Origin of the sequence: Halomonas sp. 11-S5, assembly GCF_029889825.1 — a bacterium.
GTDB lineage: Bacteria > Pseudomonadota > Gammaproteobacteria > Pseudomonadales > Halomonadaceae > Halomonas.
This window is the reverse complement of the sequence record NZ_JARANW010000001.1, coordinates 225,989-320,470: the sequence shown is the minus strand read 5'-3', so window position 1 is coordinate 320,470 and position 94,482 is coordinate 225,989. Positions and strand designations below refer to the sequence as shown.

The 94,482-nt window shown below is 65.4% G+C and carries 88 protein-coding genes and 1 tRNA gene (1 of these 89 running past the window's edge); 52 read left to right on the top strand and 37 right to left on the bottom strand.

Annotation, left to right across the window (positions count from 1 at the left end):
• The first annotated feature begins 118 nt into the window (after positions 1-118).
• The gene (locus tag OP497_RS01500; protein WP_280546020.1) at positions 119-415 is read left to right on the top strand and encodes a type II toxin-antitoxin system VapC family toxin; all 297 of its coding nucleotides are present in this window, start codon (positions 119-121) and stop codon (positions 413-415) included.
• On the opposite strand, the gene guaD is transcribed toward OP497_RS01500, so the two are convergent.
• From guaD to xdhA, 4 genes are all read right to left on the bottom strand, one after another.
• Complete coding sequence (gene guaD, locus OP497_RS01495; protein WP_280546019.1) at positions 416-1,735, bottom strand: guanine deaminase; 1,320 nt, start codon at positions 1,733-1,735, stop codon at positions 416-418. It lies immediately after the preceding gene.
• 152 nt (positions 1,736-1,887) lie between these two features.
• Positions 1,888-2,778, bottom strand: coding sequence for a xanthine dehydrogenase accessory protein XdhC (gene xdhC / locus OP497_RS01490; RefSeq protein ID WP_280546018.1), 891 nt, complete (start codon positions 2,776-2,778; stop codon positions 1,888-1,890).
• Positions 2,775-5,258: a xanthine dehydrogenase molybdopterin binding subunit gene (gene xdhB / locus OP497_RS01485; RefSeq protein ID WP_280546016.1), complete on the bottom strand. Its 2,484-nt coding sequence runs from the start codon at positions 5,256-5,258 to the stop codon at positions 2,775-2,777. Before xdhB ends, xdhC begins: the two co-directional genes overlap by 4 nt.
• A complete protein-coding gene (gene xdhA / locus OP497_RS01480; RefSeq protein ID WP_280546015.1) occupies positions 5,242-6,723 on the bottom strand; it encodes a xanthine dehydrogenase small subunit in 1,482 nt (493 codons plus the stop codon). Before xdhA ends, xdhB begins: the two co-directional genes overlap by 17 nt.
• 194 nt (positions 6,724-6,917) lie before the next feature.
• On the opposite strand from xdhA, the gene OP497_RS01475 reads away from it, so the two are divergent.
• Complete coding sequence (locus tag OP497_RS01475; RefSeq protein ID WP_280546014.1) at positions 6,918-7,601, top strand: TetR/AcrR family transcriptional regulator; 684 nt, start codon at positions 6,918-6,920, stop codon at positions 7,599-7,601.
• A gap of 7 nt (positions 7,602-7,608) precedes the next feature.
• Positions 7,609-10,041 (top strand): ATP-dependent helicase HrpB, encoded by a 2,433-nt coding sequence (hrpB, locus tag OP497_RS01470; protein ID WP_280546013.1) that lies wholly within the window; start codon positions 7,609-7,611, stop codon positions 10,039-10,041.
• An 18-nt stretch (positions 10,042-10,059) separates the two neighbouring features.
• On the opposite strand, the gene OP497_RS01465 is transcribed toward hrpB, so the two are convergent.
• Positions 10,060-12,831 (bottom strand): HAD-IC family P-type ATPase, encoded by a 2,772-nt coding sequence (locus OP497_RS01465; RefSeq protein ID WP_280546011.1) that lies wholly within the window; start codon positions 12,829-12,831, stop codon positions 10,060-10,062.
• Between the two features lie 225 nt (positions 12,832-13,056).
• On the opposite strand from OP497_RS01465, the gene rluF reads away from it, so the two are divergent.
• Both rluF and OP497_RS01455 read left to right on the top strand, forming a co-directional pair.
• Positions 13,057-14,088, top strand: a complete 1,032-nt coding sequence (rluF, locus tag OP497_RS01460) for a 23S rRNA pseudouridine(2604) synthase RluF (protein WP_280546010.1) — start codon at positions 13,057-13,059, stop codon at positions 14,086-14,088.
• A gap of 23 nt (positions 14,089-14,111) precedes the next feature.
• Positions 14,112-14,711, top strand: a complete 600-nt coding sequence (locus OP497_RS01455; protein ID WP_280546009.1) for a DUF938 domain-containing protein — start codon at positions 14,112-14,114, stop codon at positions 14,709-14,711.
• Positions 14,712-14,732: 21 nt separating this feature from the next.
• Here OP497_RS01455 and OP497_RS01450 read toward each other — a convergent pair whose 3' ends face one another.
• The 6 genes from OP497_RS01450 to OP497_RS01425 form a co-directional block, all read right to left on the bottom strand.
• Positions 14,733-14,924 carry a hypothetical protein gene (locus OP497_RS01450; protein WP_280546008.1) on the bottom strand — a complete coding sequence of 64 codons (192 nt, stop codon included), beginning with the start codon at positions 14,922-14,924 and terminating at the stop codon, positions 14,733-14,735.
• Between the two features lie 57 nt (positions 14,925-14,981).
• Positions 14,982-16,241: a TRAP transporter large permease gene (locus OP497_RS01445; protein WP_280546007.1), complete on the bottom strand. Its 1,260-nt coding sequence runs from the start codon at positions 16,239-16,241 to the stop codon at positions 14,982-14,984.
• Positions 16,238-16,774 carry a TRAP transporter small permease gene (locus tag OP497_RS01440; RefSeq protein ID WP_280546006.1) on the bottom strand — a complete coding sequence of 179 codons (537 nt, stop codon included), beginning with the start codon at positions 16,772-16,774 and terminating at the stop codon, positions 16,238-16,240. The genes OP497_RS01445 and OP497_RS01440 overlap by 4 nt, the downstream gene beginning before the upstream one ends.
• The gene (locus tag OP497_RS01435; protein ID WP_280546005.1) at positions 16,775-17,770 is read right to left on the bottom strand and encodes a TRAP transporter substrate-binding protein; all 996 of its coding nucleotides are present in this window, start codon (positions 17,768-17,770) and stop codon (positions 16,775-16,777) included. It abuts the gene before it with no gap.
• 83 nt (positions 17,771-17,853) lie between these two features.
• Positions 17,854-18,342, bottom strand: coding sequence for a GNAT family protein (locus OP497_RS01430; protein ID WP_280546004.1), 489 nt, complete (start codon positions 18,340-18,342; stop codon positions 17,854-17,856).
• A 35-nt stretch (positions 18,343-18,377) separates the two neighbouring features.
• The gene (locus tag OP497_RS01425; RefSeq protein WP_280546003.1) at positions 18,378-18,626 is read right to left on the bottom strand and encodes a hypothetical protein; all 249 of its coding nucleotides are present in this window, start codon (positions 18,624-18,626) and stop codon (positions 18,378-18,380) included.
• A 75-nt stretch (positions 18,627-18,701) separates the two neighbouring features.
• Between OP497_RS01425 and OP497_RS01420 the strand changes: the two genes are divergently transcribed.
• Complete coding sequence (locus OP497_RS01420; RefSeq protein ID WP_280546002.1) at positions 18,702-19,664, top strand: GlxA family transcriptional regulator; 963 nt, start codon at positions 18,702-18,704, stop codon at positions 19,662-19,664.
• 9 nt (positions 19,665-19,673) lie between these two features.
• On the opposite strand, the gene OP497_RS01415 is transcribed toward OP497_RS01420, so the two are convergent.
• Positions 19,674-20,348, bottom strand: coding sequence for a Fe2+-dependent dioxygenase (locus OP497_RS01415; RefSeq protein WP_280546001.1), 675 nt, complete (start codon positions 20,346-20,348; stop codon positions 19,674-19,676).
• 76 nt (positions 20,349-20,424) lie between these two features.
• The gene (locus OP497_RS01410) at positions 20,425-20,901 is read right to left on the bottom strand and encodes a hypothetical protein (RefSeq protein ID WP_280546000.1); all 477 of its coding nucleotides are present in this window, start codon (positions 20,899-20,901) and stop codon (positions 20,425-20,427) included.
• Between the two features lie 45 nt (positions 20,902-20,946).
• Between OP497_RS01410 and OP497_RS01405 the strand changes: the two genes are divergently transcribed.
• From OP497_RS01405 to OP497_RS01355, 11 genes are all read left to right on the top strand, one after another.
• Complete coding sequence (locus OP497_RS01405; RefSeq protein WP_280545999.1) at positions 20,947-21,549, top strand: hypothetical protein; 603 nt, start codon at positions 20,947-20,949, stop codon at positions 21,547-21,549.
• A 218-nt stretch (positions 21,550-21,767) separates the two neighbouring features.
• Positions 21,768-22,382: a DUF1819 family protein gene (locus OP497_RS01400; RefSeq protein ID WP_280545998.1), complete on the top strand. Its 615-nt coding sequence runs from the start codon at positions 21,768-21,770 to the stop codon at positions 22,380-22,382.
• 120 nt (positions 22,383-22,502) lie between these two features.
• Entirely contained in the window at positions 22,503-23,111 is a 609-nt protein-coding gene (locus OP497_RS01395; protein ID WP_280545997.1) for a DUF1788 domain-containing protein, read from the top strand.
• A gap of 97 nt (positions 23,112-23,208) precedes the next feature.
• The gene (gene brxC, locus OP497_RS01390) at positions 23,209-26,922 is read left to right on the top strand and encodes a BREX system P-loop protein BrxC (RefSeq protein ID WP_280545996.1); all 3,714 of its coding nucleotides are present in this window, start codon (positions 23,209-23,211) and stop codon (positions 26,920-26,922) included.
• Positions 26,923-26,949: 27 nt separating this feature from the next.
• On the top strand, positions 26,950-29,067 hold the full coding sequence (locus tag OP497_RS01385; protein WP_280545994.1) for a RecQ family ATP-dependent DNA helicase: 2,118 nt from the start codon (positions 26,950-26,952) through the stop codon (positions 29,065-29,067).
• The gene (locus OP497_RS01380) at positions 29,067-30,584 is read left to right on the top strand and encodes a DNA-processing protein DprA (RefSeq protein WP_280545993.1); all 1,518 of its coding nucleotides are present in this window, start codon (positions 29,067-29,069) and stop codon (positions 30,582-30,584) included. Before OP497_RS01385 ends, OP497_RS01380 begins: the two co-directional genes overlap by 1 nt.
• 231 nt (positions 30,585-30,815) lie before the next feature.
• Positions 30,816-34,475 carry a BREX-1 system adenine-specific DNA-methyltransferase PglX gene (gene pglX, locus OP497_RS01375; RefSeq protein WP_348533104.1) on the top strand — a complete coding sequence of 1,220 codons (3,660 nt, stop codon included), beginning with the start codon at positions 30,816-30,818 and terminating at the stop codon, positions 34,473-34,475.
• The gene (locus OP497_RS01370; protein WP_280545992.1) at positions 34,472-35,665 is read left to right on the top strand and encodes an ATP-binding protein; all 1,194 of its coding nucleotides are present in this window, start codon (positions 34,472-34,474) and stop codon (positions 35,663-35,665) included. The genes pglX and OP497_RS01370 overlap by 4 nt, the downstream gene beginning before the upstream one ends.
• A complete protein-coding gene (locus OP497_RS01365; protein ID WP_280545991.1) occupies positions 35,643-36,389 on the top strand; it encodes a hypothetical protein in 747 nt (248 codons plus the stop codon). Before OP497_RS01370 ends, OP497_RS01365 begins: the two co-directional genes overlap by 23 nt.
• Before the next feature lie 388 nt (positions 36,390-36,777).
• Positions 36,778-37,380 carry a super-infection exclusion protein B gene (locus OP497_RS01360; RefSeq protein ID WP_280545990.1) on the top strand — a complete coding sequence of 201 codons (603 nt, stop codon included), beginning with the start codon at positions 36,778-36,780 and terminating at the stop codon, positions 37,378-37,380.
• A 695-nt stretch (positions 37,381-38,075) separates the two neighbouring features.
• Positions 38,076-38,399, top strand: a complete 324-nt coding sequence (locus OP497_RS01355) for a hypothetical protein (protein ID WP_280545989.1) — start codon at positions 38,076-38,078, stop codon at positions 38,397-38,399.
• 9 nt (positions 38,400-38,408) lie between these two features.
• On the opposite strand, the gene OP497_RS01350 is transcribed toward OP497_RS01355, so the two are convergent.
• Together OP497_RS01350 and OP497_RS01345 are read right to left on the bottom strand one after the other, a co-directional pair.
• On the bottom strand, positions 38,409-38,717 hold the full coding sequence (locus OP497_RS01350; protein WP_280545987.1) for a HigA family addiction module antitoxin: 309 nt from the start codon (positions 38,715-38,717) through the stop codon (positions 38,409-38,411).
• Positions 38,718-38,731: 14 nt separating this feature from the next.
• Complete coding sequence (locus OP497_RS01345) at positions 38,732-39,007, bottom strand: type II toxin-antitoxin system RelE/ParE family toxin (RefSeq protein ID WP_280545986.1); 276 nt, start codon at positions 39,005-39,007, stop codon at positions 38,732-38,734.
• 124 nt (positions 39,008-39,131) lie between these two features.
• On the opposite strand from OP497_RS01345, the gene pglZ reads away from it, so the two are divergent.
• The 5 genes from pglZ to OP497_RS01320 are packed head-to-tail and all read left to right on the top strand — an operon-like array spanning position 39,132 to position 44,980.
• The gene (gene pglZ, locus OP497_RS01340) at positions 39,132-41,762 is read left to right on the top strand and encodes a BREX-1 system phosphatase PglZ type A (RefSeq protein WP_280545985.1); all 2,631 of its coding nucleotides are present in this window, start codon (positions 39,132-39,134) and stop codon (positions 41,760-41,762) included.
• 56 nt (positions 41,763-41,818) lie between these two features.
• Complete coding sequence (locus OP497_RS01335) at positions 41,819-42,082, top strand: hypothetical protein (RefSeq protein WP_280545984.1); 264 nt, start codon at positions 41,819-41,821, stop codon at positions 42,080-42,082.
• A 2-nt stretch (positions 42,083-42,084) separates the two neighbouring features.
• Positions 42,085-42,609, top strand: coding sequence for a DNA-binding protein (locus OP497_RS01330; protein WP_280545983.1), 525 nt, complete (start codon positions 42,085-42,087; stop codon positions 42,607-42,609).
• A gap of 27 nt (positions 42,610-42,636) precedes the next feature.
• The gene (gene brxL / locus OP497_RS01325) at positions 42,637-44,706 is read left to right on the top strand and encodes a protease Lon-related BREX system protein BrxL (RefSeq protein ID WP_280545982.1); all 2,070 of its coding nucleotides are present in this window, start codon (positions 42,637-42,639) and stop codon (positions 44,704-44,706) included.
• Between the two features lie 37 nt (positions 44,707-44,743).
• Positions 44,744-44,980 carry a hypothetical protein gene (locus OP497_RS01320; RefSeq protein WP_280545981.1) on the top strand — a complete coding sequence of 79 codons (237 nt, stop codon included), beginning with the start codon at positions 44,744-44,746 and terminating at the stop codon, positions 44,978-44,980.
• A 151-nt stretch (positions 44,981-45,131) separates the two neighbouring features.
• Here the strand turns inward: OP497_RS01320 and OP497_RS01315 are convergent.
• Positions 45,132-45,208, bottom strand: a tRNA-Pro gene (locus OP497_RS01315).
• Positions 45,209-45,419: 211 nt separating this feature from the next.
• Between OP497_RS01315 and OP497_RS01310 the strand changes: the two genes are divergently transcribed.
• Both OP497_RS01310 and OP497_RS01305 read left to right on the top strand, forming a co-directional pair.
• On the top strand, positions 45,420-45,797 hold the full coding sequence (locus OP497_RS01310; RefSeq protein ID WP_280545980.1) for a CidA/LrgA family protein: 378 nt from the start codon (positions 45,420-45,422) through the stop codon (positions 45,795-45,797).
• Positions 45,794-46,525 carry an LrgB family protein gene (locus tag OP497_RS01305; RefSeq protein ID WP_280545979.1) on the top strand — a complete coding sequence of 244 codons (732 nt, stop codon included), beginning with the start codon at positions 45,794-45,796 and terminating at the stop codon, positions 46,523-46,525. Before OP497_RS01310 ends, OP497_RS01305 begins: the two co-directional genes overlap by 4 nt.
• A gap of 133 nt (positions 46,526-46,658) precedes the next feature.
• On the opposite strand, the gene OP497_RS01300 is transcribed toward OP497_RS01305, so the two are convergent.
• On the bottom strand, positions 46,659-47,015 hold the full coding sequence (locus tag OP497_RS01300; protein WP_280545978.1) for a hypothetical protein: 357 nt from the start codon (positions 47,013-47,015) through the stop codon (positions 46,659-46,661).
• Between the two features lie 205 nt (positions 47,016-47,220).
• On the opposite strand from OP497_RS01300, the gene OP497_RS01295 reads away from it, so the two are divergent.
• The 4 genes from OP497_RS01295 (at position 47,221) to OP497_RS01280 (ending at position 51,250) form a co-directional block, all read left to right on the top strand.
• Positions 47,221-47,394 carry a DUF2970 domain-containing protein gene (locus tag OP497_RS01295; RefSeq protein ID WP_280545977.1) on the top strand — a complete coding sequence of 58 codons (174 nt, stop codon included), beginning with the start codon at positions 47,221-47,223 and terminating at the stop codon, positions 47,392-47,394.
• A gap of 120 nt (positions 47,395-47,514) precedes the next feature.
• Entirely contained in the window at positions 47,515-48,642 is a 1,128-nt protein-coding gene (gene coxB, locus OP497_RS01290; RefSeq protein WP_280545976.1) for a cytochrome c oxidase subunit II, read from the top strand.
• Between the two features lie 47 nt (positions 48,643-48,689).
• On the top strand, positions 48,690-50,321 hold the full coding sequence (gene ctaD, locus OP497_RS01285; RefSeq protein ID WP_280545975.1) for a cytochrome c oxidase subunit I: 1,632 nt from the start codon (positions 48,690-48,692) through the stop codon (positions 50,319-50,321).
• A 65-nt stretch (positions 50,322-50,386) separates the two neighbouring features.
• Positions 50,387-51,250: a cytochrome c oxidase subunit 3 gene (locus OP497_RS01280; RefSeq protein ID WP_280545974.1), complete on the top strand. Its 864-nt coding sequence runs from the start codon at positions 50,387-50,389 to the stop codon at positions 51,248-51,250.
• 26 nt (positions 51,251-51,276) lie between these two features.
• On the opposite strand, the gene OP497_RS01275 is transcribed toward OP497_RS01280, so the two are convergent.
• Positions 51,277-51,471: a DUF2909 family protein gene (locus OP497_RS01275; RefSeq protein ID WP_280545973.1), complete on the bottom strand. Its 195-nt coding sequence runs from the start codon at positions 51,469-51,471 to the stop codon at positions 51,277-51,279.
• A 61-nt stretch (positions 51,472-51,532) separates the two neighbouring features.
• On the opposite strand from OP497_RS01275, the gene OP497_RS01270 reads away from it, so the two are divergent.
• Genes OP497_RS01270 through OP497_RS01255 form a run of 4 tightly spaced genes read left to right on the top strand, consistent with a single transcriptional unit; the run spans position 51,533 to position 54,758 of the window.
• The gene (locus OP497_RS01270; RefSeq protein WP_280545969.1) at positions 51,533-52,216 is read left to right on the top strand and encodes an SURF1 family protein; all 684 of its coding nucleotides are present in this window, start codon (positions 51,533-51,535) and stop codon (positions 52,214-52,216) included.
• Entirely contained in the window at positions 52,213-52,773 is a 561-nt protein-coding gene (locus OP497_RS01265; RefSeq protein WP_280545968.1) for a hypothetical protein, read from the top strand. Before OP497_RS01270 ends, OP497_RS01265 begins: the two co-directional genes overlap by 4 nt.
• Entirely contained in the window at positions 52,763-53,845 is a 1,083-nt protein-coding gene (locus OP497_RS01260; protein WP_280545967.1) for a COX15/CtaA family protein, read from the top strand. The genes OP497_RS01265 and OP497_RS01260 overlap by 11 nt, the downstream gene beginning before the upstream one ends.
• Positions 53,838-54,758: a heme o synthase gene (locus tag OP497_RS01255; protein WP_280545965.1), complete on the top strand. Its 921-nt coding sequence runs from the start codon at positions 53,838-53,840 to the stop codon at positions 54,756-54,758. Before OP497_RS01260 ends, OP497_RS01255 begins: the two co-directional genes overlap by 8 nt.
• A 68-nt stretch (positions 54,759-54,826) precedes the next feature.
• Here OP497_RS01255 and OP497_RS01250 read toward each other — a convergent pair whose 3' ends face one another.
• Positions 54,827-56,284 (bottom strand): SLC13 family permease, encoded by a 1,458-nt coding sequence (locus OP497_RS01250; RefSeq protein WP_280545964.1) that lies wholly within the window; start codon positions 56,282-56,284, stop codon positions 54,827-54,829.
• 153 nt (positions 56,285-56,437) lie between these two features.
• Between OP497_RS01250 and OP497_RS01245 the strand changes: the two genes are divergently transcribed.
• From OP497_RS01245 to ihfA, 9 genes are all read left to right on the top strand, one after another.
• Complete coding sequence (locus tag OP497_RS01245) at positions 56,438-56,905, top strand: DUF2489 domain-containing protein (protein WP_280545963.1); 468 nt, start codon at positions 56,438-56,440, stop codon at positions 56,903-56,905.
• 301 nt (positions 56,906-57,206) lie between these two features.
• Positions 57,207-58,022, top strand: a complete 816-nt coding sequence (locus OP497_RS01240) for an OmpA family protein (protein ID WP_280545962.1) — start codon at positions 57,207-57,209, stop codon at positions 58,020-58,022.
• 219 nt (positions 58,023-58,241) lie between these two features.
• Positions 58,242-60,140 carry a threonine--tRNA ligase gene (thrS, locus tag OP497_RS01235; RefSeq protein ID WP_280545961.1) on the top strand — a complete coding sequence of 633 codons (1,899 nt, stop codon included), beginning with the start codon at positions 58,242-58,244 and terminating at the stop codon, positions 60,138-60,140.
• 34 nt (positions 60,141-60,174) lie between these two features.
• Positions 60,175-60,717, top strand: a complete 543-nt coding sequence (infC, locus tag OP497_RS01230) for a translation initiation factor IF-3 (protein WP_280546026.1) — start codon at positions 60,175-60,177, stop codon at positions 60,715-60,717.
• Between the two features lie 99 nt (positions 60,718-60,816).
• Positions 60,817-61,011, top strand: a complete 195-nt coding sequence (rpmI, locus tag OP497_RS01225; RefSeq protein WP_280545960.1) for a 50S ribosomal protein L35 — start codon at positions 60,817-60,819, stop codon at positions 61,009-61,011.
• 37 nt (positions 61,012-61,048) lie between these two features.
• Entirely contained in the window at positions 61,049-61,402 is a 354-nt protein-coding gene (gene rplT, locus OP497_RS01220) for a 50S ribosomal protein L20 (protein ID WP_021817421.1), read from the top strand.
• A gap of 128 nt (positions 61,403-61,530) precedes the next feature.
• On the top strand, positions 61,531-62,550 hold the full coding sequence (pheS, locus tag OP497_RS01215) for a phenylalanine--tRNA ligase subunit alpha (RefSeq protein WP_280545957.1): 1,020 nt from the start codon (positions 61,531-61,533) through the stop codon (positions 62,548-62,550).
• Positions 62,551-62,584: 34 nt separating this feature from the next.
• Positions 62,585-64,963: a phenylalanine--tRNA ligase subunit beta gene (pheT, locus tag OP497_RS01210; protein ID WP_280545956.1), complete on the top strand. Its 2,379-nt coding sequence runs from the start codon at positions 62,585-62,587 to the stop codon at positions 64,961-64,963.
• A 78-nt stretch (positions 64,964-65,041) separates the two neighbouring features.
• Positions 65,042-65,344: an integration host factor subunit alpha gene (gene ihfA, locus OP497_RS01205; RefSeq protein ID WP_280545955.1), complete on the top strand. Its 303-nt coding sequence runs from the start codon at positions 65,042-65,044 to the stop codon at positions 65,342-65,344.
• A 71-nt stretch (positions 65,345-65,415) separates the two neighbouring features.
• On the opposite strand, the gene OP497_RS01200 is transcribed toward ihfA, so the two are convergent.
• The gene (locus tag OP497_RS01200) at positions 65,416-65,625 is read right to left on the bottom strand and encodes a DUF2788 domain-containing protein (RefSeq protein WP_280545953.1); all 210 of its coding nucleotides are present in this window, start codon (positions 65,623-65,625) and stop codon (positions 65,416-65,418) included.
• 136 nt (positions 65,626-65,761) lie between these two features.
• Between OP497_RS01200 and OP497_RS01195 the strand changes: the two genes are divergently transcribed.
• Together OP497_RS01195 and OP497_RS01190 are read left to right on the top strand one after the other, a co-directional pair.
• On the top strand, positions 65,762-66,226 hold the full coding sequence (locus OP497_RS01195; protein WP_280545952.1) for a flavodoxin: 465 nt from the start codon (positions 65,762-65,764) through the stop codon (positions 66,224-66,226).
• Between the two features lies 1 nt (position 66,227).
• A complete protein-coding gene (locus tag OP497_RS01190) occupies positions 66,228-66,593 on the top strand; it encodes a hypothetical protein (RefSeq protein ID WP_280545950.1) in 366 nt (121 codons plus the stop codon).
• Between the two features lie 30 nt (positions 66,594-66,623).
• Here OP497_RS01190 and ppnN read toward each other — a convergent pair whose 3' ends face one another.
• The gene (gene ppnN / locus OP497_RS01185; protein ID WP_280545949.1) at positions 66,624-67,985 is read right to left on the bottom strand and encodes a nucleotide 5'-monophosphate nucleosidase PpnN; all 1,362 of its coding nucleotides are present in this window, start codon (positions 67,983-67,985) and stop codon (positions 66,624-66,626) included.
• A 140-nt stretch (positions 67,986-68,125) separates the two neighbouring features.
• Between ppnN and OP497_RS01180 the strand changes: the two genes are divergently transcribed.
• Entirely contained in the window at positions 68,126-69,043 is a 918-nt protein-coding gene (locus tag OP497_RS01180) for a LysR family transcriptional regulator (protein WP_280545947.1), read from the top strand.
• A 26-nt stretch (positions 69,044-69,069) separates the two neighbouring features.
• On the opposite strand, the gene gcvP is transcribed toward OP497_RS01180, so the two are convergent.
• Entirely contained in the window at positions 69,070-71,964 is a 2,895-nt protein-coding gene (gene gcvP / locus OP497_RS01175; protein WP_280545946.1) for an aminomethyl-transferring glycine dehydrogenase, read from the bottom strand.
• A 147-nt stretch (positions 71,965-72,111) separates the two neighbouring features.
• Positions 72,112-72,504 carry a glycine cleavage system protein GcvH gene (gcvH, locus tag OP497_RS01170; protein ID WP_280545944.1) on the bottom strand — a complete coding sequence of 131 codons (393 nt, stop codon included), beginning with the start codon at positions 72,502-72,504 and terminating at the stop codon, positions 72,112-72,114.
• A 532-nt stretch (positions 72,505-73,036) separates the two neighbouring features.
• On the opposite strand from gcvH, the gene OP497_RS01165 reads away from it, so the two are divergent.
• Complete coding sequence (locus OP497_RS01165) at positions 73,037-74,443, top strand: sodium:alanine symporter family protein (protein ID WP_280545943.1); 1,407 nt, start codon at positions 73,037-73,039, stop codon at positions 74,441-74,443.
• A gap of 75 nt (positions 74,444-74,518) precedes the next feature.
• On the top strand, positions 74,519-75,628 hold the full coding sequence (gcvT, locus tag OP497_RS01160; RefSeq protein ID WP_280545942.1) for a glycine cleavage system aminomethyltransferase GcvT: 1,110 nt from the start codon (positions 74,519-74,521) through the stop codon (positions 75,626-75,628).
• Between the two features lie 123 nt (positions 75,629-75,751).
• Here gcvT and OP497_RS01155 read toward each other — a convergent pair whose 3' ends face one another.
• The 6 genes from OP497_RS01155 to OP497_RS01130 all read right to left on the bottom strand — a co-directional run bounded on the left by OP497_RS01155 (position 75,752) and on the right by OP497_RS01130 (position 81,033).
• Complete coding sequence (locus OP497_RS01155; RefSeq protein WP_280545941.1) at positions 75,752-76,384, bottom strand: alpha-ketoglutarate-dependent dioxygenase AlkB; 633 nt, start codon at positions 76,382-76,384, stop codon at positions 75,752-75,754.
• An 86-nt stretch (positions 76,385-76,470) separates the two neighbouring features.
• Positions 76,471-77,013 carry a phosphatase PAP2 family protein gene (locus tag OP497_RS01150; protein WP_280545939.1) on the bottom strand — a complete coding sequence of 181 codons (543 nt, stop codon included), beginning with the start codon at positions 77,011-77,013 and terminating at the stop codon, positions 76,471-76,473.
• Positions 76,985-78,145, bottom strand: coding sequence for a glycosyltransferase family 1 protein (locus tag OP497_RS01145; protein WP_280545937.1), 1,161 nt, complete (start codon positions 78,143-78,145; stop codon positions 76,985-76,987). Before OP497_RS01145 ends, OP497_RS01150 begins: the two co-directional genes overlap by 29 nt.
• 139 nt (positions 78,146-78,284) lie before the next feature.
• Positions 78,285-79,238 carry a LysM peptidoglycan-binding domain-containing protein gene (locus OP497_RS01140; RefSeq protein WP_280545936.1) on the bottom strand — a complete coding sequence of 318 codons (954 nt, stop codon included), beginning with the start codon at positions 79,236-79,238 and terminating at the stop codon, positions 78,285-78,287.
• Positions 79,184-80,056 carry an acyltransferase gene (locus OP497_RS01135; protein ID WP_280545935.1) on the bottom strand — a complete coding sequence of 291 codons (873 nt, stop codon included), beginning with the start codon at positions 80,054-80,056 and terminating at the stop codon, positions 79,184-79,186. The genes OP497_RS01140 and OP497_RS01135 overlap by 55 nt, the downstream gene beginning before the upstream one ends.
• A gap of 71 nt (positions 80,057-80,127) precedes the next feature.
• Positions 80,128-81,033 (bottom strand): LysR family transcriptional regulator, encoded by a 906-nt coding sequence (locus OP497_RS01130; protein WP_280545933.1) that lies wholly within the window; start codon positions 81,031-81,033, stop codon positions 80,128-80,130.
• A gap of 150 nt (positions 81,034-81,183) precedes the next feature.
• Here OP497_RS01130 and OP497_RS01125 point away from each other — a divergent pair, with 150 nt between their 5' ends.
• Both OP497_RS01125 and OP497_RS01120 read left to right on the top strand, forming a co-directional pair.
• Positions 81,184-81,885 carry a CoA transferase subunit A gene (locus tag OP497_RS01125; RefSeq protein ID WP_280545932.1) on the top strand — a complete coding sequence of 234 codons (702 nt, stop codon included), beginning with the start codon at positions 81,184-81,186 and terminating at the stop codon, positions 81,883-81,885.
• A gap of 55 nt (positions 81,886-81,940) precedes the next feature.
• Positions 81,941-82,603, top strand: a complete 663-nt coding sequence (locus tag OP497_RS01120; protein WP_280545931.1) for a CoA transferase subunit B — start codon at positions 81,941-81,943, stop codon at positions 82,601-82,603.
• 182 nt (positions 82,604-82,785) lie between these two features.
• Here OP497_RS01120 and OP497_RS01115 read toward each other — a convergent pair whose 3' ends face one another.
• From OP497_RS01115 to OP497_RS01105, 3 genes are all read right to left on the bottom strand, one after another.
• On the bottom strand, positions 82,786-83,553 hold the full coding sequence (locus tag OP497_RS01115; protein WP_280545930.1) for a DUF1338 domain-containing protein: 768 nt from the start codon (positions 83,551-83,553) through the stop codon (positions 82,786-82,788).
• A gap of 246 nt (positions 83,554-83,799) precedes the next feature.
• Positions 83,800-84,069 carry a GrxA family glutaredoxin gene (locus OP497_RS01110; RefSeq protein ID WP_280545929.1) on the bottom strand — a complete coding sequence of 90 codons (270 nt, stop codon included), beginning with the start codon at positions 84,067-84,069 and terminating at the stop codon, positions 83,800-83,802.
• 163 nt (positions 84,070-84,232) lie between these two features.
• Entirely contained in the window at positions 84,233-85,051 is an 819-nt protein-coding gene (locus tag OP497_RS01105; RefSeq protein ID WP_280545927.1) for an inositol monophosphatase family protein, read from the bottom strand.
• A 125-nt stretch (positions 85,052-85,176) separates the two neighbouring features.
• On the opposite strand from OP497_RS01105, the gene hybE reads away from it, so the two are divergent.
• Both hybE and OP497_RS01095 read left to right on the top strand, forming a co-directional pair.
• The gene (gene hybE / locus OP497_RS01100) at positions 85,177-85,608 is read left to right on the top strand and encodes a [NiFe]-hydrogenase assembly chaperone HybE (protein ID WP_280545926.1); all 432 of its coding nucleotides are present in this window, start codon (positions 85,177-85,179) and stop codon (positions 85,606-85,608) included.
• Between the two features lie 119 nt (positions 85,609-85,727).
• The gene (locus tag OP497_RS01095; protein WP_280545925.1) at positions 85,728-86,498 is read left to right on the top strand and encodes a 3-hydroxybutyrate dehydrogenase; all 771 of its coding nucleotides are present in this window, start codon (positions 85,728-85,730) and stop codon (positions 86,496-86,498) included.
• Positions 86,499-86,653: 155 nt separating this feature from the next.
• Here OP497_RS01095 and OP497_RS01090 read toward each other — a convergent pair whose 3' ends face one another.
• The 5 genes from OP497_RS01090 to ftsH form a co-directional block, all read right to left on the bottom strand.
• Positions 86,654-87,193, bottom strand: coding sequence for a response regulator transcription factor (locus tag OP497_RS01090; RefSeq protein ID WP_280545924.1), 540 nt, complete (start codon positions 87,191-87,193; stop codon positions 86,654-86,656).
• A gap of 43 nt (positions 87,194-87,236) precedes the next feature.
• The gene (locus tag OP497_RS01085; RefSeq protein ID WP_280545923.1) at positions 87,237-88,508 is read right to left on the bottom strand and encodes an ATP-binding protein; all 1,272 of its coding nucleotides are present in this window, start codon (positions 88,506-88,508) and stop codon (positions 87,237-87,239) included.
• A 93-nt stretch (positions 88,509-88,601) separates the two neighbouring features.
• Positions 88,602-89,201: a CBS domain-containing protein gene (locus OP497_RS01080; RefSeq protein ID WP_280545922.1), complete on the bottom strand. Its 600-nt coding sequence runs from the start codon at positions 89,199-89,201 to the stop codon at positions 88,602-88,604.
• A 186-nt stretch (positions 89,202-89,387) separates the two neighbouring features.
• Positions 89,388-90,824, bottom strand: coding sequence for a sodium:proton antiporter NhaD (nhaD, locus tag OP497_RS01075; RefSeq protein WP_280545921.1), 1,437 nt, complete (start codon positions 90,822-90,824; stop codon positions 89,388-89,390).
• 322 nt (positions 90,825-91,146) lie between these two features.
• Entirely contained in the window at positions 91,147-92,985 is a 1,839-nt protein-coding gene (gene ftsH, locus OP497_RS01070) for an ATP-dependent zinc metalloprotease FtsH (RefSeq protein WP_280545920.1), read from the bottom strand.
• 179 nt (positions 92,986-93,164) lie between these two features.
• Between ftsH and dkgB the strand changes: the two genes are divergently transcribed.
• Entirely contained in the window at positions 93,165-93,974 is an 810-nt protein-coding gene (gene dkgB, locus OP497_RS01065; protein ID WP_280545918.1) for a 2,5-didehydrogluconate reductase DkgB, read from the top strand.
• 121 nt (positions 93,975-94,095) lie between these two features.
• Positions 94,096-94,482, top strand: the 5' portion of a protein-coding gene (locus tag OP497_RS01060; protein ID WP_280545916.1) for a peptide chain release factor 3. 1,203 nt of this gene lie beyond the right edge of the window; 387 of the gene's 1,590 nt are visible here — the first part of the coding sequence; its start codon is at positions 94,096-94,098; its stop codon lies off the right edge, out of view.

Sequence of the window (94,482 nt, the reverse complement as noted above, 5' to 3'; positions counted from 1 at the left end):
TTTATCGATCTGATGAGGCGAATAGCCCGCTATTTAACGAATCAGATCGAATGAAGTTGGCCGAAAGACCGGTTCTCGCAGTAGATCAGCGTTAAGTCCGACAGGCTCCTAAGCACTGGTGGTACCAACTGCCGTGCAGTTCGAGCTTTACAAGTGGGTCAAGCGGGAGGTGGGCGAGCCACGGGCACTTGAGGTCATCGCCGCCACGGAGAGTGCCAGGGTAGTAACATTCGATGGCGCCATCGCCCTGCTCGCCGCCGACCTGGCTCTAGAGCATCGACTCTCCTTCGCCGACGCGATCATCTATGCCACGGCGAGTTTTTCCGAATCAGTACTGGTGACGTCGGATGATCACTTCGAAGGGCTCCCGGACGTCATTTTCCTTGATAAGCGCGGCGGCCATGGGGATCGCTGATCAGCGGTCCCGCTGATGTTGGAGGTGTCCGCCGGCCCAGGTCTCGGCCACGCAGCGATCGTCGCCCAGCATCATCAGCGCGAAGAGCGTCTCGGCAAGCGAGTGGCTGCGGGCCGTGCGCCGTGACAGCAGCGGGGTGGCGGCCGGGTCGAGCACCACCAGGTCGGCCTCCATGCCCGGGGCGAGGCGGCCGATGTGGCCGTCCAGCGACAGCGCCCGGGCGTTGCCCAACGTCAGCCCGTAGAAGCCCTGCCAGGCGGTGAGCGGCTGGCCGCGCAGCTGGCCCACCTGGTAGGCGGCCTTCAGCGTGGCCAGGCCGGAGAGGTCGGTGCCGCCGCCCACGTCGCTGGCGTAGGTGATGTTGAGGCCCATCTCGCGGGCCGCCAGGCGGTCGAAGAGGCCGCTGCCGAGGAAGAGGTTGGAGCTCGGGCAGAAGGCGAGGTTCGCCCCCCGGTCGGCGAGCCGGCCGCGCATCGCCTGGTCCAGGTGGATGCCGTGGGCGAAGGTGCTGCGTGGGCCCACCAGGCCCGACTCCTCGTAGACCGACAGGTAGTCGCGGCTGTCGGGGAAGAGCTGTGCGACCCAGTCGAGCTCGCCGGTGTTCTCGGCCAGGTGGGTCTGCAGCCACAGGCTCGGGTCGTTGCGCATCAGGCCCCCGGTGGCGTCCAGCTGGGCCCGGCTGGAGGTGGGGGCGAAGCGCGGGGTCAGGCTGTAGCCCAACCGCCCCTTGCCGTGCCAGTCGCCGATCAGCCGCTCGGTGTCGCGGATGCCGCCGAGGGTGTCGTCGCAGAGCGCGTCGGGGGCATGGCGGTCCATCAGCACCTTGCCGGCCAGCATGCGCAGCCCGCGTCGGCGGCTGGCCGAGAAGAAGGCATCGACGGAGACCGGGTGGCTCGAGCAGAACACCTGGGCGGTGGTGGTGCCGACCCTCAGCATCTCGTCGAGGAAGGCCTCCGACAGCGCCTCCGCATGCTCCCGCGCCGCGAAGCGACACTCCTCGGGGAAGGTGTAGTCGCCCAGCCAGTCGAGCAGCTGTCGGCCGTACGAGGCCATGATCTCCAGCTGCACGTAGTGCACGTGGCTGTCGATAAAGCCAGGCATGATCAGCTTGCCGCGATGGTCGATCACCTCGATCCCGTCGGGGAGCTCGGGGGCCAGGCGCGCATGGTCGCCCACCGCGCGGATGTGGCCGTCCTCGATCCACAGGGCGCCATCCGGGTGGTGGCGCACGCTGCCCTCGGCGGGGGTATCGGCCTCGCCGGGGTCGGCATCGAAGCTCAGCAGTTCGGCGCGCAGCACGCGCGAATCGTTATGGGTCATCTCGTCAGGGCTCATCGTTATTCGTCACACCGGGGCTGACACGGGGGCAGGCCTGCGAGGAAGCGCTGTGAATACCTCCCTGTACGCTACCGACGCCATCCATGGCGTAGGACCTCCTCTTCGGCCTCCCCCCGGCGCCCCTGGTTCCTTCCCTATTTGTGGGGCTCATCGGTGAGCATGCTGCGCAACTCGGCCGGGTCTAGGCCGCGCTGATCGCCTCGCTCGGGCGACTCGATCAGCGGCAGCAGCTCGGCGATGGCGGCGATGGCGATGGCGTAGGGCGTCTTGTCGCCGCCCCGCTTTTCACCCTGATTCCGGCCCGCCGCGGTGCCGATGGGGCAGCGCACGCCGGCGAGCGCCTCCTCGCCATGTCCGGCCTCGCGCAACCGGGCGCGGAAACTGGCCCACTTGCTCCTCGAGCCGATCAGGCCCAGCGAGGCCGTGTCGCCGCGGGCGAGCAGGGCATCCACCAGGGCGCGGTCCTCGGCGTGGTCATGGGTCAGCACCAGGGCGTGGACGCCGGGCGGCAGGGCGGCCACGGCCTCGGCCGGGTCGGGGGCAGGGTGACAGGCGAGGCGCGGCTGGTCCGACGCCCAGGCGGGGAAGGCGTCCGCCCGGCTGTCGTGCCACCGCACTCGCCAGGGCAGCGGGGCGGCCAGACGCACCAGTTCCCGGCCCACATGACCGGCGCCGAAGACCGCCAGCGTGGTGGTGCTGCCGGGAAAGACCTCGAGCAGCACGTTGACGAAGCCGCCGCAGCACTGGCCGCTGCGCCCGCCCAGGCTGAAGGCCTCCAGGCTCATGCCGGCCTCGCACTCGCCATCGGGGCCTGCCAGGCGTCGGCGGGCCGCCGCGATGGTCTGCCACTCGAAGGTGCCGCCGCCCAGGGTGTCGTAGACCGCATCGGCGGTGATCACCATGCGCGCCCCGGGCTCCCGGGGCGTGGAACCGGCGCTGGTCACCTGGGTGGCCAGGACATGGGGCAGGCCTTCGCGCTGCAGCCGGTGCAGCGCAGCATGCCAGCTCTCCGCCTGCATGCTCATGGCGTCGACTCCCCGCGGTGGCGCAGCGCTTCGGCGGCCAGCAGTACCCGCTCCGGCGTGGCCGGGGTGTCGAGCTGTGGCGCCTCGCGGTAGTCGGCCAGGCTCGCGAGGGCATCGCGCAGCGCCGCCCACACCGAGATGCCGAGCATGAAGGGCGGCTCGCCCACCGCCTTGGAGCGATAGATGCTGGCCATGGAGTTGGGGTGCCCCTCGAGCAGCTCGACGTTAAAGATCTCTGGCAGGTCGCCGAAGGTGGGAATCTTGTAGGTGGCCGGCCCGTCGGAGATCAGTTGGCCGGCGTCGTTCCACCTGAGCTCCTCGCTGGTCAGCCAGCCCATGCCCTGGATGAAGCCACCCTCCACCTGGCCGATGTCGATGGCCGGATTCAGGGAGTCGCCCACGTCATGCAGGATGTCGACTCGGTCCACCTGATACTCGCCGGTCAGGGTGTCGACGCTGACCTCGCTGACCGCCGCACCATAAGCGAAGTAGTAGAAGGGGCGCCCCTGGCCGGTGGTGCGGTCGTAGTGGATCAGCGGCGTGGCGTAGAAACCCTTCTCGGAGAGCGACACCCGCCCGAGATAGGCGGCCTGGACCAGCTCGCCCCAGGGGATGCGCCGCTCGCTCTCGCCGGTGCCGGCCACCAGATGACCGGCCTCCAGGCGCATGCCCTCGCGTTCCAGGTCCTGATCTGGATAAAGGTGCTCGCTGGCGAAGTCGAACAGCCGCGCCTTGAGGCTCAGGCAGGCATCGCGAGCCGCCATGCCGTTGAGGTCGGCGCCGCTGGAAGCGGCGGTGGGCGAGGTGTTGGGCACCTTGTCGGTGCGGGTGGCGGTGATGCGTACCGTGTCGAGGTCCAGCGCCAGTTCGCGGGCCACCACCTGGCAGATCTTGGTGTGCAGGCCCTGGCCCATCTCGGTGCCGCCGTGATTGATCATCACGCTGCCGTCGGTATAGACGTGCAGCAGGGCACCGGCCTGGTTGAGGTGCTTGGCGGTGAAGGAGATGCCGAACTTCACCGGCGTCAGCGCCAGGCCACGGCGGATCACCGGGCTCTGTGCGTTGAAGTCGGTGATGTCCCGGCGGCGTGCCCAGTAGTCGCTGCTCGCCTCGAGCCGTTCGACGACATGGTGCAGCAGGGCGACCTGCTCGACGGTCTGGCCGTAGTGGGTGGTCTCGCGCCCGGGGCGATAGAGGTTGCGCTTGCGGATCGTCAGCGGGTCCTCGCCGAGGCGTCTGGCGATGTCATCCATCGCCGCCTCGATCACCATCATGCCCTGGGGGCCGCCGAAGCCGCGGAAGGCGGTGTTGGAGGCGGTGTGGGTGCGGGCCCGGTGGCCGGCGACACGCGCCTCGCCCAGGGAGTAGGCGTTGTCGGCGTGGAACATGGCCCGGTCGACGATGGCGTCCGAGAGATCCGGGGAATAGCCGCAGTCGCCGATCAGGGTGAACTCGCCGCCCTGGATCACGCCCGCCGCGTCCACGCCCAGCCGGTAGCGGTTGTGAAAGGGATGGCGCTTGCCGGTGACGCGCATGTCCTCGGCGCGGGGCAGGCGCAGGCGGGTGGTGCGCCCGGTGCGCCGGGCCACCAGCGCGGCGATGCAGGCCCAGGGCGAGGCCTGGGTCTCCTTGCCGCCGAAGCCGCCGCCCATCCGACGTACCTCCACGGTCACCGCGTGGAAGGGGATGCCCAGCACCTCGGCGACCAGCTTCTGGGTCTCGCTGGGGTGCTGGTTGGAGGTATGGACGATCACCCCCTCGTCCTCGGTGGGCTGGACCAGGCAGGCCTGGCCCTCCAGGTAGAAGTGCTCCTGGCTGCCGACGAACTGCTCGCCCTCGATGACATGGGCCGCGTCCGCCAGCGAGCGCTGCCAGTCGCCGCTCTGCTGGACATGGGTGGGGCGCACGGCCTCGCCGCGCTCGGCGGCGGCCACCGGGTCGAGGCTCGCCGGTTGCTCGTCGATCTCCACGAGCGCCGCCATGCCCGCTTCCCGGGCGGCGCGATGGGTCTCGGCCGCCACCGCGAAGAGCACCTGGCCGGCGTAGCTGATCTCGTACTCGACGAAGATCGGGTCGCCGGGGAAGACCGGGCCGATATCGGTGTGCCCCGGCACATCGGCAAAGGCGACCACGTCCACCACGCCGGGCATCGCACGCACCGCCGCCAGGTCAAGGCGAGTCAGGCGACCATGGGCCACCGGCGAGAGCCCCAGGGCCAGGTGGAGGGCATCGGCGGGGGCGGCGATATCGTCGATATAGGCGGCGCGACCGGTGACGTGCTTGACCGCGCTCTCGTGGGCGCGGGCGCTGCCGGCAACGCCGCTGGCCGCGGGGGCCTGGGTCTTGAGGGGTTCCGTGTCCCGTGCCATGGGTCCGTCGCCCTTGATGCGACCCTGCTGCTCCTCGCGCACTCGTGTCGTGGTGTCATCGAGGTCGTTCGTCGCCCTGGACGGAGCATCCAGCTTAGTGAGCGTACGCATGGAGCATCACCTCCCGGGGAGCGTCGGTCGACTCCTGTGCCATGACCAGGCGCAGGCGTTCGAGTAGATTGGCGGCACAGAGCCGGCGATAGTGGGCGCTGCCGCGCACGTCGCTCATCGGCTGGAAGTCCTCCGCGAGAGCGAGCCTGGCGGCCTGGAAGGCGGCGGGGGACGGCGGCTGGCCCTCGAGGGCGGCCTCGGCCGCGGCGGCCCGTTTCGGCGTCGCCGCCATGCCCCCGAACGCCAGGCGGACGTCGCACAGCAGGCCATCCTCCAGGCGCCAGCCGAAGGCGCCGAGTACCGCCGAAATGTCATCCTCACGACGCTTGGACAGCTTCCAGACCCTGAGGTGTCGGCTCGGCTCGGGACGGGGCAGGAAGATCGCCCGGATCACCTCGCCCTCGCGCAGCTCGGTTTTCTTGTAGCCGAGGAAGACGTCGTCGAGCGGCAGCTCACGCTCGGCCATTCCCGCACCTTCACCGGGGCCCGCCAGCCACAGCCGGGCGCCCAGGGCCAGCAGCACCGGCGGGGTGTCGCCGATCGGCGAGGCGTTGGCGATGTTGCCGCCCAGGGTGCCGCGGTTGCGCACCTGGGCGGAGCCCAGGCGATGCAGCAGGTGGGCAAAGGCCGGGTAGTGTTCGGCCAGCAGCGGCTCCAGGCGCGAGTAGGTCACGGCACCGCCGATCCACCACCCCTCGCGGCCATCCGCCAGGGTCGTCTCCTCGATAGCCTTGAGCTCGGCGACCCGGGTGACGTCCACTACCCGCACGAAGCGTGCAAGGCGCTGGGTCACCTCGAGCCAGAGGTCGGTACCGCCGGCGACGATGGGCGCCTCGGGGTGTGCCTCGCGTTCGGCGATCAGCTCGGCCAGGGTGGCGGGCTGGACGAAAGCAACGTCGCGGTCGCCGGCCGCCTCGGGGACGGCGTCGACCGCCAGATCCAGCCATTCGGGGCGCTGATGGGGGTAGTCGCCCATGGAGAGCGCCGCGTCGCGGATCGGCCGGTAGCCGGTGCAGCGGCAGAGGTTGCCGCCCAGCGCGGCCTCCAGGCGCTGCGAGGTCAGCGGCGCCGGGGGCGTGGTACCGTCCGCGTGCTGGTCTTCATAGAGCGTGAACAGCGACATCACGATGCCCGGGGTGCAGAAGCCGCACTGGCTGCCGTGGCACTCGACCATGGCCGCCTGGGCGGGGTGGAGGGTGTTACCCCGGGCCAGGCCCTCCACGGTGGCCAGCGCGCGTCCCTGGAGCTGATGGGCCGGAGTGATGCAGGCATTGGCGCTGTGGTAGTGAAGGCGGCCGTCGGGGCCGGCCTCGCCGATGGCCACCGTGCAGGCGCCGCAGTCGCCGGAGGCGCAGCCCTCCTTGGTGCCGGTCTGGCCGAGCGAGTCGCGCAGCAGCTCGAGCACGCTGGTATCGGGCGAGGCCATGCAGTGGCGGGGCTGCCCATTGAGCAGGAAGTCGATCATCGCCTTGTCTCTATTGTTGGCGTGGATGCGTAGACGCGTGAGCGCCTTGGGCCGGGAGACTTATTTTCTGACCATTCGGTCAGAATGTTTCCAGCTTGGTCCAGGTTCTTGTGCTTTTCAAGCCCGTTTGCACCTCGCACGGGGGTGGGGCACTATCCTTGGCTTTGATCCGCCATGGGGCAGTGAGGTGGCCGATGACAGAGGGGAGCGCGCCCGCCGAGCGGGGGGCGAGAGAACCGGGCGAGGCTAACGGGGTGACCCGCCGGCGCAACGAGCGCGAGATCCTGGCCGCGGCCGAGCGGGTCTTCGCCCGTCACGGCTACCGGGGGGCGAGTCTCCAGGCGATTGCCGAGCAGGCCGGCCTGCCCAAGTCCAACGTGCTCTACTACATGGGCAGCAAGCGCGGCCTCTATGTGCGGCTGCTGGAGCGGATGATGGAGCGTTGGAATGCCCTGCTCGACGACATCTCGGTGGAGGATGACCCCGCCGAGGTGCTGGAGGCCTTCATCCGCAGCAAGATGCAGCTGTCACGGCGTCATCCGGAGGGCTCGCGCCTGTTCGCCGCCGAGATCCTCGGCGGTGCGCCCTTTCTCCAGGAGTACCTGCGCGGCGAGCTGCGCGACTGGGTCCAGGCCCGGGCGCGGATATTCGAGCAGTGGGCCGAGCGCGGTCTGATGGATCCCGTCGACCCGGTGTGGCTGATCTTCCTGATCTGGTCGGCCACCCAGCACTACGCCGACTTCGAGGCCCAGGTGCTGGGCATCACGGGCCGTGATGCCCTCAGCGATGCCGACGTCGAGGAGATCACCACCTTCCTCACTCGGGTGATCCTCAAGGGATGTGGCATACGCTCCCGGGATGCCGAGCCTGCCGCCTGAGCCCGCCATGACGCTGCCCATCGATTCCCGCCTCGACGCCATCCTCGATGCCCTCGAGAGGCACCCGCGCGCCCTGCTGGTGGCAGAACCCGGGGCGGGCAAGACCACCCGGGTGCCGCTGGCGCTGCTCGAGGCCTCCTGGTGCCAGGGCGGCAGGCTGCTGTTGCTGGAGCCGCGGCGGGTGGCGGCGCGCCTGGCCGCCGGTTTCATGGCCGAACAGCTCGGTGAGCGGGCGGGGGAGACCGTCGGCTACCGGATGCGCGGGGAGAGTCGCGTCGGGCCCTCGACCCGCCTGGAGGTGGTGACCCAGGGGGTGCTGACCCGCATGCTCCAGGAGGATCCGATGCTCGAGGGCGTGGCCGGGGTGATCTTCGACGAGTTCCACGAGCGCAGCCTGGAGGCAGACCTGGGCCTGGCACTGACCCTCGATGCCCAGCAGGGGCTGCGCGAGGAGCTGCGCCTGCTGGTGATGTCCGCGACCCTCGACGTCGAGGCCCTGCTGGGCGTGCTGGGCGAGGCCACGCCGGTGGTCGACTGCCCGGGGCGGAGCTTTCCCGTCGAGACCCGCTACCGGTCGCTGAGCGGTCGCCAAGACGCGGCGGCCCAGCAGGCCCGGGCGCTGCTCGAGGCCCTTGAACAGCAGGCCGGCGATGCCTTGGTGATCCTGCCCGGGGTGGCGGAGATCCGTCGGCTGGCGCGGGCGCTTGGCGACCGCGCGCCACAGCTTGCCGTCATGGAACTGCACGGCCGCCTGCCCCTCGAGGCCCAGCGGCGCGCCCTGCGTCCCGATCCCGAGGGGCGACGGCGGGTGGTACTGGCCACGGCGATCGCCGAGTCGAGCGTCACGGTGGACGGCGTACGCCTGGTGGTGGATGCCGGCCTGGAGCGGGTGCCGGTGTTCCAGCCGCGCAGCGGACTCACCCGGCTGGAGACGCGCCGCGTCAACCGGGCCAGCGCCGACCAGCGTCGCGGCCGTGCCGGTCGCCAGGGGCCTGGCCTCTGTGTGCGGTTATGGGCCGAGGAGCAGCCGCTCATTCCCCACGGCGAGCCCGAGATTCGTCAGGCGGACCTGGCGCCGCTGGCCTTCGAGCTGGCGCGCTGGGGCCTCAGTGATCCGAATCGACTGGCCTGGGTGACGCCACCGCCTGCCGCGGCGCTGGCCGCCGGTCGTGACCTGCTGTGTCGGCTGGGCGTGCTGGAGGAAACGTTCCTCCTCACCGCGTTGGGGCGTGCCTGCGTGCGCTGGCCGACCCACCCGCGCCTGGCGGTGATGCTGGAGCGCTCCGTCGCGCTGGCGGCCCGTCCCCTGGCCTGTGCCCTGGTGGCACTGCTCGAGGGACGCGGCCTGGATGGGGAGCGCGACCTCGAGCGGGCGCTGCAGGCCAGGCTGCGCGAACCCCGGGCGCATCACCAGTGGCTGCGCGACGCCGAGCGCCTGGCACGCATCGCCGGCGTGGCACTCCGGGTGACCCGCCTAGCCCCGCTGGGCGAGCTGCTGGCGCTGGCCTATCCGGAACGGGTGGCGCAACGGCTCGAACCGGGGCGCTTCCGTCTGGCCGGCGGAGGGCTGGCGACCCTTCCCGAGCGCCACCCCCTGGCCCATGCCGACCTGCTGGTGGCCGCCGAGCTGGACGGCCAGGCCAGCGGGGCGCGCATCTTCCGCGCCGTGGCGCTTTCTCGAGCGCGGCTCGAAGCGCTCTATCCACAGACCCGCGAGTGGCGGGCACGCCTCGAGTGGTCCGACGATCAGGGGCGCCTGGTGGGCGAGCAGGTGCGTGGCCTGGGGGCGGTGGTGCTGGAGAGGAAGCCGCTGGGCAGGCTGCCGCCGGAGGCGGTGCGCCGCGCGCTGCTCGAGGCACTGCGTCGCCGAGGGTTGCCGCAGGACGACGAACTGAGACAGCTGCAGGGCAGGGTGGCGCTGCTGCGCCGCGTCCTGGGCGAGGCGTGGCCCGACTGGTCGGAAGCGGCCCTGCTGGAAACGCTCGAGGCGTGGCTGGGCCCGCATCTCGACGGTATCACCCGGCTGGAGGCCGTCGAGCGCCTGCCGCTGGCGCGCCTCCTGCTCGACGGCCTCGACTGGACGCTGCGCTCGCGGCTCGATGCGCTGGCACCGCTGCACCTGGCGGTGCCCAGTGGCGCCAGCCATCGGGTCGACTACACGCCGTGCCTGACGGACAAGCCGCCGGTGCTGGCGGTGAAGCTTCAGGAGTGCTTCGGCTGGCAGGCCTCTCCGCGGGTGGCCGACGGCCGCGAGGCGGTGCTACTGCACCTGCTCTCGCCGGCGCGTCGCCCGCTGCAGGTCACCGCCGACCTGGCCAGCTTCTGGGTCAATGGCTATGCGGACGTGCGTCGCGAGATGCGCGGTCGCTATCCGAAACATCCCTGGCCCGAAGACCCCACGACCGCCGAGGCCACCGCGCGGACCAAGCGACGCAGGTGAGCCCGGCCGCGCCACCGCTCAGCGCACCTCGGCGTGCTCTTGACGCGCTTCGCTGGCGCCTTCGCTCCCGCCATGCCCGCCATGGAGACGGCGCAGCACCCACTTCTCCAGCTCCACCACCAGGAAGATCGCCACGCTGACGGCCAGGATCGCCAGCCAGTGGCCGAGCCCCAGGGCGGCGCTGCCGAACACCAGCTGCATGAAGGGCAGGTAGGTCCAGGCGAACTGCAGCGCCATCGCCAAGGCGATGGCGATCCACACTGGCCGGCTGCCGAACAGCCCCTCGAAGGAGAGCGAGTGGCGGGTCAGGTAGCGGCTGTTGATCAGGTAGGCCGCGCAGCCGGTGACCAGCATGTTGACGGCACCGGAGCGGGCCAGCTCGATACTGGCGTTCTGACCATTGAAGATCCACGAGAAGACCCCGAACACCCCGAGCAGCAGCAGCACCGAGACGAACACCACCCGCCACAGCAGGAAGAGGTCGAGCAGCGGGGCGGCGGGGTCCCGGGGGGCGCGGTGCATCAGGTCCCGCTCACCGGCCTCGAACGCCAGCGCCAGGCCCAGGGTCACCGCCACCACCATATTGACCCACAGCGCCTGCAGCGGGGTGACCGGCAGCAGGCTGCCGGCCAGCACGGCGAGCATGATGGCCAGCCCCTGGGCGCCATTGGTGGGCAACAGGAAGGTGATGGTCTTGCGGATGTTGTCATAGACCTTGCGCCCCTCGCGGATGGCACGAACGATGGTGGCGAAGTTGTCGTCGGCGAGCACCATCTCGGCGGCCTCCTTGGCGGCCTCGGTGCCCTGGATGCCCATGGCCACGCCGACGTCGGCGCGCTTCAGCGCCGGGCCGTCGTTGACCCCGTCACCGGTCATGGCACAGACGCCGCCCTTCGCCTGCATGGCGGTGACCAGGCGCAGCTTGTGCTCCGGTGAGGCGCGGGCATAGACGTCCACGTCGAGGATGATGTCCTCGAGCTCGGCGTCGGACATGGCCTCGATCTCGTGCCCGCTCAGGGCGCGGTCGGTGTGGGCGAAGCCCAGCTGCTCGGCGATGGCACGGGCGGTGACGGCATGGTCGCCGGTGACCATCACCGGACGGATGCCCGCCGCGAGGCAGTCCTTCACCGCTTCGATGGCCTCGTCCCGGGGCGGGTCTTGCAGGCCCACCAGGCCCAGCAGCACCAGGCCATCCTCGGCATGGGCGTCGGTCAGGTCGGTGATGCCGTCGGCGCGCTTCTCGGCCAGGGCGAGCACCCGCAGGCCGCGTTCGGAAAGGGCCTGGATACGCGCCTCCCAGTCGCTACGATCGAGGTCGGCCTCGCCCGACTCGGTGCGTACCCGGTGGCACATCTGCAGCAGCCGGTCCGGTGCGCCCTTGACCAGCAGGTAGGGCTCGCCGTCCATCCTATGGAGGGTGGCCATGTACTTGCGTTCGGACTCGAAGGGAATGGCATCATGGCGGTCGTGGTCACCGCGCAGCTCGCCCGCCTTCAGGCCGGCCTTGGCGGCCGCCACCACCAGGGCGCCCTCGGTGGGATCGCCGTGGATCCGCCAGCGTCCCTCGTCCCGGGCGAGCTCGGCGTTGTTGCACAGCACGCCGACCTTCAGGAAGTGGCGAAGGGCATGATGGTCGTCGAGGTCCAGGGGCGCATCGAGCGGCTCGCCATCGCGAACCCGGTGGAAGGCGCCTTCGGGCTCGAAGCCCGTGCCATCGATACGCACTTCGCCCTCGGGCAGGCAGATCGCACGGGCGGTCATCTCGTTACGCGTCAGGGTGCCGGTCTTGTCGGAGAAGATGGTGGAGATCGAGCCCAGGGTCTCCACCGCGGGCAGCCGGCGGATGATGGCGTGCTGGCGGGCCATGGCCTGCACCCCCAGGGCGAGGCCGATGGTGACGATGGCCGGCATGCCCTCGGGGATGGCGGCCACGGCCAGGCCCACGGCGGCCATGAACATGTTGCTGGCGGACTCGCCATGGACCAGCACGCCGAAGGCCGCGGTGAGCACCGCCGCCCCCATGATGAACAGCGCCAGGACCCGACCGGCGCGGTCGAGCTGGCGCAGCAGGGGCGTCCTGAGCGTCTCGACACCGCGCAACATCTCGGAGATGCGGCCGATCTCGGTGTGATCGCCGGTTTCGACCACCAGCCCTCGGGCATTGCCCTGGACCACGAGGGTGCCGGCATAGGCCATGCAGACCCGCTCGGCCAGGTCGGTCGCCTCGTCCACGGCGGCGACCGCCTTGTCCACCGGGGTGGACTCCCCGGTCAGCGCCGCCTCCTCGTCGCGCAGCCGTCTGGCCTCGAGCAGGCGCAGGTCGGCGGGTACCCGATCGCCGCTCTCCACCAGCACGATGTCGCCCGGCACCAGCTCCTCGGCCGGGATCTCCCGTCGCTTGCCGCCGCGCACCACCTGGGCCCGCGGGGAAAGCATGTCGCGGATGCTGTCCAGGGCCTGCTCGGCCTTGCCCTCCTGGATGAAGCCGATCAGCGCGATGATCAGTACCACGCCGAGGATGGCGATGGCGTCCAGCGTATGGCCGAGACCGAGGCTCGCCGCGGCCGCGACCAGCAGGATCAGCATCAGGATGTTGTTGAACTGATCGAGCAGGCGCCTCCAGGCCGGCCGGCCCTTGGCCTGCTGGAGCCGGTTCGGTCCATGACGCTCCAGGCGGACCCTGGCTTCCTCTTCGCCTAGTCCCTCGCGGGTCGTGTCGAGTTGCCCGAGGGCCTCCTCGGGGGTCATGGCATGCCAGTGACGGCGAGCCTCGGGGGCATGCTTGGGCATCTCTTACCTCCGTGCCGGGAGAGTAGACCCGTACAGATGTAGCACACTGTATGCTGCAGTGCAGTGATCCCGGGCAAGATCCTCCCGACACGTCCCTGTCGCCCGGGACAAGAAGGCCGGGGGAGCGGGGGCCGGCTCACTGGTCGTGAGGCGGTACACACCTTACACTGCCCGGCTACGTGCCGTGCCACCTCGGCCCCTTCCTCCCCGTCCCGGACGCGTCCCATGGCCCAGACCCTCTCGAAACGGATCAACAAGTACATCAGCGAGAGCGGGCTGTGCTCGAGGCGAGAAGCCGACCGCTACATCGAGCAGGGCAACGTGCGGATCGACGGCCGGCGCGCCACCCCCGGTGACCAGGTGTTCCCGAGCAGCGTGGTCAAGGTCAACGGCCGGGTCGTCGAGCCCCTGGCGCTTGAGGAAGAGGATCTGGTGTTCATCGCCCTCAACAAGCCGGTGGGCATCGTCAGCACCACGGATCCCGTCGAGAAGGCCAATATCGTCGACTTCGTCAAGCACGGCGCGCGGATCTTTCCCATCGGCCGGCTGGACAAGGATTCCCAGGGGCTGATCTTCCTGACCAACAACGGTGACCTGGTCAACCGCATCCTGAGGGCGAGCAACCAGCACGAGAAGGAGTACCGGGTCACCGTCAACAAGCCGATCACCGATGACTTCATTGTCGGCATGGGCGCGGGCGTACCGATCCTCGGCGAGGTCACCAAAAAGTGCCGGGTGGTCAAGGAGTCCCGCTTCGTCTTCAATATTACCCTGGTACAGGGGCTCAACCGCCAGATCCGCCGCATGTGCGAGGTGTTCGGCTACGAGGTCGTGAAGCTCGAGCGGATCCGCATCATGAACGTGTCCCTCGACGGGCTGGCGACGGGGGACTGGCGGGACCTGACGGCAAAAGAGGTGGCGACGATCCTCGCCATGACCGAACACTCCTCCTCGGAAGCCCAGGCGCCCGGCCGCCGGTCGGCCCGACGCCAGGCGGGCAAGGGCGCCAGGGCCGGCGCCGGCAAGTCGGGTGCCGGAAAGCCTGGCAGGAGCCGTCGCGGCGAGGGCGGGAAGGCCACAGCGGGCAAGGTCGCCAAGCGCAAGGCAGGCGGCAAGGAGGCACATGGCAAGTCCCACGGTGCCAAGCCGGCGTCGGCCGGCAAGACGCCCAGGTATCAGAAACCGGGGGCCAAGCCGTCGAAGGGGGGCCGCCCGAAGGCCGCCGGCCCCTCCCGCAAGCCCCGGGGCAGGAAGTAGCCGCGGCCGCCATGAGGAGAGCCATGAACGACCCACGCCTGCAGAGCCCCGCCGCGGCTCGCAATCGACAGCCGATCCTCGAGGTCCTCCGGCAGGTACTGCCCGAACGTGCCCGGGTGCTGGAACTGGCCAGCGGCAGTGGCGAGCACGCCATGCACCTTGCCGGCGCCGTCCCCGGCTGGACCTGGCAGCCCAGCGACCCCAATCCTCGCGCACTGGCCTCCATCGCCGCCTGGCGGGAGGCCGCGGGGCTGGCGAACCTGCGTGAGCCCCGGCAGTTGGACGTGACCGACGACTGGCCGGCGGAGCGCTTCGAGGCCGTGGTGGCCATCAACCTGCTGCATATCTCGCCCTGGGCGGTCACCGAGGCGCTGATGGCAGGGGCCGGTGGCTCTCTGGTGCCCGGCGGCGTGCTCTACCTCTACGGGCCGTTCAGACGAGAGGGGCGCCCTACGGCGCCCAGCAATGCCGCTTTCGATGCAGACCTCCGGGCCCGCGACCCGCGCTGGGGCATCCGTGACCTTGACGACGTCACGGTCGAAGCCGAGCGCCATGGACTGATGCTCGACAAGGTGGTGGAGATGCCGGCCAACAATCTCAGCCTGGTATTTCGCCGCTCATAGCACCGGCACCTGGCAGAGGCGTCATTCGAGAATCTCGCCGGGCTCGCGGTACTCGACGCCCTCGGCCTGGCGCTCCTCGCGGGTCTTGGTCTCGTCCTCGGCGGGTACGCCCCACACGGTTTCCCGGCGGCCGTCTTCCCAGGTGTAGGTGGTGCAGCCGGCCAGCAGGGCCATGGCGAGCAGGCCGGCGACAGGCGCTATCCATCGATGCATCGGGAACTCCCTGTAGTGGTGATCTAGCGGTTGGGTGATCTCGCTGCCTGGGTGACCCTAGCCGGAGAGGCCCAGCAGGATCGGCACATAGACCACCAGCAGCAGTACGGCGACCAGTCCCAGCAGGTAAGGAATGATGGCGTGGGTGATGCGCTCCAGTGGCAGTCGGGTGACCGAGGAGGCCACATAGAGGTTGATCGCCACCGGCGGGGTGATCATGCCGATGGCCAGCCCCACCACGATGATCAGGCCGAAGTGGATGGGATCGATGCCCAGCCGGGTGACCAGCGGCAGCAACACCGGGGTGAGGATGATCAGCGCACTGGCCGTCTCGATGAACACCCCGGTGAGCAGGATCACCGCCACCACCAGCAGCATGATCACATAGGGGTCGGTGGACAGCGACAGCACCGCCTGGGCGATGGCGCCGGGGACCTGCCAGCTGGAGAGCGTCCAGCTGAGTACTGCCGAGGTGGCGATCACCAGCATGATCACCGAGGTGGTGATCGCCGAGCGGATCAGGATGCGGTAGACCTCGGCGAGGCTCAGGTCGCGGTAGACGAAAAGCGACACCAGCAGGGCGTAGTTGACCGCCACCACGGCCGCCTCGCTGGGCGTGAACACGCCGGAAAAGATGCCGCCGAGGATGATCACCGGGGTCGCGAGGCCCCAGCTCGCGCTCCTGAAGGTGCGCCAGATGGTGGCCGGCGAGAAGGCCGTGCCGCGCGGGTAGTTGCGCCGGTAGGCCTGGACGATGGCGATGGTGGCAAGCCCCAGGCCCATGGCGATACCCGGCAGGATGCCGCTGAGGAACAGCTTGGACACCGACTGCTGGGCGATCACCGCATAGATGATCATCGGCACCGAGGGCGGAATCACCACCCCGATGGTGCCGCTGGCGGCGATCAGGCTGGCCGCCGAGGCGGGCTCGTAGCCCTTCTTGCGCAGTTCGGGCACCAGGCTCGCGCCCACCGCGGCGGTGGTGGCGGCTCCGGAGCCGGAGATGGCGGCGAAGAACATGCCGGCGCCCACCGAGACGATGGAGAGGCCGCCCTTGAGGAAGCCGAACAGCGAATCGGCGAAGGCCACCAGTTTCTCGCTCACCTTGCCCTGGGCCATCAGGTCGCCGGCGAGGATGAACATCGGCACCGCCACCAGGGCGAAGGAGTTGATGCCCTGGAACATCTGCTGGGGCACCACCATCAGTGGTACGTCCTGGGCATGGAGCGCCACCAGGGCGCTGGCGCCGATGGCTAGGGCGATGGGCACGCCGAGCAGCATGAAGACCAGGAACAGCACGAAGAGCAGGGCGGTCATGCGGCGGGTTCCTCGGCGTCCGGTGGGGTGTCAGGAGATGACTCGCCCAGCGCCAGGGCGACGATATCCACCAGCGCAAACCAGGCCATGATCGCCGATGCCAGCGGCATGACCGCATAGACCCAGGTCATGGAGAGGCGCAGCGAGGCGGACTTCTGGAAGCTCTGCACCTGCATGTACTCAACCCCGATGATCACCAGCGCCGCCAGGAAGCCCAGCGCCACCAGCAGGGCGGCGATGCGCGCGAGGCGCCGGGGGAGGCCGGGGAGCGCGTCCACCACGAAGGTCACGGCGATATGCCGGCCGCGCCGAAAGGCCAGGGTGGCGGCGAGGAAGGTGATCCACACCAGCAGGAAGCGGGCCACTTCCTCGGTCCAGCCCACCGCGGTGAAGAAGACCCGCGAGACGATCTGCAGGGTGATCACACCGATCAACGCCGCCATCGCCGTGAAGACCACGGGAGCGATGACGGCGTCGAGGGCGCGCTCACTCCACCGCAGCGGTCGCAGCAGGGAATGGGCGAGGGGAGGCACTTACTTCAGCGCCTCCTGGATGCGCGGCAGGGTATCGCCGAACTGCTCGCCGTACTTCTCGTAGACGGGGGCCACGGCCTCCTGGAAGGCGGCGATATCGGGCTCCTCGACGATCTGCATGCCCGCCTCGCGCAGCTCGGCCAGCTGTTCGGACTGCATCTCGGCGTTCATCCGGCGCTCGTGCTCGGCGGCTTCCTGGGCGGCCTGCTTCAGCACCGTCTGCGCGGCCTCCGGCAGCGTGTTCCAGGCGGGCATGCCCATCACGAAGATCGCCGGAGCATAGGTATGGCGCGACAGCGTCATGTGGTCCTGGGTCTCGTAGAGCTTGAAGGAGTGGATGACGTTGACCGGGTTCTCCTGGCCATCGATGGTGCCCTGCTGCATGGCGGTCAGCGCTTCGGTCCAGGCCATCGGCACCGCGTTGGCGCCCAGCTCGCGGAAGGTGTCCACGTAGACCGGGTTCTCCATCACGCGGATGCGCAGGCCGTCGATGTCCTCGGGCGAGGTCACGGCACGCTCGCTGTTGGTCAGGTTGCGGAAACCGCGTTCGGCGTAGGCCAGGCCCTTGAGGTTGACCTCCGCCAGCCTGTCGAGCAGCTCCTGGCCGATCGGGCCATCGAGCACCGCGTAGGCGGCCTCCGGGGAGGGGAAGAGGAAAGGCAGCTCGAAAACCGCCATCTCCTCGACGAAGTTGGCCACCGGCCCGTTGGTGATCACGCCCATGTCGACGGTGCCGATCTGCATGCCCTCGAGCAGGGTGCGCTCGTCACCGAGGCTGGCGTTGGGGTAGAGCTCGATGTCCACCTTGCCCTCGGTGCGCTCTTCCACCAGTTCCTCGAACTTCATGGCGGCGATATGGAAACCGTCCTGCTCGTTGACCACGTGGGCCAGGCGCAGGGTGACAGGATCCATGTCGGCGAACTCGGAGGCGTTGGCGCCGGCGGTCATGGCCAGCGAGACGGCGAGTGCCAGCGTGTGGCGTGCGAAACCTTTCATTGTCATTTTTCCTTCGGTGAGTCAGTCACTTGGTGAGCATGCCCGAGGCTAGTGCCGGCGGTCAAACGGGGCGCCGGCGCGCCTCACAGCAGACGGTACATCACATGGGCGTCCGTCAGGCCCCGCGCGGGGTGACGGAAGGCCCGGGGGAGGGTGCCGATGATCGTGAAGCCATGCTTCTGCCATAGCCGGATGGCCACCGCGTTGCTGGCGACCACCAGGTTGTACTGCATGGCGAGAAAGCCCATTTCCCGTGCCAGGGCCAGGGAGTGCGTGCACATCTCGCCGGCGATACCCTGGCCGCGGGCGTGGTCGGCGACCAGGTAGCCGCAGTTGCAGACATGGTCCCCGGGCCCGGGCTGGTTGGCCTTGAGGGTGTAGGTGCCGGTGATCCGTCCCGCGTCATCGACGGCCACGCGCACGGCCCGGGGCAGTTCGATCCAGGTGCGATGGGCATCCTGCTCGCTGATGTCGCGGGGCACCGCATAGGTCTCACCGGCCCGGAAGACCGGTTCGAGAATGGCCCACAGGGCCGGCCAGTCCTCGGGCTGGTAGGGTCGGAGGCGGATCATTCGGTGGCTCCTTGCGCCGATCTCCACGGGCGTCCTTATACGAACTCGGGATCCTGCGTCCTGACGGTGATCGCTTCTTCCTCGCCGGGCACCATCACGGCGAACTCGCCCCCGCCGAGGTGAGTGACCGAGTGGCCCTCGCGGGTTCGGAAGGCGGGGAGGCCGCTGCGGGTCGCCCCGGCGTGCTGCAGGTCAGTGAGATCCCGGACGCTGACAAATATGTCGATGAAATACTCGTTGCCGGCCTGGTCGAAGGCCAGGATGGTTCTCTCGTTGCGGGACACGGGGGATACCTCGTGTGGGGAAGCCTGAGGATCATTCTAGCCTGTCTGACTTGACGCTGAAGGAGGAGACACACCTTGCGCCTGGACTATCAGGGGCTGTTGCCCGAAGCCATAGGATTTTTGCTGCTGCCGCGCTTCTCGATGATGGCGTTTTTCTCGGCGGTGGAGCCGCTGAGGATCGCCAACCGGATCACCGGGCGCCCACTATTCGACTGGACGCTGATCAGTGAGGACGGCGAGCCGGTCACGGCCTCCAACGGCATGACGCTGTTGGTCGACCGCGCCATCGGTGAGGTGCATCAGCTGCCCTCCCTGGCGGTATGCAGCGGTTTCGGTCCCGAGGACAGCCTGAGCCGGCCCCTGATGGCCTGGTTGCATCGCCTGGATCAGGCTGGCTGCGTGCTGGGTGGCCTCGATACCGGCGGTTTCCTGTTGGCGGAGGCGGGCCTGCTGGAGGGCGAGCGCGTCACCCTGCATTGGGAAAGTCTGCCGGCCTTCCAGGAGCGCTTCCCGGGCATCGAGACTTCCGACGAGCTTTACGAGCTGGGGCGGCGGCGCTTCTCCTGTGCCGGCGGCACGGCGGCCATGGACATGGCTCTGGAGGTGATCGCCCGTCGCCACGGCTCGCGACTGGCGGTCGATGTCTCGGAGCAGCTGATCCACGAGCGGATCCGCACCCGCAGCGACCAGCAGCGCATGTCGCTGGCCAGGCGCCTGGGGATCCATCACCGCCGCCTGGTGGAGGCGGTTTCCCTGATGGAGCGGCATCAGCAGCTGCCACTGTCGCTGGCCGAGGTGGCCAGCCGCAGCGGTGTCTCCCTGCGCCAGCTACAGCGCCTCTTCGAGCAGCATCTCGGCACTTCCCCCCGTGCGTGGTACCTGAAGCTGCGGCTGGAGCGCGCCCGGCACCTGCTCGCCGAGACGGACAGGGATGTCCTCGCGGTGGGGCTGGCCTGCGGCTTCAGCTCCGGCTCCACCTTCTCCCGGGCCTTCAAGGCCCGCTATGGCCTGTCGCCGCGGGAAGCGCGGCGGAATTGAGCACGCCTGTCAGACCTCCGCCCACATGCGCAGCAGGTTAGCCAGGCTCTTCGACAGCATGTCAAAGGTGCGGGTCTTGCCGTTGGCCTCGAATTCCTGGCGGCGAGTGGTATCCAGGTCGAAGAGGATCTCCCGCTGCTGTGGTTCGCGCACCTGGCTCTGGGCCCAGCCCACCGCGGCCAGCCGTTCGCCTTGGGTGACGGGCTCGACTCGGTGCAGGGTCGAGGAGGGGTAGAGGATCAAGGCACCGGCGGGCAGCTTGTAGGTCTGCTCCCCGGCGGTCGAGTCGATCAGCAGCTCACCGCCCTCGTAGCTGTCCGGGTCGTTGAGGAAGAGGGTGAAGGACAGGTCGGTGCGCATCGCCCCCTCGGGGGTGGCCATGACCGCATCATCAACATGGTTACCGTAGCTCATGCCCTCCTGGTAGCGGCTGAACATCAGCGGTTTCATGCGTCGGGGGCGAGCGGCCATCTGGAACAGCGGGTGGCGCTGCAGCGCCGATGTCAGCTCCTCACGCAGGGCGATCACCTCGGGTTGGCGGCCATCGGCCTGCTCGTTCTGCTTGACGGTGCGGGCATGCCAGCCGGCGGTTTCCCGCCCATCCCGGTAGGCGGTGTCGGCCAGGGTGGCCTGAACTCGCGACAGCAGCTCCGTGGGGATGACCTGATCGATGCAAAGAATCACAGTGGGCGCTCCAGTTGGGAAGGAGATTGCCAATTATAAACATTTGCGAACTATTTGCATTAGTCTCGTGCGCCCGTCAATAATAGGGCGTGACCCTCCGGCCTGCACGGTCGAGAGTTCTCGCAATCCCTATATTAAGGAAGTCTGCATGTCTAACAGCACTCGCACCAAGCTTTGGGTTGGCGTCGGCGCCTCCGTTCTGCTGGGCTCCGGCGCGGCCAGCTGGGCCGATACCCAGGTTCCGGACGACTCCACCCAGGAGCCTGACAGCCTGATACTCGCCCACGCCGACCATTCCGAAAGCGGTGATGGTGGTGAAGGTGGCGAGGGCGGCGAAGCCGGCCATCATTCCGAAGGCGGCGAAGGCGGCCATCATTCCGAAGGCGGCGAAGGCGGCCATCATTCCGAAGGCGGTGAAGGCGGTGAAGGCGGTGAAGGCAGCACCGCGGCGGATCCCTTCGCGTTGTTTGCCTACCTGAATGCTTCCGCTGGCGGTGAAGGTGGCGAAGGTGGCGAAGGAGGTGAAGGTGGCGAAGGAGGTGAAGCGGGCCATGGCATCGACGCCAGCAACCCCGGTGTCTACTACACCAACCTGGCCATGATGAAGGGCCATCTGGCCGTCGCTCGCGAGCTCTACCAGGAAGGTGCACAGACCGCCTCCCAGCCGCACTTCGGCCATCCCCTCCAGGAGCACTACGAGCCCCTGGAGCCGGCCTTCGAGACCCGTGGCGTTGCGTCGTTCGAGGATACGCTTCAGGCCCTGGTCGACCAGGCCCGCGAGGGCGGCGAATGGGGGGCGCAAGCCGATGCCTTCATGGCCGCCATCGAGGCTATCGATGCCGCCATGCAGGATGTCGATGGTGAACTGCGGGAAGATGTGGCCTTCCAGAGCCGTGTCCAGCTGACCCTGTTGCGCCAGGCCATGCACGAATACGAGGAAGCCGTGGACGAAGGCCAGTTCGTCAATGTGCTGGAGTATCAGGACGGGCGTGGCTTCATGCTGACCGCCAAGGCGCTGCTCGAACAACAGGCTGAACTCTTCAAGGCCAGCGACGAAGCGACCTACGAGGAGCTGATGGCGGCCTATGACGAGGCGATGCAGGCCTGGCCGTCCGCCTTGGCACCGGAGACACCGGTGATGAGCTACGGCGAGCTCTCCTCCAGCACCTTCAAGCTGGAATCGCTGCTCGGCCGCTACTGAGCCCTCCACGCAGGCCGGCCCGTCCATCCACTGGCGCGCCGGCCTTGAGTCCCGTGACCCGACTGTCCGCTCCAATTGGACCACTTCACTTCGAGGCGGTGTGTTTCTGAGCGCTTCGCTCATTATCGTATATATACCAACGGCAAAGTCGTTGCGCTTGTGCAGGCATGCCGCCACCATGTGGCTCCGCCTCCAGCTGCTGCAAGTGTCTTGGCCCAATGCCATATTCCACGACCTTCCACTACGACTCAGACCTCATCGGCGGCTCGTTGATGGTTCGCGAAAGCCGCATAGTGGCGGAGCTGCTGCTGGCCGGCGCCGATAACGCTACCTGGCAGGTGGCTATCTACGACGAGAACCGCCTACAGAAGGCGCGGCCCGCATCGGCCAAGCGTATGGCCCAAGCGATCCGCAAGCGCCTTGAGAAGCTCCCGCTTCCGTTCTGGCAGACGCTGCATGACGGCGACGACCAACTGGCCACCCAGGTGGCGTTCTGTGCGGCCCTGGCGCGCAACCTGCTGCTGGTGGAGTTCCTGGAGACGGTGGTGGCCGATGCCTTCGTGACGCAGGCCGAGCGGCTTGAGCTCTACCAGTGGGACGACTTCCTCGCCGACCGTGCCTTCCGCGATCCGGCCATCATCGGCTGGACCGCTTCCTCTAGACGAAAGATGGGCCAGGTGGCCTTTCGCATGCTATGCGAAGTAGGCTTAATGACTGACAGTCGTAACCGAACGTTACGGCCGCTTATGCTTCGGCCGGAGGTGGATGATCTGCTGGAACGCCACCACCTGATCCGGCTGCTGGACTGCCTGAGTGCCCTGGGGCCGCGTTGAACGCCATGGACCCGGGTTGGGCGGTAGCGTGCCTGAACGCTCGACGACGCACCCACAGGCCGCGGCACGTAGTATGGTCATAACGAGAAGAACGACACCGGACGCAAGGATGAGAGCCGTATGTCACCGCTCACGCAGGGGCCGTCCCACCACGAAGATCCTCACCTGAAGGATCGCCTCAACCAGGTCGCCGAGAAGATCACCAGCCCGGCCTTTCTCTCCGGCCAGGGCCTGGGCAACGAGATCGGTTTCTGGGTTTTCGACTATCCCCCCGAGCACGAACTACAGGTTCGCGAGTACCTCACCTTCCTGGAGGGGGTGCTGTCGCGTCAGCACAGCGAGCTGACGGTCGACCACGTCAACCTGTTGCGCGTGATGCGCGACTATCTCCAGGCGCGTGGCTTTCTCGACAAGGCCATCGCCATGCAGCAGACCAAGGGCGATGCGGCGCTGCTCAAGGCGCTGCGTGGCCCGCTGCACATGGACAAGTTCGCTCCTTTCCTGATCCGACACGCCCTGTCGGAAGACCCCGATATCATTCTGCTGTCAGGCGTGGGTAGCGTCTGGCCGGTGATGCGTGCCCACAGTTTGCTCAATGCGCTGCACGGTCGCCTCGGCCACAAGCCCTTGGTGCTCTTCTATCCCGGCAGCTACGACGGCCAGAGCCTGACCCTGTTCAACCAGATCGCCAGCAATCACTACTACCGCGCCTTTTCGCTGGTGCCCTGATGGCCAGCCGGCAGCCTTGCTGCCCTGGCAGCCGCTTTGTTGATCGCCTTGCCCCGCCACGGGAGCGAGGCGTTGCCCGTTAAGGAATCGATCGGACATGCGTATCCAGGAACTCTTCCAGAAACCCCTGAACCGCCCCATCAACGGGGTGGTGAAGGCCGACCAGAAGGACCGCGAGACGGTCTACCAGGAGCTCGACGAGTACGTGGTGACCAACGAGCTGGAGAAGCACTTCCGTGCCTTCTTCGACTCCTATATCACCGATCTCAGCGACCCCTCTATCGCCAACCGGGTCGGGGTCTGGGTCTCGGGCTTCTTCGGCTCGGGTAAGTCGCACTTCCTCAAGGCGCTATCGTACCTGCTGGCCAACATCGAGGCCGAGGACGAGGCCGGCAACCACCGCCGCGCCGCCGAGTTCTTCGACGAGCACAAGCTCCACGACCCGATGATCCGCGCCGACGTCACCAAAGCGGTACAGCAGCCGGCGGACGTCATCCTGTTCAACATCGACAGCAAGGCGAGCTCCAACCACGGCGGCAACCCGATCCTCAACGTCTTCCTGCGGGTGTTCAATGAGTACCAGGGCTTCAGCGGCGACCACCCGCATATCGCTCACATGGAGCGCCACCTGGCCCAGCGCGGCGTGCTGGAGCGCTTCAAGGCGGCCTTCCATGAGGCCAGTGGCATGGTCTGGGATGAGGAGCGCGACGGCTTCCAGTTCTACCAGGACGACATCGAGCAGGCGATCAGCCAGGCGCTGGACCTCTCCCCGGAGGCGGCCCACAAGTGGTTCGAGGATTCCGAGGAGACGTTCAGCGTCTCGGTGGAGAACTTCTGCCGCTGGGTAAAGGAGTACCTGGACGCGAAATCCCCCAGCCAGCGCATCGTCTTCATGGTCGACGAGGTCGGCCAGTTCATCGGCAGCAATACCCGGCTGATGCTCACCCTGCAGACCCTCACCGAGAACCTCGGCACCATCTGCGGCGGCCGTGCCTGGATCGTGGTTACCTCCCAGGCCGATATGGACGCGGTGCTCGGCGAGATGACCGCCGCCAAGGCCAACGACTTCTCCAAGATCGCCGGGCGCTTCAAGACCCGCCTGTCGCTCTCCAGCTCCAACTCCGACGAGGTGATCCGCAAGCGCCTGCTGGCCAAGACCCCGGAGGCCAGCGGCGAGTTGGCCCAGGTGTTCGAGGCCAAGGGCGCGGTGCTGCGCAACCAGCTCACCTTCGACCGCTCCGGCCCCACGCTCCGGAACGTCGACGGTGTGGAGAGCTTCGTCGCCAACTACCCCTTCGTGCCGTACCACTTCCAGCTGGTCCAGAAGGTCTTCGAGGAGATCCGCAAGGTCGGCGCCACCGGGGCGCACCTGGCCTACGGCGAGCGCTCCATGCTCGATGCCTTCCAGATGGCCGCCAAGGCGGTGGGGGATCAGGAGATCGGCGCCCTGGTGCCGATGCACAGCTTCTACCGCGCCGTGGAGGGCTTCCTCGACACCGCGGTCAAGCGCACCATCGACCAGGCCAGCGAGAACGCCGCGCTGGATGACTTCGACGTCGAGATTCTGCGTACCCTGTTCATGATCCGCTACGTGGACCTGGTCAAGGGCACCCTCGACAACCTGGTGACGCTCTCCATCACCCGCATCGACGACGACCGCCTGGCGATCCGCGAGCGCCTGGAGGGCACCGTGGCGCGACTGGAGAAGGAGAGCCTGGTCACCCGCAACGGCGAGGAGTACCTCTTCCTCACCAACGAGGAGCGCGACATCACGCGCAAGATCAAGGCCACCGAGATCACCAGCAGCGACGAGAACAAGCTGCTGGCCGAGATGATCTACAAGGACCGCCTGCGCGACCGCAACAAGTACCGCTACCCGCTCAACAAGACCGACTACACCATCGGCCGCTACCTGGACGGCCACACCATCGACGGCCGCTTCCAGAGCCAGCTGCGCGTCGAGGTGGTCTCGCCGCTGGATATCGATTACACCCAGAGCTACTCGGTCCAGAACGGCGAGGCGGGCTGCATTCACCGCAGCAACGAGAACCAGGGCCAGGTGCTGATTCGCCTCGGCGACAACAAGGCCTTCTTCGACGACCTGCGCACCTTCCTCAAGACCGAGAAGTTCATCCGCATGAACGCTGCCTCCGGCGACAACAGCGTGGAGCGCATCCTCGCCGACCGTGGTCGCGAGAACCAGGAGCGCCGCAAGCACCTGCTGGTGCGCCTGGAAGACATGCTGCTGGATGCCGACGTTTACGCCTTGGGCCAGAAACTCGACATCAACCGCAGCAACCTCAACACCCGCCTCGACGACGCCTGCCAGTACCTGCTGGAGAACACCTACAGCAAGCTCGGCTACCTGCAGGTGCTCACCCCCGACCCCATGCGCGAGCTGCTCGCCGTGATGACCGCCGACGACATCGGTCAGCAGGCCATCGAGCTCGACGGCGAGGAAGGCAACCCCCAGGCGGTGCGCGAGGTGGAAACGTATATCGGCCTTCACGGCGGCGAGCCTGTACCCCTCAACCCGCTGCTGGAGCGCTTCAACAACCGGCCCTTCGGCTGGCCGGTGGAGGAGACCCTGCTGATTCTTGGGCGGCTGTATGCCGCGGGGCGGCTCACCTTCCACACAGCCGGCCCGGCATTGCCCGGCAAGGAAGCCTTCGATCTGCTCAACAACAGCCGTCGGCGTGGCGAGGTGTGGATCCAGAAGAAGCGCCAGACCGACGATGCCGTGCTGTGCCAGGTGCGCAACCTCACCAAGGACCTGTTCACCAAGCTCGGGCCCTCCAGCGAGACCGAGCTCTACGCCTTCTACGTCGAGCAGTTCAGCACTTGGAAGAAGGACCTGGAGGCCTACCGCAGCAAGACCGAGGTGGGCCGCTTCCCTGGGCGTGCCACCATCGACAGCACCCTCAAGGAGGTCGAGCGCCTCCTGCGCATCGACGACAGCTTCGACTTCTTCAAGGCGGTGGCCGACCAGCAGGAGGCTCTGCTTGATCTCGAAGAGGAGTACCGTGACCTCCACGAGTTCTTCACCAAGCAGCTCACCACCTGGAAGCAGCTGGACCAGTCGCTGACCCGCTTCGCCCCCAACCGCCCGGCGCTGGAAAAGGAACCCGAGGCGAAGGCGGCGCTAAGCGAGCTGGACCGCATCTACGCCTCCGAGGCGCCCTACGCCATGCTGCAGAAGGTCGCCGGGCTGATCCACACCGTCGATGAGATCAACACCCAGCTGCTGGAGCAGAAGCGCGAGCACGCCATCGGTCTGATCGACAAACGCATCGCCCGAGTCAGCGCCGAGATCGTCAAGAGCGGCATCGGCACGTCGGAGCTCAGCAACCGCCTGCTGCGCCCGCTGCAGCTGCTCAAGCAGGATATCGAAGCCGCACCCAGCATCGCCCAGATCTACCTGCTGCAGGGTGATACCGCCAACGACCGCGAGCAGGAGAGCCTCGACCAGCTCCACCGCGAGCAGGAAGCCGAAGCCGAACGCCAGCGCGTTGCACGCCAGAAAGCGGATAACGGCGGCAAGCCGGACCGGGATGCCAAGCCTGCCGGCGAGGGCGGCTCACCCCAGGGAGGCGGCAACGGCGATACCAGCACACCGCCCGGTGAAGTCCGCGAGCCCGCCCCGGTCGCCGCGCCCAAGCCGGTGGCCAACGTCAGCGTCAGCCAGGTGCTCAGCCGCACCCATGAAGGGGTCTACCTGGAGAGCCAGCAGGAGGTCGATGCCTTCCTCGATGTGCTCAAGAGCGAGCTGGAAGGGGCGATCAAGGCGAACAAGCGGATTCGTCTGCGATGAGACATATGATCTCTAGGAGCAAATGTTATGGATAGGCAACACGCCGAACAGCTTCTCAAGACCGCGCTGGACGATAATTCCGCCTCTTTTCGCCCGGGGCAGTGGGAAGCGATTGATGCACTGGTGAATCAAGGGCGAAAGCTGCTGGTGGTTCAGCGCACCGGCTGGGGCAAGAGCTCGGTCTATTTCATCAGCACACGGATCCTGCGTGACCGCGGCTTTGGCGTCACCATCATCATCTCGCCGCTGCTGGCCCTGATGCGCAACCAGATCGAGTCGGCTAAACGCTTGGGCATACGGGCAGAGACGATGAACTCTACCAATAGCCGTGAAGAAGTTGAGGTCGTCAAGAAGGCTTTGATTTCCGGCCAGGTTGACTGCCTGCTGATATCTCCTGAGCGGTTGGCCAGCGATGAATTCGTGCGAACCGTGCTGATGCCAATCGCCGATCATATCGGGCTGCTAGTGGTCGATGAGGCGCACTGCATCTCCGACTGGGGCCATGACTTCCGTCCCGACTATCGGCGTATCGTCGGCATCCTACGGCAGCTCCCACCTGGGGTGCCGGTGCTGGGCACCACAGCGACCGCCAACGACAGGGTCATCGACGACATTCGCACCCAGATGGGAGATATTCTGATCCAGCGTGGCCCGCTGGGGCGTGAGAGCCTGGCACTGCAGGCGATGATATTACCGGATCAGGCCTCTCGCCTCGCCTGGCTGGCTCAGGTGGTCCCGACGCTCCCGGGCACCGGCATCATCTATACCCTCACCACCCGAGACGCCGAGCAGGTAGCCGACTGGCTTCAGCGTGGTGGCATCGAGGCTAGCGCCTACTACGGCGATGTCAGCCCGCCCGAATGGCTGCGGGCGCAAGGGTTGACCGACAACAACCGCTATCGCGAGTACCTGGAAGATCGACTGCTCCGCAATGAGCTCAAGGTGCTGGTGGCCACCGGAGCACTGGGCATGGGCTACGACAAGCCGGATCTCGGTTTTGTTATCCACTACCAGGCACCTGGCTCCATCGTTGCCTACTACCAGCAGGTAGGGCGCGCCGGGCGGGCCATCGACTCTGCACTTGGCGTGCTGATTGCCGGTCACGAAGACGACGATATTCATGAGTATTTTCGGCGCTCGGCGTTTCCGTCGGATCATGAGATCAATACGGTTCTCGACACCCTGGCGCGTTTTGATGGATTGCCGGTTACTCGGATTGAACAGCATGCCAACCTGCGACGCAGCCAGATCGACAAGACCTTGAAAATCCTCAGTGTGGAGTCGCCCGCTCCGGTGGTGAAAGATGGCAGTATGTGGCGACGGACGCCGGTAGCTTATCAGCCAGACTATCAACGTATTCAGCATCTAACTGAAATCCGGCAGCGGGAGTGGCAGCAGGTCAACGACTACATCAACACCACGGGCTGCCTGATGAACTTTCTGCGCCTAGCCCTGGACGATCCGCAGAGCGCGCCCTGTGGCCGATGTACCAATTGTCTGGGCCAGTCGCTGGTGCCAACTCAGGTCGATCCGCAGCTGATTCATCAGGCAGCGACCTACCAGCGCCATGCCGAGATGGCCATCAAGCCACGAAAGCAGGTTGCCGCCAATGCCTTCCAGCAGTATGGCTTTCGAGGCAACCTTCCCTCTGGCCTGCAGGCACAAGAAGGTCGCGTTCTGTCCCGATGGAATGACGGCGGCTGGGGGCGGCTGGTCAAACAGGGTAAACATCAGGGCCGGTTCGGCGACGACTTGGTCGAAGCCATGGCCGAGATGATCGAACAGCGCTGGCAGCCGCAATCCCGCCCCGGCTGGGTATGTGCCGTGCCATCTCTCAATCATCCGCACCTGGTGCCGGATTTCGCCCAGCGGCTGGCCAACCGGCTGGGGCTGCCTTACGTCGATGCTGTACGCAAGATCAGGCACAATGAGCCCCAGAAAGGCCAGCAGAACCGCTTCCACCAGTGCCGTAACCTTGACGGTGTCTTCGAAGTCGCCAACGGGTTACCGCGAGAACCCGTGCTGCTGGTCGATGATATCGTCGACTCAGGCTGGACATTGACCGTGATCGCCGCTCTGCTGCAACGTGCTGGCACGGGGCCTGTCTACCCTACAGCCCTGGCATCCAGTTCGGTGAATGATTGATGACCCTATCGACAGCCGCACAGGCAACTCTCCTGCTTACCAGCTACTTCAGCAAGCCTGCCAAGGGGGCGGCCAAACCATTGACGCCCACCGAGTGGGGACGCTTTGCCCAATGGCTGCATGAAACAAATCACACACCAGGGGACTTGCTGAGCCATGCCGCGCCTTGGGTGCTGGGCAAGTGGAGTGATGAGAAGATTCCTCGTGACCGGCTTGAGGCCCTGCTGCAGCGTGGTAGCAGCATGGCGCTGGCCATGGAGAAGTGGCAGCGCTCGGGCCTGTGGGTCATCACTCGATCCGATCCGGAATACCCAAGGCGACTAAAAAAACGACTGAAGCATGCTGCTCCCCCCGTACTCTACGGCTGTGGCGATGCTGAGCTTCTCAACGCCGGTGGTCTTGCCGTAGTGGGTTCGCGCAAGGCAGGTAATGATGACCTGACCTATGCGCGCAAGCTGGGAGCGAAAGCCGCTCAAGCCGCTACAGGGATCGTATCCGGTGGGGCGCGCGGAATAGACGAAGCCGCCATGCAAGGGGCGGTTCAGGAGGGCGGCCCCGTCATTGGAATCCTCAGTGAAGGCCTCCTCAAGGCGGCGACCTCCAGCCAGTGGCGCCAAGGGCTGATGAATGGCGGCCTTGTGCTGGTCTCGCCCTACTATCCGGAAGCCGGGTTCAATGCCGGCAACGCCATGGGTCGCAACAAGTATATCTACTGCCTTGCAGATGCCGCCGTCGTGGTGCACTCCGGCAGTAGTGGCGGCACCAAGGCAGGCGCGGAAGAGAACCTCAAGAAGGGCTGGGTGACGCTCTGGGTGAAGCCCTCACAGGACCCGGAAGCCGGCAACCAGCAGCTTGTCAGTGCTGGTGGCGATTGGTGCGCGCAGGAGGTAGACCAGTTAGAGATACAAGCACTGTTCACTCTGCCTCAACCATCGTCGGTGACAGAATCGTCTGCCGATGACCAAACGATCAGCGCTGCAGAATCTCCCGCTGATAATGGCGATTCCGAAAGCACCGCGGAGCTACCCCAGGCTGACCTTTTTGGTGCCGTGAACGCACCCTTGGAAAACCTGCAGCAGCCCAAACCGGAATCCGCCTTCGAGCCGACCCCGGAGGGACAGACAGAAGAGGAGGCGGGGCAGACTGCGGCCCCCGAAGCAACGGCGACCGGCAGCATGGATGCAGCCGCGGATCCTGCCGAGCAAGAACCCGATGCACGCTCAAGTCAGGCACCCTGGCAAGTAGGCGGCATCGATTTTTATCAGCTGTTCCTGCGCGAGCTGCAACGGTTTGCCCAGTCCCCAAGAACGGTAGATGAGATCGTTGCCGATACGGGACTGCAGAAATCTCAGGTGAATACCTGGCTCAAGCAGGCCGTGGAAGAGCAGAGAGCGGAAAAGCTCACCCGGCCTGTCCGGTACCTAGCAATTCCAGAGACAGCCGATCCCACCGAGAACGATGTGGAGGGCCATGTGCGCCGCTTACGCGCACCGCGTACCTTCGAGACATCATCGTAAATGCCGCACAGCGAAAGGCCTCGATGATCTCACCGAGGCCCTGACGCCGACCGGGCACTCCCAGTCCATACGCGAAGAGCATAGCTGCCGTGGGCTTTGCCAAACAAGCGCGGATGTGGCGGCGCCCGTTGCTGTACATGGCACCGTCAGCGACCGAAAGCTCTTGACGCGCCTGCCCATGCATCAAGTGGCCTGTCCCGTGTCCTGGGACACGGGACAGGCGAGAACACCTTGCCCGCCAAGGGCAACCCGCAAGATCAGGAATCCAGCATGAACACAGGGAACATCAAGAAGTACGCCCCCAAGGCGCGTACCCGCTTCATCGAGACCATGACCCGCCAGGCCGCCCGCTACGGCATCACCAAGGGCCACGTGGCGCCCGCCGAGGTGCGTGGCGACGTGATGCTGATCAGCGCCCTGGATGGCCAGACCCACAGTTTTCCCAAGGCGCTGCGCGGTCCCCGCGAGGCGCTGGCCAGGTGGGTGACCCAGCTGGGCTTCGAGCAGGCCATGGAGCAGGCCGCCTATAGCTGGTTCAACCGCCTGTGTGCGATCCGCTTCATGGAGCTCAAGGGGTATCTGGATCATGGCCGGCGGGTGCTCTCCCATCCGGCCCACGAGGGCGGCTTCCAGATCCTCGATGACTGCCTGGAGATCGACCTGCCCGGGCTGGATAACGCCCGGGTGCGCGAGCTCAAGCTCGACGGCACCCAGGACGAGGCGCTCTACCGCGAGCTGCTGCTGGCCCAGTGTCACGCCCTGCATGAGGCCATGCCGTTCCTGTTCGAGCCGCTGGACGATGCCAGCGAGCTGCTGCTGCCGGACAACCTGACCAAGACGGACTCGCTGATCCGCGAGCTGGTCGGGGCGATTCCCGAAGAGGACTGGCAGGACGTTGAGGTGATCGGCTGGCTCTACCAGTTCTACATCGCCGAGAAGAAGGACGAGGTGATCGGCAAGGTGGTGAAGAGCGAGGACATCCCCGCCGCCACCCAGCTGTTCACCCCCAACTGGATCGTCCAGTATCTGGTACAGAACTCCGTCGGCCGTCAATGGCTGCAGACCTATCCGGACTCCCCCCTCAAGGGCGAGATGCCGTACTACATTGAGCCTGCCGAACAGGACCCCGAGGTACAGGCCCAGCTTGACGCCATCACTCCGGCCAGCATCGACCCCGAGACCATCAAGGTGCTCGACCCCGCCTGTGGCTCCGGCCATATCCTGGTCGAGGCTTATAACGTGCTGAAGGCCATCTACGAGGAGCGCGGCTACCGCTCCCGGGATATCCCCAAGCTGATCCTGGAGAACAACCTGTTCGGGCTGGATATCGACGACCGTGCCGCCCAGCTCGCCGGCTTCTCCCTGCTGATGAAGGCCCGTGAAGACGACCGCCGGATCTTCAGCAGGGGCGTTCGACTGAACGTGATGGCCCTGCAGAGCACACAGCACCTGGATGCCAGCACCCTGTGGCGCAACCTCAATCTCACCGGCGACTGGCACCAGGGCCAGTCCCAGAGCCTGTTCGAGGGCGAGCAGAAAGAGCTCTCCAGCAACGACAACACCTACAAGGCCATCGTCGACCTGATCGAGCGCTTCCAGGACGCCAAGACCTTCGGCTCGCTGATCGAAGTGCCGAATAGCTTTGAGGCGCCGCTCAAATCCTTGCTGGAGGTGCTCACTGAGCTTGCTGATAGTGGCGACACCATGCAGAAGACCGCTGCCCAGCAGCTAAAGCCGATAGTGCAGCAGGCGCGTATGTTAGCGCAGCGGTATGATGCCGTGGTAGCAAACCCTCCGTATATTGGTAGTAATAACATGCCAAAGGAGCTGAAAATATTTGCAGTCAGCGATTATAAATTCGCCAGTTCTGATCTTTACGCCATAATGTGCGCTCGCTCGATAAGCCTTACTAAAGACTCTGGATTTATGGCTTTCATGACACCCTTCACCTGGATGTTCTTAAGTTCATTTAAAAAACTCAGAGAGCTAATGATTGGAGAAAACACTCTTCTAGGGTTAGTTCAACCTCAATATCACGCCTTTTTCGAGTCTGCTTTTGTTCCTATCTGTGCGTACTTCATGCAGAAATCATCAATATATGATTATCTGTCATCGTTTATTAAGTTAACCAGCTTTAGAGGCGCAGGTATACAGGCTGAAAAGGCGCGAGAAGCTATTAAAAACAAAGAATGTGGTTGGTTTTTTGAATCCAAGCCTTCTGATTTCAAAAAAATTCCTAATAGCCCTGTTACTTATTGGATTTCAAAGGACTTGTTGGAGGTTTTTGACGACGAAAAGCTCAAGGAAAAATACGAGTCTGGCGGGCGTTTAAAAACACACAATGACGAAAGATTTGTCCGGTTTTTTTGGGAAGTTTCAAAAAAATCCAGGGGCAACGTGTGGCGAGAACTTTCCCATGGTGGTGACTATCGTCGTTGGTACGGAAATAAGTTAAGAGTTGTAGAATGGACTGACTCTGCAAAATCAGAGTACGCATCCCATGGCGGTCTTCATAATGAAAGGTATTGGGGGCGTACGGGCATAACCTGCTCAAAAATCACTTCCAGCACAAACGCCTTTCGAATTAAAGATCTAGACCAAGAATACAGCTCACTTGCGCCTACTGTTTTTGCAAAAGACGATAGCACAAATCTGGTCTTAAGGGGCTTGGCTGTATTGAATTCAAAGGTCGTGCAGGAACTTTTATGGATCATCAACCCATCAATGACGGTAAACGTTGGGGATTTGTTGTCGATACCTGCCCTTTCCTCCTCTAGTATTCCTGTAGGTGAGGTAGAGAAACTCGTGGAGCATAGCAAGGTCGATTGGGATTCATTCGAAACCTCATGGGATTTTTTCGCGTCGCCACTGGTATCGGAAGTGTTAGAGTCGACTTCCATTGCGAGCGTCTATTATATAACTAGGTGTTCATGGTCAGATGTTGTATCGGAGGTTGTCAGTGCAGAGGAAACCCTAAATCGACACATCATTAACTCGAATCACTTGGGAAATGAGTTGACTCCAGAAATTTCACTTCATGAAGTTACTCTCACCTGTAACCCTCATTACCGCTATGGCCGCAACCGCTCCGAAGAAGAGTTGGAAACTCTACTCCAATGCGACACCCTCAAGGAACTTATAAGCTACTCCATCGGCTGCATGATGGGCCGCTACTCGCTGGACAAGCCCGGCCTGATTCTCGCCAATCAGGGTGAAACCGTCCGCGATTACCTGGCCCAAATCCCCGAGCCAAGCTTCGCGCCGGATAAAAACGCCATCATCCCGCTCACTGACCAAGAATGGTTCCCCGACGATGCCACCAACCGCTTCCGCGATTTTGTTCGCACAGTCTGGGGTGAAGAGCACCTGCAGGAAAACCTCGACTTCGTTGCCGAGAGTCTCTGCCTGCACGCCATCAACCCCAAGAAGGGTGAAGCCGCGCTGGACACCATCCGCCGCTATCTTAGCACCCAGTTCTTCAAGGACCACCTGCGTACCTACAAGAAACGCCCCATCTACTGGCTTTACAGCTCCGGCAAGCAGAAAGCTTTCGAGTGTCTGGTCTACCTGCACCGCTACAACGAAAGCACCCTCGCCGAGATGCGTACCGACTACGTGATCCCGGTCACCGAGAAGCTCGCTGGCTATGTCGAGAAGCTAGAACAGGACAAGGAAGCCAGCGCCTCCGCTGCCGAAGCCAAGCGCATTGAGAAGGAGCTTGGCAAGCTATATAAGCAGCAAGCCGAGCTCAATGCCTTCGATGAGAAGCTTCGCCACTATGCCGACCAGCGGATCTCACTGGATCTGGATGATGGGGTGAAGGTGAACTATGGGAAGTTTGGGGATCTGCTATCAGAGGTGAAGGCAGTCACCGGGGAGAAATCAGTATGATCCAACAGATCCGCATCGACAATTTTAAATCACTGGTTGATTTTGAAATTCGGTTAGCGCCTTTTACCTGCTTGGTGGGACTTAACGGCTCAGGAAAGTCAACCGTACTTCAAGCGCTTGATTTTATCTCCCAACAGATGCGGGGTGAGCTTGGGGAGTGGCTCGTACTGCGGCAATGGGACAAAAGAGATATCGGTTCCCGGCTAACCGCAAAAAAGAATATTGATTTGTTTGTTCAAGTTGAACTCCCAGGCTGCGACTTGATTGAATGGTCGGCCAGTTTTAATAGACAGTCTCTCCGTTGTACATCAGAAGAAGTGTTTCATGATGGCATTCGGCTCTTGAAAGTGGAAGATGCCGAATGCTGGTTGACCTATGGAGGCGATGCTGGCTTACGTACCAGAAAAATTGACGTCATTTTTGAATATCAAGGATCAATACTCTCTCAGCTCAAGTCAAACCAGATCTGTGAAATTCTTCAGGTACTGAAGGAAGAAATTGCAAGTATTCGGTCATTGGATTTGCTTTCCCCGGAGTATTTGCGGCAACGAACACGAGAATCGGCAGGGTATCTGGGCCTTGGTGGGCAGAAGCTCTCCGCTTATTTACATGAGCTTGGCAGTGAAGAGCGTGAGCGGCTATTAGACCAACTTCAAAAAGTATATCCACGCTTGACTGACATTGATACCCGCTCCTTGCGCTCCGGCTGGAAACAGCTTGATATTGCTGAGCGCTTTGCCGGAAAAATCCTGAAGACACCGGCGCGTCATGTCAACGACGGTATGCTACGTTTACTGGCGGTGTTGTCTCAGCTGTCATCTGATGAGCACTTTCTACTATTTGATGAAATAGAAAACGGCATTAACCCCGAGCTGGTTGAATTCCTCGTCGATGCGCTGGTCGCCAGCGATCATCAGGTTCTGGTAACCACCCATAGCCCGGTAATCCTTAATTACCTAGAAGATGATATAGCAAAAAAAGGCGTGATTTATCTCTACAAAAAATCTGACGGAGCCACACAAGCTATTCGCCTGTTTGAGATCCCCTCGCTGGCGGAGAAACTGCGCTTCATGGGGCCGGGTGAAGCCTTTATTGATACGCAGCTGACCGAGCTGGACAAGGAAATCCAAACGCTACAGTTGTTATGGGTTAGTCAGGAGGGCAAGGATGCATCTGTTGCTGAGCGGTGAAGGGCCCGGTGATATTGGTGTGTGCTACCCAGCGGCAGAGCAATGCCAAGCGGAGACCTTCCAGCCCGGGCCGATGGCATGGATGGTGGACCAGTGGGTGGAACACTGCCAAGGTTATGAGTTCTCGCATCTGGAAAACGGACTGGTTAATTATGTCAGTGAATCGTATCTGGTTGAGAACAAGCCCAAAGCAGGAAAGAAACCAAAGCGCCTGCCTGGCAAAAAAACACCAAAAGAAACAGCGTATTACTATGATAATGCTAGGTCGCTTGCCACAAAGGCGTTGGCGTTGGCGGCCGAGTTGGACGACCACATCATTGCCGTATTGTTTCGCGATGGGGATGGTACTGCTTCGGCCGGACGCGGCAAGTGGCAGGATAAATATAATTCCATGCTGAAAGGCTTTGATGTTGGGGGATTCAAGCATGGTGTAGCGATGCTGCCCAAACCTAAATCTGAAGCATGGCTGATGTGCGCTTTAAAACCGGAATCGCCCTATCAGCACTGCGCTGCGCTTGAGCAGGAATCTGGTAATGATCGCGGAAAAAATCCGCTGAAGGAACAGTTGCATGCCGTACTGGATGGCAACTCGGCAGCCCAGGCGTTGGCGGAGCTGGTGCAGAATCGCACTATCCGTATGGAAGACATCGAAATGCCCTCACTTCAGGCCTTCAAGGCGCGGTTGATGGATGTTGTGAGCTTGATCAATAAGCAAGCAGGATAATGCAAAGTATCAAGCGACAGGTGCTGCAGCAGGTCGAGCTCAATGCCTTCGACGAGAAGCTTCGCCACTATGCCGACTAGCTTATACCACTGGATCTGAATGATGGCGTGAAGGTGAACTACGGGAAGTTTGGGGATTTGTTGGGGGGAGTAAAGGCGGTGACGGGGGAGAAGGCGGAATGAAACCACAATGCCAGTCCGTAGTGGCTGAAAGGAAAATTTCTTGGAAGGTGAATTCTGTATACCTAGCCTAACAAAGATTGATATATTAGCGGAATCAATTAGTAGTGCAATAAAAACGAAGCTGCATTTTCTTGATGGTTTTGCCGCTACGTTCATCCAATCATAGGATCGGTAGAATAATATCTATTAAATTCACAAGGATGCATATGGAGTTTATCGCGAAATTCTTGGATGCTGCAAAGCTTCCAACGAAGTTCATCGTTGCAATATTTTTTGCATCAACAATTCCTTTGCTACTGCCCTCCGAATTAGTAGCCGCTCTGCGCTTGAGTGGAATTTTAGACTCCTACGGCAGCTATATGGGTGTTACCTCAGTGCTTTCTGGCTCAGTCATGGTCATTGAATTCACGATATGGGTCAGCAAAAAAATTAAAAAGGCCCATCTACGTCGAAGACTCTCAAGGCTTTCCAAAAGTCGCTTGAGGAGTCTAGATCATGCTGAAAAGGCAGTTCTACGAGAGTTCTATATTCAGGGACAGAACACTATCAAATTACCTATGGATCAACCTGTGGTTGCCGGACTACTTTCTTCCGGTATTTTGAGTATTGTTAGTCAACACGGAAAATGCTCATTAGCAGGGATGCTCGTCAGCATGAAGATTCCGGACCGCTTAAGTGAAGAAATTACACTCGAAATGCTGGATCTCCCAACTGGGGAGCCCTCAGAGGAAGATATCGAATTTCTCAAAGAGAATCGACCTCCCTTCACGCGCTCCATCCAGCGAGAAGAGGCTCATTTGCAATGGTAAATTTAAAAAACCCATGCACGGCGACGCCTACTGCATTGCGGCTGCTCCTCCATTACGTAGCCGCACATGCTGGCTAGCAATATGCGACTTAAATAAGGGGCTGAAAATTCAGCCCTAAAATTTTTCTAGTTAGTTTTTGCAGCCTTTTTTGTCACATGTAATTTTGCTATTCGTATTAGTCCAGTGAGATGGATTCTCATTGGTATTAAATCCGCACCCGGTAACTCCACCTTTTTGCCCTTTATGTACGATGCTCGGGCCGTTCGGTGGGGAGTGTTTAACTGCCATAAGCCATTGCTCCATGTTGAGTTATCTTATATTTTAGTCACAAAGTGACTGATTAAACTATTAGCAAGAGATGCTATATTTGTCAATATGCATTTCTTTGGTAAGGGTATGAATTTCTTCTTGTGGCCCTGGATTTAAAAAAAGCGGTGAAAGTATTGATGAAGCTAAAAAATATCGAAGAACTTATTGATAACAATGGCGAAATAACCATTGGCAAAGTGGGTCCTGTTCGCTGTGGTGCCACTGACCTGTGATGAGGCAGAGTGTCTTGCGATGTTGGTCAGACGGCCTAACGAGTCCTTCGAGGAATTGCTGGTGCGACTTGATTCTGCGATTGAGGATGCCATCGAACACGATATATTCGTCGATGAAATAAATCAATAACATGCAACGTAAAAGGAGCCGCTATGACCAACCCAATCGGCCGTTGGCGCATCACCTGGATGGAAATGTGGGGCCAGGACTTCGTCGATATGATTGAGCCTGGCCACTTCCGGTTCGATGAGAATGGCCTTGGCTACTTTATCTTTGGCGCTGTTGAAGGCCAGATCGACTACCGTGTTTCAGATGATGGCCGGCGCATCGAATTTTCCTGGTCGGGAAATGATGATGGTAGCATTAAATTAGGGCGAGGCTGGTTTGAGCTTACATCCTCGGGTACCGCCAAAGGGTGCTTCTTCATTCATTGCGGGGATGAATCGGCGGTGGAAATCAGTCAACATTCATCTTGAAACCTGGATTCATCCCGCAATTTTCAGCGAGGGAACCGCGCTGACGTCGACTTCGCGCTCGGCATGCCAGGCGTCGTGGGCGGCCTGGAGGCGTAGCCATAGCCCGGGGCCGTTACCGAACAGCTTGCCGAGGCGTGCCGCCACTTCCGGTGATACCGGCTTGCGCGCGGCCAGGATGGCGTGCAGCTGCTGACGTGAGATGCCCAACATTTTCGCGATGGCGCTCTTGCTGTAGTCCAGATCCTGCAGCATGTCATCGATCACCTCGCCGGGGTGCGGCGGGCAGTGGTTGGGATTTTGCTTTGCGGTAATCGCCATAGTAATTCCATATCTCAGTGGTATTGCTCTAAATCAACTTGGTAGGCGTTGCCGCCCTCGAATGCAAAGGTGAGGCACCAAGGGCCGTTCACATGTACGGTGTAGCGCTTGGGGTTGAAGCCCTGCAAGCCATGGAAGTTATAGCCTGGCAAGTTGATGTCTTCGACGCTGGTGGCTTCGTTGATCACGGCCAGGCGGATCAAGAGACGCCTGTGCATGCGCTTGTCGATCCTGGATTTGCCGGTTTCCCAGAGCATCGCCAGGCCCTTGTTCTTGAAGGTCTTGATCATAGGAGCAGTGTAGCCTGATGGATTACTTCTGTAAACAGAAAGACTACACTGCTGCCGTGTCTTTTCCTGTTTGCGATACTGCGGTCGATATCCGCTCACGGTGTTCAATCGGCAAGGAGGCTAGATGCAGCTCGACCAACTCCAGCAGGGGCTCCAGAGCGCCTTCTTCACTGATGGCCACCGCCTGGTCTTCTGGTACGACGCCCCCGGCCACTTCGCCGAAGCGCTGGATGAGCTATCGCTGGAGGGCGTCCAGATCCTCAACATGGCTGGGCAGTCCACCTTCGGCGTGAAGCTGCGCCTTGAGCTGGATGAGCCGGAGACGCCGACGCTGCTCTATTTCCCTTACGCCGAGCCGGCGCCGGAAGATGACTGGCTGCTGGATATCAAGCTCTACTCCGGGCGCTTCTACGCCGATCAGCTGTCGATGATCTTCAATGAACTGGGTCTCACGCGGCATGCGCTACGTGAGCATCTGGCGAAGCGCCAGGTATTTCTGGGCAGCCGCAAGCGCATTGAGGCGCTCAAACGCCTGGTCACGCCGGAGATGGACGAGGATGGTCTGGACCTGGCCATGTGCGCCGCCGTCGTGGGCGCGCCGGCATCGGATATTGCCACATTGCTGTTCCATCTGGCCGATGAAGCGGTGGCCGAGGAGACGGGGCTGGAAGGCAATCCCTCCTCGCTTGAGGAGATGGCCAAGTACGCCCTGGTGCCGAGCCTGGTGAGAGCGCTGCAGCTGGAGGTAGGGTATCCCGCTACTCAGGCAGAGTTGAGTGGGGAGGCACCGCTGCCGCTCGGCCAGCTGATGCTGCGTCTTCTCACCACCGGCTACTGCGAGAGCATCTCCGAGATCCCCGACTGGGCGCAGGGCCATGCTATTGCTTCGGTGAATGCCCGGGCCACCTCGCGAGCGTTGCTCTCCCGCTGGCGGGACAGCTCGCGCTTCTACCCAGCTTTCGATGTGATCTCCGGCTGGGTGGCCGAGGCGCTGCGCATCGAGGACAAGATCCGCGACGTGCCGCTGGAGCGGCTGGCCAAGGTGGCGACCTTCGAGGTGGTCGAGAAGCAGATCATCGTCGACCTGTGCCTGGCCATCCCCCAGGCCGACGTGCGCGACCTGGAGATGTTTCGCGGCATCATCGCCGAGCGCCTGGACGGCTACTGGGCCTCGCGCCACAAGAACGACGAGCGCCGGGCCCGCTATCGCCAGCTCTACGCCGCCCTTAGCGCCGCCATCGACCTCTTTGCCCTGCGGCAGCAACATCTCAACGGCTTCCACTACGCGAGCGTCGAGGCGCTTTACCACGCCTACAGCACCGAGCTCTACCGCTTCGATACCGCCTATCGCCACTATGCGGTGGCCTCCGACAGCACCGGCGTGGAGCTGCTCAAGAAGCTCGATGAGGCAGTGGAGCACTGCTACGACGAGTGGTTCCTGGGCCAGCTCACCCGCAACTGGAGCGAGCGCATCGACGTCGAGGGGCGCCTGCACGACTGGAAGCTGCCGCGCCTCCCCAACCAGCAGCACTTCTTCCGCGACGTGGTACGCCCGCACCTGGACGCCCACCGCAACAAGCGCCTGGTGGTGATCATCAGCGACGCCTTCCGCTATGAGGCGGCCGAGGAGCTGCGAGAGCGTATCAACGCCAAGCGCTACAGCGAGGCTACCCTGGGCAGTCAGCTCGGTGTGGTGCCCAGTTACACCACCCTCGGCATGGCCTCGCTGCTGCCTCACCGGGAACTGAGCTACCAGCCCGGCAGCGACAGCGTGCTGGTGGATGGCAAGTCCAGCCAGGGCACCGAGAACCGCAGCCAGCGCCTCAGCGCCGCCGTGAGTGGCCAGGCCATGGCCGTGACCGCCGAGGAGGTGAGGGGCTGGTCCCGCGAGCAGGGGCGCGAGGCGATCAAGGGCATGCAACTGGTCTACGTCTATCACAACGTGGTGGATGCCCGGGGCGATACCGCCAGCACCGAGAGCGAGACCTTCGCCGCGGTGGAGGATGCCATCGAGGAGCTCGACACGCTGACCCGCAAGATCCTGATGCACCTCAACACCAGCACCGTACTGGTCACCGCCGATCACGGCTTCCTGTTCCAGCGCAGCAAGCTGGACGCCACCGACCGCACCAGCCTGACCGAGAAGCCGGCCGGCGCCTTCAAGAGCAAGAAGCGTTACGTGCTGGGGACCAATCTGCCCGACAACTCAAGCGTCTGGCACGGCCACACCCGAGAGACCGCCGGCACCACCTGCGAGACCGAGTTCTGGATCCCCAAGGGCGCGCACCGCTTCCACTTCGTTGGCGGGGCCCGCTTCGTGCATGGCGGCATCATGCCCCAGGAGATCGTCGTGCCGGTGCTCACCGTCAAGCAGCTGCGCGGCGAGAAGGTCGAGAAGCGCACCCGCCGCAAGGTCGACGTGATCTCGCCCAAGGCCTCGCTGAAGATGGTCAACAACATCCAGCGCTTCGAGCTGCTGCAGACCGAGGCGGTCAGCGAACAGCTCAAGCCCATCACCCTGGCCGTGGCCATCTTCGAAGGCGGCGAGGCGGTCTCCAGCGAAGAGACGGTGACCTTCGACAGTACCAGCGACAACATGAACGAGCGCATGAAGTCGGTGCGCCTCTCGCTTTCCGGCACCGACTTCGACCGCAAGCGCGACTACTTCCTGGTGCTGCGCGACAAGGACCTTGGCACCGAGCTGGAGCGCTACCGGATGGTCATCGACCTGGCTTTCACCGATGATTTCTTTTGATGGTTGTCAGTTGACAACCTGGGCGACTGGTGCCTAAGCTACTGGCAGGAGAAAAGATGACCCGCCGACGACACAGCAAGAAGGAAATCGAGGCGGCGCTGGTCTATGCCGAGGCCCAGGGCTGGCGGATTGAGCCCGCTTCGGGGCATGCCTGGGGCAGGTTGTATTGCCCACACAACGATAACGAGTGCCGTTGCGGCGAGTTCTGCATCGTCAGCGTGTGGAGCACACCGAAGAACCCGGCCAACCATGCCAGGCAACTGCGTCGCGTGGTGGACAACTGTATGGGTGGCACATCCTCCGAGGAGGACGAGACGTGACGATGACCTATGAATTTATCCTGAAGTTTGCCGTTCCCGGTGACCTCGACATGGAGACGCTGGAAACCCGTCTCTTCGAGGCCGGCTGTGACGATGCCTTGATAGGCGTTGGGCTGAAGGGGCGCCTGGCGCTTGAGTTTTCCCGTGAGGCAGTGTCGGCCCAAGAGGCGATTACCAGCGCCATGGCGGATGTGAAACGTGCCATTCCCGAGGCGCGTTTGATCGAGGTGGGGCCCGACCTGGTCGGAGTGACGGACATCGCCGAGTTGTTCGATTTCAGCCGCCAGAACATGCGCAAGCTGCTGCAGTCGCACCTGGCCACCTTTCCACTGCCGCTGCATGAAGGTCGTGCTTCCTTGTGGCACCTGACCGAAGTGCTGGACTGGTTCCAGACGCATCAGCGCAGGACCATCGACGAGGCGTTACGCGAGGTGGCACAGGCCGGCATGCAGGCCAATGTGGCCCGCGAGAGCCGCCGGGTGTCGCCGGAGCACATCCGCCACTTCGATGATGCCCTGGTGTCATAAATGACCAATCCGATGGAACCCGCTCGAATGGAAGCGCTCCCCAACGTCAGCACAGACGAGTCTGCCGACCTCGACACCCTGCTCAACACCCACTTTGCCGGCCGGGTGGTGCGCAAGGACCTGACCCAGCGGGTCAAGGAAGGCGCCAACGTGCCGGTGTACGTGCTGGAGTATCTGCTTGGCATGTACTGCGCCACCGACGATCCGGAGGTGATCGATGAGGGCCTGAAGAACGTCAAGACGATCCTCACCGACAACTACGTGCGCCCCGACGAGGCCGAGAAGGTGAAGTCGCTGGTCCGCGAGCGCGGCAGCTTCAAGGTGATCGACCGGGTGATGGTGCGCCTCAACGAGAAGCAGGACTGCTACGAGGCGGCGTTCAGCAACTTGGGCATCAAGGATGCCGAGATCTCCGCGGGCATCGTCAAGGAGCACGAGAAGCTGCTGGTGGGCGGCATCTGGGTGATCGCCACCCTGAGCTACTACCACGAGGAGGGCCAGCGCGGCTCGCCATTCGGGGTCAGCCAGCTCAAGCCGATCCAGATGCCGCACATGGACATGGAGGCGCTGTTCGAGGGACGCTGCGGCTTCACCACAGATCAGTGGCGCGAGGTGCTGATACGCTCCATCGGCATGGAGCCTGCCGAGCTCGATGAAACCGTGCAGTGGCACCTGCTAGCCCGAATGATTCCCTTCGTCGAGAACAACTACAACGTCTGCGAGCTGGGCCCCCGCGGCACGGGCAAGAGCCATATCTACAAGGAGTGTTCCCCCAACAGCATCCTGGTCTCGGGCGGCCAGACCACCGTGGCCAATCTGTTCTACAACATGAGCTCGCGGCGCATCGGCCTGGTGGGCATGTGGGACCTGGTGGCCTTCGACGAGGTGGCCGGCATCTCGTTCAAGGACAAGGATGGCGTCCAGATCATGAAGGACTACATGGCTTCCGGTTCCTTCGCCCGCGGGCGCGAGCAGATGGAAGCCTCCGCCTCCATGGTGTTCATCGGCAACATCAACCAGAGCGTCGAGTCGCTGGTGAAGACCAGCCACCTGCTGACCCCGTTCCCCGACGCCATGATCGACGCCGCCTTCTTCGACCGCTTCCACGCCTACATCCCGGGCTGGGAGATCCCCAAGATGCGGCCGTCGTTCTTTACCCAGCGCTACGGCTTCATCGTCGACTACCTGGCGGAGTTCTTCCGCGAGATGCGCAAGCGCAGCTTCGCCGACGCCATCGACCAGCACTTCCGCCTGGGTGATAACCTCAACCAGCGTGACGTCATCGCCGTGCGCAAGACCGTCTCCGGCCTGCTCAAGCTGCTCTACCCGCATGGCGGCTCTTCACAAGGGCTGGAGAAGGAAGACGTGCGTCAGTGCCTGGTGTATGCGCTGGAGGTGCGCCGCCGGGTCAAGGAACAGCTCAAGAAGATCGGTGGCATGGAGTTCTACGACGTCCACTTCAGTTACATCGACAAGGAGACCCTGGAGGAGCACTTCGTCTCGGTGAAGGAGCAGGGTGGCGGGGGGCTGATTCCCGAGGGCCTCGGCAAGCCTGGCGTGGTGCACACCATCGGACTCAGCGACAAGGGCATGCCCGGGGTCTACCGCATCGAGCTCCAGGTCACTGCCGGTAGCGGCAAGCTCGCCATGTCGGGGCTGTGGAACTCTACCTCGGCCAAGGAGCAGGTCAAGATGGCCTTCGACTACTTCAAGGCCAATGCCAGCCGCGTCAGCGGCTCCAGCAAGGTGCTGGAGCACGACTTCCACCTGCACGTGGTCGACCTGCAGAATACCGGCGTACTGCGCGACCTCGCCCTGGCCAGCCTGGTGGCCTTCGCATCAGGGTTGCTGGGCAGGCCCACCCAGGGCCAGATGGTGGTGCTGGGCGACATGAGCCTGGGCGGGAGCCTGAAGCCCGTGGAGAGCCTGGCCGAGTGCCTGCAGGTGTCCTTCGACGCCGGCGGCAAGCGCGTCACCCTGCCCATGGCCAGTGCCGCGGATATCGCCACCATTCCCGCCGAGCTGTTCACCAAGTTCCAGACCAGCTTCTATGCCGAGCCGGTGGATGCCGTGGTGAAGGCGCTGGGGGTGGAGTAATCCCCCTTACCCCGACAACGATTCTGGAGAGAATCTAGTGAGCACCGAACCCGAACTTATTCAGAGCCCACTCAGCCAGTCCATCACCCGCGATGGCCACACCCTGCAAGTCGATATCTACCGCCTGGAGGAGGAGGTCGACTGGCTGCTGGAGGTCGTTAACGCGGACGGCACCTCCCACGTCTGGGACGACCGCTTCACCACCGACCAGGCTGCCTTGGGTGCGCTGCATGCAGCCATCGATGAGGAGGGCATCGGTGTCTTTCTGGACTGACGCCTTGGCATAGAGGAAGCAATAGGAGGGTAGGGCGCGGGACGTCGCTGGTTGTTGCTCTCGCATGGAACCCATATGGAATCCACGGGAGCGACAACGAAAAACGGCCACTTGCTGCAAAGAGCTAAGTGGCCGTTTTTTCTGATATTTCTGGTCGGAGCGACAGGATTCGAACCTGCGACCTTTGCAACCCCATTGCAACGCGCTACCAAGCTGCGCCACGCTCCGATGCGGTTTTCGGGCTACCTGGCCTGTGGATCCTGGCCCCCGAGAACGAGGCGTATACTAGCGCGTCGCGGGGCAAATGAAAAGTCCCTTTTGCGCTTCCGTTTCAATTGCTTGGCGGGTCGTTTCGGCGAGGCCCCGGATCCCGGTGCTTCTGTCACACTGTCTGCAATGAGAACCTGCTCCGCGGGGAGCTGCCGAGAGGAGGGCGGATATGCCGTTGATCATGGGGATGAGCATGCTGCTGGCCTGCCAGTTTGCCGGCGAGCTGGTGGCGAGGGGACTCACGCTGTCGATACCGGGGCCGGTGATCGGCATGGTGATCCTGCTGGTGGCCTTGATGATCCGCGGCAAGGTGCCGTCGAGCCTGCGCCTGACGGGGGAGGGGCTGCTGCGCTACCTGACGCTGCTGTTCGTGCCCGCCGGGGTGGGGTTGATGGTGCACTTCGAGTTGATCGGGGCCGACCTCTGGCCGATCGTGGTGACCCTGGTGGTATCCACGGCGGTGACCCTGGGCGTGACGGCCTGGGTGCTGGAACGCCTGCAACATGGCCATTCCCGGCGCAACGGCGGGCCGGGAGGCAAGGCATGAATGTCGCCATCCTCGACCAGCTGTGGGTCTATCTCTCGGGCAATCCGCTGCTCTCGCTGCTGACGACCCTGCTGGTCTTTGTCCTGGCGGTGCGAATCAACCGCGCCGTGGGCGGTACCCCGCTGCTGCACCCGGTTACGCTCGCCATCGCCATGCTGATCGCCCTGCTGCTGCTGGTGGACATGGATTACCGTACCTACTTCGAGGGGGCCCAGTTCATCCACTTCCTGCTGGGGCCGGCCACGGTGGCCCTGGCGATTCCCTTGTATGACCATCGCGAGCGGGTGCGTCGCCTGCTGTGGCCGCTGTTGCTGGCCTGCGGGGCGGGGATCGTCACGGCGGTGGCGTCCACCCTGGGGTTGGCCATGCTGCTCGGCGCGCGCACCGAGACGCTGCTGTCGTTGGCGCCGCGCTCGGTTACCTCGCCGATCGCCATGGGCATCGCCGAGCAGATCGGCGGGATTCCCTCGCTGGCCGCCGGCCTGGTGTTGTTGACCGGTTCGATCGGCTGCGCCCTGGGGCCCTGGATCTTCCGCCTGCTGCGGATCAAGGATCCGGTGGTGCAGGGCTTCACGCTGGGGCTGGCGGCGCATGGCTTCGGCACCGCCCACGCCTTCGCCCGCCTGGGGGCCGTGGCCGGTGCCTTTTCCGGCCTGGCAATGGGGCTGACGGGCCTGCTGACCGCCTTCCTGTTGCCCCTGATCATCCGGCTGTTCGGCTTCGGCTGAGCTCACGTTCACGGGGGCGGGTACAACGCGACAGGATCACCTCGGTCCGGCACGGCAGGGGGTCCCTGCCTTGCCGTTCGCATCCTTCCCTGTGTGCCGCGCGCGCATCGCCCCCGGTATGTTCGAGGAGCGCTCAGATCTCTTCCCAGAGACGCTTGCGGAAGTCATGGGAGAGCTCTGCGGCCTTCTGCATCCGCTCCATCTGGGCGTCGGTCACCTCCTTGATGAGCTGCTGATAGCGCTCCTGCATCTCGGCCGGGGTCTGAGGGGTCTCCCCCTCGAAGGATTGGGCGATCTTCTGGCCGCTCTCGGCGAGTGCCTGGAGGAACTGCGACTCGAACTGCATGGCGTCGGCCATGCTCTCCATCCAGGCCAGCTGCATGCGAGCCATGGGCGTGGCCCCCTGCGTGAACTGTTTTTGCCACCACTCCATCATCGGCTCTGTCGCGGCCAGGGCAGGGTTGGCCGTGGTGTCTTTGTGCTTGGTCATGGTCGGTCTCCTTGGGGATCCCTGGCGGGATGAGGTATCACGTTCGGCTCTCCTCTGCAGTGTAGAAGATGAATGCGGTTTTGTGCGTTGCAGCGAAAGGGGCGTCGCCTGCGGCGCTTGGCGTGGAAGGCGTCCACGGGTCGGTCCTGGCGGCATGGTCTAGGGTGGTTGGGAGTCCGTCGGCGGTAGATTGAGGAGAAACGGGATGTGGCAAGCGATCAAATCGGTACTGGCGGCCTTCCTGGGGGTGCAGAAGGATGAGCGGCGGCGTGAGGACTTCGCGTCTAACCGTCCCGGCACCTTCATCGCGGCGGGGCTGCTCTTGGGGTTGGTGTTCGTGGTGCTGGTGGCGCTCGTGGCCATGCTGGCAGCGCGCTGAACGGCCCAGCGTTGACGATGCCGTTTACCTGCCTCGTGGCGACAGGGGTGACGAACTGTCGCACTCTTCTATACTGCCTCAAGCGCTCGCTAATACAACAATGACCCTGAGGAGGCGCCGATGCGCACGTTGCTCGTGTGGATGGCGGGGGGGCTGGCCTCCGCAGCCCTGACCCCGATTGCGCTGGCCAATGGCTGGAACATGCCGGTCGGTGTCACGGCGCTCAGCCGTGACATCTATTCCCTGCACATGATCATCTTCTGGATCTGCGTGATCATCGGGGTCATCGTCTTCGGGGCGATGTTCTACTCGCTGTTTCGCTATCGCCATTCGCGTGGCGCCAAGGCGGCCACCTTCCACGAGCACACCAGCGTGGAGGTGATCTGGACGGCGATCCCGCTGCTGATTCTGGTGGCCATGGCAGTGCCCGCCACCGCCACCCTCAAGAACATGTATGACACCTCCGAGGCCGACCTCGACATCATGGTCACCGGCCAGCAGTGGCGCTGGCGCTACGAGTATCTGGGAGAAGAGGTCGCCTTCACCTCCAATCTGAGCACCCCCCGCGAGCAGATCAGCGGCGCCGACGAGAAGGGCGAGAACTACCTGCTCGAGGTAGACGAGCCGCTGGTGCTGCCGGTGGGACAGAAGGTGCGCCTGCTGCTGACGTCGGACGACGTCATCCACTCCTGGTGGGTGCCGGATCTCGCGGTCAAGCAGGACGCCATCCCCGGATTCGTCAACGAGAACTGGGTGCGCATCGAAGAGCCCGGCATCTATCGCGGCCAGTGCACCGAACTGTGCGGCAAGGACCATGCCTTCATGCCGGTGGTGGTCGAGGCCGTCGAGCAGGAGCGCTTCGACGAGTGGCTGGCCGAGCGCAAGGTGGCCGCCGCGCAGGAGGCCGCTGGCGTCGATCGCGAGTGGGGCATGGATGAGCTGATGGCGCGTGGCGAGCAGGTCTACGGCTCGGTGTGTGCCACCTGCCACCAGCCCGACGGCAGCGGCAATCCGCCTGCCTTCCCCGCGCTGGCCGGCAACCAGGCATTGATGAATGAACGCGATCGTCATATCAACACGGTGATCAATGGCGTCTCGGGGGCCGCGATGCCGGCGTTCCGCAATACGCTCAATGCGGTGGAAATTGCCGCGGTGATCACCTACGAACGCAATGCCTGGGGCAACGAGACTGGCGACAGCGTGCAACCGTCGGAAATCGCCGAACGTATCGCCGACCAGGGCGAGTGACCGGCCTTTCCGTTTCTCTTTCGTGATTGCCAACAGGGAGATTTCCGATGGCGTCCCACCTGCCTCCCAAGCCCACCCCGCAGCACAGCACGGCCACTGCCGGTGGCATGGCCGAGACCGGTCATGCCCGGCCCCGTGGGCTGCTGCGCTGGCTACTGACCACCAACCACAAGGAGATCGGTACTCTCTACCTGCTCTTCTCGCTGACCATGTTCTTCATCGGGGGGATCTTCGCCTTGGTGGTGCGTGCCGAGCTGTTCCAGCCCGGCCTGCAGTTGGTGCTGCCCGAGTTCTTCAACCAGATGACCACCATGCACGGCTTGATCATGGTGTTCGGGGCGATCATGCCCGCCTTTGTGGGACTGGCGAACTGGATGGTGCCACTGCAGATCGGCGCCCCGGACATGGCCCTGCCGCGCTTGAACAACCTCAGCTTCTGGCTGCTGCCGGTGGCCTTCACGCTGCTGCTCAGCACCCTGCTGATGCCGGGCGGCGGGCCCAATTTCGGCTGGACCTTCTACGCGCCGCTTTCCACCACCTACGCGCCGCCTTCCACCACCTTCTTCATCCTCTCGCTGCATATTGCCGGCATCAGCTCGATCCTCGGTGCCATCAATATCATCGCCACCATCCTCAACCTGCGCGCCCCGGGGATGCGAATGATGGACATGCCGCTGTTCGTCTGGACCTGGCTGATCACCGCCTTCCTGCTGATCGCGGTGATGCCGGTGCTGGCCGGGGTGGTCACCATGATGCTGATGGACATCAACTTCGGCACCAGCTTCTTCAACGCCGCCGGCGGCGGTGACCCGGTGCTATTCCAGCACCTGTTCTGGTTCTTCGGGCATCCCGAGGTCTACATCATGATCCTGCCGGCCTTCGGCATCGTTTCGGCGATCATCCCGACCTTCTCCCGCAAGCGGCTGTTCGGTTACGCCTCCATGGTTTACGCCACTTCGGCGATTGCCATCCTCTCCTTCCTGGTCTGGGCTCATCACATGTTCGTGGTGGGGCTGCCGCTGGTGGCGGAGCTGTTCTTCATGTACACCACCATGCTGATCGCGGTGCCCACCGGGGTGAAGGTCTTCAACTGGGTGGCGACGATGTTCCGCGGCTCGATCAGCTTCGAGCCGCCGATGCTGTTCGCGCTGGCCTTCGTGGTGCAGTTCACGGTCGGTGGCTTCTCGGGACTGATGCTGGCCATCTCGCCGGCCGACTTCCAATATCACGACACCTACTTCGTGGTGGCCCACTTCCATTATGTGCTGGTGCCCGGCGCGCTCTTCGCGATCCTGGCCGGCGCCTACTACTGGCTGCCCAAGTGGACCGGCCACTACCCGCACCTGCGGCTGTCCCAGTGGCACTTCTGGTTGTCGGTGATCGGCGTCAACCTGACCTTCTTCCCGATGCACTTCTCGGGGCTCGCCGGCATGCCGCGTCGTATTCCCGACTACGCGCTGCAGTTCGCCGATTTCAACCTGGCCTCGAGCCTGGGGGCCTTCCTCTTCGGTACCTCTCAGTTGCTCTTCGTGCTGGTGATCATCAAGTGCGTGCGTGGTGGCGAGAAGGCCCCGGCCAAGGCCTGGGAGGGCGCCGAGGACTTGGAGTGGAGCGTACCCAGTCCGGCCCCGTTGCACACCTTCGAGACGCCCCCGGACTTTCATCCCCATCGGCACTGAGTGGCGTCGGCAGCGATGCAGGCAGCGGTGTCGCACCGCGGGCCGATCAAAGAAGGAGACAGCGCATGAGTGGTGGCAGCTACTATGTTCCGGAGTCCAGCAAGTGGCCCATCCTGGCGTCGCTGGCGCTGGGGGCGATGATGATCGGCATCGGCACGCTGCTGGTGCATGGCATGGCCGGCATGCCGGTCATGGCGCTCGGCCTGGTCGGCGTGCTGGCGGTGATGGCGTTGTGGTTCCGCGATGTCATCCTCGAATCGCGGGGCGGGCTCTACGATCACCAGATGGATCGCTCCTTCCGCTGGGGGATGGGCTGGTTCATCTTCTCGGAGGTGATGTTCTTCGCCGCCTTCTTCGGCGCGCTCTTCTACGTGCGGACCTTTGCGCTGCCCTGGCTCGATGGCGAGGGCGCCAAGGGGGTGGCGGCCTTGCTGTGGCCGGACTTCACCGCCAGCTGGCCTCTGCTCAACCCGCCTGACGTCTCCATCGAGGGGCCGCAGGAGACCTTCAGCCCCTGGCACCTGCCGCTGGTCAATACCCTGATCCTGGTCTCCTCCAGCATCACCCTGACCATCGCCCACGAGGGCCTCAAGGAAGGCCTCCGTGACAGTGCCCGCTTCTGGCTCACGGTGACCGTGCTGCTGGGGCTCTGCTTCATCTCCATCCAGGGAGTCGAGTACTACGAGGCCTATGCCCATTACGGCATCACCCTGCAGGCGGGCATCTATGGCGCCACCTTCTTCCTGCTCACCGGCTTCCACGGGCTTCATGTGATCATCGGTACCATCATCCTGTCGGTGATGCTGATACGGGTGTTCCGCGGGCACTTCACAACTGACGATCACTTCGGCTTCGAGGCGGCGGCCTGGTACTGGCACTTCGTCGACGTGGTATGGATCGGTCTGTTCATCTTCGTCTATGTGTTCTGATCCCGGGAGCAGAGCTACCCTCCTGGTCAGCCGCCGAGGCTGCCCTGGGTGAAGCCGTAGCCAAGCAGGACGAGCAGCAGGACGGCCAGGGCCACACGGATCTTGAGGGAGATCAGCACGCGCCGTGAGCGGCTGCCGTCGCGGACCAGGAAACCGGCACCCACGGCCAGGCTCATGACCATCGCCAGAAAGACAAGGGCTATCAATATCTTGAGAAACATTCACGGCTCCAAGAAAGGGTCGGTATCCGGCGCGCATCGCGGCCCTTCAGCGGCCCGTCGGATGGGCTGGTGGGGGTTCTGGACCTGCCTGGTGGTGCTGGGCCTCGCACTCGGACTATGGCAGTGGGAGCGTGCCGCCGACAAGCGCGACTATCTGGCTCGCCTGGCGGCCGCACCGCGGATCGAGGCCCCGTCGGCGGCTCCGCCAACCGGTGCGCAGCTGGTCCTGCAGGGCGAATACCTTGCCGAGCAGACCCTGTTCCTCGACAACCGCATCCATGGGGGGCGCCTCGGGGTGGCGCCCCTGACGCCGTTTCGCGACGTCAATGGGCGCATCTGGCTGGTCCAGCGGGGTTTCCTGGCGACCGGCCCGACCCGAAACGACCCGAGGGTCGAGACGCCCGGTGGCGTGGTCACCCTGGAGGGCCGTTGGCAGACGGCCGGCGAGGCGGCACCACTGTTCGGCCCCAATCGGGAGGGCAGCCGCCTGCAACGCATCGACCTCGCGGCCTGGGAGCTGGAGTCGGCCTTCGCGCATCCAGGCTGGCTGCACCTCGAGCAGGGGCCGGGCCATCTCGAGTCCTGGTGGCAGCCAAGCGTAGTGCCGCCGGAGCGCCACCTGGGCTATGCCTTTCAATGGTGGGGGCTGGCCCTGGCCGCCCTGGTGATCATGCTGGTGGGGGCGAGGCGCCAGGCACGCCGCCCCGACACGGTGTCCATCCCGCGCAAGGAGATTCCCCGATGACTCATGCCGGACGTCAGCGCCTCAAGCTGTTGGCTTTCTTCGCAATCTTCGCCCTGCCGGTGGCCGTCGCCTGGGGCATGGTGGAGTGGCGCATCGGGATTCCCGAAGGACGCACCGCCCATGGCGAGTTGCAACCCTCGCTGCCCCTCCTGTCGCAGTGGCCGCTGACGCCCGTGGAGAAGCAAGGAGAGAGCGACTGGTGGCTGGTCTTCGACTGCCCCCAGGCGTGTGACGCCAATGCCGATCGCTGGTGGCGCCTGCATCGCGCCCTGGGTCGCGAGGCCGACCGGGTCAGCCGCCTGCGCATCGGCGGAGGCGGCGAGCCGCTTCCCGGCGCGGCCCTGGCGCAGTGGACGGGCGAGACCGACTGGCGCTCCCCCCATCGCCTCTGGATCCTCGACCCCGAGGGTCGACCCGTGCTCGGTTATGCCCCGGAGGTCGCGACCGCTGACGTGCTCGATGACCTGCGACGCCTGCTGCGCATGAACCCCGAGCCCCCCATGGCGCGGTTCGACCACGCCTCGAGCGTGGTGGGGGGCGGCGCCGATGGCGAGTAGCGCGTGGGCAGCAGGCGATGACAGCCGCCGTCGATGGCTGGTGGGGCTGAGCCTGGCAGGCGGGGTCTTCACCGCCGTGGTGGTACTGGTGGGGGCCTGGACGCGGCTGGTGGATGCCGGCCTCGGGTGTCCCGACTGGCCGGGGTGCTACGGGGCCCTGGTGGTACCGGATGCCGAACGCGCCCTGGCGCATTCCCCCGAGGTGCCGCTGGAGTCCGCCAAGGCCTGGGTGGAGATGGTGCACCGCTATCTGGCCTCGACCCTGGGGCTGCTGGTCATCGCCCTGGTGGTGCTGGGCGCGCGGTGGCGCCGGGAAGCGGGCTATCCCTGGTCCATCAGCCTGGCGCTGCTGGCGGTGATCCTGCTGCAGGGCGCGTTCGGGGCCTTCACGGTGACCCTCAAGCTATGGCCGCAGGTGGTGACCCTGCACCTGCTGGGGGGCCTGACGGTGATGCTGCTGTTCCTGTGGCTGCATCTGCGGCTGCGCCGGTTCTCGTCCGGCGTGGGCAGGGGGGCACCACGCCGGCGCCTGACGCCGCTGTGGGGGCTGGCCGTGCTATTGCTGGTGGGGCAGCTGGCGCTGGGCGGCTGGACCTCGAGCAACTATGCCGGGATCGCCTGCCAGGGCTTTCCCACCTGCAACGGCCAGTGGTGGCCGGCGATGGACTGGAGCGAGGGCTTCCACCTGACCCAGACGGTGGGCCCCAACTACCTGCATGGCCAGTTGCATGCCGAGGCGCGCAGTGCCATCCAGGTCGGGCACCGGCTTGGCGCGCTGGCCCTCGGCCTGAGCCTGCTGCTGCTCGCCTGGCGCCATCGGCGAGCGGCGGAGATGCGTCCCTGGCTGGCATTGCTGGGCGGGGCCTATGGCATTCAGGTGGCGATCGGCATCGCCAACGTGCTGGCCTGGCTGCCCTTGTGGCTGGCCCTGCTGCACACCGCCGGTGCAGTGCTGCTGGTGGTGGCCATGGCCCTGGCCCTGTGGCACTGGCGTTGGTCGACGGTCCCGACGGCGGTCGAGCCGGCGGGCGCCCGGAAAACTGCAACGAAAGAGGAGTTGGCTCATGTCTGACGTCATGATGGAGCGTGCGCCGGTCGGCCATCTCGCCGGCTGGGGTTGGCGAGACCTCTATACGCTGTGCAAGCCCCGGGTGGTGGCGGTGATGCTGGTCTGTACCCTGGTCGGCATGCTACTGGCCGCACCGCTGCCAGATCCCGGGGCCGTGGTCTTTGGCCTGATCGGTATCGGGCTGGCCGCCGGTGGGGCCGCGGCCTTCAACCATGTGGTCGACCGCCGCCTGGATGCGCTGATGCTGCGCACCGCCCGACGACCGCTGGCGACCCAGCGCATGCCCACGTCGCTGGCCCTGGTCTGGGCGACGCTGCTCTCGGCCTGCGGCATCGGGTTGCTGGCCTGGCAGGTCAACCTGTTGACGGCCTGGCTGACCCTGGGCTCGCTGATCGGCTATGCGCTCATCTATACCGCCTTCCTCAAGCATGCCACGCCGCAGAATATCGTCATCGGCGGGGTGGCCGGGGCCGCGCCGCCGCTGCTGGGTTGGACGGCGGTCACCGGCCAGCTGGGCCCCGAGCCGCTGCTGCTGATGTTGATCATCTTCGCCTGGACGCCGCCGCACTTCTGGGCGCTGGCCATCCACAAGCGCGACGAGTATGCCCGAGCCGGGGTGCCAATGCTGCCGGTCACCCATGGCGAGGCCTTCACGCGATTGCAGGTGTGGCTATATGGCTGGCTGACCGTGGCGGTGACCCTGCTGCCCTTCACCATCGACATGAGCGGGACGCTCTACCTGGTGGGGGTGATGGCGCTCAACCTGCGCTTCATGGTGTGGAACTGGCGGGTCTGGCGCGGCCATGATCCGCAGGCCCCGCTGGCGGCCTTCTGGTTTTCCATCCGCTACATCCTGGGCGTCTTTGGCGTGCTGCTGCTGGATCACTATGGCGCCGCCTGGATGCTGGCTGCCTGAGGTCTCGTCTCCCGACGCAACGAGCCCGGCCATTTGGCCGGGCTCGTTGCGTCATGGTCGTCGTCAGATCACCAGAGCGTGATGATCAGGAAGTAGGCCATCAGGGTCACCAGTACCGTGCTGATCAGGTTGAGCATGAAGCCGGCACGGATCATCGACTGGATCTTCATGTGGCCGGTGGCGAAGACGATCGCGTTGGGGGGCGTGGCCACTGGCATCATGAAGGCGCAGCTGGCGGCGATGGCGGCCGGCACCGTGATCAGCAGCGGCGAGATGTCCAGCGACAGGGCCAGCGCCCCGAGCAGCGGCAGGAAGGCGGCGGCGGTGGCGGTATTGGAGGTCAGCTCGGTGAGGAAGATGATCACCAGCACCACCACGCCGACCATCGCCAGCAGCGGGAAGGTGCCGAACACGCCGAGCTGCCCGGCGATCCACTCCGCCAGGCCCGAGCGACTGATCGAGCCGGCCAGGGCCAGGCCACCACCGAACAGCAGCAGGATGCCCCAGGGCAGCTCGCGCGCCGCGTCCCAGTCCATCAGCCGCACGCCGGGCTCGCGGCCGGATGGCACCAGGAAGAGCGAAATGCCGGCGATGATGGCGATGCCCGTGTCGGAGAGCCAGTCGAGTCCCGCGTCATTGAGCAGAGGGCGCAGCATCCAGGTCACCGCGGCTAACAGGAAGACGATGCCCACGCGGCGCTCGGCGGGGCTGGTCCGGCCGAGCTTGGCCAGCTCGTCGCGGACCATGCCGGCACTGTCCTCACCGGCGTCCAGGGCGAAGCCGCGACGGGTCAGCCACCACCAGGCGCAGGCCATCATGGCGGCACTGATCGGCAGGCCGATCATCATCCACTGGGCAAAGCCGATATCGATGCCGCGGTCCTCGGCCAGGTAGCCGGCCAGCAGGGCATTGGGCGGCGTGCCGATCAGGGTGGCCACGCCGCCGATGCTGGCGGAGTAGGCGATGGCCAGCAGCAGGGCCGTGGCGTAGCGGAGCAGTTCTTCGGGGTCGCTGTCGTTCAGCAGGCTGACCACCGACATGCCGATCGGCAGCATCATGATGGCAGTGGCCGTGTTGGACACCCACATGCTGAGAAAGCCCGTGGCCAGCATGAAGCCGCCGATCTGCTGGCGAGGCTGGTGGCCGACCACTCGCAGCACGTGCAGGGCGATGCGTCGATGCAGGTTCCAGCGCTGCATGGCGATGCCGAGCAGGAAGCCGCCGAGGAACAGATAGATGATCGGGTTGGCATAGCTCGCGGCCGTCTCGCTGATGCCGCCGATCCCCAGCGCCGGCACCAGTGCCAACGGCAGCAGCGAGGTGGCGGGAATCGGGATCGCTTCGGTGGACCACCAGGTGGCCATCAGCAGAGCGAGGCCCACGCAGGCCCAGGCCGGTTCGGCCATACCGGCCGGGGCGGGCAGTAACAGGGTCATCAGCACCCAGAGGGGGCCTAGCCACAGGCCGATGCGCACGGAGAGGGGAGGCGTCGAGGGCTTGCCGTTAGAGTCATCGGTGGTGGACATCATCGCTCCTTGCCGAGATGAGAGGGGACGAGAAACTACGTAAGCTGCACGCATCGTACAAGGGCAACGGTGTCCGGCATGGCCACCGTTTCGAGAGGCAGGCGCCGACGTGTAGAATGCTGCTACCTGCCACGAAAATACCGGGACATGCCCATGACCAATACCCTGGCACTGATACTTCTCGGCCTGGCCCTGGCCATCATCGCCGGCCTCGGGGCTTACGCCTACACCCTCTGGAAGGAGGTGCAGCGACGCAAGGACTTCCGAGAGGAGGAACTGCAGCGCGCCCATCGGAATTGCCTGGAGAATCTCGAGATGGTCGCCGCGGCGCTGGTACAGGAGCAGGTCGATATCACCGAGGGTAGTTGGCGCTGCAAGGTGCTGCTGGAGATCCTCGACCAGAAGCTGACCGAGCGCCCCGATTTCCGGGCCTTCGACGAGGTGCATCGCCGCACCCGCCACCTGCATACCCATTCCGCGCGCCAGGCGCTCAATTCCCGCGATCGCTTCCAAGAGGATCGCGAGCGCCTGGCCGTGGAGGAGGAGTTCCGCGAGCCGGTGCTCAAGGCGGCGGCAGCGGTGATGGAGTTTCGCCGCGGCTGGCCGGGCAGCCTGCACTGAGTGATGCTCGCCAACCGCCCGCGTTTGTGACGGGCCGAGGTTTCGTGCGGTCGTGCACCATCCTTAGATTGCAACCTCCCGGTCTCTGCTGCATGCTTGTCGTATCTCGTAGATGGTTGATATATGGCTGTTGGCCACGGCCATCGGAGGACCGGACTGGCCGAGAAGGCACTTCCGTGCTTTCTTGGTAAGTGCAGGAAGCGGGTCGGGGGCCGCTTCCTTCGGGTCATTCCTCGGAACCCCGGGTAATGAAGGCATTTGCCTGTCACGCCGGGATGACGTCAAGAAGAAGGAGTCTTACATGAAAAAATCTACGACTGGCTTGTTGCTCGGTTCCGCGCTGGTGGTCGGCCTGTCCGGCTGTGCCAGCTCTGCTTCCCAATCCAGTGACGCTGCCGGCGTATCGTCCGATCGGGCCTGGTACCAGCACCCGGCCGTCTGTGGCCTGGCCGGCGGCCTGATCGGCGGTGGCATTGGCTACGCGTCAAGCGGCGATTCCGATGAGGACACTGGTGCTGCCATCGGTACCACCGCCGGTGCCACTATCGGTGCCATGCTGTGTGCCGACACCTCGCCGGCACCGGTCGCGCCGGCGCCGCGCGATACCGACGGCGACGGCGTCATCGATGCCGATGACCAGTGTCCTGGAACCCCGGCCGGCGTAGCCGTGGATGCCGTGGGCTGCCCGCTGGATTCCGACAGCGACGGCGTGCCGGACTATCAGGATCAGTGCCCGGGTACCCCGGCCGGTGCCGAGGTCAACGCCCTGGGCTGCGAAGAGGACCTGGTCCTGCGTGACGTCAACTTCGAGTTCGATTCCGCGATCCTGACCATGGGCGCCGAGCAGATTCTCGAAGACGTGGCCGGGAAGCTGCGTGCTAACCAGAACGTCCGCGTGCGCATCGAGGGTCATACCGACTCCATGGGCAGCGAGGCCTACAACCAGCAGCTGTCCCAGCGTCGTGCCGACTCCGTGGCCGACTATCTGGCCAGCCAGGGTGTCCGGCCGAACCGCATGCAGACGACCGGCTACGGTGAATCCCAGCCGGTGGCCAGCAACGATACCGATGCGGGTCGTGCCGAGAACCGTCGCGTGGAACTGGGCGAGTGGGAGTGATCCTGCCCTGACCCGACCCATGGCCCCGGGCGTGTCCTGAGGCCGACGGTAGATCGAGAGAAGGCGCCTCCGGGCGCCTTCTCCCGTGTCGGGCGCCGTGTTCCGCCATGGCGCCTCAGGGTGTGCGTCTGCTAGGCTAGGCGTCGCTTTTTCCACGACCATTCTTCTGGCGACACGTGATCCCTGGTATGGATCACCACTGCGCACAAGGAACCCTTCATGCCCATCGTGACCCTGCCCGACGGCAGTCAGAGATCCTTCGACGCCCCCCTCACCGTGATGCAGCTGGCCGAGAGCATCGGCCCCGGCCTCGCCAAGGCCTGCGTGGCCGGCAAGATCGATGGTGTGGCGGTAGACGCCGCCGATGTCATCGACCGCGACGCCGAGGTGGCGATCCTCACCGGCCGCGATCCTGACGGCCTGGAGGTCATCCGCCACTCCTGTGCCCACCTGATCGGCCATGCCGTCAAGCAGCTCTATCCCGGTGCCAGGATGGCCATCGGCCCGGTGATCGAGGATGGCTTCTACTACGACGTCGACTTCGGGCGTTCGGTGACCCCGGAGGATCTCGAGGCGATCGAGGTCCGCATGAAGGCGCTGATCGATCACGAGTATGACGTGGTGCGCGAGTACGTCGACCGCGACCAGGCGATGCTGACCTTCCTGCATCGTGAGGAGCCCTACAAGCAGGAGATCGTCCGCGAGATTCCCGAAGGGCAGACCATCCGTCTCTACCATCACGAGGAATATGTGGACATGTGCCGGGGGCCTCACGTGCCCAACACCCGGCACCTGAAGGCGTTCAAGCTGACCAAGCTGGCCGGTGCCTACTGGCGCGGCAACGCCGAGAACCCGATGCTGACGCGCATCTACGGTACGGCCTGGCCCGACAAGAAGCAGCTCAAGGCCTATCTCAAGCGGCTCGAGGAGGCCGAGAAGCGCGACCATCGCAAGCTGGCGAAGAAGATGGATCTGTTCCACCTCCAGGAAGAGGCGCCGGGCATGGTCTTCTGGCACCCTAACGGCTGGACCATCTACCAGGCCCTGGAACAGTACATGCGCCGGGTGCAGAACGATAACGGCTACCAGGAGATCAAGACGCCGCAGATCGTCGATCTTTCGCTGTGGAAGGCCTCCGGTCACTGGGGCCACTACAGCGACATGATGTTCACCACCGAGTCGGAGAAGCGCGACTACGCCGTCAAGCCGATGAACTGTCCCTGCCACGTGCAGGTGTTCAACCAGGGCCTGAAGAGTTACCGTGACTTGCCGCTGCGCCTGGCCGAGTTCGGCAGCTGTCACCGCAACGAGCCCTCCGGTGCCCTGCACGGCCTGATGCGGGTGCGCGGCTTCACCCAGGACGATGCGCATATCTTCTGCACCGAGGGGCAGATCCAGTCCGAGGCCGAGGCCTTCATCGCCCTGACCATGAAGGTCTACCGGGAGCTCGGCTTCGATGACGTGGAGCTCAAGCTCTCCACCCGCCCCGAGGGATTCATGGGCGAGCCGGCGCTCTGGGACCGTGCCGAAGCCGGGCTCGAGGCCGCGCTCGACGCCACCGGCCTCGAGTGGGAGCTGCAGCCGGGCGAGGGCGCCTTCTACGGACCCAAGATCGAGTTCTCGCTGCGTGACTGCCTCAACCGGGTCTGGCAGTGCGGGACCCTGCAGCTGGACTTCAACCTGCCGGGGCGGCTAGGGGCCCAGTTCGTCGACGAGGACGGTGTCCGCAAGACGCCGGTGATGCTGCATCGGGCAATCCTCGGCTCCTTCGAGCGCTTCCTCGGCATCCTCATCGAGCACTATGCCGGCGCCATGCCGCTGTGGCTGGCCCCCCAGCAGGTGGTGGTCATGACCATCACCGACGCGCAGCGCGACTATGCCGTATCGCTGGTGGAGCGTTTGCAGAAAGTCGGTCTGCGCGTCAAGTCGGACTTGAGGAATGAGAAGATCGGCTTTAAAATCCGCGAGCATACGTTGCAGAAGGTCCCCTATCTCCTGGTGGTGGGAGATAAGGAAGTCGAGTCCGACTTGGTGGCCGTGCGTACGCGCAGCGGCGAGAATCTTGGTACGATGGGGGTGGATGCCTTCATCGACCGTGTTCGGGCCGAGCGGCAATAGCGACATCTTCCCAAGCTGAAGTGGAGACGGAACCATCAAGCGAAGCAACCCCAGAGGGCGCGCCCAAGACAAGCGCCCCCCCATGAATGAGCGGATTACCGAGGATCAGGTTCGCCTGATCGACAGCGACGGCGAGCAGATGGGCGTTGTGCCCACCAGCGATGCGCTGGAGCGCGCCGAAGCGGCCGGTATGGACCTCGTGCAGATTTCCAACGCCGATCCGATCGTCTGCAAGATCATGGATTACGGCAAGTTCGTCTTCGAGCAGAAGAAGCAGAAGTCTGCTCAGAAGAAGAAGACGAAGCAGATCCAGGTCAAGGAAGTGAAATTCCGGCCTGGCACCGACGAGGGCGACTATCAGGTCAAGATGAAGAACCTGATCCGCTTCCTCGAAGGTGGCGACAAGGGCAAGGTCACGCTGCGCTTCCGCGGTCGCGAGATGGCGCACCAGGACATCGGTCGCAAGCTGATGGAGCGGATCGCCGCCGATCTCGAGGAGATCGGGAGCGTGGAGTCCTTCCCCAAGATGGAAGGGCGCCAGATGATCATGATCATTGCCCCCAAGAAGAAGCAGTAAGAGAAGAAGTGATCCGACGGCCAGTTCAACGGGCGGAAGGCGACTAGGCCTTCCGTTGGCCACGGATTTTCTGAAGAAACCTCGAGCGGAGTTAACCTCATGCCGAAGATCAAGAGCAACAGCGGCGCTGCCAAGCGCTTCAAGAAGACGGCCAACGGCTTCAAGCACAAGCAGTCGTTCCGCAGCCACATCCTGACCAAGAAGTCCACCAAGCGGAAGCGTCATCTGCGTGGGATGAAGCAGATCCACGACGCCGACAAGCAGCTCGTGCAGCGCATGCTGCCGAACCTGTAACACCCCGGGTGAACCCCTCTAACGTCAGGAGAAAGCCATGACTCGTGTCAAGCGTGGTGTCGTCGCACGTCGTCGTCACAAGAAGATTCTCAAGCAGGCCAAGGGCTACTACGGTGCCCGTTCACGCGTCTTTCGCGTCGCCAAGCAGGCCGTCATCAAGGCCGGTCAGTACGCGTACCGTGACCGCCGCCAGCGCAAGCGCCAGTTCCGCGCCCTGTGGATCCAGCGCATCAATGCCGGTGCCCGTCAGCACGGCCTGTCCTACAGTCGCTTCGTCGGTGGCCTGAAGAAGGCCGGTATCGAGATCGACCGCAAGGTGCTGGCCGATCTGGCCGTTCACGAGAAGGCTGCCTTTGCCGCCATCGTCGAGAAGGCCAAGGCTGCCCAGTAAGGGACGTCGACCCTTGGCTGGCCGCGGTTCTCGCCGTGACGCCGGACCATGATCGTCGCAGGGGAAGAGCAGCCGCTCTTCCCCTGTTTTTTTGAAAGACTTCTTGGAAAGACTTCGGAGCTCAACGGATGGATCACCTTCCCACTCTGGTTGCCGAGGCCCGCGACGCCATTCACGCCGCCGACAGCCTGGCCGCGCTGGACGAACTGCGCGTCCGCTATCTCGGCAAGAAGGGCGAGATCACCGCGCTGCTCAAGGGGCTCGGCAAGCTGGCTGCCGAGGAGCGCCCGGCCGCAGGCGAGCGCATCAACCAGGCCAAGCAGGCCTTGGGCAAGGAACTGGACGAGCGGCGTCAGGCGCTGGAGAAGGCGGCCCTCGAGGCGCGCCTGGCCGCCGAACGCCTCGACGTGACCCTGCCGGGACGCGGCCAGCCCAGCGGCGGCCTGCACCCGGTGACCCTGACGCTGGAGCGCATCGAGGGGCTCTTCACCCGCATCGGCTATGACGTGGCGGTCGGTCCCGAGATCGAGGACGACTACCATAACTTCGAGGCCCTCAATATCCCCGCGCACCACCCGGCGCGGGGCATGGCCGATACCTTCTACTTCGATGCCACCCGGCTGCTGAGGACCCATACCTCGCCGGTACAGGTGCGGACCATGAAGGAGGCCGAGCCGCCGATCCGTATCGTCTGTCCCGGGCGCGTCTACCGTAGCGATTCCGACCTGACCCATACCCCCATGTTCCATCAGGTCGAGGGGTTGCTGGTCGATGAAGACGTCAGCTTCGCCGACCTCAAGGGCACCATCCAGGACTTCCTGCACGCCTTCTTCGAGCGTGATGACCTCTCGGTGCGCTTCCGGCCCTCCTACTTCCCCTTCACCGAGCCCTCGGCGGAAGTCGATATCCAGTGCGTGATGTGTGGTGGCGATGGCTGCCGAGTCTGCTCCCATAGCGGCTGGCTGGAAGTGATGGGCTGCGGGATGGTGCATCCCGAGGTGTTCCGCCACTCAGGCATCGACGCCGAGCGCTATACGGGCTTTGCCTTCGGCATGGGCGCCGAGCGCCTGGCCATGCTGCGCTACGGCGTCAACGACCTGCGGCTGTTCTTCGACAACGATCTGCGCTTCCTGCGCCAGTTCGCCTGATCGACCACCGGATAAGCAGAACACAGGATACGTCATGAAATTTTCCGAACAGTGGCTGCGTGACTGGGTCTCGCCGGCGCTCTCCACCCAGGCGCTGGCCGACCAGATCACCATGGCTGGCCTGGAAGTCGATGCCGTGGAACCGGTAGCCGCGGCCTTCAGCGAGGTCGTGGTGGCGGAAGTGATCGGCAAGGCGCCGCATCCCGATGCCGACAAGCTCAATGTCTGTCGGGTCGATGACGGCAGCGGCGAGCCCGTCCAGGTGGTCTGCGGGGCGCCCAATGTGGCCGTGGGGCAGAAGGTCCCCTTCGCCCGGGTCGGTGCGGTGCTGCCCGGCGACTTCACGATCAGGAAGGCCAAGCTGCGCGGCGTCGAGTCCCGCGGCATGATCTGCTCGGCCTCCGAGCTGGGCCTCGAGGAGACGACCTCCGCGGGTATCCTCGTGTTGCCGGCCAGCGCGCCGATCGGCGAGGGCTTGCGTGACGTCATGGGCCTCGACGATCACACCATCGAGGTGGACCTGACGCCGAACCGCGGGGACTGCCTGAGCCTCAAGGGGCTAGCCCGCGAGGTCGGGGTGCTCAACCGGCTGGCCGTCAAGGGGCCCGACCTTACCCCGGTGGCCGCCACCTTTGATGAGACCTTCCCGGTGCGTGTCGAGGACGGTGAGCGCTGTCCGCGCTACATCGGCCGCCTGATCAAGGGCGTCGACGTCACCGCCGAGACCCCGCTGTGGATGGTCGAGCGGCTGCGTCGCAGCGGCATTCGCGCCATCGATCCGGTGGTGGATGTCACCAACTACGTGATGCTCGAGCTTGGCCAGCCCCTGCATGCCTTCGATCGCGCCAACCTGCACGGCAGCGTGGTCGTGCGGCTGGCACGCGAAGGTGAGCAGCTGGTGCTGCTCGACGGCCAGGCGATCACCCTGGATGGCGCCACGCTGGTCATCGCCGACGAACGTGGCCCGCTGGCCATCGCCGGCATCATGGGCGGCGAGCACTCCGGCGTGAGCCCCGAGACCCGCGACATCTTCCTCGAGGCGGCCTTCTTCTCGCCGCTGGCGGTCGCCGGTCAGGCGCGTTCCTATGGTCTGCATACCGACGCCTCGCACCGCTTCGAGCGCGGTGTCGACCCGGCGCTCGCCCGCGAGGCCGCCGAGCGGGCCACCGTCCTGCTGCTGGCGATCACCGGTGGCGAGCCGGGGCCGTTGGTCGAGGTGGCAAGCGAACCGCACCTGCCGGACGGCCGCGAGGCGACGCTGCGGGCGGCGCGACTGGAGCAGGCACTGGGCAAGTCGCTGCCCCGTGACGAGGTCACCGAGATCCTCGAGCGCCTCGGCCTGGTGGCCGAGGTCTCCGACCAGGGCTGGAGCGTGCAGGTTCCGAGCTGGCGCTTCGACATCGCCATCGAGGAAGACCTGATCGAGGAGGTGGCGCGCATCCACGGTTACAATCGCCTGCCGGTGCGGCGTCCCCAGGTCCGCCTGGCCCTGCGTCCGGCCCACGAGGCGCACACGCCGCTGGCGCGGCTGCGTCGCCAGATGGTCGCGCGTGGCTACCAGGAGGCCGTGACCTACAGCTTCGTCGCCCCCGAGCTGCAGCAGGTGCTGCATCCCGAGGCGGTATCGCCGACGCTGGCCAACCCCATCTCCAGCGACCTCTCGGTGATGCGCGCGAGCCTCTTTCCCGGCCTGGTGCGGGCCCTGCAGCATAACCTCAATCGCCAGCAGGACCGGGTACGACTGTTCGAGACCGGCCTCACCTTCCGTGGCGAGCTCGACCACCTGCACCAGACCCCGATGCTCGGGGCGCTGGTCTGCGGGCCTCGCGAGCCGGAGGGCTGGACCGGGGGCAGGGAGCCGGTTGACTTCTTCGACCTCAAGGGCGACCTGGAGAGCCTGCTGGCCCTGGGCGAGCCCGAGGCCTGGCGCTTCGAGCCGGGCGAGCATCCGGCCCTGCACCCGGGTCAGTGCGCGCGCATCCTGCACCGCGGCGAGGAGGCCGGCTGGATCGGCACCCTGCACCCGGCGGTACGTGCCAAGCTGGGCCTCAAGGTCGATGCGTTGCTCTTCGAGGTGCGCCTCGATGCGCTGACCCAGGGCCGGGTGCCGGCCTTTACGCCGCTGTCGCGCCATCCCGAGGTGCGCCGCGACCTGGCCTTCCTGGTCGACGAGGGGCTGCCGGTGCAGTCGCTGCTCGACACCATCCGCGCCCAGGCCGGCGAGTGGCTGGTGGAGTCACACCTGTTCGATGTCTACCAGGGCAAGGGGGTGCCCGAGGGTCTCAAGAGCGTAGCCCTGGGCTTGACCTGGCAGCATCCATCACGCACGCTTAATGACGAGGAAATCAATCAGTTGGTTGATGCCATCGTCGCGGAGTCGCGTCAGCATCTGGGGGCGGAATTGCGCGCATGAGGCCCGAGTGTCTCGTCGATCGGCAGGACCAGCGCCATGAGGACGACAACATGGGGGTGACAAGATGGGTGTGACAAGATGGGTGCGCTGACCAAGGCGGAACTGGCCGAACATCTGCACGCCGAGCTTGGCCTCTCCAAGCGCGAGGCCAAGTTTATGGTGGAGGCCTTCTTCGAGGAGATACGCGGCTGCCTGCGCGAGAACGAGCAGGTCAAGCTCTCGGGCTTCGGCAACTTCGACCTGCGTGACAAGCGTGAACGACCCGGCCGCAACCCCAAGACCGGCGAGGAGATCCCGATCTCCGCGCGGCGGGTGGTCACTTTCCGGCCCGGCCAGAAGCTCAAGAGCCAGGTCGAGGGGTACCGTGGCGAGGCCCACTGATACTCATGCCAAGCATGAAAAACGCCACTCCTTGGAGTGGCGTTTTTCATGGCCAGGGGCTCGGCGTGTCGTCACACGCCGCCGCCGTTCTCCAGCATCCAGGTGATCACCACCTTCAGGACATAGCCCAGCATCCCGGCGCCCAGCACCACGAACAGCATGATGGTGCCGAAGCGGCCGGCCTGGGACTTCTTCGCCAGGTCCCAGATGATGAAACACATGAAGAGGATCAGGCCGCCGATCATGATCGGGGTGATCCAGGTCTCGAAGGTCTGCTGCATGTTGTCTCCGTGCACGCCGCGGGGGAAAGCCGACCAGTATACTCGGGCATTGGCGTCGCCTGCAGGTGCCAGGGCGTGGCCCCATGCCGCAGCCTCGTGTTAATATCCGAGCGAAATTCTCAGGTAAATCCATGACATGCCCATGCTCAAGATCTTCGTAGGAACCATGTATGGCGGTGCCCTGGACGTCGCCGAGCAGGTCAAGCCGCTGTTCGAGGAGGCCGGCTACGAGGTGGCCATCTTCGACCAGCCGACCCTCGACGACCTCATCGGCTCGCCCACCGACCTGGCGCTGTTCTGCGTCTCGACCACCGGCAGCGGCGACCTGCCCGGCAACATCGTGCCCTTCGCCCGCGACCTCGAGGAACGCAGTCCCGGTCTCGAGGGACTTCGCTATGGCCTCATCGCCCTGGGCGACAGCTCCTACGGCGAGACCTTCTGTGGCGCCGGGCGCCACCTTGACGCGCTGCTCGAGGGGCAGGGGGCGCAGCGCCTCGGTGAGCGTCTCGAGGTAGATGCCATGGAGACCTTCATGGCGGACGACGAGGCCCTGCCCTGGGTCGAGCAGTGGATCGATGCCCAGCAGCTGAAGGTGGCTTGACGTGGGCGCGACGCCGACAGCGGAGCGCCTCAGCCTGCTGCTGGGACTCGGGATACTGATGCTGGCGACCCTGCCACGCTACCTGGTCGCAGGGCACGACACACGCCTGTCGTTGATGCTGATGGCGCTGGCGGTGGTGGCCGTGGTGAGCGTACTGCAGTGGCGGCTGCTCTCCGGGGAGGCGCGCTCGCGCCTCCCCGCGCTGCTGCGTCGGCTGGGGCTCTGCCTGGGCGCGGGCCTGGTGGTGATGGCGGCCTGGCTCGCCCTGACCAGCGACTTCTTCGGCTGGGAGCTGTTGGTCTCCCACGGCGCCACATTGGGGCTGCTGCTGCATGCCCTGTGGCTGTGGGTCAGGGTGCCTCGCTGAACTCGGCCCCAGCTACCTTGCCCCTTGCGCTCAGCCGAGCGTATAGCAGGGCACATAGTCCCCGGTGAGCTTCATGCGACCCTGGTCGACGAAGGAGGCCAGCAGCTCGTCGAGGCGCGCCATCAGCGCCAGTTCGGCGTGCAGGCGGAAGGGGCCATGGGCCTCTATTGCGAGGATGCCCTTTTCCTTGACGTTGCCGGCGACAATGCCCGAGAAGGCGCGGCGTAGATTGGCGGCCAGCTCATGCACCGGCTGCTCCCGGTGGAGCGCCAGGCCGGCCATGGCCTCGTGGGTGGGCTCGAAGGGCTCCTGGAAGTCCCGGGCCACGGTGAGTCGCCAATTGTAGTAGAAGGCGTCCTGGCGGCTGCGGCGATACTCGGTCACCGCATCGATGTTCTTGCGCATGGTACGGGCGACCTCGACGGCGTCGTCGACGACGATGCGGTAGAGCTGGCGCACCTCCTCGCCCAGGGTGTAGACCAGAAACTCGTCGATGCGCTTGAAGTAGTCAGCAGAGTTGGCGGGCCCGGTGAGGATCACCGGCAGCTCCATGTCGGCATTGTCCGGGTGCAGCAAGATCCCCAGCAGGTAGAGGATCTCCTCGGCAGTGCCCACGCCCCCCGGGAAGACGATGATGCCGTGCCCTAGCCGCACGAACGCCTCGAGGCGCTTCTCGATGTCGGGCATCACCACCAGCTCGTTGACGATGGGGTTGGGCGCTTCGGCGGCGATGATGCCGGGTTCCGAGACCCCCAGGTAGCGCCCCTGGGTGCGACGCTGCTTGGCATGAGCCACGTTGGCACCCTTCATGGGCCCCTTCATGGCGCCGGGACCGCAACCAGTGCAGATGTCCAGCTCGCGTAGTCCCAGGTGGTAGCCGACGGACTTGGTGTAGTCGTACTCCTCGCGGGAGATCGAGTGGCCGCCCCAGCAGACGACCAGGCTGGGGTCGCGTCCGGGCTTGAGGGTCCCGGCCTTGCGCAGGATATGGAAGACGGCGTTGGTGGTGCCCACGGCGGTCTGCAGGTCGAAGCGATGGCGGGTCTGGATCTCGTTGTAGACGTAGACGATGTCGCGCAGCACCGCGGAGAGGTGCTCACGGATGCCGCGAATCATCTTGCCGTCGACGAAGGCCTCGGCGGGGGCGTTGGTGATCTTGAGGCGCACCCCGCGGTCCTGCTGCAGCACCTCGATGTCGAAGTCGCGGTAGGTCTCGAGCAGGGCCAGGCCATCATCGGTCAAGTTGCCGCAATTGAGTACCGCCAGCGAGCAGTTGCGCAGCAGGTCGTGAAGGCCGCTCTTGGAGGTGTCGTGGAGGCGCTCGACTTCCTGCTGGGAGAGGATCTCGAGGCTGCCTTCCGGCGAGATGGTGGTGGAAATGGTGTCGGGCATCCTTGGCGTTTCCTGTCGTCATGGCGCATTGCTCGTCCTGGGATGCTACCACGCCGCGCCATGGGCGGGCATCGCTGCGGGCCTGACGGCGAACTGGTAGAATCCGGGCTGCCCGGCCATTGCCCGCGACGTGACGCCCCATGTTCAACGCCCGATACTTCCGTACCTTCATCACCCTGGTCGAGACCGGCAGCTTCACGCGCACCGCCCGCCGCCTGGAGATGACCCAGCCCGGGGTCAGCCAGCACGTGCGCAAGCTCGAGGAGTACCTCGGCAAGCCACTGCTGGATCGCCAGGGGCGGCGTTTCGTCCTCACCGAGAGCGGGCGACGCGCCTACGATTACGCGCTCAAGCTGTTCGCCGAACACGAACAGTTCCGACACTCCCTGGACAACGACAGCCTGGACAGCGGCGAGTGCCGCCTCGCCTCGCCGGGCAGTGTCGGCCTGATGCTCTATCCCTTCATTCTTGGCCAGCAGCAGATGCAGCCCGGTCTCACGGTGAGCTACAGCTTCGCCTTCAACAGCGAGATCGTCGCCGACGTGCTGGGTGGTCGTCATGACCTGGGGATCATCACCGAGGCCGTGCGTCATCCCGACCTCGACTGCGAGGCCTGGCACCAGGAGCCGCTCTGCCTGGTGGTGCCGGCGGACTTCGCCGGCAATGGCCTGGTCGACCTGATGGGGATCGGCTTCATCAGCTACTCGGGCGGGGAGGATCATGCCGGTGCTTTGCTGCGGGCCAACTTTCCCGACTTCCGCTCCATGAGCCACTTCCCGCGCCAGGGCTTCACCAACGAGGTGAGCATGGTGCTGGATGCCGTGGCGCGCAGGCTGGGTTTCACCGTGGTCTCACGGGTGGTACTGGAGACCTCGCCCTGGCAGCGCCAGGTCAAGGAGCTCTCCCTGCCCCAGCCGGTCCACGAGTCCCTGCATCTGGTCATGCGCACCGGCGAGCAGATGCCACGGCGCTACGTGCGGCTGCTCGAGGGTTATCGCGAGCAGCGCCATCACGAACGCTTCGGCTTCGGTGAGGGGCCGCAACGCCACGAGGCCTGATGCAGCAGGCCCATCAGTCACGTCTTTCAATCACGATACTCGTCGATGCTCGGGCAGGAGCAGATCAGCTGCCGGTCGCCGAAGACGTTGTCGACCCGGTTGACCGCCGGCCAGTATTTGGCGGCCTTGACCGCCTCGCAGGGGAAGGCACCGAGTTCGCGGGAGTAGGGGCGTTCCCAGGCGTCGTCCCTCAGGTCGGCCATGGTGTGCGGGGCATTGACCAGGGGGTTGTCGTCCGCCGGCCAGTCGCCGCGCTGCACGCAGGCAATCTCCTCGCGGATACGGATCATGGCGTCGCAGAAGCGATCGATCTCGTAACGCGACTCCGATTCGGTGGGCTCGATCATCAGCGTGCCGGGCACCGGGAAGGACATGGTCGGGGCGTGGAAGCCGTAGTCCATCAGGCGCTTGGCGATGTCCTCCTCGCTGATGCCGGACGCGGCCTTGAGCGGGCGGATGTCGATGATGCACTCGTGGGCCACGGTGCCGTTGCGGCCCTTGTAGAGCACCGGGTAGTGGCTCTCGAGCCGCCGGGCGATGTAGTTGGCGTTGAGGATGGCCAGTTCGGTGGCTTCGCGCAGGCCGCGGGCGCCCATCATCTTGATGTAGGCCCAGGAGATCGGCAGGATCGACGCCGAGCCGTAGGGCGCGGCCGAGACCGCACCACAACTCGCCTCGACACCCTCCAGTGGCGTGACCACGTGGTTGGCGACGAAGGGCGCCAGGTGGGCCTTGACCCCGATCGGCCCCATGCCCGGGCCGCCGCCGCCGTGGGGAATGCAGAAGGTCTTGTGCAGGTTGAGGTGGCTGACATCGCCGCCGAAGTCGCCGGGACGCGAGAGGCCCACTTGGGCGTTCATGTTGGCGCCATCCACGTAGACCTGGCCGCCGTGGTCGTGGACGAGCTTGCACACCTCGCGCACACCGGCCTCGAAGACGCCGTGGGTGGAGGGGTAGGTGATCATGATCGCCGAGAGGACATCGGCGTGCTGCTCGGCCTTGGCGCGCAGGTCCTCGAGGTCGATATTGCCGTCGCTGTCGCACTCCACCACCACGACCTTCATCCGCGCCATGGCGGCAGAAGCCGGGTTGGTGCCATGGGCCGAGCTCGGGATCAGGCAGACGTCGCGGTGCCCCTCGCCCTCGGCGGCCTGATAGCGGCGGATCGCCACCAGGCCGGCGTACTCGCCCTGGGCGCCGGAGTTGGGCTGCATGGAGATGTGGTCGTAGCCGGTGATTTCCACCAGGAAGGCGGCCAGCTCGTCGATCATCTGCCGGTAGCCGGCCACCTGGTCGCGGGGCGCGAAGGGATGGATGCGCGCGAATTCCGGCCAGGTGATCGGCATCATCTCGCTGGTGGCGTTGAGCTTCATGGTGCACGAACCCAGCGGGATCATGGCGTGGGCCAGCGACAGATCCTTGTTCTCCAGGCGCTTGAGGTAGCGCAGCATCTCCGTCTCGCTGTGGTAGCGGCGGAAGGTCGGGTGGGTCAGGAAGTCTGACTCGCGCCGGCACGCCGCCGGGATGCCGCTGGTGCCGGCCTCGACCACGCGGTCGTCGAGCTCGCGCACCGAGAGGCCGTGCTCCTCGCCGAGCAGCACGTCGAACAGCACATCCACATCATGGGCAGTGGTGGTCTCGTCGAGGCTCACCCCCACGTTGCCATTGGCGAAGTAGCGCAAGTTGAGGTCGTGGGTCATGGCCCGGCCGTGGAGCTTGCCGGCATCCACGCCGCTCAGGCGCAGGGTGTCGAACCAGCTGTCGTGGGCCAGGGTGACCCCCTTGGCCTTGAGCCCCGCGGCGAGGATCGTGGTCAGGCGGTGAATGCGCCCGGCAATGGTGCGCAGGCCCTCGGCGCCGTGATAGACGGCGTAGAAGCCGGCGATGTTGGCCAGCAGCGCCTGGGCGGTGCAGATGTTGGAGGTCGCCTTCTCGCGGCGGATGTGCTGCTCGCGGGTCTGCATCGCCATGCGCAGCGCGGTGGCGCCGCGGCTGTCCTTGGACACGCCGATGATGCGGCCGGGGATCGAGCGCTTGAGCTTGTCGGTAGTGGCGAAGAAGGCGGCATGCGGGCCGCCATAGCCCATGGGCACGCCGAAGCGCTGCGAGGAGCCCACCACCATGTCGGCGCCGACGGCCCCCGGCTCCTTGAGCAGCACCAGGCCCATGATATCGGCGACCACGCAGGTCATCACGCCGCGCTCGCGGGCGGTCTCGATCAGCGGCGCCAGGTCGCGGACCTGCCCGCTGTCGCCCGGGTACTGCAGCAGGGCACCGAAGACCTCATGCTCGGCGAGTTCCTCGGCCGGGGCCACCACCAGCTCGAAGCCGAACCAGGCGGCGCGGGTGCGCACCACGTCCAGGGTCTGGGGGAAGACGTCCTCGGCGACGAAGAAGGTGTCGCTCTTGGCCTTCTTGTTGGCGCGTTTGCACAGCGCCATGGCCTCGGCGGCGGCGGTGGCCTCGTCGAGCAGCGAGGCGTTGGCCAGCTCCATGCCGGTGAGGTCCATGACCATCTGCTGGAAGTTGAGCAGCCCCTCCAGACGACCCTGGGAGATCTCCGGCTGGTAGGGCGTATAGGCGGTGTACCAGCCGGGGTTCTCCAGCACGTTGCGCTGGATCACCGTCGGCAGGTGGGTGTCGTAGTAGCCCTGGCCGATGTAGCTCTTGACGACCCGGTTCTGGCGGGCCAGGCGCTGCAGGTAGTCCAGGGCCTCGGCCTCGCTCTGCGGCGGATCCAGGTCCAGCTCACGCCCCAGCCGGATGCCGGCGGGCACGGTGGCCTCGATCAGCGTGGGCAGGCTCTCCATGCCGAGGGTGGTGAGCATGCCGTCCACGTCGGCGCCGGCCGGGCCGTTGTGGCGCTGGAGGAAGGCATCGTGAGCGGCCAGATCGGCCAGGCGGCGGTTGTCGAAAGCCATGGAACACCCTGTGTGCGTGACGGGGCCTCGCCCCGGGGATCGTCGAAAGGGGCCGGCCCCGTCAGGGACGAGGCCGGGAGTGGCGCCTCGTTGCGTCAGCAGCCGGCACGATCTGGCCGGTCCCGACGGGGGCGCCAGGGGTGAGGATCACTCCTCGTCGGCGGCGACGGCCTGGTAGGCGTCGGCATCGAGCAGGTCGTCGAGGACGCTGGCGTCCTCGAGGCGCACCTTCATGATCCAGCCATCCTCATAGGGCGACTCGTTGACGGTCTCGGGCGCGTCCTCGAGGGCCTCGTTGACCGCGAGGATCTCGCCGGCCACCGGCGCGTAGAGGTCGGAGGCGGCCTTGACCGACTCGATGACGCCGAACTCGTCGCCCACGGCCAGGGTGCGGCCCACCTCGGGAAGCTCGACGAAGACCACGTCGCCCAGCGCCTCCTGGGCATGGTCGGTGATGCCGATGGTCACGGTGCCGTCGCCATTATCGAGGACCCATTCATGGCTTTTGGCATAGCGCAGGTTGGCGGGGATAGAGCTCATCGTGATTTCCTATACGAAAAAGGTTTTCGGATCCGCGAATGCTAACGCCATTGTCGGCATTTGGCGAGTCCTCCCGGTGGGTCGGTTCGATGCCTTGCGCTCCTCGACCCGTTTACAGGGTGGTCCGCCGGAGCCGGTTCGTCCAGTGCCGGGCCCGGCGTGAGGCCTGCTGCCGGGGTGGGCACTGGGATGCCGCCGGGCCGCACGGCGCATGGCGGGCGGGATCCGGGCCGCGCCCGGGCGTCCGGTGGCGCTAACTGCCATCCCCTTGCTCCCCGGCGCCACCGACAGTAGGCTTGCCGCGTTTCCGATCGGAAACAGGCGGCGTCATGGTGAGCGGTGCCGCCGAGGTGTCTCCCCCCGGTTCATCGGGCTGGTGCATCAGTGGCAGGATCCGCTATCGTGAAGGCGTTCGTCCTGTCGATCTTTCGTCGAAGCCTGGTCCGCCCATGCCATTTCGTCTTTTCCCTAAGAGGAAAGCTTCGTAGTGGATGGCGGGTCACAACAACAAGCGTGAATAAGGGAGACTCTCGTGGAAACTTTGAACAGTATCTTCGGTGCCATCAATGGCGTGGTATGGGGGCCATTGATGCTCATCCTGCTGCTGGGGGTGGGCCTCTACCTGCAGCTCGGCCTGAAGCTGATGCCGATCCGCAAGCTCGGTACCGGCTTCAAGCTGATGTGGCAGGGGCGTGACAAGAAACCCGCGCCGGGCAAGAAGCCCGAGAAGCATGAGGACGGCGAGATCTCGCCCTTCAATGCCCTGATGACGGCGTTGTCCGCCACCATCGGCACCGGCAACATCGCCGGCGTGGCCACCGCCATCGCCCTGGGTGGCCCGGGGGCGGTGTTCTGGATGTGGATCACGGCCCTGGTGGGCATGGCCACGAAGTTCGCCGAGGCGGTGCTGGCGGTGCGCTACCGCGAAACCGACAGCACCGGTTACCATGTCGGCGGCCCGATGTTCTACATCAAGAACGGCCTGGGCAAGAAGTGGTTGTGGCTGGGCGGCGCCTTCGCCTTCTTCGGCGCCGTGGCGGCCTTCGGCATCGGCAACACCGTGCAGTCGAACTCCGTGGCGGACGCCCTGGATAGCACCTTCGGCCTGCCGCACTGGATCACCGGGGTGGTGATCATGGTGTTCGCCGGCATGGTGATCCTCGGCGGCATCAAGCGTATCGCCAAGGTGGCGGGCAAGCTGGTGCCGGTCATGGGGATCCTCTACGTGCTGGCCGGCCTGGTCGTGCTGATCATCAACGCCGACCAGATCGGCGGGGCCTTCGGCATGATCTTCACCTATGCCTTCAACCCCCATGCGGCCGTGGGCGGCTTCGCCGGCGCGGCGGTGATGGCGGCGATCCGCTTCGGTGTGGCGCGCGGCATCTTCTCTAACGAGGCGGGCCTGGGTAGTGCGCCCATCGCCCACGCCGCGGCCCAGACCAAGAACCCGGTCCGCCAGGGCCTGATCGCCATGCTGGGCACCTTCATCGACACCATCATCGTCTGCTCCATCACCGCGCTGGTCATCCTGACCGCGGGGGTCTGGGAGACGGGGGAGGCCGGGGCGTCGCTGACCGCGCTCTCCTTCGATGCTGCCCTGCCGGGCATGGGCAACCAGATCGTGTCGCTGGCGCTGGCGGTATTCGCCTTCACCACCATCCTGGGCTGGTCCTTCTACGGCGAGAAGTGCTTCCAGTTCCTGTTCGGCACCCGCTCGATCATGCTCTACCGGGTGCTGTTCGTGCTGGCGATCCCGCTGGGTGCCATGGCCCAGCTGGGCTTCATCTGGCTGATGGCCGACACCTTCAACGCCATGATGGCCATCCCCAACCTGATCGCCCTGGCGCTGCTGTCGCCGGTGGTCTTCAAGCTGGCCCGTGACTACTTCGACGGCAAGGAGATCCTGCCGGGCGAAGAGCTGGACCACGACAAATCCTGAGGGTGCGTCACGCGGGAGAGGTGCCCAGAGGGGCACCTCTCTTGCGTTGGCCCCCAAGCCATGAGTGATGATGACATGAGTGAACTCAAGCACACCCCCCTGCACGCCCTGCACGTCGAGCTGGGGGGCAAGATGGTGCCCTTCGCCGGCTACGACATGCCGGTGCAGTACCCGCTGGGGGTCAAGCGCGAGCACGAGCATACCCGCCGTGCTTGCGGGCTCTTCGATGTCTCCCACATGGGGCAGATCCTGCTGCGCGGCCCACGGCCCGCCGAGGCGCTGGAGAGCCTGGTGCCGGCGGACATCGTCGGGCTGGCCGAGGGCATGCAGCGCTATGCACTGTTCACCGCCGAGGAGGGTGGCATCCTGGACGACCTGATGGTGGTCAATGCCGGCGACCACCTCTACCTGGTGGTCAACGCCGCCTGTCGGGAACAGGATATCGCCCACCTGCGCCGCGGCCTGCCCGACCACGAGGTGGAGGTGGTCGACCGGGGCCTGCTGGCGCTGCAGGGGCCGGCAGTGGCCTCAGTGATGCAGCGCCTGTGCCCCGAGGCCTGCGAGATGGTCTTCATGCAGCATGGTTACTTCACCATCGGCGGCATCGAGGTCTGGGCCAGCCGCAGCGGTTACACTGGCGAGGACGGTTTCGAGATCTCGGTGGCCGCCGAGGAGACCGAGGCCCTGGCGCGTCTGCTGCTGGCGGAAGAGGAGGTCGAGGCGATCGGGCTGGGGGCCCGTGACTCGCTGCGCCTCGAGGCGGGCCTGTGCCTCTATGGCCACGATATCGATACCGGAACGACGCCGGTGGAAGCGGGGCTGATCTGGGCCATCGGCAAGCCGCGCCGTCGTGGCGGCGAGCGTGCCGGCGGCTTCCCCGGGGCCGACCTGATCCTGCACCAGGTGGCGGAGAAGGACCATCGCCGCAAGCGGGTGGGCCTGCTCGGCGAGGGCCGCGCCCCGGTGCGCGAGGGGGCCGAGCTCTACGATGCCGAGGACACCCGGCTGGGCCACGTGACCTCCGGCGGCTTCGGTCCCAGCGTCGGCCAGCCGGTGGCGATGGGCTACGTGGCCATCGAAGCCAGCGAGGTCGGCACCACGGTGTATGCCGAGGTGCGCGGCAAGCGCCTGCCGATGACGGTGACCAGGATGCCCTTCGTCACTCCCGGCTACCATCGGGGGTGATGCGTAATCGCCAATTTATACCGTTATCTTACCGAGTGTGCATCAGCGTCCGTCCCGATCCGGGGTGGCCGTTTCGGCATATAAGGCAAGAAGGGCAAGAAGGGCAAGAAGGGCAGCAGCGTGTCAGGCAGGAGGCGACGCCGTCGGGTTCACCAGGCGGAAGGTCAGGCTGATGCGCAGCCCGGGCAGCCGGCGTGGCAGCAGGGCATGCTGCAGCCTATCCTGCACGCCGACTCCCATCAGCAGCAGGCTGTCATGGGGCAGCCAGACATTGAAGGCCTGATGGGAACGGTCCTTCCAGCGGAAGCGCAGCGGCCGCTCGGCTCCCAGGCTCACCGCGGCGATCAACGGCGCCGGGCCAAGCTCGGGCTCGTCGTCGCTATGCCAGCCCATGCGCTCCTCGCCGCCGGCATAGCGATTGAGCAGCACGCTGTTGAAGCGTGCCGAGAAGCCGGCACCGGCCAGGCGACGGATCACGGCCGCATGGAGGGTCGAGACCGCGGGATGCCAGGGCTCGGGCAGGAAGTCCCGGCCCGAGTAGCGATAGCGGGCGTCGGGGTTGCCCATCCACAGCTGACGGCGCGGGATCGGGTGCTCACGCCCGTAGAGGCGCAGGGTCGGTCGCTGCCACGCCAGCGCCTGGTCGAGCTGCGTCAGCAGCCGGGTCGCGGCGGACTCGCCGAGCAGGCCGGGGAACAGGGTCAGGGCAGGCGAGTCGAGCAGGCGCTCGCCCGGCAGGGCGGGTGTCGGGAGCATGGCGTCAGGATGCCATCCCGACCAGGTGGCGGCCAGTGACACCCTGTCAGCCGGCCAGATGCAGGGTCAGCCGGCCAGATGCAGGGTCAGCCGGCCAGATAGAGGCTGGCCAGGGCAAAGCCCAGCCCGAGCAGGGCGCCGGCCGCCACATCGCTGATGTAGTGCAGTCCCAGGCCCACCCGCGACACGCCGATCAGCAGCGCGATCGGGACCAGCCCGGGCAGCAGCCAGGGGGCATGGGCGGCGGTCAGGGTGCAGAACAGCACCGCATGCATGGTATGGCCGCTGGGAAAGCTGTAGCGGTCCCGGGCGGGCTCGTTGCAGCGGATGATGCCGCGGAAGGTGATGAAGGGGCGCTCGCGACACAGGCGGGTCTTGAGGAGCCGATAGAGGCCGATGGCCACCAGGGCCGTGACGGTGTACTGGGCCACCCGCTGGCCGCTGCCGGCGGGATGGAGCAGCGGCTGGGCGAGGATCAGCGCGACCCACAGCGGCCAGTCTCCCAGCTTGCTGGCCAGCCGCAGCAGGGCCAGCCAGGGCGGGTGGACGCTGAAGCCGGCCAGGCGCCGGCAGAGCTGCCACTCGATGAGGTCGAGACGTTCAAACACGGCAGGGCGCTGCGGCTTCATCATCGATCTCCATCGGCTGGGTGAGGGTGGAGAGGAAGGTGTCGGCAATCGCCGGCCAGCGGTACGCCAGGGCGCGCTTCCTGGCCGCCCGCCCCAGGCGGGCATAGCGGGCCGGCTGCTGACAGAGGGTGGCGGCGGCCTCCCGGAAGCCGGCCTCGTCGCCCACCGGCAGGCTGATGCCATTGACGTCGTCCTCGATCAGCTCGGCGCCCGCGGCATGGCGAAAGGCCACCACCGCCAGGCCGCTGGCCATGGCCTCGAGGACCACGTTGCCCCAGGTCTCGGAGATCGAGGGGAAGACGAAGAGGTCGGCACTGGCGAAGTGGCGCTGAAGGCTATCGCGGTCGATGAAGCCGGTGAAGTGGGCCTGGGGGAGGGCACGTTCCAGCCCGGCGCGCCCCGGCCCATCGCCGACGACCACCAGGCTGATCTCCGGGCGGGCGGCGAGCATCGCCGTGAAGGTGTCACGCAGCAGGTCGAGGTTCTTCTCCGCGGCCAGGCGCCCCACGTGCAGCGCCACTGGTCGATGGGCGTCGCTGCCCCAGGCTTCGCGCAGGGCCGGGTCACGATGGGTCGGCGAGAAACGCTCGCCGTCGATGCCGCGCGCCATGACCCGCACGTTGACGAGGCCGCGGCCGGAAAGCCCCTCGGCCTGGGCACGGGTCGGCACCAGCGTGGCCGCCGTGCGGTTGTGGAAGCGGCGCAGACGACGCAGCACCAGCGGCGCCAGCCAGGGCAGCCCGTAGTCGCGGCAGTAGTGGTCGAAGTTGGTATGCCAGCCGCTGACCACCGGAATACCCAGCCGCTCGGCGGCGCGTAGCGCCGACCAGCCCAGCGGTCCCTGGGTGGCCAGGTAGACGGCCGTCGGGCGCTGTTGTCGCCACAGGCGCTGGATGGCCGCCGTGGCCGGCAGGCCGATGCGCACCTGGCGATAGCCGGGCAGGCCCAGCCCGCGCACCCGGAGCTCGGCCTCCATCCCCTCGGCCCGCGGCGCGGACCCGTTTGCCGGCCGGGGCCGGACCAGCTGAAGGGCCACGCCACGCCGGCGCAGTTCCATGCTGAGTTGGCCCAGGGTATGGGCGACGCCGTTGATGTCGGGGGACCAGGTTTCACTGACCAGGCAGATGCGCATGGGGCTCCTCGTGCGGTGGCAGGCCCGGAGGGGGCTGACACCGTATAGGATGCCGGCTGGCCATGACAGCCGCGCGTCACGGCGATGAAGAAGGCATGACGGCAGACCGGCCGTCCGGTGCCGGGCAGCGTCGCCTCCGTCAGCGCAGCACCCGGGCCGGGTCGATGGGCTTGCCACCATGGCGCATGTCGAAGAGCAGCCGCGGGCTGCCATCCTGCTGGCCGACCTCGCACACCGGGGTCCCGCGGGTGACCGCGTCGCCACTGGCCACCAGTGGCCGCTCGCAGAGGGCATAAACGCTCTGCAGGTTGTCGGCATGGTGAACGATCACCACCTGGCCGAGCTGTCGCATGCTGTCGGCGAAGCGCACCTCGCCGTCGGCCACGGCATGGGCCCGGCTTCCACGGCGAGTGGCCAGCAGCATGGGCTGCAGGGTGCCGCGCTTGTCGGTGCCGAAGGCACGCTCGATCTGGTACTCCTCCAGCGGCCAGGGCCAGCGACGCGCGGCGGCGGGCAGGTCCCCCGGGTCCGGCAGGCGCTTGCTCGCCGGTCGAGCGGCCTGGCGCTTGCCGGACGCCTTGCTGCCGGTGCTGCCGGTGCTGCCTGCGGTCGTGCCCGCGGATGCCGCCTGCCGACCTCCCAATGGCACCTGGATCAGCTGCCCGACCCTCAGGCTGGTGGGCGCAATGTCAGGGTTCGCCGCCTGGATACGGTCGGCGCGGCCGCCGAAGCGCCGGGCGATGGCGCTGTAGGTGTCCCCTGGGCGCACCCGGTAGCGGTAGGGGCCACCGGAGGGGGCCCGCTCATCGCGACCGGGGACCAGCAGGCGCTGGCCCACGGCCAGGCGCCGGGCATCGACGCCGGGGTTGAAGCGCTCCAGGCGTACCAGGGGCACCTCGGCGCGGCGGGCGATCTCGCCCAGGGTGTCGCCGCGCTGGATGGTGATCCACTCGCCGGCGATCTCCTCGCCCGGGCGGCCTTCGCCCCCGCGCCCGGCGCAGCCGACCAGCAACAGCACCAGGCAAACCAGCAGCAGGGTCAGCGCGGTGAGTCGAGACGGCGATCCTTGTCCTGCCACAGGGCGTTGAGCCATGACTGGAAGCGTTCCTTGTAGTCTGTGTCGTCGTAATAGCCACCTTCGAGCATCCAGGCCGGGACTTCCAGGCACCGGGCCTCCAGCCGCACCCGTCCCTCGCGGCCGCAGAGGAAGCCCCAGAAGCTGGGATCGGGATTCTCGTAGTGCAGGGTGACATCCAGGATGCCGCCGAGGCGCTCGCCGAGCAGGCTCACCACCTGGGCGATGCCGCCGGCGCGCGGCCTCAGCAGATGGCGGTAGGGGGCGTCCTGGGCGGCCTGCTTGGCGGGGGTGAAACGGGTGCCCTCGACGAAGTTGTAGATGGCGATGGGGCGCTCCCGGGCGTGGCGGCACATGCGTTCGGTGGCCTCGCGGTCGCGGCGCGCCAGTTGCGGGTTGCGCTCGCGCTGCTCGCGGGTCAGGCGGCGCAGCATGGGGAACTCCATGGCCCAGAAGGCCAGGCCGACGATGGGGATCCAGATCAGCTGGCGCTTGACGAAGAAGTGGGGCATGGGAATGCGCCGGTGCAGGGCGAAGAACAGCAGGAAGATGTCGGTCCAGCTGCGATGGTTCGAGAGCACCAGCCACCACTGGTCGCGGGAGAGCCCGTCGGGCAGGCGGAGCTCCAGCGGCGGGCGCAGCCAGCGGCGCATCCACCAGAGGTTGCTGCCCACCCAGTTCAGCGCCACGGCGTTGAGGGCCATCAGGACGCGCCGGCGCAGCCGCCGCCCCGGGGTTACCAGCTTGACCAGGGTGAGCAGGATCAGCGGGACCCCCCAGGCGAGGGTGGTGAGAGTCAGCAGCAGGATGCTGACGAGCCCCCTGAGGGTCGGCATGCCTGTCTCCTCGGCCGGATTCATGAGTTGACCATGCTAATGGATCGGCTGCGGGCTGCCCAGCTGTTGGGTCAATGTCCTGCTGCGAGATAAGGCGTGCGAATGGTCTCGGCCAGCACCTGCTGCAGCGCCAGGGCGGCCACCGAGAGCTCGTGGCTGTTCCAGGTCAGCACCCCGACGTCGCGCTCGATGACCGGATCCTCCAGCGGCAGGCACACCGCCCCGAGCTCCTGCATCTGGTCGATGCACAGCGAGGGCACGGCGCTGACGCCCAGGCCACTGGCGACCATGCGCCCCACGGTGGCCAGCTGGTGGCACTCGAAGGCGGCGGGCAGGGTGAGGCCGCGGCTCTCCAGCTGCTGTTCCAGCAGCCGGCGCACCATCGAGGGGCGCTGCAGGGCGATGAAGTCGCGGGTCATCAGCGTCGGCCAGCCGAGGCGCGGACGCTCGGCCAGGCGCGATTCGCCCGGCACCACGGCAACGAAGCGGTCGCGGAACAGGGGCGTGAAGGTGAGGCTTCCGGTGGCCTCCGGCTCGAACACCAGCCCCAGCTCCACCTGGCGAGCGCGCACCATCTCGATCACCTGCTCGTTGATCACATCATGGACCGTGACGTTGACCCGCGGATGGCGCTGGCGGAAGACGCGCAGGGCCGGGGGCAGCAGGTTGCTGGCAAACGACGGCATGGTGGCCACCGCCAGACGGCCGAGCTGCAGGGTGAAGCGCTGGCGCAGCAGCTCCTCGGTGTTGTCCCATTCGGCGATCAGGCGCTTGGCCAGGGGCACCAGCGACTCGCCCTCCGGGGTCAGCCGGACGCTGCGGGTACTGCGAATCAGCAGGCGGCCGCCCAGGCTCTCCTCGAGCCCCTTGATCGCCAGGCTCAGGGCCGGTTGGGAGAGGTGCAGGTGTTCGCAGGCCTGGGTGAAGCTCAGGGTCCGGGCCACGGCGAGGAAGGCGCGCAGTTGCTTGACGGTCATGGCATGCTACCAAGGTCAAATTTATCAGCAAAACAAATCAATCAATAAATAAAACAAACTTAACAAATATATTGGCAGGGACAACACTAGGCTGACATTCTGCCCATTCACCCTTGGACTTTTCATTCCACAACAACGCGAGGCGCCACTATGGCCGGATTCGACAAGCGTGTGTACTCCTACGAAGAGGCAATGGACGGCATCGAGAGCGGCATGACCGTGATCGCCGGCGGTTTCGGTCTCTGCGGCATTCCCGAGAACCTGATCGCCGAGATCAAGCGTCGCGGCGTCAAGGGCCTGACGGTATGGTCCAACAACTGCGGGGTCGACGGCTTCGGCCTGGGCGTGCTGCTGGAGGACAAGCAGATCAGCCGCATCCATGCCTCCTACGTCGGCGAGAATGCGCTCTTCGAGAAGCAGATGCTCAACGACGAGATCGAGGTGGTGCTCACGCCCCAGGGCACCCTGGCGGAGAAGATGCGCGCTGGCGGCGCTGGTATCCCGGCCTTCTATACTGCCACCGGCTACGGCACGCCGATCGGCGAGGGCAAGGAGGTACGCGAGTTCAACGGCCGCCACTATATCCTCGAGGAGTCGGTGGTGGGTGACTTCGCCATCGTCAAGGGCTGGAAGGCCGACCGCTACGGCAACGTCGTCTATCGCGACACCGCCCAGAACTTCAACCCCATGGCGGCCACCGCGGGCAAGATCACCGTGGTCGAGGTCGAGGAGATCGTCGAGCCCGGCGAGCTCAAGCCCGACCAGATCCACACCCCGGGCATCTATGTCGACCGCATCATCCAGGGCTCCTTCGAGAAGCGCATCGAGAAGCGCACCGTGCGCGAGGGCTGACCCCCTCCGACGCTTCCCCACGACCGCTTCTCCACCGAACACATGAGGCAACAAGATGGCACTGACTCGCGAACAGATGGCAATGCGCGTGGCGCGCGAACTCGAGGACGGCTTCTACGTCAACCTGGGTATCGGCATCCCGACGCTGGTGGCCAACTATATCCCCGACGGCATTGACGTGATGCTGCAGTCCGAGAACGGCCTGCTGGGCATGGGGCGCTTCCCCACCGAGGAGGAGATCGACCCGGACATGATCAACGCCGGCAAGCAGACCGTCACGGCGCGCCCGGGGGCGGCGATCTTCTCGTCGGCCGAATCCTTCGCGATGATCCGCGGCGGCCACGTGGACCTGACCGTGCTGGGCGCCTTCGAGGTCGACCAGAACGGCAACATCGCCTCCTGGATGATCCCCGGCAAGCTGATCAAGGGCATGGGCGGCGCCATGGACCTGGTGGCCGGTGCCGAGAACATCATCTGCACCATGACCCATGCCTCCAAGCATGGCGAGTCCAAGCTGCTCGAGTCCTGCAACCTGCCGCTGACCGGCGCCGGCTGCATCAACCGGGTGCTCACCGACCTGGCCTACCTGGAGATCAAGGACGGCGCCTTCCACCTCAAGGAGCGCGCCCCGGGCGTCTCCGTGGAGGAGATCGAGTCGCTGACCGCCGGCAAGCTGGTGGTGCCCGACCACGTCCCGGAGATGACCTTCGAGGCCTGATCTCCCCGGTGATGGCAAGGCCTGCGGCCCGGACCCTGGTCCGGGCCGCGCTCGTTCGGGGGATCCGCGAAGGGCTGTCGAAAAACTGACCATTCCGCGCCAGGCCCCCAGGCATCCCGCCCGGGAGCACTTCCACGGGGATGATGCACAGCGTTATCCACAGATTCTGTGGATGACCGGGATCAGGAGAGCTCGCAGCGGGTGTGGTGGGGCAGCAGCAGCTCGGCGGCACGCTCCTGGTTGGCGCTGACCTGCTTCTGGACGAGGGCGAGCCCGCCGAGGCCGACGCGATGCTCGTCGCCCTCGGCGAAGGCCAGGCGCCGCGAGCTGGTGGCATAGAAGCGGTAGTCGAGCAGTGGCGAAATGGGGAAGAGGCCGTGGTGGCGGTCACTGCTGCCGGTGAGGCCGGCCTGGCGCAGTTGGCCGTCGAGCTCGACGATGTCGTGACCCAGGCGCTGGCAGTCGAAGCCGGCGTGATGCAGCCGTGGCCCCATCACCGAGAGCCAGCCGGCCAGCGGATGGGCCAGGTGCAGGGCCTGGTAGGTGCCCCAGTCGGGCATCGGCCAGGGGCGGCCATGGCAGAGCAGCGCCTGGCCGCGGGCCTCGCGGGGATCGGCGTTGCCGACCAGCTGCTGGAGACGTTCGCGGGGCTGGCGCGACAGGGTGCCGAGCTGGAGCTCGGCGAGCAGTACCCAGGCGCCGTCGTCCGGTGCGGTGAACAGGGTGGCAAGCAGGCCGCGATCGGCCATGGCGTAGCGCTGATGCGGACGATAGCCGTAGCGCACCAGGGTCGGCAGGAGGGCCTCCATGGCCCAGGGCCCATGGTTCAGCGTCAGGATCGCCAGGTATTCCGCCGGCGCCTCCATGGGCCAGAGCCGCAGTCCGCCCACGTCCGGATGCTGGTGGATATAGTCCAGCCACAACTGCTGGACGAACTCTTCCCGTTGCATCGTGCCTTGTCCCTTTGTCGTGATGCCCTGTACGCGCCTGCACGCCGCCAGTATAGGCAGCGGGTCCCGAGCGGCATTCAACGCGGGAAAGACGTTCGTCATGGCAGGATCAACGTGGGTCGAGGCTGGCGAGGGTGCCCTCGCTCTGACGGCGCACCAGCAACTGGGCCTGGCCGGCCACAGGGGAGTCGAGCCCCTTCCGGCGGGCAGCGCTCAAGGAGATGGCATTGTCGATGGCCTGGCGGCTCAGCCGGAGACGCTCAGCAGAGCCTGGTCACGCACGTAGCGATCGAACTCGGTGAAGCCGCCGACATGGCTCTGGTCGACGAAGATCTGCGGCACGGTATGCACCGGCTTGCCGATGGTCTTCTCCAAGTCGGCCTTGGTGATGCCTTCGGCATGCATATCGACATAGCGGTGACCCGCGATGGCGCCGGCACTCTCGAGCCGGGCGGCGAGGGCCTTGGCATGGTCGCAGAAGGGACAGGCGGGGCGACCGAAGATGACGACGAACATGCAGCGACTCCTTGCACGGCAGGGTGCGTGAAGAGGGATCCGGGGAAGAACGGCCCGAAGTGTGACGGAATAGGCGACGATTCGCCAATAGTCGCTCCCTTGTGCGCCGATGGCGCCCCTCTATCGCACGCCCCCCTATCACACGCCCCCTATCGCACGCCCTTCAGAGGTCGACCTCCCCGGCGTCGGCCTGGCGCAGCAGGTCGCCGAGTGCGGCATGGAGGCCGGGACTGGTCACCAGCAGGTTCTCGCTGTAGAGGTCCTCGGGGATTCCCGCCGGCCCGGGATAGAGGTGGCCGGTGCGGGCACCCGCCTCCCGGGCGATCAGCCAGCCGGCGGCGCAATCCCAGGGGGAGACGCTCTCGTAGTAGGCATCCAGTCGGCCGCAGGCCACGTCGCACAGGTCCAGGGCCGCCGAGCCGTTGCGACGCACGTCCTGGCAGTGGGCCAGCACGGCGGTGAGGCGACGCATCAGCGGCGGCCGGCTGTCGCGGCGGTAGGGGAAGCCGGTGCCCACCAGGGCGTGGGCCAGATCAGTGGTGCGGCTGGCATGGATCGCCTGGCCGTTGCACCAGGCCCCCTGACCGTCAAGCGCGGTGAAGGTCTCGCCCAGGAAGGGGGCATGTACCACGCCCAGGCGGGTGCGGCCCTCGCTGGCCCAGGCGATGGACACCGCCACATGGCGCAGACCATGGGCGAAGTTGACCGTGCCGTCGATGGGATCCACCACCCATAGCGCCCGGGGGCTGGCCAGTACCTCGCGATCCGGGGCCAGTTCCTCGCTGAGGCGCGCCTCCTCGGCGAAGTGCTGCTCGAGACGCTCGCCGATACGCGTGTCCACCTCGACGTCGGTATCGGTGACCAGCTCGTGGCCATGCTTGTAGCGATGGCCGAAGACCTGGCGCTCACGGGCCTCGACGATCATCCGGCCGGCCTCGTGGGCGATGTCGACGGCGATCTCGAGTCGCTGGGCGGGGCTCATGGCGGCTCCTCGGCAGGTAAAGTCGGCCCCCCATGCTAGCAGCTTGCCATTGCCCTGCCGAATGCCGGGTGGGAGGACAATAGTGCGGTGGCTATACTGGCGCCCCCGCCGCCCTGGAGGACACCATGCAGGCACTGACTGCCGACCAGTATGCCCGGCTGCGCCAGCTGGCCGAGGCCTGGAACCGCTGCCACCTGAAGGCCGCCAAGCACGAGCCCCGCTTCAACCCGCGGCTGGGCGTGGATGCCCTGTGCTTCCAGCCCCATTCGCTCGAGGATGGTCGCCGCGGCCTGCTCGGGGCCCTGGTCACGCCCGTTTCGCTTTCGCTGGCCCTGGTCCTCGACGAACCAGCCGCTCCGCCGGTGACGGGGCACCTGGAACTGGTCCTGCCCTACGGGTGCTACCCCTTCGTGCTCGAATCCCTGGGCGAGGCGGACCGGTGGTGGCGCTGCGAGCTGCTCGACGACCTTTCCGACCTCGGCTCCCTGCAGGAGGGCAGCCGTCTCGCCCAGCAGTTGATGGAGCGGGTCATGACCCCGCCCGCGCCGAACTCCTGAGCGGATGACGCGCTGCGTCATCCGCCTTATGCTGGTGGCGGAGATCGACAATGCCACACCGGGCCCGAGAGGGGCCTGCCCGGCGCCCCGGCCCGGTTCACAGGACAGAGGAGTCATGCATGACCGCCAACGCTTCCATTCCCCGCATCGCCCTGGTCACCGGTACCAGCAGCGGCATCGGCGAGGCCGTGGTTCGCCATTTCTGCGAGCAGGGCCACCAGGTGCTGGCCGTGGATTTCAACCCGGCAGGCAAGGAGGTCGCCGAGCAGGCGGGTGCCACCTTCTTCCAGGCCGACCTCACCGACGGCGAGGCCTGCAAGGCGGCGGTGGCCGAGGCGGTCAAGCGCTTCGGACGTGTCGACATCCTGGTCAACAACGCTGGCATTCAACATGTCTCGCCCATCGAGGAGTTCCCGGAGGACAAGTGGCGCCAGATCATCGACCTGATGCTCACCGCTCCTTTCCTGCTCACCCAGGCCGCCTGGCCCTCCATGCGCGAGAACGGCTGGGGGCGCATCGTCAATATCGCCTCGGTCCATGCCCAGGTGGCCTCGCCGGGCAAGTCGGCCTACATCAGCGCCAAGCACGGCATGATTGGCCTGACCAAGACCGCGGCGCTGGAGGGCGGCAGCCAGGGCATCACCGCCAATGCCATCTGTCCCGCCTACGTCAAGACCCCGCTGGTCGACAACCAGATCGCCGACCAGGCGAGGATGCACGGCATGGAGGAGCAGGAGGTGATCGAGCAGATCATGCTCAAGAATGCGGCCATCAAGCGCCTCATCGAGCCCGCCGAGGTGGCCGAGCTGGTCGGCTACCTGACCTCCGACCTCGCCGGTGCCGTCACCGGCGCCAGCTGGAACATCGACCTGGGTTGGACGGCGCAATGACCCGGCTTCGCCGGGAGCGTTAAGCTGGAAGAGCGCCGCTTCGCGGCTGGAAGCTTGAAGAAAAAAGCGTGACCAGGATGCTGGAAGCGACATGCTGATATCCAGCTTCCAGCTTCCAGCTTCCAGCTTCCAGCTTCCAGCTTCCAGCTTCCAGCTTATCGTCTCACCGGCCGCTTCTGAAGCTTGCGCTGCAGGGTGCGTCGGTGCATCCCCAGGGCGCGTGCGGTGGCGGAGATGTTGCCGTCGTGCTCCTGCAGCACCTTCTGGATGTGCTCCCAGGTGATGCGGTTGACCGACGGCGGATTGTCGGCCACCTCGGTTTCCGGGTCGCCCGCCGCCCGCGACAGGGCCGCCAGCACCTCGTCGGCATCCGCCGGCTTGCAGAGGTAGTTCACCGCGCCCAGCTTGATCGCCTCCACCGCGGTGGCGATGCTCGAGTAGCCGGTCAGCACCACCGCCCGGCACTCGGGCACGATCTCCAGCAGTTCCGGCAGCAGCTTCAGCCCCGACTCGTGTTCCAGCTTGAGGTCCAGGGTGGCCAGCTGGGGCTGGTGGCGGCGTGCCAGGGAGAGGGCCTGGGCTGCGTCATGGGCCACCAGCACCTCGAAGCCGCGGCGGCTCAGGGCGCGGTCGAGCACGTGGCAGAACATCTCGTCGTCATCGATGATCAGCAGGCGTTCGGCGGTCTCTTGCATGTTGTCCTCGCAGGGGGGCACGGCATCCCGCAGCCGTCGGGTGTCAGGGTTCGGGTTGGCTGCGCGGCAGGGTCACCTCGGTCAGGGTGCCGCCCTCGGGATGATTGTACAGGCTCACGCCGCCCCCGAAGCGGTTGATGGTGGCGTGGGTCAGGAAGAGGCCGATGCCCAGTCCCTTGCTCTTGGTGGAGACGAAGGTCTCGCCCAGCTGGTCGGCGATCGACATCGCCACGCCCGGGCCGTGGTCGCGGATGTCGATGATCATCTCGTCGCTGTTCCAGTCGAGCCGGATGGTGATGTCGTCCGGGTTGGCATCGGCGGCGTTGTTAAGCAGGTTGGTCAGTGCCTGGTCGAGAGTGGTATCCACCGCCAGCCAGGGATGGCCGCGCCGCTCGGCGACCTCCAGGTGGTGGCTGACATCGGGACGCAGCACCAGCCAGCGCTGTACTACGCCGGCCAGCCAGACTTGGGCGTCGTGGACCTCGGGTTCGGCCATGCGTCGGCGGTCGGCGCTCTCCACCAGGTGGCGCAGCCGCGACTTGCAGGTACCGACCTGCTGGCGCAGCAGCTCGATGTCCCGGAGCAAGGCCGGCTGGTCCCGGGCGTCCTCGCACATCTCGCTGAGCAGCACCGCCATGGTGGAGAGCGGCGTGCCCAGCTCGTGGGCGGTCCCCGCCGCCTGGGTGGCCACGGCCAGCACCTGCTCGTTGCGCAGGGCGGCCTCGCGGGTGCGCGAGAGCGCCTGGTCGCGACTGCGCAGGGCGCGGGCCATCTTGTAGATGAAGAAGCTGACCAGTCCTGCCGAGAGTCCGAAGTTGAGCCACATGCCCAGCACGTGAAGGCTAAGGGTCGCCCCGCCGTGGACCTGGGCGAATTGCGGTACCGGCTGATAGGCCACCATCAGGAAGCTGTAGGCCGCCATGGAGGCGGCGGCGATCACCCAGGCGTGCCGCCAGGGGAGGGTCGCCGCGGCGATGGTGACCGGCACCAGGTAGTAGTTGATGAAGGGGTTGTGGGAGCCGCCGGTGAAGTAGAACAGCAGCGTCAGGCCCGTCACGTCGGTCAGCAGGTGGACCAGGTACTCGCCGTGGGTCACCGCCCGCGGGCGGCCCAACCGCCACCAGGTGGCGATGTTGATCGCCCCCATGGCGATGATCACCGCGATCACCGCGGGCACCTGCAGGGAGAAGCCCAGCAGCTCGATACCGATGATGATCGCGGCCAGGAAGCCGGTCCAGGTGATGCCACGCACGATGGTCAGCCGCACCAGGTTGCGGTTGGGCGTGGAAAGCGGCAGGGGCAGGGCGGCTGGCATGGTGGCTCCGTGGGATGCGTCGACCCGATGATACCCGATCCGGGGGACGCTATGCCCGAGCGTGCCGCTTCGAGGTCTGAGACGCGTTAGGCGTCACAACTCCTGGCCGAGCACCACCTTGCAGATGTCGGCGAAGCTTCTCGCCTCGGGCATCCCGCCCGGGCCATAACCGAGGACACGGCCGATGTCCGCCGCCGAGATCACCCCGCGGATGCGGACTCCCTGACTGGAGGTCGGCTCGGTCACCAGCAGGTGCTGCTCACCGAAACTCTTCAGCGACTGCACCAGGTCACCGAGGGTCATCGAAGCCAGCGTTTCCAGGGTCAGGGTCGGGGTCTTGTCCAGCGGCGTCTGGATCATGCCGGCGGTGACGTCGGCCCGGACCACGCCGTGTTGCTGCATGGCCAGCGTGATTCGGCGTCCACCGATCACCTCGCGGGCGGGAAGCACGCCACTGCAGCGTCCCTGGTCGTCCACCACCAGCAGCAGGCGGACACCGCCACTGACCATCTTCTGGTGGGCCTCGTCGACGGGCCGGGCAGCGCTGACGGACTGGGGGGAGGTGCGAGCGAAGTCGGTGAGCACCGTCAGGGCCGGGCTTGTCTCGCTCAGGATCAGTGTCTCGGGCGTGGCGATGGTCGGACGTGAATGCAGCGCGACAGGCTGGACCGGCGCGGGGGAAAGGGTCGTCATGGGGAATGCCTCCTGGTGGTTTCAAGGTGGCCGCCTCTGGCGGCCTCGCTGCCTCCTACCCTTCTCGGTATTTCTTACCGGAAGCTTAAGGCGCCCGCGCGAACCGGGGTGGCCTTCCCACCGACAGTGGCAGAGAACACCCCAGCGAAGGCCCGGCAGTGCTCCCGGCGCTGCCGGGCCAGGGGCTCAGCCCGCGGCAGTGAAACTCCCGGCATTCAGCCACAGGTGGACGGCGATGCTGGCCGCATACCCCAGGGCGATCACCGGCGCCCAGCGCAGGTGGGCGGCAAAGGTGTAGATGCCTCGCGCCTGGCCCATCAGCGCCACCCCGGCGGCGGAGCCGACCGAGAGCAGGCTGCCGCCGACGCCTGCGGTCAGGGTGATCAGCAGCCAGTTGCCGATCGACATGTCCGGTTCCATCGAGAGCACGGCGAACATCACGGGGATGTTGTCGACCACCGCCGAGATCACTCCCAGCACGATGTTGGCCCAGGCCGGGTCCCAGCCACTGTAGAGCGTCTGGGACAGCAGGCTGAGGTAGCCCATGAAGCCCAGCCCACCGACACACATCACCACCCCGTAGAAGAACAGCAGGGTGTCCCATTCGGAGCGGGCGATGCGGGTGAAGACGTCGAAGGGCACCACGCTGCCGAGCTGTTCGAGTTTCTTCCAGTCGCCACGACGGGCATAGCGGGTGCGCTTGCGCTCCAGTGACATCGGCAGGCTGCGGCGCAGGTAGTAGCCGAAGAACTGCAGCAGGCCGAGGCCGGTCATCATGCCCAGTACCGGTGGCAGCTGCAGCAGGGCGTGACAGGCCACGGCGCTGGCCACGGTGAACAGGAACAGCGCGATGATCCGCCGGGCGCCGCGCTTGAGCCAGACATCTTCCTCCAGCGAGCTGGGCTGCCGGTTCTTGATGAAGGCGCTCATGATCAGCGCCGGCAGCAGGTAGTTGACCAGCGCGGGGACCAGCAGAGCGAAGAACTCGTCGAACCCCACCCTGCCGGCTTGCCAGACCATCAGGGTGGTGATGTCGCCAAAGGGGCTGAAGGTGCCGCCGGCATTGGCGGCGATGACGATGTTGATGCAGCACAGGCCGATGAAGCGCTTGTCGCCCTCGGCGACCTTGAGCACCACGGCGCACATCAGCATCGCCGTGGTCAGGTTATTGGCGACGGCCGAGATGCAGAACGCCAGGCCGCCGGTGAGCCAGAACAGCTGGCGGTAGCTGAAGCCCTTGCGCACCATCCAGGCTCGCAGGGCGTCAAACACTCGCCGTTCTTCCATGGCGTTGATGTAGGTCATCGCCACCAGCAGGAAAAGCAGCAGTTCGCTGTATTCCAGCAGGGTCTCCCGGAAGGCCGCCTCGGCCTCGTTGGGCAGCCCTGCCTGTACGTAGACCCAGCCGATCAGTGTCCAGATGAGGCCCGCGGCGATCAGTACCGGCTTGGACTTGCGCATATGCAGCTGCTCCTCGGCCATCACCAGGGCATAGGCGAGGAGGAACAGGGCCACGGCACTGAATCCGTAGAGGGACCCGGTGAGGGAAAGTGGCCCGGAGGTGGCCTGGGCCAGAGGGCTGGCCAACAGGGTCAGCAGGGCAAGCACGAACAGCCCAGGCATCCGGATGCAGCGTCCGGGCCTGTGGTGTGGGCGATATAGCGTCGTCATGTGAGCGGAGGTTCCCGGGGAGCAGGATGAGCAGGAGCGAGAATGATAGGGGGCTAACTGTTGCTTCGCAACAGGCGGCAGGCCGTCGCCGCCCCTGTCGGCGTCATGCGGTGCAGGGACAGGGTGGCGTCGTGACGCCGGCCGCATGGCGAGAGGCCTTCACGGCCGGCGGGAAAGTATCCTGGCGTTTTCTTAAGGCAGTCTTAAGCGTGCCGGAAGGGGCATCGAGCGCCGGCAGCAGTGGCCGGTGACAGGTGGGGGTGACTCGACGGCGTCACGAGGCGAAATGGGCGGGCTGTTGTGCCGGGGCCGCCGGCTGCATGGGCGGGTACTCCTCGGCGGTGAGCGTCTCGCGCTCGAGCAGCAGGGCGGCGCCGTTCTCGAGGTCCTGCCGACGGGCGGCGAGGGTCTCGCGGGCCAGGGCATCGGCCTCGTCGACCAGCTGGCGGACCGACAGGTCGATCTCGCGAGCGGTGGCCTCGGAGTAGTCATGTCGCTGACTGGTGCCGTAGACGTCGCCCAGGAAGGCCTGGCGGTCCTTCTCGTAGACCACTTGGCCGGCCTCATCCGCCATGCCGAAGCGGGTCGCCATGTCACGGGCGATCTCGGTGACCTTGGCCAGGTCGTCGGCGGCCCCGGTGGAGATCTCGTCGAAGATCAGCCGTTCGGCGGCGCGGCCGCCCATCAGCACGGCCATGCGGTACTTGAGGTCGCTGACCGTCTGCAGGAAGCGATCCTCGGTGGGCCGCTGGATGGTGTAGCCCAGCGCGCCGACGCCGCGGGGGATGATCGAGACCTTGTGCACCGGGTCCATGCCCGGCAGGGAGGCGGCCACCAGGGCGTGGCCCATCTCGTGGTGGGCCACCACGGCGCGCTCGTGGTCGTTGAGCAAGCGGCTCTTCTTCTCCAGGCCGGCGACGATGCGCTCGATGGCGTTGGTGAAGTCCTCCATGGCCACCTCCTCGCTGTCCCGGCGGGTGGCCAGCAGGGCCGCCTCGTTGACCAGGTTGGCGAGGTCGGCCCCGGTGAAGCCGGGGGTCAGCGAGGCGATATGGTCCAGGTCCACGTCGGTGGCCAGCGAGTGAATCTTGCCGATATGCACCTCGAGGATCTGCCGCCGTCCCTTGCGCTCGGGGCGGTCGACCAGCACCTGGCGGTCGAAGCGGCCGGCACGCAGCAGGGCGGGGTCGAGGATCTCCGGCCGGTTGGTGGCGGCCAGCAGCACGATGCCCGTGGATGGGTCGAAACCGTCGAGCTCGGACAGCAACTGGTTGAGGGTCTGCTCCTTCTCGTCCTGGCCGCCCATGATTCCCGGGCCCCTGGCACGGCCCAGGGCATCCAGTTCGTCGATGAAGATGATGCAGGGCTTGGCCTTGCCGGCCTGCGCGAAGAGGTCACGGACCCGGGCGGCGCCGACCCCGACGAACATCTCGACGAACTCCGCGCCGGAGATGGAGAAGAAGGGGACCCCGGCTTCCCCCGCGACGGCCCGGGCCAGCAGTGTCTTGCCGGTGCCCGGCGGGCCGACCAGCAGGATGCCCTTGGGAATATGGGCGCCGAGCCGGCCGTAGCGCTCAGGGTCGCGCAGGAAGGCCACCACCTCCTGGAGCTCGTTCTTGGCCTCGTCGACCCCGGCGACATCCTCGAAGGTCACCTTGGTGGAGGTTTCCACGTAGACCTTGGCCTTGGACTTGCCGATGGACATCATGCCGCCGATCCCGCCGCCACTGGTCATCCGGCGGATCAGCAGGGACCAGATCGCGAACAGCAGCACCAGCGGCAGGAACCACGACAGCAGGACGGTCAGGAAGGGGCTCTTCGGGCTGCCGTTGAAGGTGACGTCGTGGCGTGCCAGCTGGTCTGCCAGGTCGGGCGCGACGCGATTGGTGGTGAAGGCGGTGCGGCCGTCGGGTTGGGGCGCGGTGAAGGTGCCGGTGAGGCGGTCGTCACCGACCTGCACTTCGGCGATCCGCCCTTCCTCCAGCAGCCGGGTGAATTCCGAGTAGGGAATGGGTTCGGTGGTCTGCCAGTTGTGATAGACGTTCTGGAACGTCAGGAAGAGCATCACGGCGATGATCACGTAGATCATGTTGAAGCGGTGATTGGGTTCCATGCCGGTTCCTCGTCCCGTGGCCGTGCCGGAGGGCATCGCTATGCCCCGATGATGGCCTTCAGTGTAGGTCACGCCCGGCAGGCGGGATGGCCCCGGGTATGCGGGCCCTTGAAGTCGGGCATCGAGCGCCGCACCTAGGAGGGAGACGCACCGACACCATGGAACGAGAAGGAGAGCCCATGAACACCCCGACATTGCCCAATCCCGGCCTCGGTACCTTCCGCCTCAAGGGCGAGACCCTGAAGCGGGTGATCCACGATGCCCTGGCGCTAGGATTCCGCCACATCGACACCGCCCAGATGTACGACAACGAGCAGGACGTGGGGGCCGCCATCGCCGATAGCGAGGTGTCGCGCGAGGCGCTCTTCGTCACCACCAAGGTGTGGCACGACCGCCTCGAGCCCGCATCTCTCAAGGCCAGCGTCCAGGAGAGCCTGGAAAAGCTCGGCACCGATTACGTCGACCTGCTGTTGATCCACTGGCCCTCGCCGGACGACGCGGTGCCCATGGCCGACTACTTGACGGCCCTGCGCGAGGTGCAGCAGGCCGGCCAGGCGCGCCACATCGGGATCTCCAACTTCACCATCGCCCAGGTCGACCAGGCCCTCGAGATCCTCGGCCCGCAGGCCCTGCTCACCAACCAGGTCGAGGTGCACCCCTTCCTGCAGAACCAGGAGGTGGTGGCGCACTGCCAGTCTCGCGGCCTGACGGTGACCGGCTACATGCCGCTGGCGGTGGGTAAGGTGCTGGAGGACGAGACCCTGAAGGGCATCGCCGCGGCCCATGGCGTCACCCCGGCCCAGGTGGCCCTGGCCTGGACCCGGGCCCGCGGCGTGGTGACCATCCCGTCGTCCACCAAGCGCGATCACCTGGCCGGCAACCTCGCCGCCCTGGACCTCACCCTGAGCGAGGACGAGCTCGAGGCCATCGCCGCCCTGGAACGCGGCGAGCGCATCGCCGACCCCGACTTCGCCCCCGACTGGGATTGAGCCTTGCCCCCGCTAGCCACGACCCGGCAGATAGGCGGGCCAGCGTGCAGAGCCAGGGCCTGTCGCGGTATCATGTCGACCTTTCGAAATCCCATTCGAGTCCCGATCAGGCACCGCATTGATGTCAAACCCCACCCTGGCCCGTGAAGTCGGGCTGCGCAAAACCTTCGCGATCATCTCGCACCCCGACGCCGGCAAGACCACCATCACCGAGAAGATGCTGCTGTTCGGCAACGCCATCCAGCTGGCCGGTTCGGTGAAGAGCAAGCGCAATGACCGTCACGCCACCTCCGACTGGATGAAGATGGAACAGGAGCGGGGCATCTCGGTGACCACCTCGGTGATGCAGTTTCCCTACGGGGGGCGCATCGTCAACCTGCTCGACACCCCGGGCCACGAGGACTTCTCCGAGGATACCTACCGCACCCTGACCGCGGTGGATTCGGCGCTGATGGTGATCGACGGCGCCAAGGGCGTCGAGGCGCGAACCATCAAGCTGATGGAGGTG

Excerpts from the sequence above, each read along its gene's own strand:
- guaD (WP_280546019.1), bottom strand. The coding sequence starts at position 1,735 with ATGACCCATAACGATTCGCGCGTGCTGCGCGCCGAACTGCTGAGCTTC.
- xdhC (WP_280546018.1), bottom strand. The coding sequence starts at position 2,778 with ATGAGCATGCAGGCGGAGAGCTGGCATGCTGCGCTGCACCGGCTGCAG.
- xdhB (WP_280546016.1), bottom strand. The coding sequence starts at position 5,258 with ATGCGTACGCTCACTAAGCTGGATGCTCCGTCCAGGGCGACGAACGAC.
- xdhA (WP_280546015.1), bottom strand. The coding sequence starts at position 6,723 with ATGATCGACTTCCTGCTCAATGGGCAGCCCCGCCACTGCATGGCCTCG.
- OP497_RS01475 (WP_280546014.1), top strand. The coding sequence starts at position 6,918 with ATGACAGAGGGGAGCGCGCCCGCCGAGCGGGGGGCGAGAGAACCGGGC.
- hrpB (WP_280546013.1), top strand. The coding sequence starts at position 7,609 with ATGACGCTGCCCATCGATTCCCGCCTCGACGCCATCCTCGATGCCCTC.
- OP497_RS01465 (WP_280546011.1), bottom strand. The coding sequence starts at position 12,831 with ATGCCCAAGCATGCCCCCGAGGCTCGCCGTCACTGGCATGCCATGACC.
- rluF (WP_280546010.1), top strand. The coding sequence starts at position 13,057 with ATGGCCCAGACCCTCTCGAAACGGATCAACAAGTACATCAGCGAGAGC.
- OP497_RS01455 (WP_280546009.1), top strand. The coding sequence starts at position 14,112 with ATGAACGACCCACGCCTGCAGAGCCCCGCCGCGGCTCGCAATCGACAG.
- OP497_RS01450 (WP_280546008.1), bottom strand. The coding sequence starts at position 14,924 with ATGCATCGATGGATAGCGCCTGTCGCCGGCCTGCTCGCCATGGCCCTG.
- OP497_RS01445 (WP_280546007.1), bottom strand. The coding sequence starts at position 16,241 with ATGACCGCCCTGCTCTTCGTGCTGTTCCTGGTCTTCATGCTGCTCGGC.
- OP497_RS01435 (WP_280546005.1), bottom strand. The coding sequence starts at position 17,770 with ATGAAAGGTTTCGCACGCCACACGCTGGCACTCGCCGTCTCGCTGGCC.
- OP497_RS01430 (WP_280546004.1), bottom strand. The coding sequence starts at position 18,342 with ATGATCCGCCTCCGACCCTACCAGCCCGAGGACTGGCCGGCCCTGTGG.
- OP497_RS01410 (WP_280546000.1), bottom strand. The coding sequence starts at position 20,901 with ATGGCCCGCTTCACCTCCTTCGCCACCTTCACCTCCTTCGCCACCTTC.
- OP497_RS01405 (WP_280545999.1), top strand. The coding sequence starts at position 20,947 with ATGATGAAGGGCCATCTGGCCGTCGCTCGCGAGCTCTACCAGGAAGGT.
- OP497_RS01400 (WP_280545998.1), top strand. The coding sequence starts at position 21,768 with ATGCCATATTCCACGACCTTCCACTACGACTCAGACCTCATCGGCGGC.
- OP497_RS01395 (WP_280545997.1), top strand. The coding sequence starts at position 22,503 with ATGTCACCGCTCACGCAGGGGCCGTCCCACCACGAAGATCCTCACCTG.
- brxC (WP_280545996.1), top strand. The coding sequence starts at position 23,209 with ATGCGTATCCAGGAACTCTTCCAGAAACCCCTGAACCGCCCCATCAAC.
- OP497_RS01385 (WP_280545994.1), top strand. The coding sequence starts at position 26,950 with ATGGATAGGCAACACGCCGAACAGCTTCTCAAGACCGCGCTGGACGAT.
- OP497_RS01380 (WP_280545993.1), top strand. The coding sequence starts at position 29,067 with ATGACCCTATCGACAGCCGCACAGGCAACTCTCCTGCTTACCAGCTAC.
- OP497_RS01370 (WP_280545992.1), top strand. The coding sequence starts at position 34,472 with ATGATCCAACAGATCCGCATCGACAATTTTAAATCACTGGTTGATTTT.
- OP497_RS01365 (WP_280545991.1), top strand. The coding sequence starts at position 35,643 with ATGCATCTGTTGCTGAGCGGTGAAGGGCCCGGTGATATTGGTGTGTGC.
- OP497_RS01360 (WP_280545990.1), top strand. The coding sequence starts at position 36,778 with ATGGAGTTTATCGCGAAATTCTTGGATGCTGCAAAGCTTCCAACGAAG.
- OP497_RS01355 (WP_280545989.1), top strand. The coding sequence starts at position 38,076 with ATGACCAACCCAATCGGCCGTTGGCGCATCACCTGGATGGAAATGTGG.
- OP497_RS01350 (WP_280545987.1), bottom strand. The coding sequence starts at position 38,717 with ATGGCGATTACCGCAAAGCAAAATCCCAACCACTGCCCGCCGCACCCC.
- OP497_RS01345 (WP_280545986.1), bottom strand. The coding sequence starts at position 39,007 with ATGATCAAGACCTTCAAGAACAAGGGCCTGGCGATGCTCTGGGAAACC.
- pglZ (WP_280545985.1), top strand. The coding sequence starts at position 39,132 with ATGCAGCTCGACCAACTCCAGCAGGGGCTCCAGAGCGCCTTCTTCACT.
- OP497_RS01335 (WP_280545984.1), top strand. The coding sequence starts at position 41,819 with ATGACCCGCCGACGACACAGCAAGAAGGAAATCGAGGCGGCGCTGGTC.
- OP497_RS01330 (WP_280545983.1), top strand. The coding sequence starts at position 42,085 with ATGACCTATGAATTTATCCTGAAGTTTGCCGTTCCCGGTGACCTCGAC.
- brxL (WP_280545982.1), top strand. The coding sequence starts at position 42,637 with ATGGAAGCGCTCCCCAACGTCAGCACAGACGAGTCTGCCGACCTCGAC.
- OP497_RS01310 (WP_280545980.1), top strand. The coding sequence starts at position 45,420 with ATGCCGTTGATCATGGGGATGAGCATGCTGCTGGCCTGCCAGTTTGCC.
- OP497_RS01305 (WP_280545979.1), top strand. The coding sequence starts at position 45,794 with ATGAATGTCGCCATCCTCGACCAGCTGTGGGTCTATCTCTCGGGCAAT.
- OP497_RS01300 (WP_280545978.1), bottom strand. The coding sequence starts at position 47,015 with ATGACCAAGCACAAAGACACCACGGCCAACCCTGCCCTGGCCGCGACA.
- OP497_RS01295 (WP_280545977.1), top strand. The coding sequence starts at position 47,221 with ATGTGGCAAGCGATCAAATCGGTACTGGCGGCCTTCCTGGGGGTGCAG.
- coxB (WP_280545976.1), top strand. The coding sequence starts at position 47,515 with ATGCGCACGTTGCTCGTGTGGATGGCGGGGGGGCTGGCCTCCGCAGCC.
- ctaD (WP_280545975.1), top strand. The coding sequence starts at position 48,690 with ATGGCGTCCCACCTGCCTCCCAAGCCCACCCCGCAGCACAGCACGGCC.
- OP497_RS01280 (WP_280545974.1), top strand. The coding sequence starts at position 50,387 with ATGAGTGGTGGCAGCTACTATGTTCCGGAGTCCAGCAAGTGGCCCATC.
- OP497_RS01275 (WP_280545973.1), bottom strand. The coding sequence starts at position 51,471 with ATGTTTCTCAAGATATTGATAGCCCTTGTCTTTCTGGCGATGGTCATG.
- OP497_RS01270 (WP_280545969.1), top strand. The coding sequence starts at position 51,533 with ATGGGCTGGTGGGGGTTCTGGACCTGCCTGGTGGTGCTGGGCCTCGCA.
- OP497_RS01265 (WP_280545968.1), top strand. The coding sequence starts at position 52,213 with ATGACTCATGCCGGACGTCAGCGCCTCAAGCTGTTGGCTTTCTTCGCA.
- OP497_RS01260 (WP_280545967.1), top strand. The coding sequence starts at position 52,763 with ATGGCGAGTAGCGCGTGGGCAGCAGGCGATGACAGCCGCCGTCGATGG.
- OP497_RS01255 (WP_280545965.1), top strand. The coding sequence starts at position 53,838 with ATGTCTGACGTCATGATGGAGCGTGCGCCGGTCGGCCATCTCGCCGGC.
- OP497_RS01250 (WP_280545964.1), bottom strand. The coding sequence starts at position 56,284 with ATGTCCACCACCGATGACTCTAACGGCAAGCCCTCGACGCCTCCCCTC.
- OP497_RS01245 (WP_280545963.1), top strand. The coding sequence starts at position 56,438 with ATGACCAATACCCTGGCACTGATACTTCTCGGCCTGGCCCTGGCCATC.
- OP497_RS01240 (WP_280545962.1), top strand. The coding sequence starts at position 57,207 with ATGAAAAAATCTACGACTGGCTTGTTGCTCGGTTCCGCGCTGGTGGTC.
- thrS (WP_280545961.1), top strand. The coding sequence starts at position 58,242 with ATGCCCATCGTGACCCTGCCCGACGGCAGTCAGAGATCCTTCGACGCC.
- rpmI (WP_280545960.1), top strand. The coding sequence starts at position 60,817 with ATGCCGAAGATCAAGAGCAACAGCGGCGCTGCCAAGCGCTTCAAGAAG.
- rplT (WP_021817421.1), top strand. The coding sequence starts at position 61,049 with ATGACTCGTGTCAAGCGTGGTGTCGTCGCACGTCGTCGTCACAAGAAG.
- pheS (WP_280545957.1), top strand. The coding sequence starts at position 61,531 with ATGGATCACCTTCCCACTCTGGTTGCCGAGGCCCGCGACGCCATTCAC.
- pheT (WP_280545956.1), top strand. The coding sequence starts at position 62,585 with ATGAAATTTTCCGAACAGTGGCTGCGTGACTGGGTCTCGCCGGCGCTC.
- ihfA (WP_280545955.1), top strand. The coding sequence starts at position 65,042 with ATGGGTGCGCTGACCAAGGCGGAACTGGCCGAACATCTGCACGCCGAG.
- OP497_RS01200 (WP_280545953.1), bottom strand. The coding sequence starts at position 65,625 with ATGCAGCAGACCTTCGAGACCTGGATCACCCCGATCATGATCGGCGGC.
- OP497_RS01195 (WP_280545952.1), top strand. The coding sequence starts at position 65,762 with ATGCCCATGCTCAAGATCTTCGTAGGAACCATGTATGGCGGTGCCCTG.
- ppnN (WP_280545949.1), bottom strand. The coding sequence starts at position 67,985 with ATGCCCGACACCATTTCCACCACCATCTCGCCGGAAGGCAGCCTCGAG.
- OP497_RS01180 (WP_280545947.1), top strand. The coding sequence starts at position 68,126 with ATGTTCAACGCCCGATACTTCCGTACCTTCATCACCCTGGTCGAGACC.
- gcvP (WP_280545946.1), bottom strand. The coding sequence starts at position 71,964 with ATGGCTTTCGACAACCGCCGCCTGGCCGATCTGGCCGCTCACGATGCC.
- gcvH (WP_280545944.1), bottom strand. The coding sequence starts at position 72,504 with ATGAGCTCTATCCCCGCCAACCTGCGCTATGCCAAAAGCCATGAATGG.
- gcvT (WP_280545942.1), top strand. The coding sequence starts at position 74,519 with ATGAGTGAACTCAAGCACACCCCCCTGCACGCCCTGCACGTCGAGCTG.
- OP497_RS01155 (WP_280545941.1), bottom strand. The coding sequence starts at position 76,384 with ATGCTCCCGACACCCGCCCTGCCGGGCGAGCGCCTGCTCGACTCGCCT.
- OP497_RS01150 (WP_280545939.1), bottom strand. The coding sequence starts at position 77,013 with ATGAAGCCGCAGCGCCCTGCCGTGTTTGAACGTCTCGACCTCATCGAG.
- OP497_RS01145 (WP_280545937.1), bottom strand. The coding sequence starts at position 78,145 with ATGCGCATCTGCCTGGTCAGTGAAACCTGGTCCCCCGACATCAACGGC.
- OP497_RS01140 (WP_280545936.1), bottom strand. The coding sequence starts at position 79,238 with ATGGCTCAACGCCCTGTGGCAGGACAAGGATCGCCGTCTCGACTCACC.
- OP497_RS01135 (WP_280545935.1), bottom strand. The coding sequence starts at position 80,056 with ATGCCGACCCTCAGGGGGCTCGTCAGCATCCTGCTGCTGACTCTCACC.
- OP497_RS01130 (WP_280545933.1), bottom strand. The coding sequence starts at position 81,033 with ATGACCGTCAAGCAACTGCGCGCCTTCCTCGCCGTGGCCCGGACCCTG.
- OP497_RS01125 (WP_280545932.1), top strand. The coding sequence starts at position 81,184 with ATGGCCGGATTCGACAAGCGTGTGTACTCCTACGAAGAGGCAATGGAC.
- OP497_RS01120 (WP_280545931.1), top strand. The coding sequence starts at position 81,941 with ATGGCACTGACTCGCGAACAGATGGCAATGCGCGTGGCGCGCGAACTC.
- OP497_RS01115 (WP_280545930.1), bottom strand. The coding sequence starts at position 83,553 with ATGCAACGGGAAGAGTTCGTCCAGCAGTTGTGGCTGGACTATATCCAC.
- OP497_RS01110 (WP_280545929.1), bottom strand. The coding sequence starts at position 84,069 with ATGTTCGTCGTCATCTTCGGTCGCCCCGCCTGTCCCTTCTGCGACCAT.
- OP497_RS01105 (WP_280545927.1), bottom strand. The coding sequence starts at position 85,051 with ATGAGCCCCGCCCAGCGACTCGAGATCGCCGTCGACATCGCCCACGAG.
- hybE (WP_280545926.1), top strand. The coding sequence starts at position 85,177 with ATGCAGGCACTGACTGCCGACCAGTATGCCCGGCTGCGCCAGCTGGCC.
- OP497_RS01095 (WP_280545925.1), top strand. The coding sequence starts at position 85,728 with ATGACCGCCAACGCTTCCATTCCCCGCATCGCCCTGGTCACCGGTACC.
- OP497_RS01090 (WP_280545924.1), bottom strand. The coding sequence starts at position 87,193 with ATGCAAGAGACCGCCGAACGCCTGCTGATCATCGATGACGACGAGATG.
- OP497_RS01085 (WP_280545923.1), bottom strand. The coding sequence starts at position 88,508 with ATGCCAGCCGCCCTGCCCCTGCCGCTTTCCACGCCCAACCGCAACCTG.
- OP497_RS01080 (WP_280545922.1), bottom strand. The coding sequence starts at position 89,201 with ATGACGACCCTTTCCCCCGCGCCGGTCCAGCCTGTCGCGCTGCATTCA.
- nhaD (WP_280545921.1), bottom strand. The coding sequence starts at position 90,824 with ATGCCTGGGCTGTTCGTGCTTGCCCTGCTGACCCTGTTGGCCAGCCCT.
- ftsH (WP_280545920.1), bottom strand. The coding sequence starts at position 92,985 with ATGGAACCCAATCACCGCTTCAACATGATCTACGTGATCATCGCCGTG.
- dkgB (WP_280545918.1), top strand. The coding sequence starts at position 93,165 with ATGAACACCCCGACATTGCCCAATCCCGGCCTCGGTACCTTCCGCCTC.